Source organism: Corynebacterium tuscaniense DNF00037 (genome assembly GCF_000759055.1).
In the GTDB taxonomy this organism is placed as follows: Bacteria; Actinomycetota; Actinomycetes; order Mycobacteriales; family Mycobacteriaceae; genus Corynebacterium; species Corynebacterium tuscaniense.
In genome coordinates this window covers 1-113865 of record NZ_JRNG01000004.1, presented here as the reverse complement: position 1 = coordinate 113865, position 113865 = coordinate 1, and the positions used below count along the sequence as shown (strand labels likewise).

General features: G+C 60.8%; 110 protein-coding genes and 1 tRNA gene (1 of these 111 only partly in view). 42 read left to right on the top strand and 69 right to left on the bottom strand.

Features of this window, described 5'->3' with window-relative positions:
* Positions 1–332 carry the 3' portion of an FABP family protein gene (locus HMPREF2129_RS01865; RefSeq protein WP_034662284.1) on the top strand. 388 nt of this gene lie to the left of the window's left edge, so the window shows 332 of its 720 coding nt (coding positions 389–720); the start codon falls outside the window, past its left edge; it ends in the stop codon at positions 330–332.
* Positions 333–337: 5 nt separating this feature from the next.
* On the opposite strand, the gene HMPREF2129_RS01860 is transcribed toward HMPREF2129_RS01865, so the two are convergent.
* Complete coding sequence (locus HMPREF2129_RS01860; protein WP_034662282.1) at positions 338–1252, bottom strand: aminodeoxychorismate lyase; 915 nt, start codon at positions 1250–1252, stop codon at positions 338–340.
* A gap of 32 nt (positions 1253–1284) precedes the next feature.
* On the opposite strand from HMPREF2129_RS01860, the gene ygfZ reads away from it, so the two are divergent.
* Positions 1285–2514, top strand: a complete 1230-nt coding sequence (ygfZ, locus tag HMPREF2129_RS01855) for a CAF17-like 4Fe-4S cluster assembly/insertion protein YgfZ (protein WP_373277171.1) — start codon at positions 1285–1287, stop codon at positions 2512–2514.
* Here ygfZ and HMPREF2129_RS01850 read toward each other — a convergent pair.
* The 5 genes from HMPREF2129_RS01850 to HMPREF2129_RS01830 form a co-directional block, all read right to left on the bottom strand.
* Entirely contained in the window at positions 2507–3055 is a 549-nt protein-coding gene (locus tag HMPREF2129_RS01850; RefSeq protein ID WP_232218069.1) for a sugar O-acetyltransferase, read from the bottom strand. The two genes, ygfZ and HMPREF2129_RS01850, sit on opposite strands and share 8 nt — an antisense overlap.
* 44 nt (positions 3056–3099) lie before the next feature.
* Entirely contained in the window at positions 3100–3312 is a 213-nt protein-coding gene (locus tag HMPREF2129_RS01845) for a DUF3073 domain-containing protein (RefSeq protein WP_034662275.1), read from the bottom strand.
* Positions 3313–3468: 156 nt separating this feature from the next.
* Positions 3469–4542: a phosphoribosylformylglycinamidine cyclo-ligase gene (gene purM, locus HMPREF2129_RS01840; RefSeq protein ID WP_034662273.1), complete on the bottom strand. Its 1074-nt coding sequence runs from the start codon at positions 4540–4542 to the stop codon at positions 3469–3471.
* A 3-nt stretch (positions 4543–4545) separates the two neighbouring features.
* Positions 4546–6051 (bottom strand): amidophosphoribosyltransferase, encoded by a 1506-nt coding sequence (gene purF, locus HMPREF2129_RS01835; protein WP_084576425.1) that lies wholly within the window; start codon positions 6049–6051, stop codon positions 4546–4548.
* 27 nt (positions 6052–6078) lie between these two features.
* Entirely contained in the window at positions 6079–6471 is a 393-nt protein-coding gene (locus HMPREF2129_RS01830; protein WP_034662271.1) for a sterol carrier family protein, read from the bottom strand.
* Between the two features lie 45 nt (positions 6472–6516).
* On the opposite strand from HMPREF2129_RS01830, the gene HMPREF2129_RS01825 reads away from it, so the two are divergent.
* On the top strand, positions 6517–7542 hold the full coding sequence (locus tag HMPREF2129_RS01825; protein WP_034662268.1) for an acyl-CoA thioesterase: 1026 nt from the start codon (positions 6517–6519) through the stop codon (positions 7540–7542).
* A gap of 65 nt (positions 7543–7607) precedes the next feature.
* Here the strand turns inward: HMPREF2129_RS01825 and purL are convergent, their stop codons facing one another.
* From purL to purS, 3 genes are read right to left on the bottom strand one after another with little or no spacing between them, the layout of a single operon-like run.
* Positions 7608–9905 (bottom strand): phosphoribosylformylglycinamidine synthase subunit PurL, encoded by a 2298-nt coding sequence (gene purL / locus HMPREF2129_RS01820; RefSeq protein WP_034662401.1) that lies wholly within the window; start codon positions 9903–9905, stop codon positions 7608–7610.
* A gap of 5 nt (positions 9906–9910) precedes the next feature.
* Complete coding sequence (gene purQ, locus HMPREF2129_RS01815) at positions 9911–10591, bottom strand: phosphoribosylformylglycinamidine synthase subunit PurQ (RefSeq protein WP_034662266.1); 681 nt, start codon at positions 10589–10591, stop codon at positions 9911–9913.
* Positions 10588–10830: a phosphoribosylformylglycinamidine synthase subunit PurS gene (gene purS / locus HMPREF2129_RS01810; RefSeq protein ID WP_034662264.1), complete on the bottom strand. Its 243-nt coding sequence runs from the start codon at positions 10828–10830 to the stop codon at positions 10588–10590. Before purS ends, purQ begins: the two co-directional genes overlap by 4 nt.
* A gap of 122 nt (positions 10831–10952) precedes the next feature.
* Between purS and HMPREF2129_RS01805 the strand changes: the two genes are divergently transcribed.
* Genes HMPREF2129_RS01805 through HMPREF2129_RS01795 form a run of 3 tightly spaced genes read left to right on the top strand, consistent with a single transcriptional unit; the run spans position 10953 to position 13549 of the window.
* On the top strand, positions 10953–11993 hold the full coding sequence (locus tag HMPREF2129_RS01805; protein WP_052092533.1) for a metal ABC transporter solute-binding protein, Zn/Mn family: 1041 nt from the start codon (positions 10953–10955) through the stop codon (positions 11991–11993).
* Between the two features lie 9 nt (positions 11994–12002).
* Positions 12003–12698 carry a metal ABC transporter ATP-binding protein gene (locus tag HMPREF2129_RS01800; protein ID WP_034662262.1) on the top strand — a complete coding sequence of 232 codons (696 nt, stop codon included), beginning with the start codon at positions 12003–12005 and terminating at the stop codon, positions 12696–12698.
* Positions 12695–13549 (top strand): metal ABC transporter permease, encoded by an 855-nt coding sequence (locus tag HMPREF2129_RS01795; protein ID WP_034662259.1) that lies wholly within the window; start codon positions 12695–12697, stop codon positions 13547–13549. The genes HMPREF2129_RS01800 and HMPREF2129_RS01795 overlap by 4 nt, the downstream gene beginning before the upstream one ends.
* Here HMPREF2129_RS01795 and HMPREF2129_RS01790 read toward each other — a convergent pair.
* The 6 genes from HMPREF2129_RS01790 to purD form a co-directional block, all read right to left on the bottom strand.
* Positions 13534–14208, bottom strand: coding sequence for a DUF2334 domain-containing protein (locus tag HMPREF2129_RS01790; protein WP_034662257.1), 675 nt, complete (start codon positions 14206–14208; stop codon positions 13534–13536). The two genes, HMPREF2129_RS01795 and HMPREF2129_RS01790, sit on opposite strands and share 16 nt — an antisense overlap.
* Before the next feature lie 89 nt (positions 14209–14297).
* The gene (locus HMPREF2129_RS01785; RefSeq protein ID WP_034662254.1) at positions 14298–15725 is read right to left on the bottom strand and encodes a cation:dicarboxylate symporter family transporter; all 1428 of its coding nucleotides are present in this window, start codon (positions 15723–15725) and stop codon (positions 14298–14300) included.
* Positions 15726–15810: 85 nt separating this feature from the next.
* Entirely contained in the window at positions 15811–17928 is a 2118-nt protein-coding gene (locus HMPREF2129_RS01780) for a S9 family peptidase (RefSeq protein ID WP_034662252.1), read from the bottom strand.
* A 26-nt stretch (positions 17929–17954) separates the two neighbouring features.
* Positions 17955–18830, bottom strand: coding sequence for a phosphoribosylaminoimidazolesuccinocarboxamide synthase (locus HMPREF2129_RS01775; RefSeq protein WP_034662248.1), 876 nt, complete (start codon positions 18828–18830; stop codon positions 17955–17957).
* A gap of 22 nt (positions 18831–18852) precedes the next feature.
* Positions 18853–20295, bottom strand: a complete 1443-nt coding sequence (purB, locus tag HMPREF2129_RS01770; RefSeq protein ID WP_034662245.1) for an adenylosuccinate lyase — start codon at positions 20293–20295, stop codon at positions 18853–18855.
* A 13-nt stretch (positions 20296–20308) separates the two neighbouring features.
* Positions 20309–21580, bottom strand: a complete 1272-nt coding sequence (gene purD, locus HMPREF2129_RS01765; protein ID WP_034662244.1) for a phosphoribosylamine--glycine ligase — start codon at positions 21578–21580, stop codon at positions 20309–20311.
* A gap of 31 nt (positions 21581–21611) precedes the next feature.
* Between purD and HMPREF2129_RS01760 the strand changes: the two genes are divergently transcribed.
* Positions 21612–22034 carry an HIT family protein gene (locus HMPREF2129_RS01760; RefSeq protein ID WP_034662396.1) on the top strand — a complete coding sequence of 141 codons (423 nt, stop codon included), beginning with the start codon at positions 21612–21614 and terminating at the stop codon, positions 22032–22034.
* Positions 22035–22038: 4 nt separating this feature from the next.
* On the opposite strand, the gene HMPREF2129_RS01755 is transcribed toward HMPREF2129_RS01760, so the two are convergent.
* The 3 genes from HMPREF2129_RS01755 to HMPREF2129_RS01745 form a co-directional block, all read right to left on the bottom strand.
* Positions 22039–23457, bottom strand: coding sequence for a sensor histidine kinase (locus HMPREF2129_RS01755; RefSeq protein WP_084576423.1), 1419 nt, complete (start codon positions 23455–23457; stop codon positions 22039–22041).
* 19 nt (positions 23458–23476) lie between these two features.
* On the bottom strand, positions 23477–24190 hold the full coding sequence (locus HMPREF2129_RS01750) for a response regulator transcription factor (RefSeq protein ID WP_034662242.1): 714 nt from the start codon (positions 24188–24190) through the stop codon (positions 23477–23479).
* Positions 24191–24327: 137 nt separating this feature from the next.
* Positions 24328–24400, bottom strand: a tRNA-Thr gene (locus HMPREF2129_RS01745).
* A 125-nt stretch (positions 24401–24525) separates the two neighbouring features.
* Here HMPREF2129_RS01745 and thrE point away from each other — a divergent pair.
* The 5 genes from thrE to HMPREF2129_RS01720 all read left to right on the top strand — a co-directional run bounded on the left by thrE (position 24526) and on the right by HMPREF2129_RS01720 (position 29083).
* Complete coding sequence (gene thrE, locus HMPREF2129_RS01740) at positions 24526–26058, top strand: threonine/serine exporter ThrE (protein ID WP_034662391.1); 1533 nt, start codon at positions 24526–24528, stop codon at positions 26056–26058.
* 66 nt (positions 26059–26124) lie between these two features.
* Positions 26125–26520, top strand: a complete 396-nt coding sequence (locus HMPREF2129_RS01735) for a hypothetical protein (RefSeq protein ID WP_034662388.1) — start codon at positions 26125–26127, stop codon at positions 26518–26520.
* 18 nt (positions 26521–26538) lie between these two features.
* Positions 26539–27876, top strand: a complete 1338-nt coding sequence (locus tag HMPREF2129_RS01730; protein ID WP_034662239.1) for an alpha,alpha-trehalose-phosphate synthase (UDP-forming) — start codon at positions 26539–26541, stop codon at positions 27874–27876.
* Positions 27873–28316 (top strand): hypothetical protein, encoded by a 444-nt coding sequence (locus HMPREF2129_RS01725; protein ID WP_034662236.1) that lies wholly within the window; start codon positions 27873–27875, stop codon positions 28314–28316. Before HMPREF2129_RS01730 ends, HMPREF2129_RS01725 begins: the two co-directional genes overlap by 4 nt.
* Before the next feature lie 11 nt (positions 28317–28327).
* Positions 28328–29083 carry a trehalose-phosphatase gene (locus HMPREF2129_RS01720; protein WP_034662385.1) on the top strand — a complete coding sequence of 252 codons (756 nt, stop codon included), beginning with the start codon at positions 28328–28330 and terminating at the stop codon, positions 29081–29083.
* Here HMPREF2129_RS01720 and HMPREF2129_RS01715 read toward each other — a convergent pair.
* A complete protein-coding gene (locus tag HMPREF2129_RS01715; RefSeq protein WP_034662231.1) occupies positions 29046–30131 on the bottom strand; it encodes a LacI family DNA-binding transcriptional regulator in 1086 nt (361 codons plus the stop codon). The two genes, HMPREF2129_RS01720 and HMPREF2129_RS01715, sit on opposite strands and share 38 nt — an antisense overlap.
* Positions 30132–30160: 29 nt before the next feature.
* Between HMPREF2129_RS01715 and HMPREF2129_RS01710 the strand changes: the two genes are divergently transcribed.
* The gene (locus HMPREF2129_RS01710) at positions 30161–31021 is read left to right on the top strand and encodes an alpha/beta hydrolase family esterase (RefSeq protein WP_034662228.1); all 861 of its coding nucleotides are present in this window, start codon (positions 30161–30163) and stop codon (positions 31019–31021) included.
* A gap of 41 nt (positions 31022–31062) precedes the next feature.
* Here the strand turns inward: HMPREF2129_RS01710 and HMPREF2129_RS01705 are convergent, their stop codons facing one another.
* On the bottom strand, positions 31063–32085 hold the full coding sequence (locus HMPREF2129_RS01705) for an ABC transporter substrate-binding protein (RefSeq protein WP_232218066.1): 1023 nt from the start codon (positions 32083–32085) through the stop codon (positions 31063–31065).
* Between the two features lie 77 nt (positions 32086–32162).
* On the opposite strand from HMPREF2129_RS01705, the gene HMPREF2129_RS01700 reads away from it, so the two are divergent.
* The 4 genes from HMPREF2129_RS01700 to HMPREF2129_RS01685 are packed head-to-tail and all read left to right on the top strand — an operon-like array spanning position 32163 to position 35986.
* Positions 32163–33233, top strand: a complete 1071-nt coding sequence (locus tag HMPREF2129_RS01700) for a FecCD family ABC transporter permease (protein WP_052092532.1) — start codon at positions 32163–32165, stop codon at positions 33231–33233.
* 35 nt (positions 33234–33268) lie between these two features.
* Positions 33269–34294 (top strand): FecCD family ABC transporter permease, encoded by a 1026-nt coding sequence (locus tag HMPREF2129_RS01695; protein WP_084576421.1) that lies wholly within the window; start codon positions 33269–33271, stop codon positions 34292–34294.
* Positions 34294–35082 (top strand): ABC transporter ATP-binding protein, encoded by a 789-nt coding sequence (locus HMPREF2129_RS01690; protein ID WP_034662221.1) that lies wholly within the window; start codon positions 34294–34296, stop codon positions 35080–35082. The genes HMPREF2129_RS01695 and HMPREF2129_RS01690 overlap by 1 nt, the downstream gene beginning before the upstream one ends.
* Positions 35083–35086: 4 nt before the next feature.
* Complete coding sequence (locus HMPREF2129_RS01685) at positions 35087–35986, top strand: siderophore-interacting protein (protein WP_052092530.1); 900 nt, start codon at positions 35087–35089, stop codon at positions 35984–35986.
* Between the two features lie 56 nt (positions 35987–36042).
* Here HMPREF2129_RS01685 and rlmB read toward each other — a convergent pair whose 3' ends face one another.
* The 6 genes from rlmB to HMPREF2129_RS01655 form a co-directional block, all read right to left on the bottom strand.
* Positions 36043–36981, bottom strand: a complete 939-nt coding sequence (gene rlmB, locus HMPREF2129_RS01680) for a 23S rRNA (guanosine(2251)-2'-O)-methyltransferase RlmB (RefSeq protein ID WP_034662217.1) — start codon at positions 36979–36981, stop codon at positions 36043–36045.
* A 6-nt stretch (positions 36982–36987) separates the two neighbouring features.
* Positions 36988–38400, bottom strand: coding sequence for a cysteine--tRNA ligase (gene cysS / locus HMPREF2129_RS01675; RefSeq protein WP_034662215.1), 1413 nt, complete (start codon positions 38398–38400; stop codon positions 36988–36990).
* A 14-nt stretch (positions 38401–38414) separates the two neighbouring features.
* Positions 38415–38915: a 2-C-methyl-D-erythritol 2,4-cyclodiphosphate synthase gene (gene ispF / locus HMPREF2129_RS01670; protein WP_034662213.1), complete on the bottom strand. Its 501-nt coding sequence runs from the start codon at positions 38913–38915 to the stop codon at positions 38415–38417.
* Between the two features lie 21 nt (positions 38916–38936).
* A complete protein-coding gene (locus HMPREF2129_RS01665) occupies positions 38937–40043 on the bottom strand; it encodes an HNH endonuclease signature motif containing protein (RefSeq protein ID WP_084576417.1) in 1107 nt (368 codons plus the stop codon).
* A 116-nt stretch (positions 40044–40159) separates the two neighbouring features.
* On the bottom strand, positions 40160–40897 hold the full coding sequence (ispD, locus tag HMPREF2129_RS01660) for a 2-C-methyl-D-erythritol 4-phosphate cytidylyltransferase (RefSeq protein WP_034662210.1): 738 nt from the start codon (positions 40895–40897) through the stop codon (positions 40160–40162).
* 3 nt (positions 40898–40900) lie between these two features.
* A complete protein-coding gene (locus tag HMPREF2129_RS01655) occupies positions 40901–41485 on the bottom strand; it encodes a CarD family transcriptional regulator (protein WP_034662207.1) in 585 nt (194 codons plus the stop codon).
* Positions 41486–41691: 206 nt separating this feature from the next.
* On the opposite strand from HMPREF2129_RS01655, the gene HMPREF2129_RS01650 reads away from it, so the two are divergent.
* The 3 genes from HMPREF2129_RS01650 to disA are packed head-to-tail and all read left to right on the top strand — an operon-like array spanning position 41692 to position 44706.
* Entirely contained in the window at positions 41692–42243 is a 552-nt protein-coding gene (locus HMPREF2129_RS01650; protein WP_034662204.1) for a hypothetical protein, read from the top strand.
* 12 nt (positions 42244–42255) lie between these two features.
* Entirely contained in the window at positions 42256–43656 is a 1401-nt protein-coding gene (radA, locus tag HMPREF2129_RS01645; RefSeq protein WP_034662201.1) for a DNA repair protein RadA, read from the top strand.
* A gap of 12 nt (positions 43657–43668) precedes the next feature.
* The gene (disA, locus tag HMPREF2129_RS01640) at positions 43669–44706 is read left to right on the top strand and encodes a DNA integrity scanning diadenylate cyclase DisA (protein ID WP_034662198.1); all 1038 of its coding nucleotides are present in this window, start codon (positions 43669–43671) and stop codon (positions 44704–44706) included.
* 9 nt (positions 44707–44715) lie between these two features.
* Here the strand turns inward: disA and HMPREF2129_RS01635 are convergent, their stop codons facing one another.
* On the bottom strand, positions 44716–45498 hold the full coding sequence (locus HMPREF2129_RS01635; RefSeq protein ID WP_052092526.1) for a hypothetical protein: 783 nt from the start codon (positions 45496–45498) through the stop codon (positions 44716–44718).
* Between the two features lie 9 nt (positions 45499–45507).
* Complete coding sequence (locus HMPREF2129_RS01630; protein WP_034662195.1) at positions 45508–46122, bottom strand: carbonic anhydrase; 615 nt, start codon at positions 46120–46122, stop codon at positions 45508–45510.
* Positions 46123–46146: 24 nt separating this feature from the next.
* Between HMPREF2129_RS01630 and HMPREF2129_RS01625 the strand changes: the two genes are divergently transcribed.
* On the top strand, positions 46147–47004 hold the full coding sequence (locus HMPREF2129_RS01625) for an HhH-GPD family protein (RefSeq protein ID WP_408605813.1): 858 nt from the start codon (positions 46147–46149) through the stop codon (positions 47002–47004).
* Positions 47005–47006: 2 nt separating this feature from the next.
* Here the strand turns inward: HMPREF2129_RS01625 and HMPREF2129_RS10760 are convergent, their stop codons facing one another.
* A complete protein-coding gene (locus HMPREF2129_RS10760) occupies positions 47007–47177 on the bottom strand; it encodes a DUF4236 domain-containing protein (protein WP_084576415.1) in 171 nt (56 codons plus the stop codon).
* A gap of 87 nt (positions 47178–47264) precedes the next feature.
* Between HMPREF2129_RS10760 and HMPREF2129_RS01620 the strand changes: the two genes are divergently transcribed.
* Positions 47265–48614, top strand: a complete 1350-nt coding sequence (locus HMPREF2129_RS01620) for a lipase family protein (RefSeq protein ID WP_052092525.1) — start codon at positions 47265–47267, stop codon at positions 48612–48614.
* Positions 48615–48769: 155 nt separating this feature from the next.
* On the opposite strand, the gene HMPREF2129_RS01615 is transcribed toward HMPREF2129_RS01620, so the two are convergent.
* From HMPREF2129_RS01615 to HMPREF2129_RS01585, 7 genes are all read right to left on the bottom strand, one after another.
* Positions 48770–51598: an ATP-dependent Clp protease ATP-binding subunit gene (locus tag HMPREF2129_RS01615; RefSeq protein WP_034662192.1), complete on the bottom strand. Its 2829-nt coding sequence runs from the start codon at positions 51596–51598 to the stop codon at positions 48770–48772.
* A 148-nt stretch (positions 51599–51746) separates the two neighbouring features.
* Positions 51747–53435, bottom strand: a complete 1689-nt coding sequence (locus tag HMPREF2129_RS01610; RefSeq protein WP_034662190.1) for a phosphoenolpyruvate--protein phosphotransferase — start codon at positions 53433–53435, stop codon at positions 51747–51749.
* Positions 53436–53470: 35 nt separating this feature from the next.
* Entirely contained in the window at positions 53471–54076 is a 606-nt protein-coding gene (locus HMPREF2129_RS10530; protein WP_052092523.1) for a hypothetical protein, read from the bottom strand.
* Between the two features lie 4 nt (positions 54077–54080).
* Positions 54081–55631, bottom strand: a complete 1551-nt coding sequence (gene lysS, locus HMPREF2129_RS01600; RefSeq protein WP_034662187.1) for a lysine--tRNA ligase — start codon at positions 55629–55631, stop codon at positions 54081–54083.
* Between the two features lie 25 nt (positions 55632–55656).
* Complete coding sequence (locus HMPREF2129_RS01595) at positions 55657–56244, bottom strand: hypothetical protein (protein ID WP_034662184.1); 588 nt, start codon at positions 56242–56244, stop codon at positions 55657–55659.
* Positions 56237–57589 carry a hypothetical protein gene (locus HMPREF2129_RS01590; RefSeq protein WP_034662182.1) on the bottom strand — a complete coding sequence of 451 codons (1353 nt, stop codon included), beginning with the start codon at positions 57587–57589 and terminating at the stop codon, positions 56237–56239. The genes HMPREF2129_RS01595 and HMPREF2129_RS01590 overlap by 8 nt, the downstream gene beginning before the upstream one ends.
* 45 nt (positions 57590–57634) lie before the next feature.
* A complete protein-coding gene (locus HMPREF2129_RS01585; RefSeq protein ID WP_052092520.1) occupies positions 57635–58627 on the bottom strand; it encodes a hypothetical protein in 993 nt (330 codons plus the stop codon).
* Between the two features lie 219 nt (positions 58628–58846).
* On the opposite strand from HMPREF2129_RS01585, the gene HMPREF2129_RS11290 reads away from it, so the two are divergent.
* A complete protein-coding gene (locus HMPREF2129_RS11290) occupies positions 58847–58972 on the top strand; it encodes a hypothetical protein (protein WP_269544819.1) in 126 nt (41 codons plus the stop codon).
* 68 nt (positions 58973–59040) lie between these two features.
* On the opposite strand, the gene HMPREF2129_RS01580 is transcribed toward HMPREF2129_RS11290, so the two are convergent.
* The 11 genes from HMPREF2129_RS01580 to HMPREF2129_RS01525 form a co-directional block, all read right to left on the bottom strand.
* Positions 59041–59844: a pantoate--beta-alanine ligase gene (locus HMPREF2129_RS01580; protein WP_034662179.1), complete on the bottom strand. Its 804-nt coding sequence runs from the start codon at positions 59842–59844 to the stop codon at positions 59041–59043.
* Between the two features lie 18 nt (positions 59845–59862).
* Entirely contained in the window at positions 59863–60555 is a 693-nt protein-coding gene (locus HMPREF2129_RS01575; protein ID WP_052092518.1) for a 6PGD fold domain-containing protein, read from the bottom strand.
* 9 nt (positions 60556–60564) lie between these two features.
* A complete protein-coding gene (locus HMPREF2129_RS10525; protein ID WP_052092516.1) occupies positions 60565–61716 on the bottom strand; it encodes a DUF6779 domain-containing protein in 1152 nt (383 codons plus the stop codon).
* A 10-nt stretch (positions 61717–61726) separates the two neighbouring features.
* Positions 61727–62194 carry a DUF3180 domain-containing protein gene (locus HMPREF2129_RS01560; protein ID WP_034662176.1) on the bottom strand — a complete coding sequence of 156 codons (468 nt, stop codon included), beginning with the start codon at positions 62192–62194 and terminating at the stop codon, positions 61727–61729.
* Positions 62191–62673 (bottom strand): 2-amino-4-hydroxy-6-hydroxymethyldihydropteridine diphosphokinase, encoded by a 483-nt coding sequence (gene folK, locus HMPREF2129_RS01555; protein WP_034662174.1) that lies wholly within the window; start codon positions 62671–62673, stop codon positions 62191–62193. Before folK ends, HMPREF2129_RS01560 begins: the two co-directional genes overlap by 4 nt.
* 4 nt (positions 62674–62677) lie before the next feature.
* Entirely contained in the window at positions 62678–63070 is a 393-nt protein-coding gene (gene folB / locus HMPREF2129_RS01550) for a dihydroneopterin aldolase (RefSeq protein ID WP_034662172.1), read from the bottom strand.
* Positions 63063–63923: a dihydropteroate synthase gene (gene folP, locus HMPREF2129_RS01545; RefSeq protein ID WP_034662347.1), complete on the bottom strand. Its 861-nt coding sequence runs from the start codon at positions 63921–63923 to the stop codon at positions 63063–63065. The genes folB and folP overlap by 8 nt, the downstream gene beginning before the upstream one ends.
* Before the next feature lie 2 nt (positions 63924–63925).
* Positions 63926–64522, bottom strand: a complete 597-nt coding sequence (gene folE, locus HMPREF2129_RS01540; RefSeq protein WP_034662170.1) for a GTP cyclohydrolase I FolE — start codon at positions 64520–64522, stop codon at positions 63926–63928.
* Positions 64515–66929, bottom strand: coding sequence for an ATP-dependent zinc metalloprotease FtsH (ftsH, locus tag HMPREF2129_RS01535; protein WP_052092514.1), 2415 nt, complete (start codon positions 66927–66929; stop codon positions 64515–64517). The genes folE and ftsH overlap by 8 nt, the downstream gene beginning before the upstream one ends.
* A gap of 187 nt (positions 66930–67116) precedes the next feature.
* Complete coding sequence (gene hpt / locus HMPREF2129_RS01530; RefSeq protein WP_034662168.1) at positions 67117–67767, bottom strand: hypoxanthine phosphoribosyltransferase; 651 nt, start codon at positions 67765–67767, stop codon at positions 67117–67119.
* Positions 67768–68006: 239 nt separating this feature from the next.
* On the bottom strand, positions 68007–68204 hold the full coding sequence (locus HMPREF2129_RS01525) for a hypothetical protein (protein ID WP_034662165.1): 198 nt from the start codon (positions 68202–68204) through the stop codon (positions 68007–68009).
* Positions 68205–68233: 29 nt separating this feature from the next.
* On the opposite strand from HMPREF2129_RS01525, the gene HMPREF2129_RS01520 reads away from it, so the two are divergent.
* Positions 68234–69298 (top strand): hypothetical protein, encoded by a 1065-nt coding sequence (locus tag HMPREF2129_RS01520; RefSeq protein WP_034662162.1) that lies wholly within the window; start codon positions 68234–68236, stop codon positions 69296–69298.
* 193 nt (positions 69299–69491) lie between these two features.
* The gene (locus HMPREF2129_RS01515) at positions 69492–70562 is read left to right on the top strand and encodes a hypothetical protein (protein ID WP_034662160.1); all 1071 of its coding nucleotides are present in this window, start codon (positions 69492–69494) and stop codon (positions 70560–70562) included.
* Positions 70563–70570: 8 nt separating this feature from the next.
* Here HMPREF2129_RS01515 and HMPREF2129_RS01510 read toward each other — a convergent pair whose 3' ends face one another.
* The 7 genes from HMPREF2129_RS01510 to HMPREF2129_RS01480 form a co-directional block, all read right to left on the bottom strand.
* On the bottom strand, positions 70571–71062 hold the full coding sequence (locus tag HMPREF2129_RS01510; RefSeq protein WP_084576413.1) for a DoxX family protein: 492 nt from the start codon (positions 71060–71062) through the stop codon (positions 70571–70573).
* A gap of 52 nt (positions 71063–71114) precedes the next feature.
* Positions 71115–71990, bottom strand: a complete 876-nt coding sequence (tilS, locus tag HMPREF2129_RS01505; protein ID WP_232218065.1) for a tRNA lysidine(34) synthetase TilS — start codon at positions 71988–71990, stop codon at positions 71115–71117.
* Between the two features lie 62 nt (positions 71991–72052).
* Positions 72053–73312 carry a D-alanyl-D-alanine carboxypeptidase/D-alanyl-D-alanine endopeptidase gene (gene dacB, locus HMPREF2129_RS01500; RefSeq protein WP_052092539.1) on the bottom strand — a complete coding sequence of 420 codons (1260 nt, stop codon included), beginning with the start codon at positions 73310–73312 and terminating at the stop codon, positions 72053–72055.
* Between the two features lie 113 nt (positions 73313–73425).
* Positions 73426–76839: a VWA domain-containing protein gene (locus HMPREF2129_RS01495; RefSeq protein ID WP_034662154.1), complete on the bottom strand. Its 3414-nt coding sequence runs from the start codon at positions 76837–76839 to the stop codon at positions 73426–73428.
* On the bottom strand, positions 76839–77654 hold the full coding sequence (locus HMPREF2129_RS10520; RefSeq protein ID WP_156959213.1) for a pilin N-terminal domain-containing protein: 816 nt from the start codon (positions 77652–77654) through the stop codon (positions 76839–76841). Before HMPREF2129_RS10520 ends, HMPREF2129_RS01495 begins: the two co-directional genes overlap by 1 nt.
* The gene (locus HMPREF2129_RS01485) at positions 77644–78645 is read right to left on the bottom strand and encodes a class C sortase (protein WP_084576411.1); all 1002 of its coding nucleotides are present in this window, start codon (positions 78643–78645) and stop codon (positions 77644–77646) included. The genes HMPREF2129_RS10520 and HMPREF2129_RS01485 overlap by 11 nt, the downstream gene beginning before the upstream one ends.
* Before the next feature lie 203 nt (positions 78646–78848).
* Entirely contained in the window at positions 78849–80471 is a 1623-nt protein-coding gene (locus HMPREF2129_RS01480; protein WP_034662151.1) for a SpaH/EbpB family LPXTG-anchored major pilin, read from the bottom strand.
* Between the two features lie 595 nt (positions 80472–81066).
* On the opposite strand from HMPREF2129_RS01480, the gene HMPREF2129_RS01475 reads away from it, so the two are divergent.
* On the top strand, positions 81067–81543 hold the full coding sequence (locus HMPREF2129_RS01475) for an inorganic diphosphatase (RefSeq protein WP_034662149.1): 477 nt from the start codon (positions 81067–81069) through the stop codon (positions 81541–81543).
* Positions 81544–81647: 104 nt separating this feature from the next.
* Here HMPREF2129_RS01475 and HMPREF2129_RS01470 read toward each other — a convergent pair whose 3' ends face one another.
* Entirely contained in the window at positions 81648–82229 is a 582-nt protein-coding gene (locus HMPREF2129_RS01470; protein WP_146014938.1) for a hypothetical protein, read from the bottom strand.
* Positions 82230–82498: 269 nt separating this feature from the next.
* Here HMPREF2129_RS01470 and HMPREF2129_RS01465 point away from each other — a divergent pair, with 269 nt between their 5' ends.
* Both HMPREF2129_RS01465 and HMPREF2129_RS01460 read left to right on the top strand, forming a co-directional pair.
* Entirely contained in the window at positions 82499–82789 is a 291-nt protein-coding gene (locus HMPREF2129_RS01465; protein WP_034662146.1) for a rhodanese-like domain-containing protein, read from the top strand.
* Between the two features lie 68 nt (positions 82790–82857).
* On the top strand, positions 82858–83304 hold the full coding sequence (locus tag HMPREF2129_RS01460) for a MarR family winged helix-turn-helix transcriptional regulator (RefSeq protein ID WP_034662144.1): 447 nt from the start codon (positions 82858–82860) through the stop codon (positions 83302–83304).
* A 126-nt stretch (positions 83305–83430) separates the two neighbouring features.
* Here HMPREF2129_RS01460 and HMPREF2129_RS01455 read toward each other — a convergent pair whose 3' ends face one another.
* The 8 genes from HMPREF2129_RS01455 to HMPREF2129_RS01425 all read right to left on the bottom strand — a co-directional run bounded on the left by HMPREF2129_RS01455 (position 83431) and on the right by HMPREF2129_RS01425 (position 92790).
* Positions 83431–84036 (bottom strand): enoyl-CoA hydratase-related protein, encoded by a 606-nt coding sequence (locus tag HMPREF2129_RS01455; protein WP_034662330.1) that lies wholly within the window; start codon positions 84034–84036, stop codon positions 83431–83433.
* A 42-nt stretch (positions 84037–84078) separates the two neighbouring features.
* The gene (locus HMPREF2129_RS01450) at positions 84079–86046 is read right to left on the bottom strand and encodes an HtaA domain-containing protein (protein ID WP_156959212.1); all 1968 of its coding nucleotides are present in this window, start codon (positions 86044–86046) and stop codon (positions 84079–84081) included.
* Positions 86047–86241: 195 nt separating this feature from the next.
* Positions 86242–87135, bottom strand: coding sequence for a polyphosphate kinase 2 (gene ppk2, locus HMPREF2129_RS01445; protein ID WP_034662138.1), 894 nt, complete (start codon positions 87133–87135; stop codon positions 86242–86244).
* A gap of 177 nt (positions 87136–87312) precedes the next feature.
* Positions 87313–87456: a hypothetical protein gene (locus HMPREF2129_RS10955; protein ID WP_156959211.1), complete on the bottom strand. Its 144-nt coding sequence runs from the start codon at positions 87454–87456 to the stop codon at positions 87313–87315.
* A gap of 40 nt (positions 87457–87496) precedes the next feature.
* Positions 87497–87697, bottom strand: coding sequence for a hypothetical protein (locus HMPREF2129_RS01440; RefSeq protein WP_034662135.1), 201 nt, complete (start codon positions 87695–87697; stop codon positions 87497–87499).
* Positions 87698–88415: 718 nt separating this feature from the next.
* Positions 88416–90050 carry a chaperonin GroEL gene (gene groL, locus HMPREF2129_RS01435; RefSeq protein ID WP_034662132.1) on the bottom strand — a complete coding sequence of 545 codons (1635 nt, stop codon included), beginning with the start codon at positions 90048–90050 and terminating at the stop codon, positions 88416–88418.
* 206 nt (positions 90051–90256) lie between these two features.
* Positions 90257–92227 carry an OPT family oligopeptide transporter gene (locus HMPREF2129_RS01430; protein WP_034662130.1) on the bottom strand — a complete coding sequence of 657 codons (1971 nt, stop codon included), beginning with the start codon at positions 92225–92227 and terminating at the stop codon, positions 90257–90259.
* A gap of 74 nt (positions 92228–92301) precedes the next feature.
* A complete protein-coding gene (locus HMPREF2129_RS01425; RefSeq protein ID WP_034662128.1) occupies positions 92302–92790 on the bottom strand; it encodes a hypothetical protein in 489 nt (162 codons plus the stop codon).
* Positions 92791–92876: 86 nt separating this feature from the next.
* Here HMPREF2129_RS01425 and HMPREF2129_RS01420 point away from each other — a divergent pair, with 86 nt between their 5' ends.
* From HMPREF2129_RS01420 to HMPREF2129_RS01380, 9 genes are all read left to right on the top strand, one after another.
* Positions 92877–94271, top strand: coding sequence for a M20/M25/M40 family metallo-hydrolase (locus HMPREF2129_RS01420; RefSeq protein WP_034662125.1), 1395 nt, complete (start codon positions 92877–92879; stop codon positions 94269–94271).
* A gap of 570 nt (positions 94272–94841) precedes the next feature.
* Positions 94842–95468: an endonuclease domain-containing protein gene (locus HMPREF2129_RS01415; RefSeq protein WP_034662122.1), complete on the top strand. Its 627-nt coding sequence runs from the start codon at positions 94842–94844 to the stop codon at positions 95466–95468.
* Between the two features lie 492 nt (positions 95469–95960).
* Positions 95961–96551 carry an acetyl-CoA acetyltransferase gene (locus HMPREF2129_RS01410; protein WP_232218064.1) on the top strand — a complete coding sequence of 197 codons (591 nt, stop codon included), beginning with the start codon at positions 95961–95963 and terminating at the stop codon, positions 96549–96551.
* A gap of 192 nt (positions 96552–96743) precedes the next feature.
* Positions 96744–99731, top strand: coding sequence for a Na+/H+ antiporter subunit A (locus tag HMPREF2129_RS01405; protein WP_052092508.1), 2988 nt, complete (start codon positions 96744–96746; stop codon positions 99729–99731).
* The gene (locus HMPREF2129_RS01400; protein ID WP_034662119.1) at positions 99731–100219 is read left to right on the top strand and encodes a Na(+)/H(+) antiporter subunit C; all 489 of its coding nucleotides are present in this window, start codon (positions 99731–99733) and stop codon (positions 100217–100219) included. Before HMPREF2129_RS01405 ends, HMPREF2129_RS01400 begins: the two co-directional genes overlap by 1 nt.
* Positions 100212–102014, top strand: coding sequence for a Na+/H+ antiporter subunit D (locus tag HMPREF2129_RS01395; RefSeq protein ID WP_052092506.1), 1803 nt, complete (start codon positions 100212–100214; stop codon positions 102012–102014). The genes HMPREF2129_RS01400 and HMPREF2129_RS01395 overlap by 8 nt, the downstream gene beginning before the upstream one ends.
* Entirely contained in the window at positions 102011–102571 is a 561-nt protein-coding gene (locus HMPREF2129_RS01390; RefSeq protein ID WP_052092504.1) for a Na+/H+ antiporter subunit E, read from the top strand. Before HMPREF2129_RS01395 ends, HMPREF2129_RS01390 begins: the two co-directional genes overlap by 4 nt.
* Positions 102564–102842 (top strand): monovalent cation/H+ antiporter complex subunit F, encoded by a 279-nt coding sequence (locus tag HMPREF2129_RS01385; RefSeq protein WP_034662115.1) that lies wholly within the window; start codon positions 102564–102566, stop codon positions 102840–102842. Before HMPREF2129_RS01390 ends, HMPREF2129_RS01385 begins: the two co-directional genes overlap by 8 nt.
* A 5-nt stretch (positions 102843–102847) precedes the next feature.
* Positions 102848–103225 (top strand): monovalent cation/H(+) antiporter subunit G, encoded by a 378-nt coding sequence (locus HMPREF2129_RS01380; RefSeq protein ID WP_102723551.1) that lies wholly within the window; start codon positions 102848–102850, stop codon positions 103223–103225.
* A gap of 63 nt (positions 103226–103288) precedes the next feature.
* Here the strand turns inward: HMPREF2129_RS01380 and HMPREF2129_RS01375 are convergent, their stop codons facing one another.
* The 3 genes from HMPREF2129_RS01375 to HMPREF2129_RS01365 all read right to left on the bottom strand — a co-directional run bounded on the left by HMPREF2129_RS01375 (position 103289) and on the right by HMPREF2129_RS01365 (position 105981).
* Entirely contained in the window at positions 103289–104419 is a 1131-nt protein-coding gene (locus HMPREF2129_RS01375; protein WP_034662314.1) for a glutamate--cysteine ligase, read from the bottom strand.
* Between the two features lie 79 nt (positions 104420–104498).
* A complete protein-coding gene (locus tag HMPREF2129_RS01370; RefSeq protein ID WP_156959210.1) occupies positions 104499–105623 on the bottom strand; it encodes a LytR C-terminal domain-containing protein in 1125 nt (374 codons plus the stop codon).
* Positions 105624–105765: 142 nt separating this feature from the next.
* Positions 105766–105981, bottom strand: coding sequence for a DUF3263 domain-containing protein (locus HMPREF2129_RS01365; protein WP_034662110.1), 216 nt, complete (start codon positions 105979–105981; stop codon positions 105766–105768).
* Positions 105982–106003: 22 nt separating this feature from the next.
* Here HMPREF2129_RS01365 and HMPREF2129_RS01360 point away from each other — a divergent pair, with 22 nt between their 5' ends.
* Genes HMPREF2129_RS01360 through cls form a run of 4 tightly spaced genes read left to right on the top strand, consistent with a single transcriptional unit; the run spans position 106004 to position 109822 of the window.
* Entirely contained in the window at positions 106004–106567 is a 564-nt protein-coding gene (locus tag HMPREF2129_RS01360) for a peptide deformylase (protein WP_034662108.1), read from the top strand.
* A 5-nt stretch (positions 106568–106572) separates the two neighbouring features.
* Complete coding sequence (locus tag HMPREF2129_RS01355) at positions 106573–107547, top strand: N-acetylglutamate synthase, CG3035 family (RefSeq protein ID WP_034662311.1); 975 nt, start codon at positions 106573–106575, stop codon at positions 107545–107547.
* Between the two features lie 5 nt (positions 107548–107552).
* The gene (locus HMPREF2129_RS01350; protein ID WP_034662106.1) at positions 107553–108341 is read left to right on the top strand and encodes an exodeoxyribonuclease III; all 789 of its coding nucleotides are present in this window, start codon (positions 107553–107555) and stop codon (positions 108339–108341) included.
* Positions 108338–109822: a cardiolipin synthase gene (gene cls / locus HMPREF2129_RS01345; RefSeq protein WP_034662104.1), complete on the top strand. Its 1485-nt coding sequence runs from the start codon at positions 108338–108340 to the stop codon at positions 109820–109822. Before HMPREF2129_RS01350 ends, cls begins: the two co-directional genes overlap by 4 nt.
* 133 nt (positions 109823–109955) lie before the next feature.
* Here the strand turns inward: cls and HMPREF2129_RS01340 are convergent, their stop codons facing one another.
* From HMPREF2129_RS01340 to HMPREF2129_RS01330, 3 genes are read right to left on the bottom strand one after another with little or no spacing between them, the layout of a single operon-like run.
* Positions 109956–110711, bottom strand: a complete 756-nt coding sequence (locus HMPREF2129_RS01340; protein WP_034662102.1) for an ABC transporter permease — start codon at positions 110709–110711, stop codon at positions 109956–109958.
* Positions 110704–111726: an ABC transporter ATP-binding protein gene (locus HMPREF2129_RS01335; protein ID WP_034662100.1), complete on the bottom strand. Its 1023-nt coding sequence runs from the start codon at positions 111724–111726 to the stop codon at positions 110704–110706. The genes HMPREF2129_RS01340 and HMPREF2129_RS01335 overlap by 8 nt, the downstream gene beginning before the upstream one ends.
* Complete coding sequence (locus HMPREF2129_RS01330) at positions 111713–112183, bottom strand: NUDIX domain-containing protein (protein ID WP_034662098.1); 471 nt, start codon at positions 112181–112183, stop codon at positions 111713–111715. Before HMPREF2129_RS01330 ends, HMPREF2129_RS01335 begins: the two co-directional genes overlap by 14 nt.
* Before the next feature lie 66 nt (positions 112184–112249).
* On the opposite strand from HMPREF2129_RS01330, the gene HMPREF2129_RS01325 reads away from it, so the two are divergent.
* A complete protein-coding gene (locus HMPREF2129_RS01325; protein ID WP_034662096.1) occupies positions 112250–113755 on the top strand; it encodes a hypothetical protein in 1506 nt (501 codons plus the stop codon).
* Positions 113756–113865: the final 110 nt, after the last annotated feature.

Sequence of the window (113865 nt, the reverse complement as noted above, 5' to 3'; positions counted from 1 at the left end):
ATGGCAACTCCACCGGTGCCGACCAGCGCGAAATCGGCTTCTGGCGCATCTCCCTCAAAGACGAAATTGAGGTCACCCTGACTAACTCCCGTGGCCTCGTGGAGGTCCTCTACGGTGAACCTGTCAACGAGCGCGCATGGCAGCTGACCTCCGCATCCACCATCGCTACTGAAACCGGCCCGTCCACCCACGGCCCTGGCAAACGCATTTACGGCCTCATGCCCAACAACAACCTCGGCTGGGTGGATGAGCGCGTCGCCCCCGGTTCCACGAAAGACGACATCAGCTTCGTCCCGTACATGTCCGGGGAGCTGAAGAGGATTGCGGGCTAGGGGAATTAAACCGTTGTCCGCGCTTCCCTGATAAGCGAAGCAACAGTGGCCTCGTCCTTCTTGGACGGGGCCTTTGTGCCTGTGCCGTCGATCTCTGTGACGCGCACCCCGCCGCGCACGGAGCTCACCAGCCACACTTGATCCGCGCCAAGCATGTCGTCGACCGTGAGATCCTTCTCCTTGCAGCGCCAGCCGCGCTCTTCGGCGAGGCGGAAAATAGCGGCCTGCGTTGTTCCGGGCAGCACATCCCCACCGGTGACCGGTGTACGCAGTTTATCGCCTTTCACTGTGATCACCGTGGACGTCGCACCTTCGAGCACACGGCCGGTGGCGGGGTCAACGAAGATGACGTCGTCACAGCCTTGCTTCTTCGCCCAGCGCAACGCGGCCATCGCGGTGGCATAGTTAAGCGACTTCGCACCCACCGTCAACCACGGGGTGTCATCCGTGGTCGTGAGCGTGTAGCCACGCGAGGCAGTGAGCACCTTCACGCCCTTCTTACGTTGCTTGAGCTGCTCCTTCGGGATCGGCCGCACAGACACCCACGCGGTGGGTACGCCCGTGGTTTCACGGCCGCGGGTGTAGGTCCACTGGCACTTGGCTTCTACGTCCTGCGGGTCAAGGCCAGATTCGCGCACGAAGTCTCCCACGGCCTCAAGCGTGGCCGTACGCCACGTCTCCGCCACCGGCTCAGGCAAGTCAAGCAGCGCTGCAGACCGCGTGAAGCGTGCAATGTGCGCATCCAAGTTCACAGGTTCACCACCGTGCACGAGGATCGTTTCAAAACATCCATCGCCGCGAGTGACGGCCGCATCATCCCAAAACACGTGCGGCAGATTCACGTTTTGCCTGCGCATGGAGCCGCCGAACGGCTCCACGAGATAAATAACAGGGGCTTGAGCAGGTTGTACTGGAAGCATGCCCCCAATTATGCCCACGTATGATCAGGTGCGTGCATACGTACCGTTCTCCGCTACTTGCTTTCCGTGGCGCGACCGAACTTCCGGACGCCGCCACCTCACCTTTCGATGCCGCTGGTGTGCCCTGGCACTACGGCGACCCCCTGCGGGAACAACGCCTCATCTCCCGTGGCGGGGTTGTGGTGGACCGCAGCCACCGCGGTGTCCTGCGCGTCACCGGGCCTGATGCCGCCACGTTCTTGAACAACCTGCTGAGCCAGAAACTCGACGACGTGGAGCCAGGCTTTTCCGCCGCCGCGCTCGACTTGGACATGCAGGGCCGCATCCTGCACCACGCAGATGTGTCGCTTATCGACGCCGCGCCAACCTTCTACCTCGACCTCCCCTCATACTCCCTGGATTCCTTCCGGGACTTCCTGACCAAGATGGTCTTCTGGTCCGAGGTCACCGTGGAAGAGGCAGACCTGGGAATCCTCACGGTGCTGGGTGCGCCGTCGAGCTTCTCACCCGCTGAATTCCTGAGCGGTGCCGGCATCACCGCCGCCTTCGAGCGCACCGTCCCCTGGTCCGCCGCTCGGCGTATCGACGTCGCCGTTCCCCGCCCCGACCTCGCCGCCGCTTACAAGGCATTAACGTCTCCGGTGGAGGGACCCGCTGGAGACTCAGCCGGTAGCTCTGGCGCCGGTACCTCCGCAGGTTTGGATCGCGCAGGCCTCATGGCCTTCACCGCGGAGCGCATCAAGGCGCTTGAGCCGGAACTGCGCGTGGACTTGGACAATAAGTCAATTCCGCACGAAGCCCACACTCTCATCCGCCGCGGGGAGAACCTCGGCGCAGTGCACCTGGATAAGGGCTGCTACCGCGGACAAGAAACCGTCGCGCGTGTGGAAAACCTTGGCCGCTCACCGCGCCTGCTCGTGCTGCTGCATATCGACGGCTCCGCACCCCTGGACCCCAAACCGGGCGACCCGGTCACCTTCGGTGGGCGCACCGTCGGCCACGTTGGCTCGATCGTCCACGACTGCGACTACGGTCCGATCGCGCTTGCGCTGGTGAAGCGCTCCGCTCTCACTCAAGCCATCGACACGGGTGCGCAGCTCGACGTCATTGCCAGTGTCCGCGCTGAAAGCGCGGACGGCGACAACGAAGTCGTCCAAGAGATCAACGTCTCTGCCACCGTGGACCCGGATTCCATGCCGAAGGATGAGGGGGAACGGGCGGGGCGAGTAGCCGTCGATAAGCTGCGCGGGCGTACTAACTGATCTCGCGCTTCACGCGTGCAGGGACACCGGCAACGAGGGAACCTGCGGCAACGTCCTTGGTCACCACAGCGCCGGCGGCAATCACGCAATTATCGCCGATGGTGACGCCCGGCATGACCATCGCGCCGGCACCGAACCAACAATTGCGACCAATCGTGATCGGTTGGGCGCGCTCCCAGCCTTCCGCGCGCTTCGCAGCATCATCCACCGGGTGGCCCACCGTAATCAGCTGACACGCAGGCCCAAACATCGACCCGGCGCCAATGGTGATCTCCGCGATATCCAAGATCACGCAGTTGAAGTTGACAAAGCATCCTTCGCCGAAGGTGGTGTTCACCCCGAACTCCAGGTGCAGCGGACCCAAAACCTCCGGGACCGCTGACTGCGGTGAGAACATCGCCCCCAGCAACTCCTGCGCACGCACTGGGTCCGTGTTGCCCAACGCATTGAACTCACGGGTCCGCTCCCACGTAACGCGATGCTGCTCCTGTGCTTCCTCAGAGTCCGGTAGATACCACTGGCCGGAGCGCATGTCTGCCATGCTGCCTAGTTTGTTCATACCGCGGAGGATACACCTACGGGAGGTTAACGCTTGTCTTCCTCAACGTCTTCGTCGTCCCAGTCCGCATATTCCGCGTACTGGTCATCTACCTCATAGTCATCGTCCTCATCCCACCGGGAGTTGGAGTTCTGTCCAGCAAGTTCACGCTGGAGAGATTCCAGGTCCATCTCGGGCGTGTTGTACTTGAGCTGGCGTGCAACCTTGGTCTGCTTTGCTTTGGCGCGTCCGCGGCCCATGGCAGTGACCCCCTTGAGGTGTCTAAAGGGCGGCCGAAATAGTCGGCGGCCCCAAATAATATCCGTGAAATTTGTCCTGCAGCCACTATAGCGTGCGAGTCAAATTATGCGCGACATCGCCTGTGCCAGGAGGAATGCGCAGGCATGTAGCCGTGCTTAACCCGCGTGGGTTCCTACTAGCGTCGCACGCTGGCCTTCATCCGCTTCGGTTGCACCGCGGACAACACCGAGCTCCCAGCAGTCCACGTGACGTGCGGTGAGCATAGCCAATGCGCGGTCGCGGTCCTCCGGGGCGACGATGGCAACCATGCCTACGCCGGCGTTGAAGGTCTTCTCCATCTCCTCTACCGGCACGTTGCCCACCTCCGCAATGGTGTGGAAGATCGGGGCGGGAGACCAGGTGGCGCGGTGCATCTCTGCCACCTTGCCTTCGGGGATGATGCGCTCCATGTTGCCCGCCAGGCCGCCACCGGTGACGTGGCAGAAGGTGCGCACTTCACACTCATTGGCCAGAGCCAGGCAGTCAAGCGCATAGATGCGGGTCGGCTCTAGAAGCTCTTCGCCGAGGGTGCGGCCGAGCTCGTCCACATGGCCGTCGAGAGGCAGGCCTGTTTTCTCCAGCAGCACGTGGCGCGCTAGGGAGTAGCCGTTGGAGTGCAGGCCAGATGACGCCATGCCGATGATCACGTCGCCTTCACGCACGCGATCCGGGCCGAGTAGCTCATCAGCTTCGACGACACCAACGGCGGTGGCGGAAACGTCGTAGTCATTTTCACCCATGACACCGGGGTGCTCCGCTGTTTCCCCGCCGAGCAGGGCGCATCCAGCCTGGACGCACCCTTCAGCGATTCCTTCGACGATCTGCGCGACCTTTTCGGGCACAACCTTGCCGATGGCGATGTAGTCCTGCAGGAACAGGGGCTCCGCGCCACACACCACCAGGTCGTCGACGCACATGGCCACCAAGTCGATGCCGATGGTGTTGTGAATGCCCATAGCCTGCGCCACGACGAGCTTCGTGCCCACACCATCGGAGCCCGCAGCAAGCAGCGGCTTCTTGTACTTACCCAAGGCAAAAAGGCCAGCGAAACCACCAAGGCCACCGCGAACCTCCGGGCGAGAGGCGCGCTTGGCGTGGTCCTTGAACAGCTCGACGGCACGGTCACCAGCTTCAATGTCCACGCCAGCAGCGGCATAGGAAACGGGGTTGGTGTTTTCCGGGGTGGTCATGGCTTAAAACATCCCTTCCTGAATACGCCGGACGGCGTCAGCGTTGACGTTGTTTTCCGGCAGACCCAGCGGGTAGTGGCCGTCAAAGCAGGCGGCGCACAGGCTGTCGGCCGGGCGTTCGGTGGCAGCAATCATGTCATCAATAGACACAAACGCGAGTGTATCTGCGCCGATGACGCGGCAAATGTTCTCTGCCACAGCATCCTCATCCCCGCCCGCGTTGTTAGCGATGAGCTCGCCGGGGCTAGCAAAGTCAATGCCGTAGAAACACGGCCACTTCACCGGCGGAGAGGCAATACGCACATGTACTTCCCCTGCGCCCGCTTCGCGCAACATGCGGATAAGTTTGCGCTGGGTATTGCCGCGCACGATGGAATCGTCCACGACGACGAGGGACTTGCCCGCAATGATCTCGCGCACCGGGTTGAGCTTCAGACGCAAGCCCAGCTGCCGCAAGGTATCCGACGGCTGAATGAAGGTACGCCCCACATAAGCGTTCTTCATCAGGCCCTGCGCGAAAGGAATACCAGAGGCCTCCGCGTAGCCAATCGCCGCTGGGGTGCCGGATTCAGGCACTGGCATAACGACGTCCGCGTCCACTGGCGCCACCCGCGACAAACGGCGCCCGATCTCCAGACGAGCAGCGTTGACCGTCTTACCTTCCACCACAGAATCCGGGCGGGCAATGTAGACGTACTCAAACACGCAGGTCTTCGGCGCTGGCTTTGCGTAATTCTCAGTGTGAATACCGGAGGCGCTAATAGCAATAAGCTCACCCGGTGCGATGTCACGCACGAAAGAAGCACCGGTGATGTCCAACGCAGCGGTCTCACTAGCAATCACCCAGCCCTGCTCCAGGCGCCCTAGCGACAAAGGGCGCACGCCGTGCGGGTCGCGCGCGGCGTACAGGGTGTGTCCATCAGTAAAGACAAGGCAGAATGCGCCCTGCAGCTTCGGAAGAAGTTCGCGGGCAGAATCAAGGAGGGTACGGCCATCGCGCACTCCATCCGCAAGCAACGCCGACACCACCGCCGTGTCGGAGGAAGAACCGTGTCCCTCCACTCCCTCAGTTGGCACAAGGCGGCGTTCAATCGCTTCAGCCTGCAACGTGGCGTAGTTCGTCAGATTGCCGTTATGCCCCAAGGACACATCCGTACCGTCGGGTGAGGTGCGGAACATCGGCTGAACGTTTTCCCAGTTCTGAGACCCCGCCGTGGAATAACGGGTGTGACCGATGGCCACATCGCCTTGGAGTGCGTCCAAGATTGCCTCATCAAAAACCTGGGACACCAGACCGCTATCCTTAAACACCACGATCCGGCCCTTGTCTCCCACCGCAATGCCCGCGCCCTCCTGGCCGCGGTGCTGCAGGGCGAACAAGCCAAAATAGGTCAGCTTAGATACGTCTTCTCCCGGCGCCCAGACACCAAACACACCACATTCTTCGCGTGGCTCCTGCTCATCAGCATCCAGGGACACGGGCACACCAGTAGAAGCACCGTTGTTCACGCTTTGCACGGCCTCAACCCTAGTTGATTAGCTGGCCGGGAGGGCAATCACCGGAAGACCCGCCGCAACCTCACCCGCCCGGGACCCCGAAGCATAAATCCTCCCATCGGCCACAGCCTCATCAAAATCAATCAACCCAGTAGCCACCTGCAACCACACCTCAGGGGCCATCTCCACCACGTTCGGTGGGGTCCCACGGGTATGCCGCGGCCCCTCAACGCACTGCACCGCCACGAATGGGGGCACGCGCAACTCGACGGTATGACCAGGGAGTTCGGCAGCGAGGGCGCGGGCGGAACGTCGACAAGCATCTGCGAGCAACCCACGCGAAGGCTTCTCCACGCTCTCCGGATCCACAATCCACCCCGCAATCGCCGCAATCGCCTCCCGTGTCGCCAGCGGATCATTCTTCACAGCCATACGCCCATCCTAAAATGCCGCGGCTAAGCGAGTAGTGTTGTGCTAATGACGCCCAGCACTGGAACTGAAACACCTCGTGTGACCGTAGAAAAATCCCCCTCCATCACCCTCCGATTCATGGCCGCACCGACGGACGTGATCCTCGCCGGCGCCCAAGGCGTGTCTGGCGGACGCGTGCTGGAATGGATCGATAAAGCCGCCTACGCCTGCGCCGTGCAATGGTCCTCCACCTACTGCGTCACCGCCTACGTGGGGCACATCCACTTCACCCGCCCCATCCCATCCGGGCACATCGTGGAAGTACGCTCCCGCATCGCCATGACCGGACGCTCCTCCATGCACATCGTGAACGAGGTGCTATCCGCCGACCCGCGCGAAGGCGTATTCACCCGCGCCTGCGACTGCCTGGTTATCTTCGTGGCCAAGGACACTGAAACCGGCAAATCCATGGCAGTACCCACCTTCATACCCACCACCGACGAAGAACGCCGCGCCGAACACGCCGCGAAATCCCGCATCCAGCTGCGCTCCGACATCGAATCGGAAATGCTCAAGCACACCTACGACGGTGAATCGACTGCACCCCGCATCATCCACCGCTTCATGGCCAAACCAACGGACATCAACTGGGGCGGCAAAGTCCACGGCGGCACCGCCATGGAATGGATTGACAGCGCCGGCACCTCCATCACCATGGAATGGGCCGGCGAACGCACCGTCGCCGTCTACGCCGGTGGCATCCGCTTCTACAAACCCATCGCCATCGGCGACCTCATTGAAGTGGACTCACGCCTCACCCAAACCGGTAAACGCAGCATGGCTGTGACAACCCACGTCCGTGCCGGTAATCCGCGTGGCGGGCGGGAAAACCTAGAAACGGCAATTCACGCCACCTTCACATACGTGGGTATCGACATTGACGGCAATCCCCTTCCCGCGCGCCAATTCACCCCTGCCACCGCTGAAGACAAGGCACTGTGGGAGCACACCAGCACCCTGCGCCAACTGCGTGAGAAGTACCAGCCGATGCCACTCATTGAGCCGGTACCGGCAACCCAGACCATCGACTAAGTGCTGCACAGCGAAACGGCCCCCGCTTCATCGCGGGGGCCGCTGGTGTTGGTGCGCTAAACCGGCTACACCGCTGAGTTCGGCGCGTCTGCGTGGGCGAAGTAGCCCGGCATCGTCGCCGACCATGCCTCACACAGCTGCGCCACACTCACGGACTGACCAGCAGCCGGGGTGCCCTCGGCGAAGGTGATCTCGCCACTCATGTTGGTGGAACCAACGATGGCCACCGGGATGCCCAGCTCAGTGGCATCGGCGACAACGCGGTCAACGCGGTCCGGACTGCACGCCACCAGGACGCGAGACGCGGACTCGGAGAACAGGGCGGTGAATGCGTCGGCGTTAACTGCGGACAGGTCGAGTTCCGCGCCCTTTTCAGTGTCCTTAATCATCTCGAAAACAGCCTGGCCCAGGCCACCCTCAGACAGGTCGTGGGCGGCGGTAAGCCCCTCGGCCTTGTCACAGAAGAAATCAGCCAGACGCGCCTCATTAGCCAGGTCCACCTGCGGCGGCAGACCAGACAACCCTGCACCGGAGATCTCCTGCCAAACGGAGCCACCAAACTCATCCTTCGTCTCACCAAGCAGCACGAGGACATCCTTGTCCTCATTGTTCACCACGCGGTGGGTCACCGAATCCGCCACGTTCTCAATCACGCCGAGAACACCCACCACCGGGGTCGGCAAAATCGGTGTATCACCGGTCTGGTTGTAGAAGGACACATTGCCACCGGAGACCGGGATACCCAGCTCACGGGAGCCGTCCGCCAAACCATGCACAGCCTCACGGAATTGCCACATCACATCGGGGTTTTCCGGGGAACCGAAGTTCAAGCAGTTCGTCACCGCCACCGGGCGAGCACCCGTGACGGCCACGTTACGGTACGCCTCCGCCAGAGCCAGTCGCGCACCCATGTTCGGGTCCAGGAAGGTGTAGCGGCCAGATGCATCGGCGGAGATGGCTACGCCGCGGCCCGTGGATTCGTCGATACGCAGAACGCCCGAGTTCGCGTGCCGCGCTTGCACCGTGTTGCCGCGCACGTAGCGGTCATACTGCTCGGTGATCCAATCGCGCGAGCACAGCGCGGGGGATGCCACGAGTTTCAGCCAGGCCTCACGTAGCTGCTCAGGCTTATCGACGTCTCCCCCTCCCTGCACCTCATCCTGCCACTCCGGCCGCGCCCACGGACGCTCGTAGACCGGTGCTTCATCCGCAATGGTGGACGACGGTGCATCAAGCACGACCTCACCGTTGTGGGTAATGACAAGACGATCATCCTCGTCGGTGACCTCACCGATCTCAGCGCAGGTGACATCCCACTTGGCGCAGATCTCCTTGAAACGCTCCACGTTGTCCGGGGTCACAATGGCGCACATGCGCTCCTGGGACTCGGAGGCGAGGATCTCCGCGGCGGTCATGTTCTCCGCGCGCAGCGGAACAGCATCGAGGTTGATGCGCATACCACCGTCACCAGCAGCTGCCAGCTCGGAGGTCGCACAAGACAAGCCACCGCCACCAAGGTCCTGTATCCCCACGACAACGTCGGCGGCGTACAGCTCAAGACAGCACTCGATGAGAACCTTCTCGGCGAACGGGTCCCCCACTTGGACGGCCGGCAGCTTGCGCTCTTCGCCCTCTTCGAAGGAGGCAGAGCCCAGCACAGACACGCCACCGATGCCATCAAGGCCGGTGCGGGAACCAAAGAGCATCACCTTGTTGCCGGTGCCGGATGCGAACGCCAGGTGAAGGTCTTCCACCTTCAGCGAACCCACACACAATGCGTTGACCAGTGGGTTTCCGGCGTAAGCAGCGTCAAAGACGGTCTCCCCGCCAATGTTTGGCAGGCCCAGCGAGTTGCCGTAACCACCGATACCGGCGACAACGCCCGGCAGCACGCGCTTGGTGTCCTCCGCGTCGATGGCGCCGAAACGCAGCTGGTCCATCACGGCGATCGGCCGGGCGCCCATGGCCATGATGTCGCGCACAATGCCACCTACGCCAGTAGCGGCACCCTGATACGGCTCCACGAAGGAGGGGTGGTTGTGGCTTTCCACGCGGAACGTCACGGCGTCACCGCCACCGATATCCACCACACCAGCGTTTTCCCCAATACCGGCGAGGATCTTGGAGGCCATTTCCTCCGTCATCGTCTCGCCGAAGTAGCGCAGGTGCACCTTGGAAGACTTATACGAGCAGTGCTCTGACCACATCACCGAGTACACGGTGAGCTCCGCGTCCGTCGGACGGCGGCCCAAGATCTCACGGATACGGGCGTATTCATCGTCCTTCAAGCCCAGTGCCTCGTATGGCTGCTCCAGCTCCGGACTGCTCTTCGCGACCTCGACGGTGTCATTTTTAACCTGCACGTGGATCACGCTCCGATCTTTGAAATGTCGTTCAGCACCGAATGGATCAGACCCAGACCGTCCTCGGACGGGCCAGTCAACAGATCAATCGCATGCTCCGGGTGTGGCATAAGGCCAACAACACGACGGTTCTCACTCGTCACACCCGCAATGGAGTTCATGGAGCCATTGAAGTTATCCGTGTAGCGGAACACCACACGGCCCTCAGCCTCCAACGCATCGATGGTGGCCTGGTCCGCCTGGAAGCGGCCCTCCCCATGCTTCGCCGGCACAAGGATCTTCTGGCCGGACTCAAACTGGTTTGTCCACGCGGTCTCCGCATTAGCCACTTCCAAAAACGTGTCCGTGCAGTGGAAGTGCAGGCCCTTGTTACGAGTCAACGCGCCCGGCAGTAGACCAGCCTCCGTGAGAATCTGGAAACCATTGCAAATGCCCAGCACAGGCATGCCCTTACCGGCAGCCTCCACCACAGCCTTCATCATCGGGGCCATCGCAGCGATCGCACCAGAACGCAGGTAGTCACCGTAAGAGAAACCACCGGGAACAATGACGGCGTCAACGCCCGACAGATCCTCATCTGCGTGCCACAAACCTTTCGGGGTTGCCCCACCGAGACGGACCGCGCGCACCGCATCAACATCATCGAGAGTGCCAGGGAAGGTGATCACACCAATGGTCGCGCTCACTGGGCGTCCTCCCGCACGACAACAAAGTCCTCGATCACCGTGTTGGTCAGCAGCGTTTCCGCAAGATGTTGCAGTTGCTCATCAGTCACGGAGTCCTCAACCTCTAGCTCAAAACGCTTACCTTGGCGGACATCCGTCACCCCGTTCACACCAATGCGCCCCAGCGCTCGGTGCACAGCCTGTCCTTGCGGATCCAGAATTTCAGCCTTGGGCATGACATTAACAACGACTCGTGCCATGAGAATCCTTCACAGTTTTGGAGGTCTGAAGACGCGGTTCAGTATATCGGAAGCGCTGGACACCCCGCTTACACCCAACCAGAGAGTTGAAAACAGTTTTCATTATTGGTTAAATCGCACCTATGCGAAACACGAGAATTCACCGCGCCTCAGCCGCGCTCGCCACACTTGCTCTCGTGGGTGCAGGGCTGACCGCCTGCTCCTCCGAACCCGCCGACACAAAAGCTGTCGACGCCACCAAGGCCGCCGACCCCACCAACATCATCGCCACCACCAGCGTGTGGGCCGACGTCGCCTCCGCCGTCACCGGCAAAGAGGTGCCCGCCATCATTTCGGGCCAGTCGATTGACCCGCACACCTACGAGGCTTCCGCAGCCGACCTGGCCAAGATTCGTGAAGCCGGCACCGTCGTGGCCAACGGTGGACACTATGACGCCAACCTCTATCGCGTTGCCGAACAGGACCGCGTGATCCACGCCATCCCCCTTTCGAGCGACGAGCATGCACACGACGAGCATGCACACGGTGAGCACGGTGAGCATGGTGAGCATGACGAGCACGCGCACCACGACCACGATCACGGCCATGATCACGCCGGCCACGATCACAGCCACGACTTCACCGAGATTCCCACGGACATCAATGACCTCGAGCACATTTGGTTGGCGCCGGGGAAGGTGAAGGAGGTGGCGGATGCCGTCGCTAAGCGTGCTGGCGGTGATGCGAGCGAGGTTGACCGCCGCATGGACGCGATCACCGAGAAGCTCAACGCGATGCCACACGTGCACCTGGCGATGACGGAGCCCATCGCCGCGCCGATGATCTGGGGCACTCAGCTGCACGACCTGACCCCGGAGAAGTACCTGCTGACCACTCTCAATGAAAGCGAGCCATCCGCAGGAGAGGTCGCGGAGTTCCTCGAACTCATCAACAGTGGGATTCTAGATTTCCTCGTAGTCAACACTCAGTCCACGAACAACGCCACGCAGCGCCTAAAAGAGGCTGCGGAGAAGCAGAACCTACCCATCGTGGAGATCAACGAGACCCCGCCAGAGGGCATGGATTTCCTGGACTACTTCGAACAGATTGTGGACAACGTGCAGAAGATCGTCGACGAAGCGGAACCGCGCACTGATGCGCAATTGGGCAACTTTGCCGGTTAGACTTTCACCGTGATTCTGCAGTTCAACGACGCCGCTGTTCAGCCGCTCTGGTCGGGCCTCGACCTCGCGGTGGACGGCGGCGAAATCGTGTGCGTGCTCGGCCCCAACGGGGTGGGCAAGTCGACGCTGTTGCGCACGATTCTGGGCACCCAGCCCCTCTCGCAAGGCTCCGTCGCGGTGAATGGCCGCGTGGGCTACATCCCGCAGCAGTCCATGTTTCCGCAGGATTTGCCGGTACGATCGCGCGATTTGGTGTCACTGGCGATGGAGCACCGGATGTTGCGGCGGGGGCCGAAGAAAAAGGACGTGGACAAGGCCCTCGCTCGCGTAGGGGCGCTCACCTTCGCAGATCAGCGCGTGGGGCTGCTGTCGGGCGGGCAGCAACAGCTCGTGCGCCACGCCCAAGCCCTCGTCAACGATCCAGCCTTATTGCTTGCCGACGAACCTCTCCTCTCCCTCGACATCGCCCGCGAACGCAACACCGTCACCCGCTTCCGTGCACTCGCCGATAGTGGCGCGGCCGTGGTGTGCGTGACGCACTCCATCAACCCCTTCTTGGATGCTGTGGACCGCGTGCTCTACCTTGGCCCGAACGGCCATGTCACCGGCACGGTGCGCGAGGTCATGCGATCCGATGTACTCAGCGAGCTCTACGGCACCCACGTCGACGTCGTGGAGGCTAACGGACGGATGGTGGTCCTATGAGCGAGGCATTGGCGACCACGCAGTACCTACTAAGCCTCGACTTCGTGCAGACAACGCTCGTGGCCAGCGCGCTGCTGGGCATCCTGTCCGGCGTCATGGCGCCACTCATTGTGCTGCGACAGATGTCTTTCTCCGTCCACGCCACCTCGGAACTTGCGCTCATGGGTGCGTCCGCTGCGCTGCTCTTTGGGCTCAACGTGGGACTGGGCGCCGTTGCCGGCGCGATCGTCGCCGCCCTCACCCTCGCTGTCCTCGGCTTCCGGGGACAACAAGACTCTGCCGTTGGTGTGGTCATGAGCTTTGGCATGGGCTTATCCGTCCTGTTCATCCACCTCTACCCCGGTAATTCAAACCGCGCGTTGGCGTTGTTGACGGGGCAGATTGTGGGGGTGTCGAGCTCAAGCGTGTGGCTTCTAGCGGCGACAACCGTGGCTGTGGTGGTCACCGTCGTGGTGCTCTGGCGACCACTGATTTTTGCGTCAGCGGACCCGGTGATGTCGGCGGCTACCGGCGTAAACGTACGCGGCATGGCCATCGCGTTCGCCGTGCTCGTCGGCGTTGCGTCTGCTCAATCCGTGCAGATCGTCGGTGCACTGCTGGTCATGTCACTCATGATCACACCTGGTGCCGCGGCCGCGCAGATCACCGCGAACCCAGCGCGCGCAGTCATGTGGTCCGTGATCTTCGCCGAGATTTCCGCTATCGGCGGCATGATCATCTCACTCGCCCCCGGCATCCCGGTGAGCGTGTTCGTGGCTTTCATCTCTTTCGGCATCTACCTGCTGTGCCGCGTCATCGGGCGGGTGCAGCGCGCACGTAATTTCGGCGGCGCGCATCAAAGATCGCGGTAGTTGACCGGCTTCAAGCCCTCGTTAGCAGCGGTGACGGCGGCGGCGATGAAGTCCGTGCGCACCTTCTTCTTGGCCAAGTTGCGGCCGGAGACGGACAGGCGCACGGTGTTCCCACGTTCCGCGTTGCGCACCGCGGCGTCGATGACGTTGCGGCGCCACCACCCAGCAGCGCCGAAACCTTCACCGACGGAGAGGTTACGCGCTTGCTCAAACTCCCCCGTGCGCAGAAAATGAATCCCCTTTGTCGATGCGGCGAGCCGAAAATCAAAATCCTGCAGCGCCACCAGCGTGCCCTCCGACATCCGCCAGCGCGGCGGCGCGAAAGTATCAAGGTCAAAGCCCAGCTTCCGCATCTGCCGGGTCGCGCCCTTCAAGCGTAACGACGCCTCATGTGCCTCCAACGCCGCAAACTCCGCCCGCCGGCCCTGCACCGCCTGGTCAAAGCCGTTGAGGATGAGGCCACGGCCATCCTCCATCTGTTCTTTGAGCCAACCACGGGTCTTATCGTCTTTAGCCAAGTGCCACGTCTTATCGATGTGGGGTGCCACCAACATCGACACGGGAATCCTCTCCTGGTCCAAGGTGGACACAAGCTTTTCGACGTCCTTGCGGGTCTCATCGAAAATCGAAGAAACGGAAACGAGCAGGTGGCCGGGCATGACGCTCATTCTACTGCGACGACGAAGCCCCCGCTGGACAAGCGAGCGAGGGCTGGGAGCTAGTGCTACAGCGTTTATTGCATCGGTGTTTAGTGCGGCGGCTTCGGATACTGCGACAGATCCACCTGCGGTGTTGGCTGCAGGTGCGCCGTGGCGGGATTCTCCACCGTGGGGTTGCTCATGTCCACGTGACTATCATCATCACCGGCAACATACGGGTCATCGCCGGATAGCACACGCTTGACCTGCTCATGGTCCACGGTGTGTGTCCACGTGCCCACAACGAGGGTGGCAATGGAGTTGCCAGCAAAGTTTGTCAGGGCTCGTGCTTCGGACATAAAGCGGTCAATACCCACGATGATGCCCACGCCGGAGAGCAGGTCCGGACGGAAGGCTTGCAGGCCAGCCGCCAAAGTAGCTAGGCCTGCACCGGTAACGCCGGCAGCACCCTTGGAGGCAATGATCATGAAAACGAGGAGCGAAACCTGCTCCCCCATACTCATCGGCATGTTCATGGCGTCCGCAATGAAGATGGAAGCCATGGTCAGGTAGATAGCAGTGCCGTCTAGGTTGAAGGAGTAGCCCGTGGGCACAACGATGCCGACGGTGGACTTGTCCACACCCAGGTGCTCCATCTTGCGCATGAGGTTCGGCAGCGCAGACTCCGACGATGAGGTGGCCAGGATGAGCAGGAACTCGCGCCCCAAGTACTTGAACAGGGACCACGGCGAGACCTTCGCCACGATCCACAGCACAAGGCCGAGCACACCGAAGACGAAGAGGACGCAGGTGGTGTAGAAGGCCACCATGAGCACCAACATCTGCACCACGGCCTGGATGCCCGTCTTGCCTACCACGGCTGCCATAGCGCCGAATGCGCCGATGGGGGCGAGCCAGAGAATCCAGCTCAAGATCTTGAAGATCAGCTTTTGCAGGTGCGCCACAAACCCGAGGATCGGTTCGCCGTGCTTACCCATCGACTGCACAGCAAAGCCCACCAGCAACCCGACGAACAACACCTGCAGGATTGACCCAGAAATGAACGCGGAGAAGAACGTCTCCGGCACGATCCCCTGGACGAAGCCAACGAGGCCGCCCGATTCCGCCGCCTGCTCGGCGTACTTGGCGCCGGCGGCCGCATCGCCGTGGAGCCCCAAGCCTTCACCGGGTTTGATCAGGTTGCCCACTGCGAGGCCGATGGCAAGCGCAAACGTGGACATGACTGTGAAGTAGATGAGCGCCAAGCCACCGGTCTTACCTACGGTTGCCGCCGAACGCACCGAACCGATCCCCAGCACGATGGTGCAGAAGATCACCGGCCCCACAATCATCTTGATCAACGAGACGAACGTGTCACCCAGTGGCTTCAACTGCACCGCAACATCGGGCGCGACGAGGCCGAGGGTAATACCCGCGACCACGGCAATGATGACGCCGATGTAGAGCCAGTGTGTGTTGTCCTTACGCTTCTTCGGCTCCGCAATCTGCGGTCCAGTGGCCGGCGTGACAGTGGACATCGGGCCCTCCCTTAGAAATGAATCTCTAAGGTTATTAATACTCCTGGGCGCTTCCTGTCATCACATCGGGTGTGCCTTAGGTGACTCATTTCACCGCACCGGCAGTGTGCAGTGTCCACGCGTACTCGAACGCCGTCTGCTTCCACTTCGCGTACCGTCCGGACACACCACCGTGGCCGGCAGCCATCTCGGTTTTGAGCAGGAACTGGCCACCGGTCGCCGTGGCGCGCAGTTTTGCGATCCACTTCGCCGGCTCCACATACAGCACACGCGTATCGTTGATGCTGGTCACGGTCAGAATGTTCGGGTAGTTCTTCGCCTCCACGTTCTCGTACGGCGCATAGCCCGCCATGTAGTCGTAGACTTCGGGGTCGTGGTACGGGTCGCCCCATTCTTCCCACTCCCCGACGGTCAGTGGCAGTTCCGGCTTCAGAATCGACGTCAGCGGGTCCACGAACGGCACGATCGCCTGGATGCCGGCGAATTTCTCCGGCGCCAGGTTCGCCACTGCCCCCATGAGCAAGCCACCGGCGGAGCCACCTTCGGCGACGAGCATGGAGGGGGTGGTGAGGCCCTCGCGGATAAGCGAATCTGCGCAGGCCACGAAGTCTGTGAACGTGTTCTTCTTCGCCAGCATCTTGCCGTTGTCGTACCACAGGCGGCCCATCTCACCGCCACCGCGAACGTGCGCGCAGACCCACACCATGCCGCGATCAAGCAGGGACAACCGCGCGACGGAGAAGCCTGGATCCGTCGATGCTTCATAGGAACCGTAGCCGTACAGCAGCGTCGGGTTGGGCTGGGTCATGTCCAGGTCCGCGCGGCGCACCACCGACATGGGCACGCGCGTGCCGTCGGCCGCAGTCGCCCACATGCGGGTGGCCACATAGTCCCCCGGGTTGTAGCCGCCGCGCACTTCTTGCTCTTTGAGCAGCGTGAACTCACCGGTGTCCACGCGGTAATTCAGCACCTGCACGGGCTGCGTAAAGGACGTGTAGACCACGCACACAACAGGTGCGTCCCACTCGGGATTGCCGCCCAAAGAGGCGGTGTAGAGCTCCTCGTCGAAGTCCAGCTCGCGGAACTCACCGAAGCCGTGGCGCAGATCGGCGACGGCGAGGCGGCCGATACCGCCACGCCGATAAGCAACGAAGGCGAAATCACGGTAGGTGTCCACGCCCTCAATGCGCACCTCATCGCTGTGCGGGATGAGCTCGCGCAGCTCGCACAGCGACACAAGATTGCCTACGCGCGTCGTGCCCACCCCCGAGTTCACCCCACACGCATTGTGGGTGACAATCCAGTACTCCTCCCCGGCAACAGCGGCGTAGTCGACGTGGTACTCCACACCCGATTCGCGCGGCCAAAGAACCTCGAAGTCGCCTTCAGGGTCGCTCAGAGGCAAGACGCGGTACTCGGTGGTCAGCGAAGACGAAGACAGGATGAGCAGGTAGGACTCGGAGCGATCCGCAGCGATGCCGACGCCGAATTTCTCGTCTGCCTCCTCGTACACCAGCACATCCTCGCTGGCTGGGGTACCGACCTTATGGCGCCAGATCTGGTGCGGGCGCCACGCCTCGTCGACGCGGATGTAGAACAGATAGTTCTCCCCTGCCCACGTCGCGCCGTAGAAAATGCCGGGAATGGTGTCAGGCAGCAGCTCGCCGGTCTCCAGATCCTTGATCTTTAGGTCAAAGCGTTCGTCGCCGGCGGTGTCCGTCGAAAAGGCGAGGTAACGCCCGGATGTGCTCACGCTAGACGCGCCGACGGCGAAGAAGTCATGCCCCTCCGCCAGCTCATTGAGGTCCAAGAGGATCTGCTCCCCCGGCAGGCCCGAACCATCCTCAGGCAGGGTGGGCGGCATCCACGGATCCCCACCCTCAGCGACAGGAACGCGGCAGCTGATACCGTAGTTCTTCCCTTCCTCGGTGCGGCTGTAGTACCACCAATCGCCCTGGCGCACCGGGACAGACATGTCCGTCTCTTTTACGCGGGCCTTGATCTCGGTATAGATCTGTTCCGTCAGGCCATCGAGGTGCGCGGTGCACTGTTTTGTGTAGGCGTTCTCCGCCTCCAGGTAGGCGAGGGTTTCCGGCGATTCCTTGTCGCGCAGCCACTCATAATCATCCACGAAGTCACGACCATGGAAGGAGCGCGTGATCGGGTGTTTCGGTGCGGAAGGTGGGGTGGGCGTGTCAGTCATGCCCACCGAGTCTAGCCCCCGCTAGATCACACGAACTTGCGGCCCGACAGGCGCTCGTACGCCTCGATGTAGCGGTCGCGTGTGGCCTCCACCACTGAGCCCGGTAGCTCGGGCGGCGGCGTGCCCTCTGCGGGGTCCCAGCCGGACTTCGGGCCGGTCAACCAGTTGCGTACGTACTGCTTGTCAAAGCTGGGCTGAACCTGCCCCTCCTCATACGAATCGGCGGGCCAGTAGCGGGAGGAGTCGGGGGTCAAGACTTCGTCGGCAAGCACGAGCGTGCCGTCTGTGTCCAGGCCGAACTCGAATTTCGTGTCCGCAAGAATGATCCCGCGCGACTCGGTGTACTCCGCGGCGCGCGTGTAAATGTCCAGCGTGGCCTCGCGCAGTTTCTCTGCGAGCTCGCTGCCCACATGCTTCACGACGTACTCAAACCGCACATTCTCATCATGATCCCCCTGCTCCGCCTTGGTGGCTGGCGTGAAGATCGGCTCCGGCAGCTTCGAGGCCTCCTTGAGCCCCTCCGGTAGTGGGACGCCACAGACGGAACCGCTGGCATCATACTCCTTCTTGCCCGAACCTGTCAGGTAACCACGCGCGACGCACTCAAAGGGGATCATCTGCAGGCGCTTCACCACAAAGGCACGGCCGAGGACTTCCTCAGGGATCCTCTCGTCATCGAGGGGGCCTGCAAGATGATTGGGCACACCGCTGAGAAGCGAAAAGAAGAAATCGCTGGTGTAGGTGAGAATCTTGCCCTTGTCCGGAATCTCCGGCTCGAGCGCAAAATCGAACGCGGAAATCCGGTCAGTGGCCACCATCAAAAGGGTGTCATCGTCGATCTCATAGATCTCGCGGACCTTGCCCGCGGAAAGATGTTCATAGTCAGAAAGCTCTGGACGCATGCGTGCGATGTTACGCCTTTAGCTACAAGATCTCTCCAGGAGTGTAAGCAACCGCTTCCGGGTACTTATTCGCCCACTGCTGAATCCGCGCCAAGACATTATCTACCTGGGATTCTGCGGCACCAATGAAAGCGTGACGGTCCGCCAGTGCCTCCTCTAGCTGCTCTTGATTGAGCGGCAGGCGATCATCCGCGGCGAGGCGCTCCACTAGGTTCTGCTCCGCACCGTTTTCGCGCATGTCCAGTGCCATGGCTACCGCGTGCTCCTTGATCACCTCATGCGCGGTCTCACGGCCGACACCTGCGCGGACGCTGGCCATAAGGATGCGCGTGGTGGCCAGGAACGGCAGGTAGCGGTCCAGCTCACGCGTGATCATCGCGGGGAATGCACCGAACTCAGCCAGGACGGTGAGGAAAGTCTCCATCATGCCGTCGATAGCAAAGAACGCATCTGGCAACGCCACACGGCGCACGACAGAGCAGAACACGTCGCCTTCATTCCACTGCTGACCAGCAAGGTCGCCCACCATCGTGAGGTAGCCGCGCAGAATCACCTGGAAACCACTAACGCGCTCGCAGGAACGCGCATTCATCTTGTGCGGCATGGCACTGGAGCCGACCTGGCCTTCCTTGAAGCCTTCCGTCACGGTCTCGTTGCCCGCCATGAGACGGATCGTGGTGGCCAAGCTCGACGGACCGGCACCAAGCTGCACCAGGGCAGAAATTGCGTCAAAGTCGAGCGAACGCGGATAGATCTGGCCCACCGAATCGAAAATGCGCTCAAACCCGAGATGCTGCGCGATAGCTCGCTCCAGCTGGTTCAGCTTCGCCTCATCGGCATCGACGAGGTCCAGCATGTCCTGCGCAGTGCCCATCGGCCCCTTGATACCGCGCAGCGGGTAACGGCTCAACAGATCCTCCACGCGGTCGAGCGCCACCAGCATCTCATCAGCAGCGGACGCAAAGCGCTTCCCCAGCGTGGTGGCCTGCGCCGCCACGTTATGGGAACGGCCAGCCATGACCAACGAACGGTACTCCGCCGCACGGTTACCCACCGCGTTGAGCACCGCCACAGCGCGACCACGCACGAGCTCCAGCGAACGGTAGATCTGCAGCTGCTCCACATTCTCCGTCAAGTCGCGGCTGGTCATGCCCTTGTGGATGTGCTCGTGGCCTGCCAGCGCATTGAATTCCTCAATGCGCGCCTTCACGTCGTGGCGCGTCACACGCTCACGGTCAGCGATGGAGCCAAGATCCACCTGGTCCACCACAGCCTCATATGCCGCAATTGCTTCGTCGGGGATGTCCACGCCGAGGTCACGCTGCGCGCGCATCACGGCGATCCACAGTTGGCGCTCGAGCACGATCTTGTGCTCGGCGCTCCACAGCCGCGCCATCTCCGGCGAGGCGTAGCGGTTGGACAGGACGTTGGCATTATTGGGCTTCGCGTTACTCACGCGGCCCATTATCGCATGAGTCCTAGCGGGAGGGGCCTACCGTGATCTCCCCGTCAATCGCGGGGCGTGCGATGTCTTTGCGGTAGAAAGAGCCGTCGAGCTGGATCTTCTCAATCACGTCATACGCCACCTTCGTGGCCTCCTCCAAGGTTGCACCGGTGCCCACCACGTTGAGTACGCGCCCACCAGCAGCGACGTAGCCGCCGTTCTCGCCCTTAGCGGTGCCAGCATGAAGAACCATGCGCGAATCGTCCAACCCCTCACCCGTAATTTCTGCTCCCTTGCGCGGGTTGGCCGGATAGCCCTCTGCTGCCAGCACAACCGTGGCGGCATAGCCGTCCTTCCACTTCAGCGGCGGCAGGTCCGCCAAAGTACCTGTTGCAGTGGCATAAAGCGCATCTGCCAAAGAAGACTCCAGCAGTGCCAGCACCGCCTGCGTTTCCGGGTCGCCGAAACGGGCGTTGAACTCAATCACCGCCGGCCCTTCATCGCCCCACGCCAATCCGGCGTACAACAACCCGGAGTACGGGATGCCTCGGCGAACCATCTCGTGTGCTACCGGCACAACTACCTCATCGACGATGCGCTGCACACCATCTTCCGGCAGCCACGGCAGCGGAGTGTAGGCACCCATGCCACCGGTGTTGGGGCCTTCGTCGCCGTCGTAGGCACGCTTGTGGTCTTGGGCGGGAAGGAGGGGGACGACGGTTTCACCGTCGACAAGGCAAAACAGCGAGACCTCCGGGCCACCCAAAAAAGTCTCGAGCAGCGCCGGGTTGCCACCCTCAATGACAGCCTTCGCGTGCGCCACTGCCTCACGCACATCATCGGTGACCACGACACCCTTGCCACCGGCTAAGCCGTCATCTTTCACAATGAAGGTCGGCCCAAACTCGCGCAGCTCCACCTTCACCATGTCCGGTTCGGTCACCTGCTTCGCGCGCGCGGTACGCACACCGGCGGTGGCCATAACTTCCTTGGCAAACGTCTTGGAGCCCTCCAACTTCGCCGCCTCCTGCGACGGGCCGAAGACCGGGATCCCCGCCTCACGCAGCGCGTCAGCCACGCCAGACACCAGTGGTTGCTCCGGGCCGATGACCACCAGGTCCGCGGCAATCTCGCGGGCCAGGGCGGTCACGGCCGCCGGGTCATCGACAGCCACATCGTGCCGCGTGGCGCGCATACCTGCATTCCCAGGTGCGACATGAAGGTCATGCTCGCCAGAGGACGTACGGGACAGTGCAGTAAGCAGGGCGTGTTCGCGGCCGCCCGAACCGATGACAAGGATGCGCATGCTTGCGATTGTATCGCTACCCTGGGCAGGCATGAGCACAGTTTTTACAAAGATTCTGAACGGTGAGATCCCCGGTCGCTTCGTCTACCGCGATGAGACCGTCGCCGCTTTTTTAACCATTGAGCCCATCGCCTACGGCCACACCCTGGTCATTCCTGTTGCGGAAGTAGACAAGTGGACCGACCTTGACCCGCAGGTCTGGCTGCACGCCAACGAGGTCGCGCAGGAGATCGGCCGAGCTATCATCGACGCGTTTGGGTCCGAGCGCGCCGGCTACCTCATCGCCGGTTTTGAGGTGCCACACGCCCACATCCACGTCTTCCCCGCCGATGACATGTCGGGCTACAACCTGGCCAGCGTCATGCGCCCTGACGACACCGATCCCGCCGAGATGGACCTCGCCGCGGGAAAACTGAGGGAGAGGTTAGGAACCGGAGAAGACGGGCGCCGATAAGCAACTAGGCTTTGGGCAAGCTGACGGTGAATTTCGTGCCTTTACCAAGTTCGCTAGCCACGGTGATCGCGCCGTCATGCTGCTCGACGAGTGACTTTGTAATGGCCAAACCCAGCCCGGAACCGCCGCCTTTAGAGCGATTGCGGGAGGTGTCGGCGCGGTAAAAGCGCTCAAAGATGTGGGCGGCGTCCTCCGGCGACATGCCCACGCCGTTGTCTTCCACGTCGATGTAGACGCGGTCGAGATATTCGCGCACCGTGACGGTGACCTCCGCGTCGGGGCCGGCATGTTTGAAGCCGTTCGAAATCAGGTTGAGCAGCACCTGATGGAGGCGGTCGGGGTCGCCGGAAACCATGGGAATGTCGTCGGCAACGTTGTTGACGTGCAGCGAGCGATCCGGGAATGCCGCACGCGCGGAACTAGCGACGGAAAGCACGAGTTCCAGCATGTCCACGCTGCGCATGTTCAGGCGTGAGCCGTCCGCACGAGTGAGCGCCAACAGGTCCTCCACCAGCAGTTTCATGCGGCCGGATTCTTCGTCAATTTTGCTTAACACCATGTCCGCGTCTTCGGTCGCCCCGGCGCGGTACAGCTCCGTGTAGCCGCGGATGCTGGTCAGCGGAGTGCGCAGCTCGTGCGAGGCGTCGCCGACAAAGCGGCGCATTTGCTCCTCTTTCTCCTGTGACTTTTCGAGTGTTTCTTGCAGCTGCTCAATCATAGTGTTCATGGCGTAAGACAGCTGCCCCACCTCGGTGCTTCGTGGCCAGTTCGGTGCGCGGCAATCTGTCGCGCCGTCCGCAATTGCCATCGCGGTATTTTCCAGATCTTTGATAGGCAGCAGAGCGCGCCGCACGAAGAATGTGCCCGCCGCGCCCATCATCGCAAGCACAAGAATGCTTATCGACGCCAACACCACCCCCAGCCCATCCAACAGTCGCACCTCATCATCCAGCCTCTTAGCCACGATGGTGACCGTGCCATCCACAGCCTGCACTGCGATCACCCGGAACTGTTTCTCTTCCCCGGTGTCGCTCGAGGGAAGAGAGGCGACGGTGTGGGGCTGACGGTCATAGGTCAGCCCACTCAAATTAGGGATGTCCCCAGAGGCATTAATCGCCCGAAGCTCTCCCTCCACGAAGGAGATGAGCATGTACTCACTCGGTAAGGATGTGTTCATGGAGCGGGTATCAGGATTCAACGCCCACGAATCAAGACTGCGTTTGAGGTCTGCGTCCACGCGCTCATAAATCTGCTTATGCGTCAGCCCCCACACGGCCGTGGACATGCCAATGAGACCGAGGCCAGCCACCACCATCAAGATGACCAGCAAGCGCGTAGCCAGCCGAATTCGAGAAACCCAGCCGGTGGCAAGACGCAGAAAAGTAGCCGGCCGGCCTGTGAAGAGTTTCGTGGGGGACCCCATGAGAGATGGAGTCTAGCCCTTACTGGCGCGGAGTACGCAGAACATAGCCAACGCCGCGCACCGTCTGAATAAGGTTTGGCTCTTCCTGGTCCACCTTGCGGCGCAGGTAAGAAATATAAGACTCCACCACGTTTCCATCCCCACCGAAATCGTAGTGCCACACGTTGTCCAGGATCTTCGCCTTGGACAGCACCACCTCAGCATTGAGCATCAAGTAGCGCAGAAGGTTGAACTCAGTGGGCGACAGTTCAACGATCTGACCTGCCTTAGTCACCTCATGCGTCTCGTCGTTCAAGGTGAGGTCTGCGTAACGGATCGTGGCGTCCTTCGACTCCTCATCGGTGACATTGCCGCGGCGCAGAATCACGCGCAGACGAGTAATCACCTCTTCGAGGGAGAACGGCTTGGTCACATAATCATCCGCACCAATGGTCAGGCCATGGATACGATCCTCCACCGCATCCTTAGCAGTGAGGAAGAGGGCCGGGGCATCCAACCCCTCCGCGCGCAGCTTGGACAGCAACTCAAAGCCATCCATCCCCGGCATCATCACATCCAGGATGTACGCGTCCGGCTCGTGCTCATGAGCCAGCTTCAGCGCCTCCTGACCCGAATCAGCCGTGACAACGTCAAAGCCCTGAAACTTCAACGACACAGTCAACAGGTCAACGATATTCGGCTCATCATCAACAACAAGAACTTTCACATTCTGCGGGGTTGTGGTCTCAGCCATGATGTTTTCTGGGTTCGCTTTCTCTAGGTTTCATAAGAACGCATGTAGCTCGCATCAGTAAACAACCCCAGCCTGAACGTTTCCTGTATGTCGGCTGGGTGGGGGTAAGGGGTTTATCGTCGATAAGCGAAAAAATGAGCTGGAGACGAGACTTGAACTCGCAACCTACGGTTTACAAGACCGTTGCGCTACCGATTGCGCCACTCCAGCACCCGCGCCCGAAGGCACTGACCCGTCATCATACAAGCAGCCCACCCCAAGCCACAAAAGATATAGGGGGGAATGAGTATGCGCCGGTCACCCAACAAGATACTGTGTCCGATGTGGCAACGGTGATGAAGAATTTACGGGACGCACTGCGCTCGTCCGGCCCTGTAGCAACGATCGACCAGGCGCGCACGTCTCCGCCGCCGTCCGTCCTGGCACCGGTTGACCTGACAGACCCCGCGCAAGTTGCCGCGGTGATGACCATCGGGGCGCGAGTCGGAGAAATCCTCATCGCCAACGGCACCACCAGCTCTGATGCCAAAGCGCAAATACACGCCGTCACTTCTTCCTACGGCCTGCACTACTGCCACGTAGACATCACGCTGAACACCATCACCGTGAACTCCATCATCGGGACCACTCGCAAACAACCCGTCGGGGTGTTCCGCGTCGTCGCCGATATGACCGAGAACTACACCAAACTGCAGGAAGTCGACCGGCTCATCCGCTCCATCCGCGCCGGCGCAACCCCGCCGGAAATGGCCGAAAAAATCCTCGACGACATCTACAACGCCAAACCCCCCTACCCCTGGTGGGTCTCCATCGCCGGCTGGACCATGCTCGGTGCCGCCGTGGCCATCCTGCTCGGAGGGGACCTTTCCATGTCCGCCCTCGGCGCCATCACCGCAGCACTCATCACCTCCATCAACCTGTGGCTAGGCAAAAACGAACTACCGTACTTCTACCACTGCGTCGTCGGCGGCTTTCTCGCCACTGTGCCAGCAGCAATCTTCTACACATTGGCCGCCCGCGCAGGAACGACGATCGTGCCAAGCCAAGTCATCGCAACCGGCATCGTCGTGCTACTCGCCGGCCTAACACTCGTGCAATCACTCCAAGACGGGGTCACCGGCTCCCCCGTCACCGCCAGCGGTCGCTTCTTCCAAGCCATCCTGTTCACCGGCGCAATCGTCGCTGGTGTGGCAGGCGGCATCCAAGTCGCCGATCTCATGGGCGCAGGACTTCCGCCGATTGAGACACAACCACCCACACCGACCTACAGCTCCGCCGCCGTACGCATCATCGGTGGTGCGATCGCCGCCGCCGGTTTTGCGCTCGCCGCCTACGCGGAGATCCGTGCAATCATCGTGTCCGCCGTCACCGCGCTGGTGGGCGGTTTCACCTACTACGCCGTACTCATCCCCTTCGGTGCTGGGCGCCTCTTCGCCGTATCACTGTGCGCCATCATGGTCGGCCTCGCCGGTGGTTTGCTGGCCCGCCGCTTCCTCATCGCGCCACTCATCACCGCCGTCGCCGGCGTCACCCCGTTTCTCCCCGGCTCCGGCGTCTACCGCAGCATGTACGCCTTGCTCAACGAGCAAACCGTATTAGGCCTGAACAATCTTTTCCTTGCCATCGGTACCTGCATGGCCCTTGCCGGCGGGGTCGTCCTCGGCGAATGGATCACCCGCCGCATCCGTCGCCCCGAACTTTTCAACCCCTACAACGCTTTCCGCGCTGCAGGCCGCATCACGTTCCAGCAGATCAGACGCGCCGAGCAAGCCGCTTCTCGACGCCTCACAGGCCACCCCTCCAAAAAACACCAGCCCAAACCCCCCAAGCAGCCTAAGCGTCCAAACATCCCGCCGGCTGGGCAGTAGCGTAGAATGAATGGGCCGAGAAGGGCTCGTGGATAAGCAATCAACCCGACACCGATGGAGGTAACCGTGCCACCCAAGATCACTGACAGCCGCCCGAACCCGGACGCCGTCCATGCGGTCGAGGAACAAACCGCCGCGGGCGCACGCAGTGTGGTGGCCACCTACGCCGAGGACCTGACGGACGGGGTGACCTTGATGTGCATGCTTGGCGTCGAACCGGAAGGTTTGGTGTACAAGCAGTACGAAGAGGACCTAGCCGGCGCAGAGGCCGCAAGCGAGCCGGCAAAGAAGGCGACGAAGAAGGCTGCCAAGAAAACGGCCAAAAAGTCAGCCAAGAATACTGCGAAGAAGACAGCCAAGAAAACGGTGAAGAAGGCCGCAAAGAAAGCTGCCAAGAAGACGGCTAAGAAAACAGCCAAGAAATCCACCAAGAAAACCGCTAAGAAATCCACGAGCAGCTAGAAAGTTCGAGGACGAATCATGAGCGGGGACAACGCATTCGTTGTCATAGCTAACCGCCTGCCAGTTGACCGGGTTGACGGACAATGGGTGGCATCCCCCGGTGGGCTCGTGGGGGCGCTTGCCCCCGTGTTGAAGCGCAACAGTGGCTGCTGGGTCGGCTGGCCCGGCGAGCCCGATGCGACGTTCCCGCCTTTTACCCACGACGGCATCCGGCTCCAACCCGTCAAACTCGACGCGGATGACTTCGAGGACTTCTACGAGGGGTTTTCCAACTCCACGCTGTGGCCGCTGTACCACGACCTCATTGTCACGCCGCAGTACCACCGTCAGTGGTGGCAGCGTTACCGCGCGGTGAATGAGAAGTTTGCGCGCGCCGCCGCCGACGCCGCAGCGGAAGGTGCAACGGTGTGGGTGCAGGATTACCAACTGCAGCTGGTGCCCGGGATGTTGCGGGAGCTGCGCCCAGATGTGACCATCGGGTTTTTCCTGCATATTCCTTTCCCCCATCCGGATCTGTTCCGCCAGTTGCCGTGGCGCAAGCATGTGCTGCGCGGGCTAGAGGCAGCGGACCTGATCGGCTTCCAGCGGCGCCGAGATGAAACAAACTTCCTGGATCTTGCCGCCAGCGACCCGGATGTGACTACACCGCGGACGGGGACCTTTCCTATCTCGATTGACGCTGGCGAATTCAACAAAGCCGACGACGCCGCCATTGCGCAAGTCCGCGGATTGGTGTCTAACCCAGACACGCTCATGCTCGGGGTGGACCGTCTTGACTACACCAAGGGCATCCTGCAGCGCCTGACCGCGTTTGAGGAGCTCTTGAAGGAAGGCCGGCTGGAATCGGCGGCGCTGATTCAGGTGGCTACGCCGTCGCGGGAGCGCATCGATAGCTATAAGGCTACCCGTGCCGGCGTGGAGGAAGCGGTCGGTCGGATCAACGGCCGCTACGGCAAGCTGGGCCACCCGGTGGTGCACTACGAGCACCATGCGGTGTCAAAGTCCCAGCTCCGCAGTTACTATTCCGCCGCCGACATCATGCTGGTCACGCCATTTAAGGACGGCATGAACCTGGTGGCCAAGGAATACGTCGCGTGCCACCCGGATGGTTCCGGGGCGCTGGTCTTGTCGGAGTTCGCAGGCGCTGCGGTGGAGTTGGACCGGGCGCACCTGTGCAATCCGTTTGATGTGGAGTCGGTGAAGAACTCCATCGTCGCCGCCATCGAGGCGCAGGGCTCCCCCGCCGCGCGCGATGCGATGCTGCACATGAATGCGCGCGTGCGCGAGCATGATGTGTCGCGTTGGGCGGAAGCATTTTTGAGCGAGCTCACCTCTGTAAGGAGGGACCGTCGATGAAGCGCGTGTTGGCTTTGATCTCTTGCCTTCTGCTCGCTGCGTGCGCTCCGCAGCCGGGGGAACTGGAGGACACGACGTGGGAAGTCGTCGCTGTGTACGTAGACCCCGCAACCCCCAGTGGTGTGATGCCGGATGCAGCGGGGCGCGCGCTGCTCGCGTTCGGCCCGTCCTCGCTCGCCGTTCAGACAGGGTGCGCCCCACTGCAGGCGCGGGCTGAGGTCTCCAGTGATTTTGTCCGGTTGGTGGAAGTCAAGGAGGGCCCGCTTATCGACGTCTGCCAAGGCGGCACCCGCCTCCTCCACACCCACCTGACCTCCCTGTTGACCGAGGGCTCCGAGTTCGACATCCGCAGCTACGGCGAGGACTCACCCAAGGAGCTAGTGATGACCAAGCGGACGGATGCGGTGGATAAGCCCGCGTTAAGGCTCGTGGCACAGTGACAGGCGCTGTGATGAGCAAGCTACTTTCTTCGCTGGCGCAGGTAGAGAACCTCCTGGTCTGCGTTGATTTTGATGGCACAATCTGCGAGCTTGGGCCTGACGCATATGCGGTTCAGCCGCATCCTGGGGCGATCACTGCCCTGGAGGAACTTGCGGGACTTTCGGGAACCACTGTTGCCGTGTTATCCGGGCGCCACTTGGAGGGCTTGCGGCAGGTATGCCCGCTACGGGAGCCGGTGATCCTCGTGGGCTCCCATGGTGCGGAACCAACCCACGGCGGGCCGACCTTGAGCGCTGATGAGCAGGCTGAATTGGACCGCATTGGCGCCGAGCTGAAACGGATCGCGGTGGCGCCGTCCTTCGTGGAAGAAAAGCCCTACCAGCGCGTGCTGCACGTAGCCAAAGTGAAGGATGTCACGCTCAGGGCCGCAATGCTGCGTGACGCCCTCGCACTCACCTCACGCATTCCGCCGATGCCGGGTCACAACGTCGTGGAGTTTTCAGCCGTAACCACAACGAAGGGAACGTGGTTAGCCGCTGAGAAAACACGCTTCGATGCCACTTTGTTCGCGGGTGATGACGTCACCGATGAAACCGCTCTCGCTGTGCTCGACCCGGCGCGGGGCGATGTGGGAATCAAAGTCAGCGCAGCAACCGGCAGCACCGGCTCAGCCGAGACCTGCGCGCAGCATCGCCTCGGCTCCGTGGAAGAGATGGCGCAGTTTCTTCTCAATCTCGCGGTGGCCCGACGGTCTGCCCAGGACTGAAACGGGTGGGAAGGGTGAGGCGGGGAAGGTGGGGGGATTCGTCGATAAGCGAACTTTCAACGAGCTCCGAGAGCACCTTCCCCACTGTCGCACCCTTGTGCTTGTTGGGCTGAATCACCGTGCTCAGACCACGTGCGAGCGCCCACTCCACGCCGTCGAAGCCCGTGACGGAGATATCCCCCGGCACATCCAAGCCATGTTCGAGGCAGTATTCCAGCACACCGAGCGCCATCGAATCCGTCGTACACAGCACCCCGGTCAGGTCCGGGGCCTGCGCGAACAGCTCACGCGCGGCATCCATCGCGGACCCGTAATCATTGAAGTGACGCGTAACCACAGGCACATTGGTGATGCCGGCCTCCGTGAACACGTCGAGCGCACCCAGCACTCGGGCACGCTGCACGTGCATGTCTGCCGCTTCGACCTCTGCTTTAGGCACGGTGCCTTCGCGCGCCACGTCCTTGAACAAGCGCTTACCCACAATGCCGATCCGCCGGTGCCCCGCCTCCACGAGAGCTCGCGCAGCCGGCTTGATCGCCTCATGGTCATCAATGCCCACGAAAGCGACGTCACCTTCCGGGTACGGCTGATCGCACACCACCACGGGCAGCCCACGCGCATGTACCGCGTCAAGGTGCGGCTCACCGTGTGGCACGGAGTAGACCACAAACCCGTCCACAAGCGCGCCAGCAATAAGTGGGCTTATCTCCCCTGTATCGGCCGGCCCCAATGGGATGAGGGTCAGCGCGGTGTTGGCGCCAGCGGAGCTCTCCCCGAGCCCGGCCAGAAAATCTATCGATGCTTGATCCTCAAACGCATACGACACATGCTCCGTCAGAATCACCCCAATCGCCCCCACCCGGCGCGTGCGCAAACTGCGGGCCATCGGGTCCGGCCCTGTGTAGCCGCGTGCGCGGGCCACCGCGAAGATCTTCTCGCGCAGCTCCGGGGACAGCTGCTCTGGGCGGTTGTAGGCATTCGACACCGTCGTACGCGAAACACCCAGCTCAGCGGCGATGGAGGCGAGAGTGCCCTTCTTCTGACTCATGTGGCCACTGTAACGCTAGTGTGTAGGACGTGATTGTCCAGCGCCTCATATTGCCCCACGACGGCCGCGAACGCCGCGTCACATGTGTCCTGCCGGAGGAGGTGTCACCGAGTGCGGATCTGGTGTTGTTCCTCCACGGCTCATTGCAGTCCGGCTCCGTCGCACGACGCTTCACAGCCAACACATTCGACGCGTTGACCGCGCGGGGCTGCGTCGTCGTGTACCCGGACGGCGTGGACAGGCATTTCAACGACCATCGAGTCGGCTTCAACGAGGCAGCGCGCAAATCGCTTATCGACGATACCTCCTTCCTCACCTCCCTCCCCTCCCACCTCACCGCAGAGTTTGGCTCAGACATTGGCACAGGCTTTGGCCGGATCATCGGCTGTGGCTTCTCCAACGGTGGCCAGATGCTGCAACGACTGGGGTTGGAGGCGCCCGGTTTCCTGGATGGCATCGCATGTTTCGGATCGCCGTGGCCGGCGGCTGATAACGTGCTGCCGGAACTCGCCGCGCACTTCGAGGATTGGGCGCCCGTCCCCGTCCTCTCCGTTCAAGGGACAGCGGACCCTCTCGTGCCCTATGAAGGTGGCGTCTCCGGCATCGGCAACGCCAACCGTGGAGTGGCGCGCTCCGCACTAGACTCCGCTCGCTTCTTCGCGCAGCTCAACGGGCTCGATTCTGGCGATTACACCACCACAGAAGTGGTAGAGGGGGTGTGGGTGGATAGGTGGGGTGAACGTCGAGAAGCGAAAAATCCGGTCGAGCTGTGGACGATCGAGGGCATGGGTCACCTGGTGCCCAACCCGAAAGAGATGGACAAAAAGCTCGGCCCCGGCACGAACAAAGTCGTGGGGGCCGAGCTGGTGGCGGAGTTCTTCGGGCTCTAGATAAATAGCTCAAGTCGAGCCAGTGCGACTAGCGGCCGGGATTATTTGTTGGCGTTGGTGATGGCGGCGTCGATAAGCTCCTTGAATCGCGGCGCAGCCCACCGCACGGTTAGCGGGTTGATGATCGACGACGCGGTGACCAGCGACTGATCCGTCGCTGCGACCTCGGCACCTTTCTCGATGGCCTTGATGCGAGAGTAGACAGGGTCCTTGTGCATCTCATCACGGTTAGCTTCATCAGAGTAGAACGTGAATATGAGATCAGAGCTGTTTAGTGCGTCCGCGTTCTCTTTGGACAGTTCAGCGGAGTCGGTGCCGGGAACTTCCGGGAACTGCTTGTACACGTCGTCGACTTTAAGGCCCAGGTTGGACAAGAACGCGACGCGCTGCTCATTGGGAAGGAAAATACCCAAGTTCTGGGGGCCGTCGTTATAGATATAACTGAAGGTGTAGTTGCCGTAGTTTTCTTCGGACTGTTCCTCGAAGGCAGCTTTGACATCGTCTTTGACGGCTTGGGCCTTGTCAGGTTCACCAAGTGCCTTAGCAATCACGTCAACTTGCTCTTCCCAGGTGATCGTCCACGGCTCTTTCTCGTAGGCGATGGTTGGGGCAATTTCGGACAGCTGGTCGTACTGCTCCTGCGTGATGCCTGACCAAGGCGCGAGGATCACGTCGGGTTTGTATCCGAGGATTTCCTCTGCGCTAAGCGCGTCATCGCCTTCGAATTGTTTGGGCAGCTCATCGCCGCGTTCTTCGACGGCTTCTTTGATCCAGGGCAGGTAGCCGGACTCGTCGGACCCCCAGGCGTAGGACTGGATGGCAACGGGGGTGTGGCCCATCGCGATGGCGATTTCGGCGGAGCCTTGGCCGATGGTAACGATGCGTTCGGGCTTCTCCTTGATTTCTGCGGTGCCGAGCGCGTGTTTGATGGACACGGGCTGGAAGTCGCCTGCGGGCGCGCCGCTTGCGGAGCTGGCGTCGTTCGCGTCATTCGCGGTGCCAGAGCATGCGGTGAGTGCCACCGCAGTTGCACAGGCTAGGAAAAGGCTGGCGAGACGTTTCATGGTCAATCCTTTCATCCATAAATATTTCGATAGGCCAGGCTACCCTAACTGGTGCTAGGTAGTCTAGACTGCCTGTCATGAAAACTGCGACGCAGGCGGACCTGCCACCCCACACGGTGCGCGCCGGTTTCAGCCTGACGGGCAAAAGCAGTGCACTAGCAGTACTTTTCGCATTGCTCGCAGTAGGGTTCATGCTCAGTCTTGCGGTTGGCGCGCGCAGCATCGCGCTTGTCGACGTCTGGCACGCACTCACCCACATCCGTGACCTCCACCGCAACATGGACACGATTTCACAGGACGAACTCACTGTTGCGGCGCTGCGGTTCCCGCGCACGCTGTTGGCAATCCTCGTGGGAGCGGCCCTTGGGGTAGCGGGCGCGTTGATTCAGGGGCACACGCGCAACCCGTTGGCAGATCCGGGAATTTTGGGAGTGTCTGCGGGGGCGGCGCTGGCGGTGGTGTCATTCACGTTCCTCGGGGTAACAAGCGTGACCGGGTCAGCGGTCGTGGCGTTCATCGGGGCGGGGCTAGCCACGGTAGCGGTTTTCGCGCTCGCCGCTGCGGGAAACGGCCATGTCAACCCGTTGAATCTGGTACTTGGCGGGGCTGCGTTGTCGGCGGTGATGGGGGCAGCCACCTCCGCCTTTGTGCTTATCGACGCCAACTCCCTCGACCAAATGCGTTTCTGGAACGTAGGCTCCGTGGCAGGCCGCAGCCTCGACGTCTTCTGGGGTGTGCTGCCGTTCATCGGCTTCGGGGTGGTGGCGGCATTCGCTTCGGCCCCAGGGCTGAACCTGTTGACGCTGGGCGAAGACGTAGCCAGCTCACTAGGCGTAAATGTGCAACGACACCGGGTGGCCGGGATGGCGATCATCGCTCTACTAGCCGGCTCCGCAACAGCAGCGGCAGGCCCAATCGGCTTCCTCGCCCTGGTTGTTCCGCACATCAGCCGCACAATCTGCGGTCCGGACTACCGCTGGATCCTCCCCCTCTCCAGTGTCATTGGGGCGAACTTTTTGCTGTACGCCGATATCGCCGGACGCCTCATCGCCCGCCCAGCGGAAGTGCAAGTGGGCATCGTGCTGGCGTTTGTGGGCGCACCATTTTTCATATGGATGATGTACAGGAATAAGGTGATGGCGCTGTGAGGAGGGAAACTAGGGCGTCGATTAGCGTGGGACAGATGAGCGCGGCGTGGCGGCCGCGAGTTTTCCTAGCCACAGTGCTGCTGGCGCTGACTGTGCTTGTGCTCTTCGCCCTCAAGCTCGCTGTGGGCGATTACAACCTGCCACTTGGCGCCGTTTGGAACGTTCTGCTGGGCGGGGGTGAGACGACAGAGAAACTCGTGGTGCTCAAATGGCGTATGCCACGCGCTGCAACAGCCGTCGGCGTGGGCGCCACACTGGGGCTATCTGGTGCGCTGATGCAGTCTGTCACGCGGAACCCGCTGGCTAGTCCCGATATCCTCGGCATCACGATGGGCGCGTCCGCTGCAGCCGTCACTGTGATCGTGATTGGCACGGGAAGCGCGAGCGTGGTCACGTCATGGATCGGTGGGCTGGGCATCTCCACTGCGGCAGCAGTCGGCGCAATGGCGTCGGCGCTGGTGATCTGGCTGCTTGCGTTCCGGCGCAATGTCGATTCCTTCCGTCTGGTCCTCTTCGGCGTGATCATCAATGCGCTGCTCCAAGCGTACGTCAGCTACCTTCTCATCCGCGCCGATCTTCGCGACGCCCAAGCAGCCACTGTCTGGCTTACCGGCTCCCTCAACGCCGCCAACTGGCATACCGCCACCCCCGTCTTCGTCCTGCTGGGAGTATTTATCCCTGTCATAGCCTGGATCAGCTACCAGTTCAAAGCGATGGAGCTTGGCCCTGATTTCGCCACCGGATTGGGGCAGAACCCCCGCCGGAACCAATTAACGTTCATCGCCTGCTCGGCCGTTCTTGCAGCCGTGGCGGTGGCAGCGGCAGGACCAATCGGGTTCGTCGCATTCGTCGCGCCGCAGGTGGCGTTGCGTCTGTGCGCGGTTTCTTCACCGCCACTGACCGCTTCAGCGCTCACCGGCGCGCTGCTCGTCACAGCGTCCGACTTGGTCACCACCCACGCTCTGCCCGTCGCCCTTCCGGTGGGCCTGCTCACCGCAGTGCTTGGCGGAAGCTTCCTCATCTACGTGCTGATTCAAAACAACCGGAGGAATTCGATCTAATGGACGGCATCACCGTGCGCAACCTACGGGTCTCATACGGAACGAAGACAGTCATTGACGGACTCGACGTAAACATCCCTGCCGGCAAAGTGACCACGGTCATCGGGCCTAACGGGTGCGGGAAGTCGACAATGTTGAAGGCGGTGGGGCGACTAGTGGCGTCCTCAGGCGAAGTGCTTCTTGGTGGCCGCGACGTGCGCGCGATGCCCCGCAAACAGCTCGCCACGCTGTTGTCCATGCTGCCTCAAAGCCCCACAGCGCCCGAGGGACTACTGGTCAAAGACCTGGTGGGGCGGGGCAGACACCCGCATCAAACGTGGTTCAACCAATGGTCATCGACAGACCGCGAGGTCGTCGCAGACGCGCTCGCCCAAACCCAATCGACCGACCTGGCGGACCGTGACATCAACCAGCTCTCCGGCGGGCAGCGCCAACGCGTCTGGATCTCCATGGTCCTCGCTCAACAAACGCCCACCATGCTTCTCGACGAACCCACCACCTACCTCGACCTCTCCACCTCCATCGACGTACTCAACCTAGTGCGGCGGCTCAACACCCAACTCGACCGCACCGTGGTCATGGTGCTACACGACCTCAACCTCGCCGCCCGCTACTCCGACCACCTCCTTGTCATACGCGACGGCGCGCTGCACGCCGCCGGATCCCCCGCTGACGTGATCACACCTGATCTACTGCGCAGCGTCTTCGACCTTGAGGCGTTGGTCGAAGAAGATCCTGCCGTCGGCGGTCCGCTCATCATTCCCGCAGCACCGGTGGGAAAAAGGTGACACCGTGGCTATCTCACCATCGGCGGCGTTTACAGACCCCCACATCAACACCATCCCCACCCGCGACGGCGCGGAAGTATTCACAGCGGAAGTCGTGTCCAACAAACTAATCGCGCCACACGTTCGGGAGATCACTTTCTATGCCCCTGAGCTGGCCAGTTTCGGCATCACAGGACCCGACGAATTCTTCGGCCTGCTCATGCCACAGCACGGCCAGGACTATACGCCGATACCTCCGCAGGCAACGGCGAACATCCGCGGCCATGTCGCGTCGCTGCCCAGTGCCACCCGTCCCGATCTTCGCTGGTACACAATCCGCCACTTGAACTGGCGTGACAACACTCTATCCACACAGATCGTCACTCACGGAGTAGACAACGTCGCCGATGCGAAAGGCCCCGGCCTACGATGGGTACTCTCCGCCACTCCCGGCGACAAGGTGGGCATTGTGGCGGCAAACGGGCTGTGGCACCGGCCGTCGTACGCCCCGTTCAATCGTGCGGAGCCGCAGCTGCTCGTCGGTGACGCAACCTCCGCCCCGTCAATCCTGGGCATTCTCGAGTTCCTCGACGAATTCCACCCTGCCGAGCTGGCTCAAACACACGTTGTTCTCGTGTCCGAATCGTCCGCCGACCATTCGCCGGAGTTCCTCGATTGGCGGCCGCGCGTGGCCAGCATGGACATCGTGTATTCCGGCTACTCCGAGCACGTCGAAGCTCTACTGCAGTGCCTGACCTGCAAACTCCGTGTTGAACGCAAGTTTGACGGCATCCGTTACGTTTACGCCTGCTGCGAATCCGCGTTAGCGAAACAAGCGCGCCGGTTTGCCAAAGAAGAACTGGGACTTGCCCCGAAGAACATCTTCTGGAGTCCTTTTTGGATCCAGGGCCGCGCCCGTCCCTGACCGCACAGTCCCCCGGGCGCACGGCGGACGATACAGCCCGCCACCACGCGACAGCTCTAGCTCGTGCGGCGCTGGCGCGCGAACTCGCTGAGCACAACACCCGCGGCGACGGACGCGTTGAGAGACTCCACCCAATCCGCAGTGGGGATAGACATGATCACGTCGCAGTTCTCACGCACCAAGCGGGAAATGCCCTTGCCCTCGGAACCGACGACGATGACCACCGGGTCCGTCGCACCGTTGAACGTGTCCAGGGTGTGCTCCCCGCCCGCGTCAAGGCCCACGACCATGTAGCCGTTGTTTTTGAACTCCTTAATCGTGCGCGTGAGATTCGTCGCACGCGCAACCGGCAGACGGGCAGCCGTGCCGGCAGACGTCCGCCACGCAACACCCGTGACCTGTGCTGAACGACGCTCCGGGATGATTACGCCGTGGCCGCCGAACGCCGCTGTCGAACGGATCACCGCACCCAGATTGCGCGGGTCCGTGATGTTGTCCAGGACGACGAACATGCCGGTTTCGCCGCGATCATTCACGCCAGCGATGAGGTCGAAGACGTCGGCGTACTTGTACGGCTGAATCTTCAGGCCGATGCCCTGGTGGAGGGTGTTGCCCGTCATGTTGTCCAGGTCCCGGCGCGGCACCTCATGCACCGGGATCTGGCGGGTGTTGGCCATGAGGACGGCTTCACTCAAGCGGTCGTCGTGGCCGGTGCCGTGGGCGATGATGAGGGCCTCAGCCGGCACCTTCGCGTGCAAGCACTCGATGACAGGGTTGCGGCCCACCACGAGGTCCGCTTGCTCCCGTTCATGGCGGCCCTGATCACGGCGCTGGCGCTCCAACTTCCGCTTATGGGCGGAGTGGTACACGCGGTCCTCGGCCTTCGGTGTCGGCCCCTTGCCCGCCAGGCCACGTCGACGCTTGCCGCCGGAGCCTTTAGTGGCGCCTTTCTTGTTCTTCTTTTGCTTATCGGGGCGCTCGTACGGTTTAGCCATTCTTCTTTATCCCTTCAGCTCCCACGTGGCACCATCGGCGGTGTCGGTGACATCGATGCCAGCGGCGGCCAGACGGTCGCGGACTTCGTCGGCGGTGGCCCAGTCCTTGTCGGCGCGAGCCTGCGCGCGACGTTCCAGTTCAACCTGGACGAGGACATCCAGAGCCGCCTCCGCCGCGCCAGAAGCACTGGAAGCGTCGGCAGCACTCGCCCACTCGCCGGGGTCGATGCCCAGCACAGCAGTCATTGCGCGGACTGAACCGGCGAAATTGCGGGCTAACGTCGCGTCGCCGTCCGCGAGCGCCTTGTTGCCTGCACGGACGGTGTTGTGGATCTCCGCCAGCGCCTTAGGTACGCCGAAGTCCTCGTTCATGGCCTCCGCGAACGCAGGGGTCCACTCGCCGCGAGACACGGGCTCGCCGCCAGAAGCAGCAGCGGCGCGGGCGACAAAATCCTCAATACGCCGGTAGCCTGCCGCAGCTTCTTGCAGCGCCGCCGACGAATACTCCAGCACGCTGCGGTAATGCGCGGACCCCAGGTAGTAGCGCAGCTCCACCGGGCGCACGGCCTCGAGCATGTTGTCGATCGAGAGCACGTTGCCCAGCGACTTCGACATTTTCTCCCCCGCCATGGTCACCCAGTGGTTGTGCATCCAATACTGGGCAAAGCCGTCGCCGGCAGCGTGGGATTGTGCTTGCTCGTTCTCGTGGTGCGGGAACTGCAGGTCAAGCCCGCCACCATGAATGTCAAACTCAGCACCCAAGTACCACGTTGACATCGCGGAGCATTCCAAGTGCCAGCCGGGGCGGCCATCGCCCCAAGGGGTGGGCCAGCTCGGTTCGCCGGGTTTCGCAGCTTTCCACAGCGCGAAGTCATGGGCGCCGCGCTTGCTGGCCACGTCGGTTTCACCTTGTTCCATCTCCTCGACGCGGTTGCCGGACAAGGACCCATAGTCGGAGCCTTCCGCCGCTACCCAGGCAGCAACGTCGAAGTAGACGGAGCCGTCGGCGGCATACGCAAAGCCGGCGTCGATAAGCCTTTGCATGTAGTCGATCATCTGGGTGACAAACCCGGTTGCGCGTGGCTCGACGCTCGGTGGCAGAACGCCCAGCGTGCTGTAGGCGCGTGTAAATTCGCGCTCGTAGGTGGACACCCATTCCCACCAGGGGCGACCGTTTTCGGCGGCTTTTGTGAGGATTTTGTCGTCGATGTCGGTCACGTTGCGCACAAAAGCGACATCGTAACCGGTGGCGAGGAACCAGCGGCGCACGATGTCGAAGGCCACGCCGGAACGCAGATGCCCGATGTGCGGCGAGGACTGCGGCGTCGCACCGCACACATACATCGAGACGTGCCCCTCACGGAGAGGTTCAAATTCGCGGAGAGTGCGGGTCGCGGTGTCAAAAATGCGTTGAGTCACGCGCCCCAGTTTAACTATCGCTTATCGACGAGCGCCGTCGCCACCGCCGCTCTCCCCTCCCCCGATCCCGTGAAACCCATCCCGTCGGTCGTCGTGGCACTCACGGACACGGGTGCGCCGAGAGCTTCGGACAGGACGCGCTCGGCCTCTTCGCGCACCGGGCCCATTTTGGGGGTCTGGCCGATGAGTTGAGCTGAAGCGTTGAGCACGGTGTAGCCGTTGGCGGCGACGAGTTCACGCAACTCGGTAAGCAACTGCACCCCAGTGACCCCCTCGTACTCCGGGCGGTCAACACCGACGAAACTGCCCAGGTCCCCCAGCCCGGTTGCGGAGAGCACTGCGTCGACGATGGCGTGGCTGACAACGTCACCGTCTGAGTGTCCTTCGCATCCGTCGACGCCCTCGAAGATGAGGCCGGCGATCCAGCAGGGTTTGCCGGGCTCGATGCGGTGGGCGTCAAAAGCAGTGCCAACTCGCAGTGTGGAAATCGGATTCGGGGTTTTGGAGGATTCCATGATCCATCATCCTAGTGGGCACTATCTGGCGCGGACTGGCACCTTCGCCGGGTCGTGGTTGAACAGGGACCGCATCCCGCCGAACGGGTGCAGTGTGTTCGCGCGGGCGAACCCGCGTGGGGAGATCCACACTGGTGCACCACCACGCATCTCGACGTGGCCGCGGTGCGCCACATGTGCGTCATCGTCGTTGACGCGATTGTGGTAGCGGCACAGTGGTGCGAGGTTGTTCGCGTTGGTCTCACCGCCGTTCTTCCAGGCCTTGATGTGGTGGATTTCGCACTGGTCAGCCCCACGACGACAGTCCGGGCTGGTACAGATCGGCTGCGTAGCCCTCGCCATATCGCGCTGCTTCGCGTTGGCGAAACGCTCCAGCCGATACTGGTTCACCGCGCCCTCCGTAGGATGAAAGACCACTGCTTCCAGCTCGTTGTCCGGGTTGGCGGTGTGGGTGGTGAGGAAATCAGCGCCGGTGATAGTGGTGCCGTCCGTCAGCCCAAGCACAACGTCATCGCCCTCCCCGCGAATAATGCGCACCCACTCTGGCAACGGGATAAGCAACTGTGGCCTCGGGACGGCGCGCGGTACGCCACCGCCACTACGTATGAGCGCCAGGAAATGTTCCAGTAATTGTGGCGCAAGAGGCAAGTCCGGGTCCACCCCCTCAAGCAGCGCGTGTTCTAAATCGGCGACATCACGCTCGTCGGCCCAGAACATCACCCGGCGCCGGCCGTGACGCGACGGCGAAATGGTCAACTTCTTCTCCGGCGGCTTATCCGCGCCGGGCAGAAGCTTCCTAGTCAACGCAAGCAAGGCCTTATAATTACCGCGCACGGCGAGCATGGTCAGCCGAAGCTTGTTGCGTGTCCGGTTGTTGTTGATCCGCTTGAGCTTCTTCTCAATGTGCACGAGTTTGTCCAGGCTCACCCCCTCCACGCGTGCTTTCTCCCGCGCCTGCCGCTGCTTCGACGGCGACGTGGTTGGACCGTAATACGCGTCATGTACGAGCTTCCAGTTATTCGCTGTTGCTTGCGACATCCCGGCATCTAACGCGGCTTGGCGGTCAAACCCCTTCAACATATCTATTGCGCCGCCTGATAAGGCCGCGATCACAGTATTAAAGTTCATGCCCCAAAGGTATTGCTCAAAAGTACCGTTTAACAAGGGTTTTAGAGATTTCCCACAGTTTCACAATTTATGGAACCAAACAGGGGCCTAAGGCAGTCTAAGTAAGATGGGGTTTTTCAAACGCCAGGGTTGCCGGGCACGTCAAAAACGGTGGGTTCTGCCTCATCCGTGATGCGTTGTGCCAGCACAAGGTCGATGGGAGTGGTGATCTTAAAGGCCATCGGGTCGCCCTGCACCGTAGACACGGCGACACCGAACCATTCCATGAGGCTCGCGTCGTCGGTGGGGGTGAAGTCCATAGCGTCAGCAGCGAAGTAGGCCTCATTTGCCTCCCGCAACGTAGCTAGGTCGAAGCCCTGCGGTGTCTGCACGGCCCGCAGTTGGGAGCGGTCGGGGGTGGAGAGCACGTCCCCTGCAGCGTCGACAAGCTTGATGGTGTCTGCGACAGGCAACACCGGGACGACTGCCGGGGCGCCGGCGAGCACCCCCCGCGCAACGCGCGCGATCATCCCAGGCGGCGTCAGGGCGCGGGCGGCGTCGTGGACGAGGACCACAGCATCGTCGAAAGGCAGTGCTTGCAGGCCCGCCCACACGGAATCCACGCGTTCGCCGGCGCCGTGAATGAACTGGACATCGTGTCCACACAGCCGTTCGCGCGCGAGCGGCTCCATGTCCGGGCTGACCAGCACGCCAATATGGTCCACGACGGCGGACGTTTCCATCGCCGTCACAGAGCGTTCCAGCAGCGTACGGTCGCGCAGTGGCACGTAAGCCTTGGGGATCTCGGCGCCGAGCCGGGTCCCGCGCCCCGCCGCCGCAACAAGCGCGACGACGCGCCGTCCATTGTCGCTGATGGTCTAGTCCTCGTCGTCGAAGCTCAGGTCATCGAGGTCGACGTCATCTTCCGCGTCGAAAGCCCCCTCCGGCTTAGCCACGAGACCTTGCTCCACGTGGCGGGCGATGATGGCCTGGATTTCCTGTTCCATGTTTTGGGCCTTGGCTTCGTCGACAGGCTCGGCGAGCGCGAGCTCACCCACGAGGACCTGGCGGGCCTTGCCCAGCATGCGCTTCTCACCAGCGGAAAGGCCACGACCTTGATCACGGCGCCACAGGTCACGCACAACTTCCGCGACCTTGTTAATGTCGCCCGACGCGAGACGCTCCTGGTTAGCTTTGTAGCGGCGGGACCAGTTACCGGCCTCCTCCACATCCGTCTCGCGCAGCACGGAGAACACCTTGCGTAGCCCCTCCTCGCCGACAACATCGCGTACACCAACGAGCTCCGCATTTTTAATAGGCACGCGCACCGACAGGTCAGACTGAAGAATGTTGAGTACGAGGAAGTCCAGTGTCTCCCCACCCATCTCTCGCTGCTCAATGTCTGCGATCTGAGCCGCACCGTGGTGCGGGTAGACAACTACTTCTCCGACCTTAAAATCCATTCCGTCTCCTACTCGCATGCTTATCGACGACTACCGCCACACGAATAACGCCACGATCTTACCACCGGCCCCAAACCAACACCGGCCCCCATTATGGATACCCCCGGTTGCACCCACACACTGACCGGAAACTGTGAATAGTCGGAGAGAAAAGACTAGGCTTTCACGTTGATACGCCTAAAAATTCCAACCAGGAGGACATCGACGTGAACTCCCTGAAGCCGGTTATCCGCCGCGCAGGTGCCGTCTCCATCGCAGCTGCTTCTGCCGTGCTGCTCACCGCATGCTCTGCAGGCCAGATTACCCAGACCTCATCCCAGGTCGCTGCCGTGAACGGTGCGAGTGTTCAGACTGAGGATGGATCTGTCACCGTCCACGACATCACCCTTGTCTTGGAGGACAACGGTGACGCTGCGTTGAAGTTCACTGCTTCTAACCAGGATTATGACCGCCATGAGCACGCGTTAAAGTCCGCCACCGTTAACGGCAAGCCGGTCACAATGTCCACCCCGGAGCCGATGGCCTACAACTGCTCCATCGTGGGGGACTCCGCTGCTGGTCTGCAGAATATGCCGCAGGCTGAAAACGCGTGCATCGAATACGTGAAAACCTCGGTGGACAATGACAACTTCGCCTACGGCGGCAACGTTCCGGTGACCTTCACGTTTGATTCCGGCACGGTTGAGGCTATGGCTACCGTTGCCGCGCCGACCGCAAAATCCGGCGAGTCTGACCGCCAGCCGGAGCAGAAGCACTAGTTCACTAAAGCTGTGGTGAAGCAGCGCACCGTCCACACCTGCACGGAGTGTGGGTATTCGTCGCCGAAGTGGTTAGGGCGCTGCCCCGAATGTGGTGCGTGGGGCACATTCGAGGAATCAACAGCTACTCCGACGAGTGCTGCTGGGGGTGCGAAGGCACGCACCGGCATTAGCTCGGGTGCGCCAAAGGGGTTAGCGCCGGCGTCACCAGCGCAGCCCATCACGAAGGTCAACGCCAGTGCCGCTGGGCGTGTGACGTCGGGGATTTCAGAGCTTGACCGCGTCCTTGGTGGCGGTGTCGTGCCGGGTTCCGTGGTGCTACTGTCGGGCGAACCCGGTGTGGGTAAATCAACGCTGTTGTTGGAAGTGGCTACCCGCTGGGCGGCGACGGGGGATCGCACCGCCTTGTACGTGACGGCGGAAGAATCCGCAGCCCAAGTTCGTGGCCGTGCGGAACGCACTGGTGGCTTAGATAAGAACCTGTATTTGGCATCTGAGTCCAACCTGGATGTTGTGTTCGGCCACGTAGACCAGGTCAAGCCCAGTCTTCTCATCGTGGACTCAGTGCAGACCATGCAGGCCGCCGGCGTCGAAGGCGTAGCTGGCGGTGTTGCGCAATCGCGGGCGGTCACCGCGGCTCTGACCACCCTGGCAAAGACAACTAATTTGCCTATTTTGCTCGTCGGGCACGTGACCAAGGACGGCAATGTTGCTGGCCCCCGCGTGCTAGAGCACCTGGTAGACGTCGTCCTCGCTTTTGAAGGCGACCGGCAGACGAGCCTGCGCATGCTGCGCGGAATGAAAAACCGCTTCGGTGCCACAGATGAAGTCGGCTGCTTTGAACAAACCGCAGACGGTATTCGGGAGGTGCCGGACCCGTCGGGGTTATTCCTCTCCCATCGGGGGCAGACACCGGACGGATCAGCGGTGACTGTAGCTATGGACGGTGTGCGCCCCATCCTCGCCGAAGTCCAGTCTTTGACTGTTGACCCGGTGAACAAGTCACCACGCCGCGTGGTTACGGGCCTGGATTACAACCGCGTCCCCATGGTGCTTGCCGTTCTCCAAGCGCGGTGTGGGCAGCGCACTAATGACCAGGATGCGTACGTGGCTACTGTCGGCGGAGTGCGTATCACGGAGACAGGAACGGACCTCGCCGTGGCACTGGCAACATGGTCGAGCCTACACACCACTCCCCTGCCACCAAAGACGGTGGTCATCGGGGAAGTGGGACTCGCCGGCGAAGTGCGTCGCGTGCCCAACCTTGAGCGTCGTCTCACCGAAGCCGCTCGCCTAGGCTATGAAAATGCGATCGTGCCCACAGGCCTGGCAAAAGAAATCCCCGGGATGCGGGTCGTGCAGGTGGGGACGGTGAGGGAGGCGATTAGTGTCGTCGACAAGCAAAATGCGTAGACTTTAGCCATTATGGCTATGCGCGATGTTTTGCTGCGGCTCGCCCCTGGAACGGAACTGCGCGACGGGCTCGAACGCATCAAGCGTGGGCACACCGGCGCGCTGATTGTGCTGGGAGACGGGCCAGAGGTGTCCGCCGTGTGCGACGGCGGCATTGAATTCGATGTCCCTTTCTCTGCGACGTTGTTGCGTGAGCTTTCCAAGATGGACGGCGCCGTCGTGCTGTCAGAGGATTTGACGCGGATCACGCGCGCGAATGTGCAGTTGGTGCCTTCTCCGACGTTCCACACATCAGAGACCGGCACGCGGCACCGCTCCGCTGAACGCACTGCGCTGCACACGGGCGTACCGGTGGTCTCTGTGTCTGGGTCGATGAACATTGTGACGGTGTACGCTTCCGGGAAACGTCACGTCCTTGAGGAGCCCGCCGTGTTGCTCACCCGTGCCCATCAAGCGATTGCCACCGTGGAGCAGTACCGCAGCCGCGTAGACAAGGCGAACCAACGCCTGTTCGTTGCGGAGATGAACCGGTACGCCGCGGTGGAGGATGTGCTGCACCTGCTGCAACGTCAGCTTCTGCTGCAGCGCGCCGCACGCGATGTGGATGATCAGATCGTGGAGCTCGGCACCGACGCGCGCCAGCTGCGCCTCCAACTCACGGAGCTGCGCGGCACGATCTACCACGACATTGCCATGCTCGTGTGCGACTACCTCGTCGCGGAGGTTGCGCCGAGCAATGAGCTTATCGACGCCGCGATTGACTCCCTCGACCACCTCCCCGACCCCGAACTGCTCAACACCGCCACCCTCGCACAGGTGTTGGGCCTGCCAGCGACGGAGGAAAACCTCATGGAATCGGTGACGCCGCGTGGCTACCGGGCTCTGTCGCGTATTCCGCGGGTGCAGAAATCCCTCATCGACTACATCGTTGCCGAATTCGGGGACCTCGACGCCATCCGCGCTGCCGACGCAGAACAGCTGGCAGAGGCGAAGAACGTGTCGCTCTTGTGGGCGCGCCACATCGTAGAGGGGCTGCGGCGCAACGCCTAGCGCTGCGGCTTAGCGGATGTTGAAGGTGACACCCTCCGCGTGGTTGTTGCCCAATGTCGCGGTGACCACATAGGCACCTTCTGGCACGGCCTGACGGTTCGAGCACTGCCCCGGCGCGGAAGCCAGGCGTGACCAGGTGGCGCGGAAGTTACGGGATTCACCTGCAGCGAAGGTCTGCTTGCCGTTAATCACGGGGTCGTAGCAGTCCGTGTCGCCCCAGACCGGGTGGAAGCCATCGCGGGCGATGGAGTAGACCTCGAAGCGCAGTTTTTCATCGTTGGCGTCAATGACGCAGTCAGCGCCCGTCGGGTTCCTCACCTGTACGTTCAGCTCTGGCTGGTCCTGTGGGTCGTTGATGTCAAAGCTAGTTTTGTTGGCCTGGATGGTCAGCTGGAGGTCGCTGAGTTCACAGGTGTTCTTCGCAGCGAGTTCTGCGTCGTCGGGGCGTTCTTGGGTGGCGGTGGGATCGAAGTTTTCGTCCTTCGGCTTCGTTTCGGTGACCGTTGCCTCGGTGGTGTCCTCGGCGGCGCCGGGGTCTGGTTCGGTCGGGGTGGTCACCAGGGTTGTGGGCAACGCGGTGGTACTCGGCTCATTCTCACTCGAGCCAGAGCGTGCGAATGATGTGAGCGCCCACACCAGCAAGGCCACTACTGCCAGGACGATTACCAGCGCGGCAACGCGTCGGCGAATGTAGATTTCCTCGGGCAGGCGGGCCGAGCGTTCCGCCCCGCGCTCCTCATATGCGTCGCGCGGGGGGCGTGGTGTTCGTGGGGTTCGCGGCTGGTAGGTCACACCGCGATCCTAACCCGCGAAATGCTCCTCGACGACCGTGACGCGGCCATCTTCAAGCCTGTATCTTGCGGCAACAATGCCCAGCGACCCGTCGGCGATTTTTGCCTGCACCGGTGGAATGCGGTGAATCAAGTGTTCAGCGGTCTCCGCTGCGTGGATTTCTTCGACGACGCAACGCTCGTCGTGCCCGTCATTCTTTGCACGAATCACACTGGGGGCGATCTTTTCCACGAAAACACGGGTCAGATCTGATGGCAGGTCCCCCTCCTCAAAGGAGGAGATAGCCGCACCAATCGCGCCACACTCTTCGTGGCTGAGCACCACGATGAGTGATACCCCCAAGGTGGTGACTGCGAACTCCAGTGATCCGGTCACTGCGGCGTCGACGCAGCCCCCGGCGGTGCGGACGACAAAGAGGTCGCCCAATCCGACGTCGAAAAGCATCTCGACGGGCACACGTGAATCTGAGCAGGCCAGCACAGCAGCAAACGGCTCCTGCCCAGAACGTAGCTCTTCCCGGCGCACAGAACCGGTACGTGGGTGAACAGATGCATCAGCGGCGAAACGCTCATTGCCCTCAAGTAGGTGGGCCCAGGCGTCCTTTGGAATAACTCTAAACGGCATGTCACTATTCTTACACATATCGTGATTGATCCCCCCGTTGTCTCCGCCTGGTTTACCGCCCACGCCCGCGATTTGCCGTGGCGTGCGCCGGGAACCAGCCCATGGGGTGTGCTGGTCAGCGAAGTGATGAGCCAGCAAACCCCTGTTTCTCGTGTCGCCCCGCAGTGGGAGAAATGGATGAGGCGGTGGCCAACCCCGGCGGACTTAGCGGCGGCACCCACAGCTGAGGTACTGCGGGCGTGGGGGAGCCTGGGGTATCCGCGGAGGGCGTTGAGGTTGAAGGAGTGTGCGGGGGAGATCGTCGATAAGCATGGTGGCGTTGTGCCGCGTGAGGTGAGTGAGCTTTTGGCGCTGCCGGGTATTGGGGATTACACAGCGCGCGCTGTGGCGGCCTTCGCATTTGCGCAGGCAGTGCCCGTGGTGGATACAAATGTGCGGCGCGTCTATGCGCGGGCTGTGCTGGGGCGACCGCTGGCGAAACCGCAGAAAGCGGAGCTGGAGTGGATCGCCGCCCTGCTACCGGAGGAGGATGCCCACATCTTCTCAGCGGGGCTCATGGAACTCGGCGCGGTCGTGTGCACGGCCACGGCACCGGCGTGCGGGGAGTGCCCCATCGCGGATTCCTGCGCGTGGCTCGCCGCCGGTTCCCCACCACCTACCGCGGAAGAGCTGGCGGGGAAGAAGGTGCAGAAATTCGCGGGCACCGACCGGCAAGTGCGTGGCAAAATCATGAAAGTGCTGCGTGAGGCACCCGCACCCGTACCCCAATCCGCTATCGACGTAGTGTGGCCCGACGCCCCACAACGCACGCGGGCGCTGTACTCACTGCTCGAAGACGGCCTCGCTGTGCAGAATGAAGACGGGCGCTTCCACCTGCCGTAGCGCTACTTCCAGCGCCCACGGTACGTCATCCCACCAGGCAAGTTCACCCACACTCCCCCGCGGGAGTTAAAAGTCACCGGCCCCACCTTCGTGGACACGGACGCCCCGGAACCGGAAATGTTGATCCACGAGTTCTTGCCCAGTTTCTTCTTTTGGCGGTACATCAAACCCATAACTTCAGAATCTTAGAGCACCCGCCGAGGAAAAGAAGCCTGCGTCAAACGCCCACGAAAAACGGGGGCCTACTTTAGGATTCACTCATGCGTAACCCTGTGTCTCGTTTCTCCTGTTGGTTCACGGTCGTGGCAACCGCCGTGGTCATGACAGCCAGTGCGCAGCCTGCTGGTGCACAGTCAAGCGTCGATCAGCTGCAGGGTGGCCTTGCTCACGCCACAAGCACGCCTGACAAAGCGCTGCTCAAGCAGTATGACCCGTTTTATGACGATCCGGTCCCCGCGGAGCAGCTCGATCGACCCGGAAAACTCTTGCGCGCCCAGCCGGCGCCACACCTGCTGAACCTTCTGGGCCCATCTTTCCCCGGTTACGCGCAACGGATTTTGTACACGTCTACCACGGTGGATGGGCGCATTGTGCCGGTGTCCGGTTACATGATTGAGCCGGCGAATCCGTGGCAGGGCGCCGGCCCGACCCCGACGGTGGTGTTCGGCCCCGGTACGCGTGGCGCGGGTGATGGGTGCGCTCCTTCGCGTGGCCCGTGGATGATGGGGCAGATCGACCCGGCACAACCCACCGTGGGCACCAACTACGAAAACCTGCACCACCAGGCCGCTGCGCTGATGGGTATGCGGGTTGTGGTGTCTGACCTCATCGGTTTGGGCACACCTGGCGCGCACACGTACGTGCTGCACACCGAGGAGGGCCACGCGCTTATCGACGCTGCCCGGGCCACCACCCAACCCCACCACCCCGTCGGTTTCTGGGGCTACTCGCAAGGCGGTGGCGCATCGGCTGCCGCAGCGGAACTCGCCCCAAACTATGCGCCGGACCTCAATGTCAAGGGCGCTTTCGCGGGCGCTCCACCCGCTGATCTGGTGGAGACGATGCGTGGCGTAGACAATTCCTCCATCCTCGCCGTTGTTGGCTTCGCCCTCAATGGTTGGACGGAGCGCTACCCGGAGTTCAAGCCGGCTTTGGATGCAAATTTGAACGCTCGCGGCCGCGAGTTCCTCGAGTCCACGCGTAACGCGTGCATGGCTGATAGTGCGGTCCGGTGGGGTTTCCAGGATTCGCGGACCTTCACCGTGTCGGGTGAGCCGATGGTGGATGTGCTCACCCGCTATCCGGAGATCCGCCGCAAACTCGATGAACAAAAGCTCGGCCAGCGCGCCCCTCAGTCCCCGGTGATGGTATCCACGCTCGGCGGTGACATGCTCGTGCCCACGCCGCAAGTCATTCAGCTCGCACGCGACTACTGCGCCGCGGGGGCCAACGTCACCTTGCTTAACGACGCCGTCCCAGCCCTCACCCCTCCCCTCAAAATCGGCATCAACCACGCCGCCGGTGTCTTCGCTCACACCGTTCCTTCCTTGATGTGGCTGGCAGACCGCTTCAACGGCGTACCCAACGCGTCTAACTGTGGAGCCTTCTAGGCAAAGGGAACCTGAGACGTCTCAGCAAGCTGGTCGCACCCGGTACGCGAAGCATCGATGACAGCATGTCCGCGTTGGGACTTCTTGGGCAGAGATAAACCCCGCCGGCCCCCCCTTCATAGGTCGTTGGGGGAAGTGGCGGGGTTCAGCGGACTTTAAGGCTTCTCCGGGTCCGAGGTGACGGAGTCCTCGGCGGACTCCGTCGGTTCCGGGCGGTCCAGCACGGCGGTGCCCGGTGCGCCATCAGTCTCCGGAGAGGTGATGTCCGGCGTCGGTTCCGGGCCAGAGTCCGGACCTGAGCCTGGGCCACCATCAGTCGGCGGGGTGGTGTCGCGGACGGACACCGGCTCATCGTCGGAGGTGTCCTTTGGGGCGATGTCGCGGACCTCCTCCTCGTCCAGGTCACCGAAGGTGTCCGCCGGGAGCGGCTTCGGCTTCGGGGTGAAGGTGAACTCGGCATTCTCGTAGTCGCGAGGGTTGTCGGTCTTGCCATCCCAGTTCTTCACACCGACCTCGATGATCTCGCCGGCACCGATCTCGCCGAAGAGGATCTTCTCCGACAGTACGTCTTCGATCTCGCGCTGGATGGTACGGCGCAGCGGGCGGGCACCAAGGACGGGATCGAAGCCGCGGGTGGCAAGCAGGTTCTTGGCGTCGCTAGAAAGCTCAATACCCATGTCCTGTGCAGCGAGGTTCTTCTCCAGGCGCTCCACAAGAAGCTCAACCATCTGAACGATCTGCTCTTGGGTGAGCTGGTGGAAGACCACAATCTCGTCAATACGGTTGAGGAACTCGGGACGGAAGTGCTTCTTCAGCTCGTCGTGCACCTTCTGCTTCATGCGCTCGTACTGCGCATCGGAATCGGTGGCGTTGGAGCCGGTGAAGCCCAGGCCGACAGCCTTAGAGATGTCTGACGTACCCAGGTTCGAGGTGAAGATGAGCACCGTGTTCTTGAAGTCCACCATGCGGCCTTGGCCGTCGGTGACGTGGCCTTCTTCCAGCACCTGGAGGAGGGTGTTGTAGATCTCCTTGTGGGCTTTCTCGATTTCGTCGAAAAGCACGACGGAGAATGGCTTGCGGCGAACCTTCTCGGTGAGCTGGCCGCCCTCCTCGTATCCGACGTATCCCGGAGGGGCACCGAAGAGACGCGACGCAGTGAAGCGGTCGTGGAACTCGCCCATGTCCACCTGGATGAGGGAGTCCTCGTCGCCGAAGAGGAACTCGGCGAGCGCCTTGGACAGCTCCGTCTTACCCACACCGGACGGACCTGCGAAGATGAAGGAACCGGACGGGCGCTTCGGGTCCTTCAGCCCCGCGCGGGTACGACGGATGGCGCGGGAGACGGCGCGGACTGCTTCGTCCTGACCGATGATGCGCTTGTGCAGCTCGTCCTCCATGTGTAGGAGACGCGAAGACTCGGATTCGGTGAGCTTGAACACCGGGATGCCGGTCCAGTTGGCCAGCACGTCGGCGATCTGCTCCTCGCCTACCTCAGCGATATCCTCGAGCTCGCCGGTGCGCCACTTCTTTTCCTTCTCCGCGCGCTCTTCGCCGAGCTTGCGCTCAGTGTCGCGCAGACCAGCCGCCTTCTCGAAGTCCTGGGCGTCGATCGCGGCTTCTTTTTCGCGACGCACCTCTTGGATGCGGTCATCGACTTCGCGCAGGCCCTCCGGCTGAGTCATGCGCTTGATACGCATGCGGGCACCAGCTTCGTCGAGAAGATCGACGGCCTTGTCCGGCAGGAAGCGGTCATTGATGTAGCGGTCCGACAGGTTCGCGGCAGCTGCGAGTGCGTCGTCGGTGTAGGAGACGCGGTGGTGTGCCTCGTAGCGGTCGCGCAGGCCCTTGAGGATCTGGATGGTGTCTTCCACACTCGGCTCATCCACCTGCACCGGCTGGAAGCGGCGCTCCAGGGCGGCATCCTTCTCAATGTGCTTGCGGTACTCATCGAGCGTGGTGGCACCGATGGTTTGCAGCTCACCGCGGGCAAGCTTGGGCTTGAGCAAGGAGGCCGCGTCAATTGCGCCTTCGGCTGCGCCGGCGCCGACGAGCGTGTGGATCTCATCGATGAACAAGATGATGTCGCCGCGCTGGTTGATCTCCTTGAGCACCTTCTTCAGGCGCTCCTCGAAGTCACCGCGGTAACGCGAACCCGCGACGAGGGAGCCGAGGTCCAGCGAGTAAACCTGCTTGTCCTTGAGGGTCTCCGGCACGTTGCCGTTAGCGATGTCCAACGCCAGACCTTCGACCACCGCGGTCTTACCCACACCGGGTTCACCGATGAGCACCGGGTTGTTCTTGGTGCGGCGGGAGAGCACCTGCATGATGCGCTCAATTTCCTTGTCGCGGCCCACCACCGGGTCGAGCTTGCCTTCCTTGGCGGCAGCGGTGAGGTTGCGGCCAAACTGGTCGAGCACGAGCGAGTTGGAGCGCTCGCCGCCACCGCGCGGGCCGCCCATGCCACCGATGCTCGGGCTGGCACCAGCGCCGGTCATGCCAGAAGCCTGCGGACCTTCGGGGCTTTCCGGGTTCTGGCCCTCTCCACCCTCGTAACCAGACAGCAGCTGGATGACCTGCTGGCGCACGCGCGGGAGGTCAGCGCCCAGCTTGGTCAGTACCTGCGCTGCCACGCCTTCGCCTTCGCGGATGAGACCGAGCAGCAGGAACTCAGTACCAATGTACTTGTGGCCCATTTGCAGGCCCTCACGCAGGGAAAGTTCCAGAACCTTCTTCGCGCGCGGGGTAAACGGCACGTGACCGGTGTGCGGCTGGGTGCCGCGGCCGATGATTTCTTCGACTTCCCGGCGCACGTCGTCGAGGTTAATCCCCATGGATTCGAGGGCCTTGGCGGCAACGCCTTCCCCCTCCTGGATCAGCCCGAGCAGGATGTGCTCAGTGCCGATGTAATTGTGGTTCAGGTCGCGCGCTTCTTGCTGGGCCAGCACGATGACGCGCCGTGCACGGTCAGTAAACCGCTCGAACATGTGGCTACCCCTTTATTGGCTAAATGAAATCGTTCCACCCACCATAACGCGGGGTGGCCGGAACGCTTCCCACACTTCCGCACGAAAAAGTGATAACCCCATTTCAAGGGCATGTTCGCCAGTAGCGAACAGCCATTTTCGTGCGGTTTTAGAGCAGGCCGCGCAGCCCCGGATCAGCTAGCGCGAGCGCCGCGGCACGTGCTTCGTCAGCAGTCCGCGCTGCAAGGGCGCTCTCGGCCATCCGCCGGCAGGTGTCCAGGTCGTGCATAAGCAGCGCCGCGCGCACTGCAGGAGTATTCGCCGGCACCATGGACAAGGACGTCACACCCAGCCCAACTAGAACGAGCGCGAAGAGTGGGTCGCCGCCGGCTGCGCCACACACGCCGACAGGAGTTCCGTTTGCGCCACGACATGTTGCGCGCATGAGCGCCAGCACCGCCGGCTGCCACGGGGACAGCAACGACGGCCCAACTAGACGGTCCGCCGCCATGGTGAATTGCGCCAGATCGTTCGTGCCTATGGACGCAAACTCTGCCACCCCCAACAGTTCCTCGGCACAGATCGCCGCCGCAGGAGTTTCCACCATAATTCCGGCCTGCGGGAGCCCAGCCTTTTTCGCCTTATCGACGAACCACTCAACCTCCCCCACCTCCGCCACCATTGGCGCCATCACCCACAGGTCTGCTTCCGGCACCGCGGCGTGCGCGGCAGCGAGTGCCGCGAGTTGGTCGTCCATGAGGTCTTCCCGCGCGCGGGTCAAGCGGATACCGCGGTGACCAAGCGCTGGGTTTTCCTCCGTACCGTGATCGGCAAAGGCCAGGGGTTTGTCCGCACCCGCGTCAAGGGTGCGCACGACCACCCGGCGGGAACCAAAAGCGCGCAGCACAGCGGTGTAGGTCTCCGTTTGTTCGGCAACGCTGGGGGCATCCACACGGTTGAGGAAGAGAAACTCGGTGCGGAACAGACCCACGCCTTCAACATCCGTCTCAGCCACCGCTTCCACATCGGCTGCGGTGCCAATATTGGCCATCAGTTTCACCGGGTGCCCATCTTTCGTCGCACCCGGGCCGGTAGCCTCCGCCAATGCAGCGACGCGACACGCCGCCCGGTCCTGTAACTCAGCGACGTCAGCAGGGGTCGGCGCGAGGATGACGGTGCCGGTGGTGGGGTCGAGGGTGATGAGCGTGGCGTCGATAAGCAGGCTGGTGATTCCGGCGACCTTGACAATCATCGGAATACCCAGTTGCGCTGCAAGAATCACCGTGTGCGATGTGGGGCCGCCACCTTCGGTGATGATGCCCAGGACCATCGTCGGGTCGAGCGTGGCGATGTCAGCGGGTGCGAGGTCGCGTGCAACGAGGATGGATGGGCGACCTAACGGCGGAATTCCCGGCTCCGGCAGATCACGCAAGCGGGCGATAGTGCGGTCGCGAATGTCGTAGAGGTCTGTGACGCGCTCAGCCATGCGTCCCCCAAGGGGGCGAAGTTTCTGCGCATAGATCTCCACCGCGGCGTGCACAGCAGCAGTGATGCCGGCACCGGCGGCGAGCTCCTCCTCAACCCCTTTGATCAACGCGCGATCCTGCGCCAAAGCAGCGGTGGCTTCGAGGATCGGCTGGGCTTTCTCGGGGGCACTCTCCGCACGCGCGAGCACCCCAGCAGCAACGGCGTCGAGGGCCGCCCGAACCCGCCAGATGTCGGCATCCGGGTCGGTGCAGGCCGGTTCATCCGGGTCAACACCCGCTGCAGGGGCGACGAGCACAGCCGGGCCAGTCGCAGAGGCAACCGCAAAAGCACCAGCGACGCCCACACCGTGAAGCACATGCCTGTCGGCCATGCGTGTTCCTTTCCCTGGCTGCCCCAGCAGGTGGTTTAGCAGGGGTCGTGGAAATCGCCGGAGTTGTTCAGAGTTCGGCCGTTGCCACCATAGCGTGCTTTCGCCGCGCACATCCCCGCTTCATCGGAACCAAAGTCGAGGTAAACGGGGTAGATCACGTTCCCGTTGACGGTTTTGCGCAGGGAGGCACACTTCCCCGGCACCGTGAATTTTTTATCGGCGGGGCCACCAGTGAGTACCGCTTGGGCGAGTTCGTTGTAGGTCGCTTCAGCACCATGTTCATCGATGACAGACATGAGAATCAGGATGTTGCGCCCGTCGCACGCCGGAAATGATGCCTCCTTCTCTAGTCCGCCCTGCGAGACATGCACAAAATACCCGTCGCGCTTGCTTATCGACGCCACATCTTCCCCCACAACGTCCTTCTTCGGCGAAGTGGTTTCTGCAGTCGTTTCTGCAGTCATTTCGGAGGTGGTTTGAGTTGTGGTTTCAGACGCCGAAGTCTCCGCAGGCGTGGACGACACGATGGTCATCTGCACCTCGTCCAGATCATCACTGGAGCAACCAACAAGCCCAGCCGTGATGGCGAGCGCAGCTAAGCCACCGCCTATCTTTCGGCCAATGCGACGCTGAGAACGCATGGGTTTAGGCCTCGGGGCGTACCAGCGGGAAGAGGACAGTCTCGCGGATCCCCAGTCCGGTCAGGGCCATGAGCAGGCGATCCACGCCCATGCCACAGCCAGCGGTCGGCGGCATGCCCTGTTCCATGGCGGCGAGGAAGTCCTCATCAAGCACCATGGCTTCGTCATCGCCGTGGGCGGCGAGGCGGGCCTGGTCTTCGAAGCGTTCACGTTGGATCACGGGATCAACAAGCTCGGAGTAGCCGGTGGCCAGCTCGAAGCCGCGGACGTAGAGGTCGAACTTCTCAGTCACACCGCGCTGTTCGCGGTGGTCGCGGGTCAAGGGCGAGGTCTCGACCGGGAAGTTGATCACAAAAGTCGGCTCGTAGAGCTGGTCGGAGCAAAGGTGCTCCCAGATCTCCTCGACGAGTTTGCCGTGGAGCCAGCCCTCGTCCTTGGGCACCTTCAGGCCAATGACGTCAGCAATGCCCTTCAGTTCCTCCACGGAGGAGTCGACGGTGACCTCGGGCTGGCCTGGGAACTTACGCTGCAGAGCCTCGTTAAGGGAGGGGTACATTTCCATGACTTTCCATTCGCCGCCGAGGTCGTACTCAGTGCCGTCGGCAAGCGTGACGGTGGTGGAGCCGAAGACTTCCTGCGCGCAGAACTGCACGAGGTCTTTCATGGTCTGTGCGCCATCCTTGTACGTACCCCATGCCTGGTAGGTCTCCAGCATGGTGAACTCCGGCGAGTGGGAGGAGTCAATGCCCTCATTGCGGAAGTTGCGGTTGAGCTCGAAGACACGCTCAATGCCACCGACGATGCAGCGCTTGAGATACAACTCCGGCGCAATACGCAGGTAGAGGTCCATATCTAGCGCGTTGGAGCGAGTGATAAACGGGCGGGCCGCGGCACCACCGTGCAAGGTCTGCAGCATCGGGGTTTCCACCTCGACGAAGTCACGACCCGTGAGGAATTTACGCACAGCGGCGATGGCTTTGATACGGGTCATCGCGTTCTTGCGGGCATCGGCGCGCATGATCAGGTCGGTGTAGCGGTAGCGCACCCGCTGCTCTTCATTCATGTCAGCGAACGCAACCGGCAGCGGGCGCAGCGCCTTCGACGTCATACGCCAGGACTGCGCCAGGACGGAAAGCTCACCGCGTTTCGACGCAATCACACGCCCCCGCACCGACACAATGTCACCCAGATCCGTGTCAGACTTCCACGCCGCCAGCGCTTCCTCACCGACCTCAGCCAGGGACAACATGACCTGAAGCTGCGTGCCATCCCCCTCCTGGAGGGTGGCAAAGCACAGCTTGCCGGTGTTGCGCTGGAACATGATGCGTCCGGCAACAGCCACCTCGTCGGAGGTTTCTTCGCCGGGCTGGAGGGCCACCGCGCCGTCGATAAGCTCGGGGGCATCTTCCGTAACAACGTGGTACTTGTTGCGCAGATCCTTCAGCGACGTGGTGCGGTCCACGACGACGGGGTACGGCTCATGCCCTTCGCTAAGAAGCTTCTCACGCTTCGCGCGGCGGATCTGTTGCTGCTCTGAAAGGTCCTGGGTAGTCACGGCTATCTACCGTAGTCGGTTGAGCTCACCAATACTCGGGCAGGGTCCACACTGGCGGGTCATCCAGCTGGCCACTCGGGTGGATGGCGCCCTCCGAGTCTGTGATGGTGTAGCTCAACGCGTCACCGGACGTGCAGCGCAGCGTCGCATCATCCGGGTAGTGGCAAAAATTCTCATTCACACGAATGGACTGGCCAGGCAGCAACTCGCCCTGTGCCGGCCCAACACCCTCAAACACGGTGTAGTGCATGCCGTCTTCCCCTGCGTAAATCGAGTCAGCTTTGCGGGGTGGCAGTGGCACAGCGGTCACCATCGGCGCGTCCTTTGGGGTTTGGCCTTGACAGGTCACGCCGTGCGGGCTGATCGCACACACTCCAGAGTGTTCCCCAATGCGGTAGCTGAACACACTCATGCCGGCGCGTTCAAAATCTTTCGGGTCTACCGGGCGGTCAGCGGCGCGCGTGGTGGTCGCCGTCGTTTCGCTTTTCGACGCCAACGTTTCCAACACCGGCCCCTCCACCTCCTCCAGGTTCCCAGAGCACCCAGAAAGCGCCCCCGCCATCACTACTGCAGTGATGGCGACATAGTTAGCGCGACGTTGAAGATTAACCACGCGACTTTTCACACAAGTTGAGGTACATGCGCTTACTTTCGGCTTCAGCACCGTTGACCACGAGCAGGTACTGTGCGTCCTCCCCTTCCGGAGCAATGCGGTAAGCCGGCGGGGTCACGTCTTCCATCTTGTAGGAGCGTGCAGAGCACTTCTCATTACCAATGACCTCAGTGTCGCCCTCCGGCAGCAGGCCGTCGCGCGTCTGCTCATCACCATAATCAATGATGCTCACGCCAAGGTCCTTGTCCGAACAGCGGATGCGGGCCTTCTGCCCATCCTCCGGTGTCTGGGACTCACACTTCATGTTCAACCAGCCGCGTTGACCAGATTTCTCCGAAATGATCCGCGGGAACGTGTCCGCCATCTCCTGCTCTTGGGCATTCCAACCCTCACCCTGGTTATCCCAGAGCCACCAGCCACCAGCGCCGATACCGCCGAGCAGCAACAAGATCATGAACACGAGCAGCCAGGTCAGGGCCTTAGATTTCTTTTGCGGCTGTGGCTCGAAAAACTCCGGCTGGGCGTAGCCCGGGTACTCGTAGGGCTGCTGGTAGTGCGGCTCCACGGGTGGGAAACCCGGGCTGGTATCCGGGAAGTGCTGCTTCGGGCGCTCCCGCTGCTCCTCCACCGGCTGGGCGGGCAGGCTCCACTGCACTGTCGCGTCGTCGGCCTCTGCTTCGGGCTGAGCCTTGTGGGGGAAGGCCAGTTTCTCCAAGTAGGCGCTGGCAGACTCCGTGGATTCCAACAGCTCCTCATCCACCGGTTTGGTGGTCAGCTGGGAGACAATCTCGGCGAAAGCACGGCGGTTTTTAGCCGGGGTACTCGTGGCATCTGGTGTAGGGCCGACCAATGCCAGCATCACCGGTGCCGACGGATTGTGATGCTGCACCAGCAGATGATCCACATCAATTGACCGTGCCAAAAGCTCAGCGTGGTCAGCATTGTTGTAGTGATCAATCGCTCTAGCCACCGGTGCGAGCAGACTATGCGCCTCAGAATCGGAGAACGGGGTGCCCCACTTCACGCGCCCCTCAATGATGGAGCGCAGCGTGTTGCCTTTTGCTTCATCACGGACCACGTAGAGTGTGCCGTCCTCGGTGACACCGCAATCACGCAGAGACACCACTGTCGGCTCATCCAACCAGCGCAAGCCGGAAGCGAGCTGGGTGATGGCGGTAGCCTGGTCGCCCTCGATGACTTCGTTGAACAGCTCCACCTCAGCGGTGCTGTTACCCCACGTGTTCGTAGCAAAGTAGACGGTGGAATCCGCTGTCGCCGCTTTTTCTTTCAAGTCCGTCAGCGCATATTTTTCGTGCAGGAACTGAGCAAGCTGTGAATCAACCATGGTGAAGCTTTCGATGAGGGCCGATGAGAACTGGGACGTGTATTGCTAGTTGTAGTCGGAGAAGATATCGCTAACGTCATCATCCGAGTATTCAAAACCTAGAAGGCGGGCCTTACCATCCTGAATCACCACGTAAGTGGCACCGCCGGTGGAAGAACCGTTCTTGTTACGAACCTCCACAAAGTAGAATGCATCGGCTCCCAGCACATCCTTCAGCTGTCGCTCATAAGACTCATCATCCGTCTTGGCGAAGAAGCGAGAGAAATCCTTGACATCCATAACCTCGCCAGCCTGCGGGTCAGATGCCTTGAAGTAGTTGTCCACGCCAGAGTAGCCGTCATTGACCTTAAGCCCATCAAGAATGGCACTGCGCAAATCGCTCAAGGCGTTGTCAATGAGCCAACGTTCAGTCTCATCATTTGTGCGTAGCTCAAGGAACTCATTCGTCAACTTCTGTGCCTTCGAGGCGTTACGGTCTCCACCACCGATACCGGCAACCAGACCCCAGATGAGCAGCATGACCAACGCAGTAGCCACTGCGGTCCCAAGGATGACGCCCTTGGAGGAACGGGCAATCTCCGACTTAGTCTTCTCCATCGCCGGGTTCAGACGATCCTGCGCCATCTTGGAGTACTCAGTGAAGGTCTCGCGGCCCTTGTCAAAGGCACTCGGCCCATGCTCGCCCTGCGGCTGACTCGGCTGACCTTGCTGACCTAGCAGCCCCTGCGCGCCAGCAGCACTAGCAGCAGCACCAGCACTGGCAGCAGCACCAGCCGGGGCTCCCCCAAAGTTGGCCTGAGCGAGGTCGCGGAGGGCGGCGATGTTGATTTCTGGTGCGTTGACGTCGTTAAGCTTCTGATCATAGAGGCTGCGACGCTGCGGATCACCGAGAATGTCGCGGGCGATACGCAGCTCCTCAATGCCGCCCGGGTTGGTGGCAATGCCGGAGTTGATGCGATTATCCAGCTCCTGGGCCAAGGTGGCGGGGTCTGCCGAACGGTCGAGCCCGAGCGAGTTGTAGAGGTCGTAGTGTGCCATCTCTTTTAACTATGTCCTTTCTCACATCCCGGCGCGGCCCGTCGGGACTCCGCAGTCTAGAGCGAATGATAGCGAAGTGCTTTCAGTCTTAACACATGAATCCTGCAAGAACTACTACGAGAACTATTGCAAAACCGCCATTATTGAGCGGATTTAGGAGCACACTATGACGCAGCAGAACCTAAGTTCCTACGACTGGGGGAGCCACAATCCCTGGTGATGCCGGCGTACAAGCAGGCGAAGGATGAGTCTCAGGAACTCGGTGACACGTTGGAGATCGACGACCTGGATTATGAAGGCACGACGTCCACCGTCACCGGCGGCAACTTCAGCCGGAGGGTGTGACCAAGGGTGACCTGCGACGAGTTCGTTTTGTTCGCAGGTGATTCTTCCGGCGGCGAAAACGAGACGACTTAAGCGCCGGGCTCCTCACCCATATTCTTGAAGCCGATGCCGACGGGCACGCCCACGCTGTCAATGAGCCGCACAGGGCCGAAAGTCGCGGCGGCGAGCAGGCGCGCGTCACCTGTCTCCGGTGCCGGTCCGAAGCCCAGGTTACGTACCTCTACGTAATCGGGGGTGACGCCGCCAGCTTCGAGGACGCCGCGTACGGTCTCCAGAATCTTATCGACGCCACGCTCCGCCACGTGTGCGCCAGCGGTCAGTGCTGCCGACAGCGCCAAGGCTGCATCCTGCATGTCGTCCGGGACGCGGTCATTGCGAAGGGACATGGCAACGCCGCCGGTTGCGCGGATCGTCGGCAAGCTATGCAGCTGCACTTCCATGTTGAGCGCGCTGACTGCCTGCTGCAGCGCGACGAGCTCCTCAAAATCCTTCTCCCCCACCACAACATCACTGGCGTGTGCGGCATTGATCGCGGCAATTGTGCGCGTGATACTCGCACTGATCACCTCCGGATCCTCCAGGTGATCCATCTGTGGGCGGATGCGCACCGGCGGGTTGAAGACGCCGTGGAAGACCACGTCCACACCCTCACGCGCGAAGTCCTCCGGGACCTCCTCGCCGGAAAACGTGACCATGACAATGCTGCCCAGTAGCGACTTCGCCGCGCGAATCAACGCGATATGACCAGCATGAATGCCGGTGCCGAGCGGCACCAACACAACCCTCTTGCCGGTCTTGCGGAACGCCCGGCCGTACGTAGCAAACTGCGCGATGTCAGTCACGACCACCGCATTCCCCGGAGTAAACGTCATACCCGCAAGGGTACGGCCCTACAACGCGTTCTTCCCCATCGCCCACAACTCCACGGCCGCCGCCCCGGTGCGCGATGCTTGTCTGCGCACCAGCTCCACAAACAATCTTCCAATACTCGGGTCCTCGATGGTGTGGTACATCTGTTCAAGATGTGGCACATCCACCTGCAGGTTTTGCCCTTCCCCAGGCAGTGACCAGCACTCGTCGAGCCCCAACTCAATCGCAGGAACTGCCTGGGTAAGGAGTGTGAAAGCGTCTTGGCGGGCGACGTCGACAAGCTTGAGCATCCTTTTACCCGCCATGATGGCTGGGCGCTGCGAATCCTCAATCATGGTGAGGTTGCCGCCCATCTCCGGGATGAGCAAACTGAGCACTGACTCCCCAACCTCATCGGCAGCGGAGGCGACCCAAAAGTCCTTCCACACCCGGTGCGCCGCCATCACAATCGCGCCTTGCACTTCCAGCGGGTCCAGCACCTGCACGCCATACTCCAACGACGTGTGCATGACCAGCTGCCCACGACGGACCTGCCCCAGCCACTGGTCCACCATCACATCAAGCGGAACCCCCGGCGCATCCAGGACAATCATGTCCACGTCCAAGTGATCCCCGTCGCCGTTGATCTGACGCGCGGTGTGACCAGCACGTTCAAATAGCTCAACAGTTTCACGGTCCCCGAGCACCCCGACAGTCAAGCGCGGCTGCGTCATCGTGCTCCCCTAATTCTTCTGGCCACGCGCGAGGATCTCCGCCACCGTCAGTGCGCCCTCACGGTGAGCATCTGCACGACGACGCCCATGGTGCGCCTCCTCCGCCGCCGCTTGCTCGGCTGGCTCAGCCTGGACTGCCTGCGCGGGCTGCTCGCGTTCTGCGCGCTCGCGGGCTTCGCGTTCTGCGCGTTCCCGGGCTTCACGTTCTGCGCGCTCACGGGCTTCGCGTTCTGCGCGCTCACGGGCTTCACGTTCTGCGCGTTCCCGCGCCTCCTGCTGGGCACGTTCACGAGCTTCACGGGCTGCACGTTCCCGCGCTGCGCGTTCTGCGCGTTCCCGAGCTGCGCGTTGGCGGGCCTCGCGTTCCTCACGTTCCCGAGCTTCCTGCTCTTCGCGTTCGCGCTCTGCTTGACGCTCGCGGATCAAGTCCGTCAACGGGTTGCGGACCTCCGGCCCCTGGTGGGACCCGACACGCCCTACGACAGCATCAAACGACGGTGCGCCACTGATGTGCGAGGTTGCCTGCTGCGCTGGGTGGGAAAGCGCATTGATCGCCTCATTTTCATCTTGGTCACGGACCGGGGCAATGGGGGCGGTGTCCTCGGCGGATTCGGACTTCTGTGGTGCGGGCTCAGCAGACTGCGCGGGCTCAGCAGGTTGCGTGGGCTCAGCAGGTTGCGCGGGCTCAGCAACAGGTGTTGGCTCGGACTGTTGTGCACGTGCCTCAATCTCACGAATGCGACGGGCTTCGGCCTGGAGGGCGGCGGGCTCATAACCAAATTCGCGGCCGGAAAGTTCCTCAAGTTGGGCGCGGAGGGCGGCGAGTTCCTCGCGGATTTCGCGTAGTACCTCTGCTTCAGCGGTCGGCGCTAAACCATCGGCAGCGCGGTCGGCTTCATTGCGGGCGCGGAGAGCTTCCAGCTCGGCATCGTGTTCACGTTCGCGGACGGCGAGGACTGCTTCGGCCTGGTCACGGTCTTTGCGCGCACGGGTTACGAGCAAGAATCCGATGATCGTGGCCCACAAGGAGGCGAGGAGAGCGATCTGCAACCATGCGGATGAGTCGCTGAAAAGCATGATCACAGTCGCAACAAGTGCGAGGGCGGTCAGCACAACCATCCAGAAATTACCGCCGTCGCGGGATCGGTCCTCACCAGTCATGGTGCCTACCTTATCCTGCGAGATCACCCTCAGTTGGTGGCGACACTTCACATGACCGCTCAAGAATTAGCCCGGCTACGGCAAGTGCCACTCCGCCGAGTGTGCCCGCCAATACACCAGGCAGATCCGCCTCAGCAGCCGCCAACATGTGCACGCGAGGCACGACCCACACCGCTAAGCCGAGGAACCAACCACCAGCAACAGCGCCAGCCCACGCGCCAGACTTACCCACGACCATGAAGTTAGCCACCATCATCGGATTCATCTGCGAGCGATCCAAACCCACGCGCCCTTCCTCACGCCGGCGGCGCACCATGACAGTGAGGAAAACGCACAGCACGGCGATACCCCACAGCGGCAGTGACCATAGCGGGGAAATGGTTTGCCACGCACCGTAGAACCGGCGCACGAGAATGAGCGCCGCCGCGGCGAAGAAGCCAGCAACAGCAACAAGTTCGGCCGTGTTGGTGCGGGTCATGCGGGATTCACTTGGTTGTCGGGGGTGTCGGGGAGAGCGCGCAGAAGCAACTCCACACGCTGACCACCCATGGTGGCGTCCTCGTCAAGCTCCAACCAGGGCACCAGGACGAAGGCGCGCTGATGCGCCCGCGGGTGTGGGACGGTGAGGTCGGTGGTGGATATGAGAATTTCGTGCCCCGCGTCGTCGAAAAGCGCAATGATGTCCACATCCAGCGTGCGCGGACCCCACCGCACATCACGCACGCGATGCGCCGCATTCTCGACGGCCTGGCAGCGCGCCAGCAGCTCATGCGGTGTGCAGTCAACGTCCACGATGAGCGTCTGATTCAAGAAATCATCCTGTTCCACCCCGCCCCACGGCGCAGTGCGGTATACCTGCGAGGCAGCAACAAGTTCAGCAGCGAAGGAGCGCGCCACGCTAGCCAGGTGCGCGCGGGAATCTTCCATGTTGGAACCGGTGGACAGCACAGCACGCATGGGTTTAATCCTCCCGGCCGTGCAGGGTTCGGGTTTTGCGGGAGCGGCGGGCGGTGACAGCAACGTCGCTAATAAGCAGGCCGACCGGTGCGTGCGGCTTGTGCACGGTGACCTCGATGGCGTGGAGCTGCTCATAGCGCGCGAGCGCATCGTCGGCGATCTCCGTGGCCACCGTCTCGATGAGTTCGCGGCGCGTGCCCTCCGCGATCCGGACCGCGCTGGCGGCGAGCTCAGCGTAGTTGATGGTTTTGGTCAGGTCATCCGTGCGCGCCGCGTCGGCGAAGTCGAGCCAGCACGTGATGTCCAGTAGGAATGGCTGCCCAAATTCCGCCTCGTGTGGCAGCACACCGTGTCGGCCGTGGACTTTGATGCCGGTGAGTTGGATGCGGTCAGCCACGGGCACCTCCTTGCCATGCAGCGGCAACATCGACCGCGTCGCGCGAAACGTCGACCTCGTGCACGCGCACACCCCACGCGCCGAGGTGCGCACTGATCGCGGTGACTGCGGCCGTCGCGGGATCAGCCAGCGAAGGATTCGCCTCCAGCCCACGGTTCGCGCGGATCTCCGTAAGGAAGCGCTTGCGCGACGCCCCTACGAGAACCGGCAGGTCACCGGCAATGAACTCCGGCAGCGCGTGCAGCAGCGCCCAGTTATCCGCCGCCGTTTTGGCAAAGCCCAAGCCCGGGTCGAGCACGATCTGGGAGTGCTCCACCCCAGCGGCGAGGGCGTTGTCGGTGAGGCGCTTCAGAGTCTCGTGCACATCAGCCACCACATTCCCACCGTGGTCGGCACTGCCCGACGCGTTGACAAAGTCCGCATTATTCACCGTGCGCCAGTGCATGAGGCACACCGGCAGAGCGGTCTCCGCCATGACGCGGTACATGTCCGGATCGGCCAGGCCACCGGAAACGTCGTTGATCATGTCGACCCCGGACTCCGCCGCCGCAAGCGCCGTCGACGCGCGCATCGTGTCCACGGATGTGCGGATTCCCTCCTCATTTAGCGCTGCAATCACCGGCCGGATGCGCTCGGCTTCCACATCTGCAGGCACGCGAGTCGCCCCCGGTCGGGTGGATTCTGCACCGACATCAATCATGTCCGCGCCCTGGGCCACCAGCTCCTTCGCGTGTGCAATCGCACGGTCACGGTCGAGCCACTTCCCGCCGTCGGAAAAGCTATCCTCCGTGACGTTGACAATGCCCATGACCATCGTGCGGCCCGGCGTGGTCAAATCTGCAACACTAACCATCATTACCCTCTGATCAGGCTCAACACTTCAGCACGCGACGCCGCATTGCGTTTGAAACCACCGCGCACCGCCGACGTCGTGGTCGTGGCGCCTGGCTTCCGAATGCCACGCATGGCCATGCACAGGTGTTCACATTCGATCACCACGATCACCGATTGCGCATTCAGCTTATCGACGAGCGCATCCGCAATCTGACTAGTCAACCTCTCCTGCACCTGCGGCCGCTTGGCATACATATCCGCCAGGCGCGCCAGCTTGGACAAGCCCGTCACATGCCCGTCCTCACCCGGGATGTAGCCGATGTGCGCAACCCCATAAAACGGCACCAGGTGGTGTTCACACGTGGAGTAGATCGGCACATCCCGCACCAACACCAGTTCCTCGTGGTTTTCCGCGAAGGTCTTTTCCAGCACCGTCGTCGGATCCGTATGCAAGCCCGCAAAGACTTCCTCATACGCCCGCGCCACCCGCGCCGGTGTTTCCAACAGCCCCTCACGGTCCGGGTTTTCCCCCACCGCGAGCAGCAGTTCACGCACCGCAGCCTCGGCCCGCGCCCGGTCGAACACAGGGTTCTGCTCAGCGTTCAAGGGATCAGTCATGGTTCTTATCCTCTGGCTTATGGTAGCGAGGAGCAGCGTCACTGTCGGTGTTCTCAGTGCTTTTAGTTTCCTTCTGGTCCTTGTCGTCCCAGATGTGGTCTGGCTGCTCATTCTCCGGCAGGCGGAAGCCAATCACCTCGGTATCCGCATCGTCAGCTGGGCCTTGTGGTCCTGTTGGGCGTGTTGGTCCTGTTGGTCCTGTTGGTCCTGTTGGGCCGTTAGGCCCAACAGGGTAAGCGTTAGGCCCAACAGGGTAAGACTGAGTGCCCGAGTACGGCTGCTGCGGGCGTTTGTCTCCGGGGAAAGACCAGTCGGCGGGGGGCTGGGGGCCGCCATAACGCGGCTGCGGGCCACGGGGACCTGGATTATTGGGGCCAGCATACGGCCCAGCCTGCGCTTCACGTTCAGCTTGACGGCGGGCCCTCGCCTTCTGCGATGCCTCCAGCAGGGAGAACTTCTTCGGCGGTTCCTCGCCTCGTTCCTCGGCGAGTTCAACCGGGGTCTTCACCGGCTCGCGGCCAACCTGACGGCCAAAGCGCGAATCCACCAACGGGAGACCAGAGCCCAGTGGCTCAATGCCGTCAAAGATGGCTTCCAGATCACCACGGCGCAACGTCTCTTTCTCCAGCAGTTTAGAAGCAAGAGTATCTAGGTAGTCGCGGTGTTCTTCGAGGATGGAGTAAGCGCGGGTGTGTGCGACGTCGATAAGCTCATGCACCTCACGGTCAATGACCTCGGCGATCGCGGGCGAATACTCCAGCACACCGCCACCCATCGCGCGGGCGAACGGGTCGCCGGCCTCATCGCCGTACTTGACGGTGCCGAGCGTGGACGACATGCCGTACTCCATCACCATCGCGCGGGCGATCTTCGTGGCCTGCTCAATATCCGCGGATGCGCCGGTGGTGGGCTCGCCGAACACGAGCTCCTCCGCTGCGCGACCACCCATGGCGAAGACAAGGCGGGCGAAAAGCTCATCGCGGTTGTACATGCCCTTGTCATCCTCGGGGGCCGTCATCGCGTGGCCGCCGGTACGACCGCGGGCGAGGATGGTGACCTTATATACGCGCTCAATATCCTTCAGCGCCCACGCAGCGAGTGTGTGCCCACCCTCGTGGTAGGCCGTGACTTTCTTCTCCTTCTCGGAGATCACCTTCGACGAACGGCGTGGGCCACCAATCACACGGTCCGTCGCCTCCTCCAGCGCATCCGCCGTGATCACATTGCCACCGATGCGGGCGGTGAGCAGCGCGGCCTCGTTGAGAACATTGGCCAGATCCGCACCCGACATGCCGGCGGTACGCTTGGCCAGGGACTTCAGGTCCGCATCCGGGCCCAGCGGCTTGTTTTTCGCATGAACAGCCAGGATCTTCTCGCGGCCAGCCAGGTCCGGGTTGGTCACCGGGATCTGACGGTCAAAGCGGCCCGGTCGCAGCAACGCCGGATCAAGAATGTCCGGGCGGTTCGTCGCCGCGATGAGGATCACGCCTTCGCGGTCACCGAAACCATCCATCTCCACGAGCAACTGGTTAAGAGTCTGCTCACGCTCATCATGGCCGCCGCCGGTGCCGGAGCCACGCTGGCGGCCCACCGCATCAATCTCATCGACGAAAATGATGCACGGACTGTTCTCGCGCGCCTGTTTGAACAGATCACGGACGCGGGAGGCGCCGACGCCGACGAACATTTCCACGAAGTCCGAACCCGAGATGGAATAGAACGGCACACCTGCCTCGCCCGCAACGGCGCGGGCCAGCAGCGTCTTACCTGTTCCGGGTGGGCCGTATAGCAGCACACCGCGCGGGATCTTCGCACCCAACTTCTCGTAGATCTCCGGGTCCTGCAAGAAATCCTTAATCTCCTGCAGTTCATCCACTGCCTCATCGGCGCCGGCAACATCCGCGAACGTATTCGTCGGCATATCCTTGGTCAGCTGCTTCGCCCGCGACCCACCAATGCCGAACATGCCGCCACCGGCCTGCATCCGGTACATGAAGAAGAAGATGAGGCCAAAGACCAGCAGCATCGGCAACATAAAGCCGAGCATGGACATCAGGAAAGACTCCTGCGTCACATTCGTGGTGTACTTATCAGTCTCCGCACCCTTCACCGCATTGAAAATGTCCGGTGTCGTGCGGGCCGGGTACTGAGCCTGAATCTCCTCAATTCCCTCACGCTCCTCCACCGTGATCGGTTCGCGCAGGGTCAAGCGGACGCGCTGCTCCCGGTCATCAATCTGAGCTTCCTTCACGTTCTTCGTGTTCAGCTGCTCAATCGCGACCGAAGTTTCCACCTCTGTGTAATTGCGCGACGGATCCCCGATCAGCGTGGTCAAATACAGCAGGATGAGGACAACGGCAGCGAAAATGCCGTAGCGCACAACGTTTTTGTTGGTCTTGTTTTTCATCTAGCCTTCGTGCGTTCTTAAGCGTAGGGATTAATTAGGGGTCAATAACGCTTACAGCCTACCCATCGCCCGAAGCATTCCCACTTTTGGAGACTGGGGGCTGGCCGGCTTGTGCGGGGCATGGCGCCAGCCTTCGGTTAGGGCCTTCGGAGAAAACCCTCGATTTCCCACGAAAAAGGCGCGAGGCCTAGATCTCCACGGCCTCCGGCCCTTCCTCGCGTGACGGCACCGGCTCTTCATCGGAGTAAACGCGCGGATGAAGGGTGCCAATGTAGGGCAAGTCGCGGTAACGCTCGGCGTAGTCCAAGCCGTATCCGATGACAAATTCGTTGGGGATGTCAAAGCCGACGTCGAAAAGATCGATCTGTGCGCTTTGGACTTCTGGTTTGCGCAGGAGAGTGATCACGTTGAGGCTTTTGGGTTGGCGGCCTTTGAGGTTTTTCAGCAGCCAGGAGAGGGTGAGGCCGGAGTCAATGATGTCTTCGACGACGAGCACGTCGCGGCCGGAGATTTCCTTGTCCAGGTCCTTCATGATGCGGACGACACCGGAGCTAGTAGTCGAGTTGCCGTAGGAGGACACTGCCATGAATTCCACTTGGGAAGGGATAGACAGTGCGCGTGCGAAGTCGGTGAGGAAGTACACCGCGCCTTTGAGGACGCAGACCAAAATGAGGTCTTCTGCAGCATCTTTATACTGTTCGGAGACTTTGTCCGCCATTTCGCGGATTCGCTCTTGCAGTTCATTTTCCGGGATCAGTATCGCTTCGACGTCGTTGCCGTAGCGGTGTGCTGGGACCTGGAAGTCTTTGTGATCGCGCAGCTTCGTTCCTTCAGCCATACGGCTATTTTGCCAGAAGATTGCTTATCGACGATCCCCCCACTCCTTCCTCCCACAAGCGGGGGGACCTTGACCCCATATTGATCAACCATTTTCCACGTTGATGACACAAACAGCGACCATAGTTTCCCATAATTAAGGCGTTCACCTGCGTAAACTCCCCTGCGAATACACCTCAAGAAGGTTGTTCCCAGGTTGATAATCTTTCCCCTCTGGCCCTCGAACACGTTTCCTGATAATTATTTAGGTTCGCCGAGATAATCGTGGTCACACTGCGCGGCCGCCTGATTGCTGAACCGAAGGAACAGGGCATATGAGCATCCCAAACCCTTACGCTCCACACCCCAATGGGCACTGGCAACCGCATCCACAGCAGCAGCCATACCAGCCGTATCCACAGCAGCATCCACAGCAGCTGTACCAGACATATCAGCCACATCCGCAGCAGTACTTCCAACCGCCCCACATGCACTCGAACAAATCCCAGAATGGGCTCATTATCGGGATTGTTCTTGCAATCACGGTGATCATCGCGTTGTTTGGAGTTTTGTTCGTCTCCCTCACCGGGAGCAGCAATACAACGGTGGCCAACCCGAAGAAAGTTGAAGCAGCCTTCGCCGGTGGCACATTAAGAAGCTGTGATCTTGGACTTAGTTTCTTCACTGACGCAGGCTGGAAGGATGTTACAAATGCGGGGGATGAGGGGTGCTTCGGTTACTACGACATCGAGGAAGGAGAAATCAAGCAGTCTATTTTGATCGTAAATCAAGACCAGAACATCATCATGATGGAACCCGCGCCCGAGGGCATTACGGGGTGGAAGCAGTCCATCGACTACACGCCTGAGGATGCTAGATGCGTGATGGAAAGCGATACCCCGGAGCTCTCCGATGTTCATCTCATAGTGAAGGCAACCTGTGAAACGCTGTATCCGATGGCTGTTCAGTTGAATAACCTCGTGGCGCAGTATCGCAATGGCAAGGGCGATCTGACCTACATGGACCCTGCCCCGAAGAAGCAACCCATCGCGGGTGGTGCCTATGCACAGATGATTGGGGATGCAGCGCCGGTGGGGACCAAGCAAGAGATTGATCCTTTTGGGACCGAAGGGGCTACGCTGACCATCGATGATGTGCGAATGACTCGTGGCCAGAAGCTCTTGACCGCACTCTGCGTGGATGCCACTTTCAATCCCGGAAAGTTTACCGACAGTTCAAACTCGTTCGAACTCCCTAACCTATTCATCATCAAGCCATCGGGGGAGAGCCAGTTCATCCCCCACACGAGGCAATACAAGCAGTTCAGGGAATACGAGGATATCCACCTCAGCCAGTGCATAGACTTCCCGAACATGTACCGCTACGCGGACATGCTCATTGGAGCAACGACAAGCAAGAACGAAAAAGGGACCTTTAGTAAGGCTTGGGCCTTCCGTGTTGAGGGAGCGGACGGCGACAGAGTTGCGCTCCAGTCTCCGCCTAATCCCCGGCGCGAAGCCGGGTGTCCCTCTAGGCTATGCGAACATAGCTAGTCCACTCGCTCCTCCTACCGCTTCCGGGAGCGTTCAGCCGTGGGTTAAACTCGGTCACCGGCATCACTTTTTGGTGTGGCGAGTTTGTTGGGGGTTAACTCTTCAAACGGTGCCGGAAACTTTTATATCCTGCACAGATGACTGCGAGCACACCACGCAGATCCCTTAGTGCAGAATCGAAGGAGCATGGCACATGAATAACTCGAACCCCTACGCCTCACAGCCAGGAGGGCAGTGGCAGCCGCAACAACAGCAGCCTCCACATCAGCCTTACCAGCAGCCGAAGAAATCTTCTCGTGGTCTCATCATCGGGCTTGTGGTTGCTGTTCTGGCGATCATCGCTGTGGCCGCGGCATTGTTTGTATTCCTCTCCGGTGGCAGCCAGAAGGTCGCCGACCCTGAGAAAGTGAAGGCAGCCTTCGTCGACGACCAGTTGACCAGTTGCGATCTTGGAGATGAGTTCTTCACCGCAGCGGGATGGAAGGATCTGCTTAATGGTGGAAGAGGAGGCTGCATCGGCTTCTATGAAACCGAGGAAGGCGATGTGTCACAGGGGCTGCTCATTGGCCGCTCCTCTCTGGAAACCAACACGGAAGCAGCGCCCGAGGGCCTCACCGGGTGGCTCCAGTCCGCCGAGTACAACCCGGAAGAAGCCAAATGCGTGATGGAAAGCGAAACACCTGAGCTTGCCGAGATTCAGCTAAGCGGGAACGCCCCGTGTGAAACCCTGTACCCGATGGCGGTTCAATTGAATAACCTCGTGGCGCAGTATCGGAATGGCAAGGGCGATTTGTCGTACACGGACCCTGCTCCGAAGACGGAATCCGTTGCAGGTGGGGCTTATGTTGATCTGATTGGGGATGCGGCACCGTTAGGCACGAAGCAAGAGATTGATTCTCATGGGCTCATCGGGGCCACGCTGACTATTAATGAAGTCAACGTTACCCCCGACGGGAAGACCACGTACTCGGTCTGCGTGGATGGAACGTACAACACCGGTGAATTCACCGAAGATACTCTTCGGTTCGATTTCCCTGGTCTCGCCCTCATCATGCCAACGGGCGCCGTTGTCCCGATCAACTTTGACGTGGAGAAGAAGGAATTCAACGAGCACGAAGACATCCCGATTAATCACTGCATTAAGACCCCGGCCCAGTTCAACAATGCGAACCTCCTCATCGGCGCGGCCACCCGCTACAACGAGGAGGGGTCCTTTAGCAAGGCTTGGTCCTTCCGCCTGGAATCTGAGCTTGAGGCGGAATAGGCAAAGGCCTAAACCGAAGCAGCGGTTGCGTCCTTTCGCCCATTTCGGGCATTGGTGATCACGCGGTCGAGACTCAGTACACCAGCACCAGCTGCAGCGAGGAAGAGTCCGGCGGCAGCGATGACAGCTTCAAGTTCCCAGCCACCGTTGCTAACAAACACGCCGGTCGGGCCAGCAAAGTACACGGCGCCAGCCATGATGAGAGCGATCAGCGGACCGACGAAGCGGACGAACAGACCAAGGATGATCAGCACGCCGCCGCCAAGTTCAGCCCACGTGGCAATCTGGGCGGACACTGCTGGCAGGGGGACACCCATGCTTTCGAATGCCGCGGCGGTTCCGCTCGGGCCCCATTCGGTGAGCTTTTGCCAGCCGTGCGCCACGAGGACGACACCGAACAGAAGGCGTCCGATGAGCGCAGCAATGCTGCCGAACCAGTCGGGAGTGTTCGTGCGGGAAGATGTATTAGCAGGGTTGACAGTTTCAGATGTTAGAGACATGTCAACAACTTTAAAAGTTTTCGCCTCCGCGTGCCACTGATTCTCAAAAATCTCACGCTCGCTTTTCGACGATCAATTCCCCACTCCTCCGAACCACCTGCAGCCCACCACCGATAGCCACAGGCCCTTGACCACACCAGTTGACACACAGCTGGTCTATCGCGGCGAGTGGCGCACCGCCGACGTTTACCCCAGCGTCCCGCAGCCAGGCCATGATTCGACGCTGGCGGATTGGCGTGGGATCGGCGGCCAAAGTGGCGCAATTGTTCGTGGGACTGAGGTTAACCAAGGAAGCGAGCAATTCCTGATCAGCCGCGATGCGATCAGCAGTTCGGGCAAGAGCTGGGACGGCGTCACCACCAATAAGGTCTGCGAGAGTTGGGATGATGGACTGGCGGACAGCGACCCGTCGATAAGCAAGATCCTCATTCATGGGGTCGTGCCAGGGGTCGAGCTCAAGCTCCTCGCACGCGCCAACGGTATCAGCGCGACGGATGGTGAGGAATGGGCGGGCCAGGCGCCGGCCATTTTCGAGAAACGAGACAGAAGACATGCCCACGGGGTTCCCACGCAGCGCCCCAAGCAGCAATGTTTCGGCTTGGTCCTCACGAGTGTGAGCGACCCAGATATCCCGGCCATCGCGGCGGGCGGCAGCAGACAAAGCCGCGTAACGAGCCTCCCTCGCCACCGCCTCTACACTCTCCCCCGGCGTGGGAGCCACCCCCACGCTAACCACCTCAGCGTGCACTCCCAGCCGCTGCGCCACCGCAGCGGCACGCTGTGCGACCGCCACGGAACCTTCCTGCAAGCCATGATCAACGACAACAGCCCGCGCATCCTTGCCCTCTGCAACAGCCGCAGCCACCAACGCCAACGAATCGGGGCCGCCGGACAAACCGATCAACGCCGGCGCATCAAAGGCCCGCACCGCCCGGCGACATTCAACAAAATGTGGCGAGACCCGCGGCCAAAAAGGTTCCGCCGCCACGGCTAAAACTCCCGGAGAGTAGACGCGAACTGATCCAGTCGTTTCCGTGCCTTCAGAATGTCACTGTCGTTACTGATCATGGCGAAGGTGTACACATTGCCAACTTTAGATGTCACCGTCCCCACCAGTGCGGATGTCCCTGTCAGTGTCCCTGTTTTCGCACGGACCCAGCCCTTGCCGGGCAGGTCCACATACCGGTCGTAGAGCGTACCGTCACCGCCTGCGACGGCGAGCGTTGGCAGCAAATCACGCAACTCATCAGTAGTAGTTGCGCGCAACATAATGTCATCCAGCAGCCGCGGCGGAATGAGATCAAAGCGCGACAACCCCGAAGAATCCTCAAGCGTGACACCTGTGACATCAAAGCCATGTTCCCTCAAAATACCGAGGGTCGCGCTTGGAGCCGACCCCCCGCGACCCCTGGCCACCTCACGCCCAATCGCTTCCGCCATCACGTTATCGGATTCCTTCATCATCTCCCGCAGACGCTCAGATAGTGGTGGGGATTCCACGCTGGCAACCACATCCCCTTCGGCCGGCGCCGGACCAATACCAACAGTCTGCGCCCCCACTTTATTGGCCAGTGCCCGCGCCACATCCAACGCCGGAGTATGCGTCCGCGGCACATCTCCTGTCGTCTCACCGATACGCCCACCATGAATCATCACCGGTTCCATAGGGGCAATGAAGCCGGCATCAACATCCTCCGCATCCCACCCCGGCAAGAAGGAATCTTCTGGCCACACCGACGTATCCACAAAGACAGCGTCGGCGCTTCCTATCTGTTCAGCCAGCGCGTCAATGCTTTTTGGCGACAGCCACACATCCCCTGCCGCCTTAATGGTCACCGCGTCACCCTGCCGCACAACTCGCGTGGTGATTGTCGCATCCTGCTCAAGCGTGTACAGCGCCGCCGCCGCGGTGAGCATCTTCGTAGCACTCGCCGGCCGCAGCGGATCTTCCGCATTCTGCTCAAAGATCGTCGCCCCAGTCGTACCGTTGCTCACGCGCACGTGCAACGTGCCCAGCTCCGGATTCGCCGCCTGCGCGGCCAAAGTCGACTTCAGGCGTTCTTGATCAATCGGTGCCGCCGACGCGGGTTCCACCGGCAAACGCCCCGGCGAAACCATGCTATATCCCGGGCCATGCGTGAGCTCCCCTATCTCGTGCTGCGCCCACACACCCGTACCAGCAACACCAGCCACGGCGACCAACGCCACCGCACCCACGGCCCACGGCCAACGCTTCTTTTTCTCACTCATCGGCTCCAACACTAGCCCCCTCAACGAGTCCCACCGTGATAGGACAAACAAAAACTCCCCATCAGGTGGACCGATCTCTCGATCCCCCGAAGAGGAGTTTCCGTCATCCAGGCCTATGCCATTATGCGACGCCGCGCGGTAAACGCACCCGCCAGCAACAACAGCACACCAAGCAGGATTTGGATGAACACACCATTCCCGCCGGTCTTTGGCAACTCACCAGTCTTCGTGTTAGCGAGCTTCATGGTGATCTGAACCGAACCATCTTTTTCCGTCTGCCTAAATTCGACAATTGGGAATCCAACGATCTGATCAGCATTATCGGGAGTGACTTCCGTACCCTTCTGGTCGTTTTCATCGGCCAAGATGTACAGCTTGGTGACACGCTTCACCTTGTCCCCGTCAGGTTCCGTCACAGATGCGACCCTGAAGTAGACCGGGTTGACCAACAAGTATCCACCATCTGCAGCCTTCGTTTCTGTCAGCTTGTAGCGGCCAGGCTTCAACTTATCCCAGTTGAACTCGCCCTTGCCAGCGCCATCAACAGAGACGGGGTCCTTCGGATCCGTGTTGCCTTTATCCAAGCCCTCGAGCTTGAACTGAGCACCGTCAAGAGCCACGTTATTGTCATGGGCATCAACCTTGTTCAACTTGAACTTGAACGTGGTCGGCGCCGTCATGTAGTAGACAATGTAGTGACAACCGCCTTCAAGCGGAATGTTGCTGGCCCTGAAGTCATCCGTTGCCGGCTTTGGATTAGCCGCGGACGGCAGATCCGTGATGTTGGCACGTTGATCAATCGCAGTTTCCTTGCCTGATGGATCATTCGGTCCAACACACTGGCCCTCAGCATTCAGCTTCGTGGCGGCCTTAACCGCAATCCATCCCTCAGGTACACCGTTCACTTCCGTCGGCGGATCGAGAGTCAGCGGAGCGAAGTCCACTTTCCGCCTTCCAGCACCTTCACCGACGTAGAACGTACCGTTGGCCTCGAGCTTTCGGGAGCCGTCCGGGTTTCTGGTGATCCTACGGCCTTCAACACTCAGAGGTGCCTTAGTCTTTTGCTCCCTCACGTCTACCTGGTAACCATGAGTGCCGTTGAGAACATATTCGGCGTAGTAGTTGGAACGGTCTGCACCTGGGTAGCCAGGGTTGTTCTCAACACGGGGCAGAACCATACGATCAACTGCATCAGGGCTTCCTCCACCTTGTGGCGTACCGCGGAAGAACATAGGCCAGTTAGCAGCTTCTGCTTCGGTCAATGCGCGCGAGTTGTCAGTCACCGGCGGATTAGCAACAGGGTCCGAGCCCTCATAGAGCCGTCGCTCAACAGTGATCGAGCATTTACCAATCGACTCAAGGATGCCCTTGATCACCGGACCTGGGTCTGGGTTCAGGACGAAATCAGCATCTTTCATGCTGTTCACTCCATTCACACCAAACTGCTTAGGACCGGAAAGCGCGGCAAGGTTGCTTGCAGACAGCTCAAGCTCTTGTTGAGCAGAAGCATCGACTCGTGTTTCCCCAAACCTCGTTTGGGAACGCAGAATCCACCAGATTGGACCGAGGAATACGGCCATCGTCACATCAACAGACGCGGGGTAGTAGGTCCACTTGGAAGGAACACCGATTGGGACGACGCGCGTACCTTGCGCCTTCAGCGCATTTGCAACGCCAACTGCGGCTTCAACAGTATTTGCGTATGTGTGTACACCGTCACCGTCCGGCCAATTCCAGTGCCAGGTAGGGAATCTCGTTTCGGTCCTCGTAGGGTTACCGTCGGTAATCATGTACACGACGTCGTAGCCCTCGTTGTAGAACTGCCTCAGCCCTTCTTCCCAGTCGGTATCGCCTCTCGGGTCCAAAAGCCTTTCGACCTGAGTGATTCGGTTGATGTAGTTATTCAACTCCTGGGGAACCCTATCGCCATTCATCGGTACGGGCCTGAGGATGTTGCGCGGATTGTCCGCGCCAGGGGAATCCGTAGCAAACGTCGCCATACCAACTTGGGCACCAGAACCTGTCAAGCCTGCAACGGTTGCTCGGAGGAAGTTCTTGGTACTTTCAATACCTTGTTGGCCCATACTGCCGGAGGTATCGACGAGGAAGCCAACCTTTGTTCCACAGCGCTTCTTCAGTTCAGGGTTGTCCCTAACCTGGAAGATGGATCCCGTGGAGTTACGGTGCCGCGTGATCTTGCCCTCACGAGAGTTCGTACCAGGGGTAGTCATGAACACGTTAGCGTCGTAATTACCCCTACTGGGAGATTTGTACCAGTTGCCGGAAAAGTACCGCTCGCCCTGTTTGAGCTGCGGGGTAGCGAAAACGTAGGCGATTTCGATGCCTTTTTCGTTAATAGCGCCTGAACCACCAGTACGGACACGATCAATAACCGAGTAGCCGTCAGAAGCCTTCTCCATACCAACCCAGTAGTAGCCGTTCCCATCAGCCGGGACATCAAAAACACAGCTGCCAGAGGCATCAGCCGTACACACAGCCCATGGCTCATTGATAGGAGTCAGCTCACGCTTGTGGGAATAACGCGTATTCGTTGCGTTCTCGTCCAGCTTGCCGGAAGGCGCATAAAGCCTCAGGACTGCTCCCTCGCCAGCGGAGTACTTGAACAGAGTGTCCTGACGACAATTCTTTGGCTTACCAAGCCAGGTCCTCGTACAGCTGGTCGACTCCGGTGCATTGTTCTTGCCATTGGGACCGAGCCAATCGCCGGCTACCTGTACAACAAGGCGCGCCTTCGTTGGATCAAGCGGGCCATATGGATCATTAGCCAGCAGTGCGGCCCCCTCAGCCACCTCCGGCACGGCGCCGCGGTAGAGCTTCCACTCCACGTCGCTAGGGGCTTTTTCAGTGGTGTACACCGTAGTGGTGACATCCGTTTCAGCGCTCAAGACGGTGGACGTCGTGTCAACCGTGATCACGTCGCCGGTCATCTCATCCGGAATGAGATTCTTCTCTTCCTCGGTGGGGTTCTCGGGGTAGTTGACAACATCCACGGAATCTTCGTCAACCTTGGTGCCGTCAACCTTCGTGTCCTCAACGGACTCGATGTTGAGAGGCCCTTTGGTGCTTACGAAGGAAATGTCGTCAAGCGGAAGAGCCTGATCGCTTCCGTCGAGAGCAGGAAGGTTCAGTTTCGCCTCAAGCCTGTATTCTTCAGCGCCGTCAGGCAAGGAGCGCACGTGCTTGAAGGTGACATCTTCAGCCAGTTCTGGGGAAGACACCACTTTATTCTCTTTGGTGTTCTTCTGGGTCAACGTCGGTGGAGCCGGAGGGTCGACAGGGACATCCTTGTCTTCGTCTTCGGCGGGGAAGTCCGGAATTTCAGCAGACGGGATCGCCGGCTCAACTTCAGTAGTCCTACCGGATTCGTCCTTAACCGTCCATGTTGGGTCGGCCGCGTTGTTAGCAGGTGTGGGCTGAGCAGCTGCCGGAACGCCGCCAATCAACACCGCCGTAGCGGTGAGCGCCGCAGCGACCCGCTTCTTCAGGAAGTTCTTGTGAGCACGCATTAGTTCGCGTTCCTCCTAGAGATAAAGGCACCAAGCCCGATGAGCATCAAACCTGCAAAAACAATCCCCAATACGCTTGCACCCGTTTCCGGTAGCCATCCTGGCTTTCCAGGCGTCCCCGGCGGGGTACCGGGTGGCGTTGCCGGGGGCGTACCCGGTGGCGGAGTGACCGTGGTTGTCGTCGCCGGTGGGGTACCCGGAGTGGTTGGTGGCGGCGTTCCTGGGGGCCTCGTCGGCGGGGTCGTCGTCGCCGGCGGAGTGGTCGTCACCGTGGGGGAAGGCTTCATCACCATCACGTTGTCGTAGATGAAGCGGCTCCCCTGAGCGTCGGCAAGCGGGAGCACCACCCATTGCGGTGCGGAAACGTGATAATTGTGCGCGGTATCCGGTGCGACCTCTTCAAGTAGGTACAGCGCAGGCCTGAGGTTGGTAAACGTGACCTCACCCTTAGCGTCAGTAACCTGCGTTGCTACGAGCTCGCGTTTAATAGCATCCCATTCTTCCTGGGTGCGCGCGCGTGTTGCTTTCTTACGGTCCGCATCATTGGCGATCAGGAAGTCTGGAGCGATATAAAGCTTGAACTTCACACCCGCGAGACGCCCCTCCGGCAGCTGACCTTCACGGTGATCGTTGTAGGGGTTACCCTTCGCCTTAGTCACCTTGAGGGACAAACCACGACTCGTATCCAGAGTCTCCATCGAGACGTCGCGGTCATTTCCATTGACCGGACGTGTTTGCGCATCTGCGATTCCGCTCGGCACAGCGCACAACATGACCGTTATGGCTGCGCTTGCCGCAAACATTCTAATTTTCATTTTCGTCTTCACCTTCAGCATCGATTGGTGCCGTAACTTCATCCACCTGCTCCTCAGCAGAGCCATCAGCCGCTGCTAAGGACTCGCCCCTTGCGGACCGACGCTGCTTACGCAGCCACCAGATGATGCCAATAATTGCCGCTACAGCGATAGCGAGGACCAGCCACATCCACCACTGCATCAGCTTGTTTGTTTCTTCAAATACGTCTGCTTCCGATGGATCCATCGGCACACGGTGCGCGTGCACAAGCAGACGGTGCGTGTTAATGCCATACGGTGTGCACGTGATCAGTGTGAGCAGATCCTCGTCGGCTTGGGCCTTGAGGGAATCTGTCTCTCCCGGCAACACAACCTCAATGTTGTGCACCTCGTACTTCATTTTGTGCCCGTATGTATTTAGATAGACCGCGTCGCCCTCTTTGACATCAATGAGGTTGTCCCACAGCGTCGCATTGGTCAGGCCTGTGTGGCCCGTCAACACCGTATGGTTGCCCTCCCCACCGGTCGGCAGCGCCGATCCGAAGAGATGCCCAATACCCTTTTGTAGAACTTCCTCATCCGTGCCGTGATAGACGGGCATGTTGGACTTAATGGACGGGATGGCTACCTGCGACATCGCCGGGTAATCGCTAAGTTCCTTCAGGTAGTCCTGGTACTCAGCGTTGTCCTGAGATATACGCGCCAGCCATGGGTCCAGAACCGGCCCGTCAGTGTGTTCTTCGTTGTACAGGCGAGCAGATTCCAGTGCGCGTTCCATCGCCTCTGGGTCGGTTTGCTCGCTATAGAGAAGCTCACTGTTGTATTCATTAACGGATCGCTGTTGCAACCAGTTGTTCCACTGTGTTGAAACGACTGGATAAAGCAGCACTGCAAGCCCGAGCAGCATGACCAGCAACGGCATGAGCACGCGGCGGGTTCCGTCTGGCTTGGCTGCGTTCTTCACAGCACCGCCTTCGGTTTGGTCTGTATCGACCGGCACCAGCGATGACATTGGGTCTCCTCATTAAAAAACGGGCGGGGATACTTTCTTTTTGCTTATCGGCGCCTCCCCGCACGGGTACGCCAGCCCCTTACCGGGGCGCAGCAAGCCGTTATTCGGATCTTGCTGCAGCTGGCCTAGAGTGCACCGCCCGATCTACTCGGACGGTGCTCACTAGAACCACCAGTGTTCCCACTGGCTAGATCCGCCTAGGTTTAGGCGTTCTTGCGACGTGCTGCGAAAGCACCGCCACCCAGAAGCGCCAGACCAGCCAGGATCAGGGCTGCAACACCCATACCACCGGTCTGCGGCAGCTCGAACTTCGGACGCTTCTTGTTCTCAACCTTGGCGGTGGAGCTGAAGGTCAGCTTGTTCTCGGTCTTCGGGTTCTGAGCATCTGCCTTGTGGACGGTCAGTTCATGCGGGGTGGTGTCCAGGGAGTAACCGGACGGAGCAGCGGTCTCCACGATGCAGAACTTGTTGGTTTCAACACCCGGGGTCACAGCCTTGCCATCGACGAAGTCGGTGACGTGCAGGCCGTTGATGACAGCCTCGCCACCGGTGACCTGGAAGCCCTTCTTAATCATGGTGCGGTTTTTGGTGTCGGTGCACGCAGCGGCAGCAGGCACGGAGTAAACGTCGAAGACAGCGCCGTCGAGCTTCTTCTCCTTGCCTTCTTCGTCCTTCTCGAACTTGATCACGCGAACAGCTGCGAAGTAGGACTCAACGCGGGTCTTCGGGGTCTCGAACGGCTCTTCCGGCTTGTCCTGGGAGCCTGGCTGGCCGGTGACCTTGGTCTTACCGGTGGTACGAGCGAAGTTGGTCACCTCGCCGTCCTCGATGCCCTCGCCTGCATTGTTCTGCTGGATCTTGCGGACCTCACCCTTGAGGGTGACAACGAGCTTGTCGCCACCCTTAAGGGAGTCAATGATGGCCTTATCGTTCACGGTCACGGTGCGGGTGGTGTCAGCAACGACCTTGCCGTTCTCAACGACCTCTTCAGTGCCGTTGGCGACGGTGTACTGGTTAGCGTTCAGAGCCTGACGGGTGCCGTCAGCGCGAACGATCTCAACCTTGTCGATGTTCAGGCCGTTAACAAAGTCGCCGGCCTTGTAGATATCCACAGCACTGAGCTCGGTGAGCTTGCGGTTCGGCGGCAGGTACGGAACCGGGGAGGTAACGGAGTACTCAAGAACGTTGTTCTTCTCGGTGCCCTCGGTGCCATCCTGGATCGGGTTCTTGCCCTTGTCCTTGACTTCCTTGACAGCCTTCAGCTCAGTGTTCTTTGGGTAGACGTGGACAACGCGGTTCCACTTGTTGTCCGTCGTAGCCATCGGTGCGAAGACGATGAACGGAGCGGACGGGATGTAGGTTGCCCCGTTGGCGTCTGCCGGCGGCTCCTCAGTGACCAGGTAGGCACCTGCCGGGATGTTGTCGAACGCTGCAAGACCGCTAGCATCAGTGGTTTTGGTGCCGATGATCTCGCCCAAACGGTTTTCCGGGATGTCTGCGAGACCAGACTCGGTCTTCTGCAACTTAGCTGCTTCAGCGAAGTCAGCTTCCTTGCTCAGGTCGTAGTTCAGCTTGCGCAGGGTGAACTTTGCGCCCGCCAGCGGCTGACCATCAACGTTCTCCACTGCGGAGCCATCCGGGTTCGGGTTACCGTGAGTCTTTGCGCCGACCTTCTTGTGGATCTTGATGCAGACGTTTGCCTTGTTGATGTCTGCGAGGCTCTGTGCGCTTGCCACCGGAGCGAATACGGCGCCAGCGGAGCCGGAGAATGCGAGACCTGCTGCCAGGGCAATAGCAGCAGTCTTCTTAGTGAAGTTGGTTGCCATGTGTGTCTGCCTTTCAGAGACTGTTCTTTTAGACCGCCAAGCTGTCCAGCCGACGGCAGAGTGTTTCATGGAATCTCCCCGAGTCGGGAGCGTTTTCCTTGCAACACCCCAACCTGGATAGGTTCCCGCACCCGTCAGGGTGCGTTTCTCGCGAGACCATGGCGGACTGCACAACTGTCAGGTTCCTCCATGAATTCTCGGAGCAACTTAAGAGTTTAGAACCTAATACACAGTTTGACTAAGGGTACACCAAGAAAGGGGGTAGTGATTTCTTGGGGAAGCACCATATTTCCATCCACCTACAGCGACATATAGTCTCACCCTAACAATTAGAAATGATTATTTTTCAGCACTTAAGCGCCCTCCGATTAGGGCTTTCCGTTGGTTTCCGAGTAAATAAAACGGCCTGGTAGGGTGCCGATCCGGAGCAAACCTGTACTTTTTCTTAGCTCGGATTCATGTCACAAACGGGGGTAGTTTTACGCCTCCGCCAAGTTTTTCCGTCAACCATCATCTGCCCCGTATCTCCCCCTTTCCTCGCAATAGTTACGATAGATCCAACACGAAAGCCACCTCAGAAATTAAGGAGCACGGTATGGCAATTGAAGTCACTATTGAGATCCCCAAGGGTTCCCGCAACAAGTACGAGCTCGACCACGAAACCGGCAAGGTTTACCTCGACCGCTACCTGTTCACTCCAATGGCGTACCCGCTGGACTATGGCTTTATTGACGAAACTCTTGCCGATGACGGTGACCCGTTGGACGCCCTCGTGATCACCCCTGAACCGGTCCTCCCCGGCGTCATCGTCAAGGCTCGTCCGCTGGGCGTATTCAAGATGACGGATGAGGCTGGCGGCGATGACAAGTTGCTCTGCGTGCTTGACGACGTCCGCTTTGATCACTACCAAGACATCTCCGACGTCTCCGACTTCCTCAAGGACGAAATCGAGCACTTCTTCGTCCACTACAAGGACCTCGAGCCAAACAAGGAAGTTACCGGCTCCGGCTGGGGCGATAAGGCTGAAGCTGAGAAGATCCTGGACGATTCCATCAAGAACTTTAAGAGTTAACTCAACGCACTCCCAGGTCATCCCCACAGGGCGTACTCGCCCGTCGCGCACAAGTCACCACCGACTTGTGCGCTTTGCTTTACCCACCCCCTTAAATGCCAGCTCTATTCCCCGACCGACTCGGCGGACACAACTCCGGTGAACTGCCATCCAACAATGGCGTTGTGCACCTGCTCCGAACCCGAAGGCGCATCAACATCAGCATCCTCCCCTTCCGGACGGATAGCACTGATAGTCAATAGTCGCCCCGGCATGGGCCCGGTACCCCAGACGTCTGCGGAATGGGAGAGGCCTTCCTCCCCTGCCGAATGGAAGTCAGTGGCATGGTATTTCAGCCACTTATCCCCTGAAGCGTCGGTACGGAGGTACAGGGCATCATTTGGGATAAGCCCCGATTCCCCGGAAGGTTCAGACCACAGCTTGGAGAACACCGCCAGCCCGTCTCCTCCTGCCTGCCCAGCAATGACCACAATGTCTTCCGCCTCAGATCCTGGCAGTTGGTAAGGCTTGTTTTCCGCAGTGAAGATGCACGCCTCGGTGGCGGACTCTGGGTCCAGGACCCCATCGTGGAAGTGGCACACCCCGCCCGAGAAGTTCGCCCGAACGCCGATCGCCGGGATGATGATTTCTGCGGGCCGGGATTTCTCCACAAACTCGCCCACGTCCACACTCTCGGTGGGTGCCATGGATTCGAACAATTGCTGCCGCGCTTCCATCTCCCGGTCATGCTCACTCGGCACACAGCATCGGATAAACAAGACAACCAACAGGAGCATGAGGTAAAACGCGCCCCATCGGCGCCGTTTGTACACGTACGCGGGTTGTGGTTTGAATCGCCGTTCGGCGGGTGGGAGCGCTACGTTCGCGCGGGGTCTCCGGCCTGGGCTGCCCCACCGCCCATTGCGCACCCCCGACTGTCCAGACATACCGCAAACTTTACATCTAGACTGTCGCCATGCGTTCAGTACAGGTCACAGAAGTTCCACAGGATGCTCAGCTTATCGACGTCCGCGAGCCCGACGAGTTCTCCCACCTCCACGCCATCGGCGCCATCAATCTCCCGTTGTCCAACCTTGCGGCTTTGACGGACAAGATTGATTTCTCCCAGCCTGTGTACGTGATTTGTCAGGCCGGTGGTCGTTCCGCCGAAGCCACACAGTATCTTTCAACGCTTAGTGAAAACCCCGTCATCAACGTCGAGGGTGGCACACAAGCTTGGACCGAGGCGGGTCTCCCTTCCGAGTAATTTCATCCTTCCCCGAAGGTCAAGAGATACCAACCATAGGACTTCCCCACTACTGATAGATTGGGGCCATGGCTGAATCTCTCCACCTCCCCGCCGGGCTCATCCAGTCCCCCTCTTTCCAGATCGAGCGGGTCCGTCGTGCTACGAAGGATGAGGTAGAGGAAGCACTCGCCAAACACGGCACAACTATGCGTGAGTTCTGGGTGCTCACCTGCACTCTCGAGCATGCGGCAAGCCAAAATCAGCTTTCAGAGCTCCTGAGCGTCGATGCCTCTGACATGGTCCGCCTCATCGACTCCCTGGAACGCCAAGGGTGGGTGGAACGCAAGCGCGACCCGAAGGATCGCCGCCGCCAACTAGTTACGCCCACTAAGAAGGGCCACAAGATTCACTCGGAGTTAGCCAAGCTCGTGGAAGCCGCCGAAGAACGCGCACTTGATGACGCTACGACGAAGCAACTCAAGCACCTCCGCAAACTTTCCCGCGCCATCATGCACTCCTCCGACCACTCCTAACCCCCCTTAACTCCTTTAACCCCCAGCCCCCAGACAGTCCCACAAACTGAAACTGCTGCCTAAGTTCTATGTTGCAAACGAGCTATATGTGGCAAATCAGCATGCGGACCTGCCACGCTTGCAGGGCTAGGCGAAAGCTTCCTTAATCGAAGCAATCGTCTGCGGGTCACCGGATGCACAGACTCGCGCCACGTCCACGGCGGCCTCAATATCACCCTCTGCAGCCGCAAAGCCACCGGAAACAGCCTCGGCAGCAGACAGACGCGCCCCGGTCATGAGCAGCATACGAGCGCGGGAACCACCAAGAAGATCTGTCATGGATTCTGCCAACTGGCGGTCTACTTTCACACCCATGCGTGCAACCGGGATGGCAAAGAAAGAAGTTGAATTGACCACGCGAATATCGCAAGCCGCAGCGAGCATCGCACCCGCCCCAATCGCAGGCCCATTCACGTAGGCAATCGTGGCGACGGGGATGGCACGAATCAGATCAATCAGCTTGACCAGTGCGGGATAAATATCCTCGGGGTTGCCTTCTGCGAGGTCAGCTCCAGCACTGAAACACGATCCGGCGCCGGTGAGCACGATGGCGCAGGGGTGGGAAGTGAGGGCCTGCCGGAAAGCGTCGATAAGCAAGTCCAACAATGAACTGCTCAGAGCATTACGTTTCTCATCGCGCTCGATCGTGAGCTGTGCAATACCCTCTGCGGGCCACGTGATCTCCACGGTCATTCCTTGATCCTAAACGCCCACCTGCGCCGTCGCTACTGTTTTTTAGAGCAAACCGAGCCGTTTCAGCAGCGGACCACCAAAGAAATGGAACAGCGCACCTAGCACGGCCAGCCCACCAACAAGCCCGCCGATGATGGCACCGATGGTCTTCCCCGGAAGGGTCGAGCCCTCAGGTTTCTTGGGGCCTTCAGGCTGCTCAGTCTCCCCTGGCTTCGGCGGGCGCGGACGCGACGGAGTAGATGGTGTGTAGTCGCCCTTGTGCAGCATGCGGAGACTGTAGTGCTCGATGTAGTCGCCGCGGGATTCGTCCACGGTCGGGGTGTAGTAGAGCCCATTCGCACGGATGATGAGATCACCGTGGCTCAAGTTGGACACCTCACGGCCATTCGGCACTGCGGCTTCACGCTTGACCGTAAAGGTCTCCGGATCAAACCAGACAAGTTTGCCAGTCTGGCCATTGATCACCACAGGAGTGCCATCAGCCTCGAAACCACCGAGACCCCACCCCTTGTAGCCCTCCATAAAGCTGACCGGGGTCTGCTCCTTGATGTCGCGCTCAGCGTAAACCAGCGACTGGATGTCGCCGAAAGTGTTGGCTCGAATGATGCGTGAACCGTTAGTGGTCACTGCGTCGAGCTGCTTATTCGTCAGCGTGTACGAGCCCGGCATGGCCTTGGCCACCTCAGCGCCTTCGGCCGCTGGATCGATGGAGATCAGCATGTTTTTGTAGCTCGATCCCCCGTCCGCGAAGGTGATCTCAGCGCGGGATGCGTAGACGAAGGTCCCGTCATCCATCGGCATGAGTTCGCGGATGTTGTTGGGATCAAAGGAGGAGCGGTACGCGCTTTCGGAGTAGGCGTGCAGACCCTGTTCAACCGCGGTGAGTTGCTTCGATACCGGCTTGTACAGCCTTTCGGATGTCGGCAGTTCTTGCCCCTGGGCTTGCCCGCCACTCACCGTGATCAACTGCGCCAACGGCTCCGCCTGACCGCCAACCTTGGCGTCCTGTGCGATGGCCACGACCTTACCGGTCTTGGGATGTGCGCCGACCGCCAGGATCTCTCCGTTCGCCTCGTATACGATCCTGGCCTCACCGAAATCATCATCGGTGACCGGAAGCGCCTTGAGCTCCTTGGAGCCTTCTTCGGCGTAATAGAAGGTGGACGTCTTAGCGTCGTAGGCACCGGTGCCACGCTTGGACGCGTTGGTTTCAAAGGCGGCGAGCTGCCTCAGGTCCTCACTGAGCAGGTAGATGCCCCTTCCGCCGGCGGAGGCAAGAACGTTCTTACCCAGGTCGAAGATGCGAGTGACGGCGCTGTCATACGGCACCGGGGAGTCCCAGGACATGGGATAGGCACGAAGGGCGTTCGGGTCGGTGATGTCCGCACCATCACCCTGATAGCTAAAGTCCACGGGGTCCATACCTTCGCCCACATCATAGAACTCAGACATCATCATGTTGCCCTGCTCCGTCAACGTTGCAGGGATTTCAGACCAGTTGATGGTGCCGTCAACGTTGCGGAAAGTGCCGGACTGCGGGTACAGGTTGACCACACGAACTGGCTGACCATCGCCGTCGTAGTAAGTGCCGGACAGGTACTGGCGGGAGTTAACGGTGGCTTCGATGTAGGAATCTTTATCGTCATCAAGCACGACCTTCGGATTGCTGAACGTGAGATCCAAGTCGCACCGCGCATTGAGCTTGTCCTCGTTCCCGTCGCAGTACTGCTTGTACTTCACGGTGCCTTTAAACTGCGCTTCGAGGCGCACCTCATCGCGATCGTACTTCACATTTTCAATTGGGAAGGAGAAGCGCTGTGCCCCCGTAGATTTATCCTCAGTAGCCCCATCCCCCACGAGTACCGGTCCACCAACGTAGTTGTTGAATGAGGCCCTGATACCCCACAACAGTGCACCGTTTTCTGCTGCCAGCGCCACCGGCATTCCCGGCACAACCATCACGCTTGCAGCGACTGCCGCTGCGATGACCGCGCCACGAACTTTCTTCACATCAACCTCCAAGAAGCTAGCGATACCTTATTTTCGGTGATGAAATTAGCCCGTCCTTAGCGCTACCATCAAGACTATCTAGACCTTTTGATTGATACGTACCCCCCGGATCACCCCGCGAAAGCAAAAAGCTGGGCTGCACACTGCAACCCAGCTCCCTCAAACTCCGAAATTAGCCCTAGAGCATCCTAGAAACTAGTCCCCAATCTGGTCGCGGCCACGCTTCACAATCAACGGATCAGGCTCACCAACCACACTGTGGTCCTTGTTGGTGTATTCGAACTTAGACAGGATGTAGCGCATCGCGTTCAAACGGGCACGCTTCTTGTCATTGGACTTGATGGTGATCCACGGCGACTCATCCGTGTCCGTGTAACGGAACTGCTCCTCCTTGGCGCGGGTATAGTCGTCCCACTTGTCCAAGGACGCAAGGTCCATCGGCGACAGTTTCCACTGACGCACCGGGTCCACCTGGCGGATAGCAAAACGGGTCCGCTGTTCTTTCTTGGTCACAGAGAACCAGAACTTGGTCAGCGAGATACCAGAACCAAGGATCATGTTCTCCAGCATGGGCACCTCACGCAGGAACTCGGCGTGCTGCGATTCGGTACAGAACCCCATGACGCGCTCCACGCCGGAACGGTTGTACCAGGAACGGTCGAAGAATACGATCTCGCCGCCGGCCGGGAAGTGCTCAATGTAGCGCTGGAAGTACCAGGAGGTCGACTCCCGTGGCGAAGGCTTCTCCAAAGCCACCGTGCGTGCACCACGCGGGTTGAGGTGCTCGTTGAAACGCTTAATAGTGCCACCCTTGCCAGCGGCATCGCGGCCTTCAAAGATGATGATGTGACGCTGGCCTGTATCCTTAGTCCAGTTCTGCCACTTCAGCAGCTCAATTTGCAGCGCGCGCTTCGTCTTTTCGTATTCATCGCGCGTCATGCGCTCGTCATACGGGTAATTTTCGCGCCAGGTTTCAATCGGGGTGCCGTCCGCCTGCAGCAGCACCGGGTCATCTTCATCGGAGTCGTCGACGTAGTAGCCCTCGGTCTGGGTGAGGTCGATCATCGGCATATCGTCATCGTTGGCCATACCTACCAGTGTAGTCACCCATCACTTCCCACGCCCCACTGCGGGAACAAGGTCGCAGTTTTGCTTGTCCATGCTGCCCCCTTACCCCGCACAAGCACACAAACAAAGCGAAAAGTCCCGCCGCAAAAGCGACGGGACTGATGTGCTTGCTAGTGATCTAGCAAAGCGTAGCTCCTATTACGGGAGGAGCTTCAGCAGCTTGACGAGGCCCTCAGCGGAGCGAACCAGCGGGAGGATGAAGTCGAAAGTCGTCTTGCTGATCTGGCCAAGGCCGTCAGAGAACTTGGAAGAACCGTCAATGAACTTGGTGAAGTTATCCATTTTTAACTCCTTGTGGATGGATTCGTGAAAGGTGAATTACTTACTTGGAAGAGAGCAGGTTCTTCAGGGTGCCAGCACCGGCAGCGAAGCCACCTTCACCCTGACCCGGCTTCTCCTGAACCCACTTCAGGTAGTCATCCCACTGACCGAAGAAGCCGAAGAGGCCACCCAGGAAGTCGTTCCAACCCCTGTTGGTGTTGATGAAGTTCTCGAGGTGCCAGATGATGTCCTTGACATCCATGTTGTATCTCCTTATGAAAGTCACCGGCTTCTCTCACCGATGAGGGTTTCTGAGTGTCAGACACCACGATCGGGCGTCACAGGAAGTAATCCTGCCACAAAACACAGGACCCGCAAACAGAACTTTCAGTTGGCGTGGCGGAGTGTTTCAAAACTAGAAGCCGGCAACAAGTTGAACATTAAATTAACTAGCCCCAGTTAATGTGTCTGACCTGCTCTTTTTGTGGCCAAATATGAACGGCGGAAAAAGTATGTAACGGACGTGTAACGCTCGGAACGACGAGATCGATGTTGCAAATCTGATCAGAAAATTAATTCCACAAACTGCCCCAATTACCCTATTATAGGGGGACTTTAGGCTACGGCTGACCTATCTCCGGTGCAGTATCAGAATCAGACCCTTGAAACCCTAACCGCCTAAAATTAAACCAGTCCAACTTTCGGGGGCTAATTCAATCCGACCTCGAGTAAACTCAGCATCCCCAAGGGATTTGGGCTAGTTACCCACCACCCCGAAGGTCGGCTGTGATTAACTTCGCAGTACCGGAACGCGCAAAGTGTTGACGCCTGCATACGTGAGTGGTCCTCCGTCCCCCTACACGGGATGGGGGACCACTCTTTTACTAGTCGCCCCACTCGCCCCCCAGAAACGCCGAAACCGGCCGCCACGCGGGGATAAATCAGTGCGCGGGACCGGTTCGTCGATAAGCGATACGTGCTTACATCATGCCGCCCATGGCCTCCGGGTCCATGGCCGGGGCTGCGGGCTCCGGCTTCTGGGCCACGACTGCCTCGGTGGTGAGGAAGAGCGCGGCGATGGAGGCGGCGTTCTGGAGGGCAGAACGGGTGACCTTGGCCGGGTCGTTGATGCCGGCGGCCATCATGTCCACGTACTCGCCGGTAGCGGCGTTGAGGCCCTGGCCGGTGGGCAGGTTAGCCACCTTGTCGGCGACGACGCCCGGCTCCAGGCCGGCGTTGAGGGCGATCTGCTTGAGTGGGGCGGTGATGGCTTCGCGGACGATCTTCACACCGGTAGCCTCATCCCCCTCGAGTCCGAGGTTATCCTCGAGGGACTTGGCGGCCTGCAGGAGGGCCACGCCACCGCCAGCGACGATGCCTTCCTCAACAGCTGCCTTAGCGTTGCGGACAGCGTCCTCGATGCGCAGCTTTCGCTCCTTGAGCTCAACCTCGGTGGCAGCGCCGACCTTGATCACAGCGACACCGCCGGCGAGCTTGGCCAGGCGCTCCTGGAGCTTCTCGCGGTCGTAGTCGGAATCGGAATTCTCGATCTCAGCGCGGATCTGCTTGACGCGGCCCTCGATCTGAGCCTGGTCTCCAGCGCCCTGGACGATGGTGGTGTCTTCCTTAGTAATGACAACCTTGCGTGCCTGACCCAGCAGGGACAGGTCAGCGGTGTCCAGGCTCAGGCCGACCTCTTCAGAGATGACCTGGCCACCAGTGAGGATCGCGATGTCCTGCAGCATTGCTTTACGGCGGTCACCGAAGCCCGGCGCCTTCACCGCCACAGACTTGAATGTGCCACGGATCTTGTTCACCACGAGGGTGGACAGAGCCTCACCCTCAACGTCCTCGGCGATGATGAGCAGTGGCTTACCGGACTGCATGACCTGCTCCAGAACCTGGAGAAGATCCTTGACGTTGGAGATCTTGCCGGAGACCAGCAGGATGTACGGGTCCTCCAGCACAGCCTCACCACGCTCCATGTCGGTGGCGAAGTAAGCGGAGATGTAGCCCTTGTCAAAGCGCATGCCCTCGGTGACCTCAAGGTCAACGCCGAAGGTGTTGGACTCCTCAACGGTAATGACGGACTCCTTGTTCACGGAGCCGTTGCCCACGGCGTACATTGCCTCGGCGATCTTCTTACCGATGTCCGGGTCAGACGCAGAAATACCAGCGGTGGAGGCGATCTCTTCCTCGGTTTCTACTTCCTTCGCGGTCTCCAGAAGAATCTGAGTCACCTTGTCCGTTGCGGCCTGAATGCCACGCTTAATGCCCATCGGGTTCGAGCCAGCAGCCACGTTGCGCAGGCCCTCACGCACAAGAGCCTGAGCCAAAACGGTAGCGGTGGTGGTGCCGTCACCGGCAACGTCATCAGTCTTCTTAGCTACCTCTTTAACAAGCTCCGCACCGATCTTCTCGTACGGATCTTCCAGCTCAATATCCTTAGCGATGGTCACGCCATCGTTCGTGATCGCCGGTGCACCCCAGGACTTTTCCAGGACAACATTGCGTCCCTTTGGTCCCAAGGTCACCTTCACAGCGTTTGCCAGGGTGTTTAGGCCCTGCTCAAGGCTGCGGCGTGCTTCCTCATCGAATGCGATCATCTTTGCCATGTGAGTTTGTTGCTCCTCTTTATATGGGAAAGGCGACGCCACTCTCACGTCTACAAGGTCCAAGCGGGCGCCCGCGACGGCACGGCTGGTGAGTGCTAACAGCCTCACCCACTCGAAATTGACTTTTTAGCACTCACTTGGCTGGAGTGCTAATGCCTTTTTTAGCAGTCAACGGTTCCGAGTGCAAGGTAGAGCGCGAAGTGCTGCTACTTCTCCGCAGGCACGGCGACGGGCAAATCCTTCGCCGACTGCGCAGTGCGCCTGTAGATGAAAGCAATCGCGCCGATGAAGAGGACAACGCCGAGGGCGGTGGACCAGGTGGCGCCACTGAAAATCTCAAGCGGGCTCTCACCCTGCGAGGCGGCGATGATGCCAGCGTTGACCACGCCAAAGAGGGACTCACCCACGATGAGGCCAGTAGCACCGAGCGTGCCCTTGCGGATCGCGGACTGCGGATTGCGTTGGCCGGATGCCCACCGGTTGTACAGGTAGCCCAGCAGCGCGCCCACCGGAACCATCACGGTCACCGCGACCGGCAGATACATGCCCATGCCCACGGCAAGAGGTGGCAGCGCATACTTCTTCTTCGTGGTCACACCCAGGATCTCATCAATGATGATTACGGCCACACCGATAGCCACGCCGAGGAAGATGAGGTTCCAATCCAGGGAGTCATCAAAAATGCCCGTTGCTACGGACGACATGAGGACAGCCTGCGGCGCAGCAAGAGCATCCGCGCCGGCACCCTCCATACCCTGGAATCCGAAAGCAGTAAGCATAAGCTGCAGCACCGGCGGGATAACCAAGGACCCGAAGATCACACCGATGACCAGCGCCACCTGCTGCTTCCACGGGGTCGCGCCCACGAGTTGACCGGTTTTGAGGTCCTGCAGGTTGTCATTGGAAATCGTGGCAATGCCAAACACAATCGCCGCGGTGAACAACGTGTAGGCCACCAACGAGGACGCACTCGCATCCGTCCCCGCCATAAAGGCAGCGATAAGCAGTGCAGATGCAATCACCGCGATGATGCCCACCGAGGAGATCGGGGAGTTCGAAGCACCAATGAGACCAGCCATGTAACCGCATACCGACGCGATGACCAAACCCGCGATGAGAATAAACAGAACCGAAATGATAGTCAGGCTCACCGCGTGCTCATGGATGTCCGTGCCCTGCTGGAAATCCCACAGCAAGAAACCGATCGGCAGCATGGACACCAAGATCGTGCCCAGGACTATCGGGAACGGAATATCCTGCTCCGTCACATCCACCTCATTACCAGCAGCGCGCTTGCGGGAGCTAGCCAAAGAGGCGCTGACACCCTTGACCACCGGGCCAGTGATCTTGATCAGGGTCCACAGTGCGGCTACCGCCATGGTGCCCACGCCGATGAAGCGAATCTCGGAGGAGAAGGTGGTGGTAACGATGTCGGTGAGGTCGGCCGCGGAGCCGGCGATAAACGAAGATGTGCGCCATGGAAGCAGAACGAAGAAGGAAATGACAACACCCACGAGCATGGCAATGCCCACGGTCATACCCACAAGATGGCCCACGCCAATGAGTGCGAGGGAGAGCGAGCCGCCGAGCATCGTCGCACCCGGACCGAATTTGAACACGCCCGCGACCTCACTCGCGGCGGCCTTCATCGCGGCGAGCAGGCCGTACGCTGCAGAGACAAGGCCACCCACGACGATCGTGCGCAGGCCCTTCACATTCTCCTCATTGTGCGGATCCCCATCGCCGACGCGCAGCACCTCCGCCGCGGCGACACCCTCCGGGTACGGCAGATCCGAACCCGTGACCAGCGCGCGGCGCAGCGGGACCGAGAACATCACACCCAAGATGCCGCCGAGTGCACACACGAGCGTTGTAGTCCAGAACGGGAAGCCCTGCCAATAACCAATCATGACCAGGCCCGGCAGCACGAAAATGATCGCGGACAACGTGCCTGCTGCAGACGCAATCGTTTGCACAATGTTGTTCTCCTTCACATTGTGCCCAGCGAACTTACGCAGCACCGCCATCGAAATAACCGCCGCCGGAATCGACGTAGCAAACGTCAAACCCACCTTCAGGCCCAGGTACACATTGGCTGCCGTGAACACGAGCGTGATCAGGCCACCAATGATGATGCCGCGCAGGGTCAGCTCGCGCAGTTGCGTCCGGTTGTCCATGTTGAGCCTTTCTGGGAGGTTGGGAGTCTGGTGGAATTTTACTCCGGCCCAACGAAAGGTGGAAACCAGAAAACCTAGAACTCTAGGTCAAACCTCCCGCTTTTCCTGCGTCGCACCACCACGGATGTTGGCTGCGGGAGCTGGTAGCGGAAGAAACTGTCCTTCATCTGTTTGATGGCCTCCTCTTGCACATCCGGGGCAGCATTGATCTTCGGCGCCTGAAAGTTGGTCCAGGTCCCCTGAAAAACCTGTTGCCTAATCCCGTTTTTAAGATGCAACATTGAGTCATTCCATCGGGTGAGCAGCTCCTCCCCCGAAGGCATGCGCACGAGCATCCGCGTCTTCATGGGCTTCCAGTTCTTATTGGCCAGTGGGCGCCTGCTCACCGAAATGTCCACCGCCACCACATGCCCGTACTCGCGCTTCACTACCTTGTCGAAGATCTTGCGCACCACCGACCACACAATCGACAGCGCGAAAAACCCGAACAACACGAGCGCGAACTTGTTCTCGAACAGGTCTGTGAACAGCTCCGAGAACAGTTCCGTGAAATCCTGCAACATCGCGGCACCCCTCTAGGTCGGCGTCGTTTGAGTAGGGCCGATCCTAGCCACAACCAGCAGCGTGCCGCGCTGGTAGGTTCAAAAACATGAGCACTTTTACACCGAACCGCGAACGAATCTTCAACGATCTTTCCGCACTCGTGTCCTTTAACTCCCCGCACTCGGTCCCTGAATTGGCTGATCAGCACGCAGCTGCCGCTGATTGGGTGGCCGCGGCGCTGGCGGAGAGAGGGTTGGAGGTGGAGAGGCACGCGACCGCGGATAAGGCTGACGCGATCATTGGCCGCCGCCACGTGAGCGACGACGCCCCCACCGTCCTCCTCTACTCCCACTACGACGTCGTGCCCGCCGGCGAACCCGCCGCGTGGACCGCCGACCCCTTCACCCTCACCGAGCGCGACGGCCGCTGGTACGGGCGCGGTGCCGCCGATTGCAAAGGCAACGTGGCCATGCACCTCGAAGCCTTAAGGCTTATCGACGATGCCGGCGGCCCCCAAGCCAACCTCATCGTCCTCGTCGAAGGCTCCGAAGAACTCGGCGGCGGCGGGCTGGAGAAGCTCATCCAGGAGCAGCCTGGACTGTTCGAAGCCGACGTCATCCTCATCGCCGACTCCGGCAACGTCGCCGTGGGCACCCCCACCCTCACCACCGCCCTGCGTGGTGGCGCCCAACTCAAAGTCACCGTAGAAACGCTGCGCGGCGCCATCCACTCCGGCACCTTCGGTGGCCCCGCCCCCGACCCGGTCGCCGCACTCATCCGCACCCTCGATTCGCTTCGCGACGCCTCCGGACACACCACCATTGACGGCCTCGGCGACGCCCTGACCGCCACCTGGACCGGCCAGCCATACGACGCTGCTGCCTTCCGCGCCGACGCCGGCGTCCTCGATGGGGTGTCCCTTCTGGGCGGTGTGGAGTCTGGCACTGCTGGTTCTCCTGGTGTTGCCGACATGGTCTGGGCCCGCCCCGCCGTAACCATCATTGGCTTCACTTCTACCCCGGTCAGTGAGGCCGTCAACGCCATCGTTCCCCGCGCCGAAGCCCAACTCAACCTGCGCGTTCCCGCCGACATGGACCCCGCCGCTGCCGCCGAAGCTTTGAAGCAGCACCTCATCTCCCACACCCCGTGGGGTGCCAAGGTGTCCGTAGAGATCTTCGACATCAACCACGGCTTTGCCACCGACCCCTCCCGCCCCGCCATCGCTCTCCTCGGCGAATGCCTACAGGAGTCCTACGAGGAAGGCGCCGGTTCTGACCCCACCGTGACCACACCAACCGACCTGGTCACCGTCGGTTCAGGCGGCTCCATCCCACTGACCGCCACCCTGCAGGAGCACTTCCCCGACGCCACCATTGCCATGTACGGCGTTGAGGATAACCTCGCCGGCATCCACTCGGTTGACGAGTCCGTCCACCCCTACGAAATCGAACGCGTCGCCGTCGCGGAAGCAAAGTTCCTGCAGCGAGTGGCTTCGTTGTAGAACCGGGCGGGGCCAAGGCAGGCCTGGGCGCGCCTCCCTTCCCCACGCTCTCCAATCCCCGCGCTCTCCAATCCCCACAGAACCCGCTATCTACACCCAGCTTTTCGCCGGTTTCAGCCCGAATAGCTGGAGCCAGAAAGCGGGTTTTAGGTTTTTAGTGGTGGATGGTGCAAAGCGTCAGCCGAGGACTAGCGCGGCAAAGCTTTGCTAACGTCTCCACCAAGAGCGCTCGGGGGAGCGCGCCTATTAGGGGGACCCATGGACTTCGTCAAACTACGTAACCTACTTTTGTCACGCGGACAAGCGCACCAGAGCGACTGCGTAAAACTCTCTGCCACCAAGTACATACGCGCCAGCGACTGGGAACAGCTAAAACGCTACGAGCAGGACTACCTCAAGTGCTACGCATCTGGGACAGCAGCACATACAGGCTTACTTGTTGGACGATCCGCCGGGCAATTTTGGGGACTATGGGTACTACCTCTAAAGAAAGAGTTCGTGGAGCTTGCGCACACATCCGGCAAACCGCCCTCTACTACCCAGTGGCCCCCAGGGGTTATATATCGTCATATGCCTATCGCCAGCGTGGACTACCAGGAGTTCGAGGCCGTTGATGGAACCGGCTCTAGCATCTTGCGTGTAACGACGTTGGAAAGGACGATCGTCGATATCGCTCGGCTGCATGGTCTGCGCCACGGCGTTGCTGCGCTGGACTGGTGGTTGAAGGGAGATACACCGATCAATGTGCAGGTCAAACAAAAACAGATCACGACGACCATCGCGCCGTTGACAGGCAAGAAAGGCATCGCGGTGGCGCGTGAGGCGCTCGTGATGAGTGTCTCGCTGTCGGAGTCGCCGTATGAATCGCTGTTCCGCATCATCCTCTTCGAGAACGGCATTACTGCGCAGCCACAGATGTGGATCGGTCGTCGTGTGCGGGTTGACCTGCTGGTAGACCAACTTGTTATTGAGATCGACGGAGCAATGAAGTACGAAGACCTCACCCACCAGACAGTCCTCAAACAACTCAAACGCGAGAATTGGTTGCGTGAGCAGGGTTACGAGGTTTTGCGTCTCTTCCCCTCGGAGATTCTCCACGATGAGCAGGCATGTGTTCAGCGCGTGATCGACGCTTATCAGCGTTCCCAATCCCGTGGCCCCGCCCTCACCTCCGCTCAGCCAAGCCGGCCCTTCTAAATGGAACCTGCACTACTGCGACAAAACCAGCTATCAAGATCCAGCTTTTCGATGGTTTTAGGCCGAATAGCTGGACCCTAAAAGCTGGTTCTACGCCTTGGGGTGGGCGGTGAGGATCCGGGCATCGCGAACGAGACAGCGTGACAACACATCCGCCGCAGAATGTTCCACATAGTGGGATCGAGGGTAGACTTTTTGGGACGGCTTTTGTAGCCTTGACCTGCGCGTACAACAAAACGACATAAGAGCAGCCGAAAAAATTTCTCCCAATGTGTTGCGCATCACCTGGCTAGTGGGCTACTGTCACAGACATGCAAAAGCAGATTCTTCTACGAGCGCTAGCGCCTCTAGCGCTAGCGGTGGTACTCAAGGCCACCGACCCCAACGCGGAGTAGCCGACTCCCTGCGGTGTGGGGTAGTGGTCCTTAGCCACCCAGTACTAGCGAGTCGGTACACCCCCAACACAAACCGCAAACGTAGAAGGACATACTCGTGTCTTACACCGAGACTCAGACAACTCAGACTCAGCAGACCAACCAGACTCGCTTCGATGGCTTGACCCCGGCGCCAGAACAAACCGGCCAGCAGACCACGCAGCAGTCAACCCAACCGAATGAGACGCTGGACCCGTTCCAGCTCCGCTACGATACACCACGTCGTTTGCCACGTGAGCTGCGCGAAGAGGCCATGGGCATGACCTGGTCCCTGTTCACCGCCACCTACGCACCGACGCCGACGGTTAAATTCTCCGACATCACCGCTACCCGCGAGAACTGGTGCTACACCACCTACGCTGCGGATGTCACCCGCACCTCGAAGACGTTTCCGCCTCAGACAGAGCACCGCGAGGTCACGGCTTCGGGCCCGGCGCACGCGTTTTCGGCGATGTTGGCGGAGGAGGGTCGTTATGTTGAGATCCTCGAGTTCCACCAGTTTGAGCTTTTCGAGGCAAAGTTCACCGCCATCAAGGTTGCTCATCAGATCGACGAGCGCAACACCGCGTGGGCCGTTGGTTTTGGCACGACCAGCGAAATCTCCATTGCTTCCGCAATGGCCTCTGGTGCGCAGCGCATCTACGGCTAAGTCAAAAGCTAAGCCAACCCTTAGTTGCCATGACACCATCGGGTAAAAAGCTGTAGACTGTCTGGAGTTGGCCACGCCTTCATGACGCGCCTTTTGATTTGGTTTCACGTGTTTCCCAAGTTGGCAGGGTGTGTTTGATAGCTGCTGCATCCTTAACCTAATGACAGAACTTCTCGGGAGGGCCGTGACACCGTGATCACCCTGCTCATAGCGCTTATTGCTGCAACGGCGGCGGCGCCATTCCTAGTTCGTACCCTAGGAAGGCCCGCGTTTGGTTTGTTGGCTCTGGTGCCCGCGGCAGGGTTTTTCTGGTTGGTGTATCACTTCACGGCGGGGACCTTCCGCAACGGGGGTGAGATCCTGGCCACGTACCCGTGGATGCCGGGGATACACCTGAATATTGAGTTCCGCTTGGACGCGTTCGCCGGCCTGTTTGGCCTGATCATCCTGGGTGTTGGCGCTTTGGTGCTGCTGTATTGCTGGGGCTATTTTGATTCGAATCCGCGGCGGTTGAGTATCTTCGCGGCAGAGCTCACCATGTTTGCCGCGGTGATGTACGGGCTGGTGATCTCGGACAACATCTTGATGATGTACATCTTCTGGGAGATTACATCGGTGCTCTCCTTCCTGCTGGTGTCGTACTACGGGGAGAGGGCGTCTTCACGACGAGCGGCGACGCAGGCTCTGCTGGTCACTACCTTTGGCGGGTTAGCCATGCTGGTGGGCATCATCCTGTTTGGCACCCAGACGAATGTGTGGAAGTTCTCGGAAATCCCGGGTCTGACCAACTTAGAAAACATCCCGGGGATCACCGCGGCTGTCATGCTTATCCTGCTCGGCGCGCTGACCAAGTCGGCGCAGGCACCGTTCCACTTCTGGTTGCCCGGCGCAATGGCGGCACCGACCCCGGTGTCCGCATATCTGCACTCCGCGGCCATGGTGAAGGCGGGGGTGTATGTGGTGGGAAGGTTGGCGCCGGATTTTTCGTCGATAAGCGTGTGGCACGTTGTTGTGCTTCCGGCGGGCGTGTTCACGATGCTGCTGGGTGGCTGGATGGCGCTGAAGCAGCGTGATCTGAAGCTGATTCTGGCGTATGGCACGGTGTCACAGCTTGGGTTTATGACTGCGGTGGTGGGCATTGGTTCGCGCGAGGCGATGCTCGCGGGCCTGGCGCTCGTGTTCGCGCATTCGCTGTTCAAGGCGGCGCTGTTCATGATTGTCGGCGCGATCGACCACACCTCCGGCACGCGCGACATCCGCGAACTGTCGGGGCTGGGGCGCAAGGAACCGCTGGTTGCGGTGCTGGCTACGCTCGCGGCGGCATCGATGGCGGGCATTCCACCGCTGTGGGGCTTTGTGGCAAAGGAAGCAGTGCTCGAAACCACCTTGCATGAGGAGCTGCTGGTGGGCATGCCGCGCGATGTACTGCTTGTTGGTTTCGTTGCGGGCTCGATCCTGACCATGAGCTATTCCCTGTACTTCCTGTGGGGTGCTTTTGCACGCAAACAACCGCAGGACCTCAGCATTGAGCTTATCGACGGCACGTCCCCCGCCGTCGCCTCCATGAAACCCATCGGCTTCCTGCAATGGGCGCCTCCGGCACTGCTGGTACTGTTGACCATCGTTTTCGGCCTGGTACCGAAGCCACTGTCGGCGATTTTCAACCAGTACTTGCACGTGCGTTTCCCGGAGGGTGAACACCAGGACTTGGCACTGTGGCACGGCATCACTGTTCCGCTGGCGCTGAGCGCGGTGATCATAGCCACCGGTGCTGTGATCTTCTGGCAGCGCGAACTACTGAAAAAGACGCAGTTTGAGCGTCCGGCATTGGGGGACGCGGATGATCTTTGGGACAATATGTTGAGGGTGCTGCGGCAGGCGAGTCTACGCTTGACCGCTTCGACGCAGCGCGGTTCCTTGACCATCAACCTAGCCGTCATTTTCGGTGTGCTGCTGGTGGTGCCACTGGCGGCGCTTGTGCTTGGGCGGACCACTGATACGCACATGAAGCTGTGGGATAACCCCTGGCAAGGTATGACGGTGCTGGTGATGGTTAGTTGTGCTGTTGCCGCGACGATCATCCGGAATCGTTTGTCCATGGTCATCCTGGTGGGTCTGACCGGCTACGGCTCCGCCGTCATCTTCGCCTTCCATGGCGCGCCGGATCTGGCACTTACGCAGGTGCTGGTGGAAACACTTGTGATGGTGGTGTTCATGCTGGTACTGCGCAAGCTGCCCACCGAGGTGGATGTCCGTGATGCCGACAACCGCCTGCGCGCGTGGCTGGCCGTGGGCACTGGTTTCTCCGTTGTGGTGGTGGCTATCGCGGCGATGTCCGCGCGCATTGCCGAGCCGATCTCCCGGTTCATGCCGGATCTAGCCTATGACATCGGTCACGGCCGGAACACTGTGAATGTGCTGCTGGTGGACTTGCGTGCCGCGGATACTCTCGGCGAAATCTCCGTCCTGGTGATCGCGGCGACTGGAGTGGCCAGCCTGATTTACCGTACCGAATCCTTCACGCGTGACTCGCGCCGCCCGACCCTGTCCACGCACCGCCCGCGCTGGCTTGCCGCAGGCGTGGAGGGCGAGAAGGCGCAGAACCGCTCCATCATGGTGGATGTGGTCACCCGCCTGCTCTTCCCGGCGATGGTGCTGCTGTCCGCTTACTTCTTCTTCTCGGGCCACAACGCCCCCGGCGGTGGTTTCGCTGGCGGCTTGGTCATGGGCCTTGCGCTGACCCTCCGCTACATCGCGGGTGGCCGTGAGGAACTGGAGGAGGCGCTGCCGGTGGATCCGTCGAAACTGCTCGGCGCGGGTCTGCTGCTCTCCGGTTTGGCGGCGGTGATCCCCATGTTCTTCGGCTACCCTCCGCTGACCAGTGGGTACATCGAGCCGGTGCTTCCACTTATCGGCACGGTCACGATTCCTTCGGCCCTGCTTTTTGATGCCGGCGTGTACACCATCGTCGTCGGCACCACCATGCACACCTTGACCTCCCTTGGCGCCCAGATCGACCGAGAGGAAGATGAACGCAAGGAGCGTGCACGCGACCGTGCTCGCGCGCTGCAGCAGAAGAACGAAGATCGCCGGCGAGCACGTGAGGCGTCCAAGGCCGCAAAGGCCGCTACAGCCACTAAGACCCCTGTGCCCGCAACCAATGCTGAGGAGGCGAAGTAATGGAAGCGAATTTGTTCCTCCTCATCGCATCCGGTGTTCTGATCGCCGCCGGTGTGTACTTGATGTTGGACCGGGCGATGACGCGCATGCTGTTGGGCGTCATGCTCATTGGTAACGGTGCGAATCTCCTGCTGCTGCAGGCAGGCGGGGAGGCCGGTGCACCGCCGATTGTGGATCGTGATTCGGCTGCGGCAGAGCAATCCGCAGACGCACTGGCCCAGGGCATGATCCTCACCGCGATTGTTATTTCCATGGCGCTGGTGTCTTTCATCTTGGCGCTGATGTACAGGCAGTACCGCTACCGCACGGATGACGTGATTGAGCACGATGCTGAAGACCAGGCAATTGCAGCCCGCCCCGCCACTCCGGCGGCGGCTCCGGACGCGGATGCGTCGGATGACCCGGAGACCGGCCGTATGAGTAGTAGTGGCGATGCCTTTGGCCCCCGGTCCTTTGAAAGCCCGGTGAAGGAGGTCGACGATGAATAGCGCGGTCAATAGCCTCGTGAGCAGCCCTAACCTTTTTGAGCAGTACGTTGACTTCCTGCTGCCCTACATGCCCTACCTGATCCCCCTACCGGTGCTCATTCCGGCGCTGGCGGCCGGACTGATCTTGTTGGCTGGTGGCCGCCGTGGGCTGCAGCGCAATATCGCGTTTGTTACTTTCTTGGTGCTGGCGGGCGTTGCGGCATCCATGATTTTGGTGGCGGACATGTCCGGCATTCAGACCTTGCAGATGGGTGGCTGGGACGCCCCCATTGGCATCACGTTTGTGGCGGACCGGTTGTCCGGAATCATGCTGTTTGTGTCCGCCATCGTGCTGTTTTGCGTGATGTGGTTTGCCATCAGTCAGGGTATCCGGGACGGCAATGAGAATGACCCGGTTGAGGTGTTCCTGCCGGTGTACATGCTGCTGTCTATGGGTGTGAACTTGTCTTTCCTGGCGGGTGACTTGTTCAACTTGTATGTCGGGTTTGAGATCTTCTTGGTTGCCTCCTACATTTTGCTCACCATGGGTGCCTCACCCCAGCGTGTGCGCGCGGGCATCAGCTACGTGATGGTGTCCATGGCGTCGTCTATGGTCTTCCTGTTTGCCCTCGGTTTGGTGTATGCCTCCGTGGGAACGGTGAACATGGCGCAGGCGGGTATCCGCTTTGAGGACATCCCGGGCGGTACCCGCACCGCGATCTTTGCCACCTTGCTCGTGGCCTTTGGCATCAAGGCAGCAGTGTTCCCGCTGGATGCGTGGCTGCCTGACTCGTACCCCACGGCAGCGTCCCTGGTCACCGCCGTGTTCGCGGGGCTGTTGACCAAGGTGGGCGTGTACTCCATCATCCGCGTCAAAATGACAATGTTCCCGGATGGCTCCTTAAGTACCCTGCTCATGTGGGTGGCGCTGGCCACGATGGTGATTGGTGTGATGGGCGCACTCGCCCAAAACGACATCAAACGTTTGCTCTCCTTCACCCTGGTCAGCCACATCGGTTACATGATCTTCGGTGTCGCACTGGGCACTCCCCACGGTTTAAGCGGTGCGATCTTCTATGCGGTCCACCACATTCTGGTGCAAACCTCCCTGTTTTTGGTGGTCAGCCTCATCGAACGGCAGATGGGTTCCTCCCAGCTGCGCCGCCTCGGCTCGCTGCTGTATACCGCCCCCGTGATCGCGCTGCTGTACATGATCCCGGCGCTGAATCTGGGTGGAATTCCGCCGTTTTCCGGGTTCATCGGCAAGGTGCTGCTCATCCAGGCCGGTGCCGAAGAAGGTTCGTGGCTGTCCTGGGTGCTCATCATCGGCGCTGTGGTCACATCACTACTCACGCTGTACGCGATGATGATCGTGTGGTCCAAAGCCTTCGTTCGCGACCGCAAGGACGCCCCCGAAGGCAATGTCGTCTCCGTCCGCGTCAGCCCACTCGGGGACATCTCGGACACAGTCTCGCTGGAGGATAGCCAGGACGCCGGTCGCGTGCCCGCCGGCATGCTCGCCTCCACTGCTACGCTCGTCGCGGCATCCGTGGCCATCACATTCCTCGCGGGCCCCATCGCTGCGATCACGGGCCGCGCCGCGGACTCCTCCTTCGACACCAACCTCTACCGCACCGCGGTCCTGGGCACGGACTGGTCGAACCCCTCCCGGACGCTCGATCAAGGATCGCTTAACGACGACTCCGATGCCCTCCCCAACCGCCGCCACTCCATCCAGGAACCGAGCCCCGGCGTGACAACCGTTCCGGTACCGACGCCGGCCGAGAAGACGACCGGTGAGGAGGCCACCCGATGAGCCCCACTCGATTCACTCCCAAACGCCGCTTCGGCCGTAACCCCGCTGACCGCTTCCGCCCGTGGTTCATCGTCTGGCTCACAGCCATGTGGATCCTGCTCATGGGCGAGCTCACCTGGGCTAATGCCGTGGCGGGTCTGCTGCTGGGCACCGCCATCACGATGCTGCTGCCCCTGCCCAAGCTACCTATCAGCGGGATCCGGGTGGATCTACCCAAACTGTTTGTTTTTGTTATCCGCTGGGTCGGGCAGCTCGTCGTCGCTGCCATCAATGTCTCTTGGCTGGCCATTCGCCCTGCGGATCCACCGCGCAGCGCCATCTTCAAGGTTCCCATGCGCCTAGATTCAGAGCTGGCACTGTACTTTGCCACTTGCGCGTATAACCTTCAGCCCGGTGGGTGTGTGACGGATATTGATCTGGCTAATCGCACGTGGACCATTCACGTGTTGTCGGCGGGGACGCAAAAGGACGTCGAAAAGGCATTGGCTGATGTAAAGAAACTGGAACGCTCCATGATCGAGATTTTTGAGAAGAGAAAGGGCCCCAAACATGGATGACGCGATATATAACACCGTGCTCGCCTTCGCGGCGATCCTGCTCGTGGCCGGGTTCTTTGTCACAACCTGGCGTTTGATCATCGGGCCGAATTCGCTGGACCGCGTGATTGCCATGGATGGCATTGTCGCTTCGATCCAATGTGCTCTGGCTACCTACATCTGCTGGACGCTGGACACCACTGTGGTCAGCGCCATGTTCGTGGTGGCCATGCTGGGCTTCATCGGCTCGCTGTCTGTCGCCCGCTTCCGCAAGAGGGACGGTGCGCTGTAACCATGCTGAATCTCGACTTCATCACCGACGTTGTATCCCTCATCTTCATCGTCGCTGGCGCCCTCCAAGTGTTTTTTGCCTCGGTGGGCATGAACCGCTTCCGTACCACGCTCGCCCGCATTCACGCAGTGACCAAACCGCAGACCGTGGGCCTGATCATGGTCATCTTAGGGGTTATTTTCCGGCTCGTCGGCTCTGAACATTTCGATGTCGGCCAGCGTGGCGACGTTGGCATGCTCTTCCTGCTTGTCCTCTTCGCACTTATGACCAACCCGGTCACGGCGCAACGTCTCGGCCGTGTCTCTCGCCGCGAAGGGCTCTACGGGGATGAGGATGACATTGCCATCAACGAGCACCCGGGCGACCTCCACAAGTCCTTGTAGGCCGAGCTCGCTCGGCCTACAAGCTCGGTCTACAAGCTCGGCCTACAAGCTCGGCCTCCACGCCTACGGATGGCCTGAACGAAGCTCCTCCACCGCCTGGTCCACGGCACCACGCCAATCCCCCGTGGACTCAAATACGGCGCGTTGGCGCTGGTAGGCGGCACCGCCCTCGATGATCTCGTTGACGATATTTAGCTCATCCACACATCCCAACCGCTCCGCGATGGGTTGCAGCTGATCCACCAGATCGTGCAGATCGTCCGTAACCAGGCGCTCATCGGTGGCGCGGCTGGTGATGATCTCAGCCTCCAAGCCATAGCGGGCACCCCGCCACTTATTCTCCGCCACATGCCACGGCTGGAGGGTGGGGAGGGGCTGGTTGTGGTCCAACATGTCGTCGAAAAGCACGACGAGGCAATGCGTCAGCGCCACAACTCCGGCGAGCTCGCGCAGGTTCGTGGCGGCATCCGAGATGCGCACCTCGATCGTGCCCCATTTGGCGGCGGGGCGGACATCGAAGTGCATGGAACCCGTGTGGGACGTAACACCGGAGATGGTTTGGTCGCGCATGAATTCAACCCACTCGTCCCAGGCGCCGAACTGGTAGGGCATGCCCGCGGTGGGAAGCTGCTGGTAGAGCATCGTGCGGTTGGACGCGTAGCCGGTGTCCAGGCCCTCCCATGCGGGGCTGGATGCGCTGATGGCCAGCAGGTGCGGGTACTTTGTCATAATCGCGTTGATGATCGGCCACACCCGATCCTTATGTCGGATACCCACGTGCACGTGCGTCCCCCACAGCAGCATCTGCTGCCCCCAGTACTGCGTGCGGTTAATGATCTCTTTGTACGTCGGCTTATCCCCCACCGGCTGCGTACGAAAATCCGCGAACGGGTGGCCACCGCCCGCCCACAACTGCAGGCCCATATCATCTGTGACCTGTTGGATCTTGTCCTTCGTTTCCGCCAGGTACGCCATCGCTTCGCCCGTGTTCTGGCACACTGGTGTGACCAGTTCGATGGTGTTTTTCAGAAACTCCTTCTCCAGGTGCGTGCCGGGCCACCGCTTCTCCACTTGGTCGATCACGTCCGCTGCAAATGGCACCAAGTCCCTACTCAGCGGATCAACAAGGGCGATCTCCCACTCCACACCCAGTGTTGGGCCAGCCGACCGGTTGAAGTCACGGAACGGGTCCATGTTGGGGTTAGAAGCGGCCTGGTTCACAGTCATTCCTCCTGAATACGGCACGCGGGGGCGTGCGCACAAATCCAGGCTCTTAAAAAGACACCGGACCTGTGAGCACCAGCGTCAAAGAGCCCGGGTTCGCCGCATTCTCCGGCACCGTCCCATCATTTGGCTTAGCGACGCCCCCGACACGCTCCGCCAACGCCTTGGCACGCTCCTCTGCCCCCGGTGTTGCCGGGTCGAAGAACACCGTGTTCTCCGTCAGAACCGCCTGCGCCTCGGTGATATTTCCCACCTCACCGATCCGCGCACCCTGCCCTTCCAGCGCGCCGGAGACATCCGCCGCAAGATTCGGGACTGTGGAATTGTTGAAGACGTTCACCGTCTCATTCTCCGCCGTCATCCGCTCCTTGTTGGCGGCGTTATTATCCGCGGCCTCCTTCTTGTCCGCGCCGTCTTGGTTGGCGCCTTCAGTTGGGTTTGCCGGGTTTGTTGGGCTGCCGGTATTCGGATAGCGGCTCTTATCACCCGGGCTACGTCCACCCTGGTCCTGCTGCTGGTTCTGTTGTTCCTGTACAGCCGTATCCCCGTCGTCCTTGCCGGACTGCGTCATCGCGTACACGCCCCACAGGCCGAGAAGAATGGCAACGGCGATGAGGATCATGGCTAACCCGCGCTTCGGCACACTACTGACGGCAGTTGCCCCGCCTGCAAGCGCCGCGCCACTGCCCGTCGCCGCACTGCTGGACACTGTGCCCGCACCTGCGCGGGCTGCCCCATCATCAGCCACGCTCGCCCCTATCGCCCCCGCGGCGAGGACGCCTCCCCGGTCATCTTCTAGTTCAGATGCGTAAGCGGAGGGTTCGTCGGCGTAGCCGTCTTGGTCGTAATCGTCGTAGTCCTCGTACCCCTCGGTGTCTTCGAAGTCGACGTCATCCGTCTGACTGTGGCGCCCAAACCTGGCTGCGCCAGCTGCTCTGGTCACGGGTTCGTCGTGAACGTCCTCGAAAGGCTCGCCGAAGGAACCGCCCATCGGCTTCCTTCGGCGAGCCTTCTGGCTTTTCACGGCCTTTTCTACTGACGGATAAGTTTCCGTCCCGATAATGACGTTCTCCTCATACAGATCGCGGGCTCGACCAGAGCCCTTGCCCCGGCCACTATTGCGGTCGTTGCCGGAGTTACCTCGGTTGCCCCTACCAGGATTCGTATAAGTCACAGACGAAACTCTAATGTGGCTCGGTCTACACGCACCGAGCGACGCGCGGTTCGGCCAATTTTCCCGCTGATCAGGTCGAGGACCTGTCAAGACATCTCACCCCCGGATCGAACGCGCCCTAGTGAAATATCGCGCCACACACCTACCCCAGGGCCCGCTGGTCGCGGATGCGCTGGAGGCGGCGGACGAGTTGGGGGCGGGCGGCGAGGGCTAAGGGGTCGTCGATAAGCGAATTGAGCTTTTGGTAGTACCGGAAGGGCGACATGCCGAGCTCAACGCGGATAGCTTCCTCGCGGGCGCCGAGGCTGCGGGGGGCGCGGGCGGCAAAGTCGAGGATGGTCAGGTCGGATGGCTCCACGCTCCCACCTTATACTGGCCCCATGATCCGACCCATTGTGATTTACGGCGACCCGGTTTTGCACACCCCCACAGAGCCGGTAACGGAACCGATTGAGCAGCTCAAGCAGCTCATTGAGGATATGCACGAGACGATGGACGCCGCACACGGAGTGGGTCTGGCGGCTAATCAGATCGGAGTGAACAAGCGCCTGTTTGTGTATCACTGCCCGGATGGGGACACGATGCGTCGGGGCACGGTGATTAATCCGGTTCTGGAAACCAGTGAGATCCCGAAGACGATGCCCAGCGACGACGATGAGGAGGGCTGCCTGTCCGTTCCTGGCGAGTCCTTCCCCACGGCCCGCGCGGAGTGGGCGAAGGTCACGGGCCTGGACGAGAACGGCAACGAAGTCTCGGTAGAGGGCACGGGCTTTTTCGCGCGCTGCCTGCAGCATGAGGTCGGCCACCTGGACGGGTTTGTGTACCTTGACGTGCTCACTGGCCGGTACAAGCGCGAGGCGAAGCGCGCGGTGAAGCGCAATGGCTGGGACCACGCGGGCAACACGTGGCTTCCCGGCACGGACCCCGACCCGTTCGGGCATTAGCGGTGGTGTTTCGTCAGGGCCCGGCACGCCCGGGTGATCGGGTGGTGGTGCGGCGCCGCGCAGGTTCGCATTTGACGGATGTGATCGGGCACGTAATCTCGCTAGACCCACTTGTAGTGCGACCACAGAAGGTGGGCGGGTTGCCGTCCGAGGCCGAGGCAATCCGCATCGACGATCCGTTGATCGTGCGCCGGATGAGCCCGCGCCGCATCCGCAATTCAGATATTCGCGCAGTTGAGACCGCCTATGCCCGCGCGTTTCCAGGCCAATCGCGCATGCTTTTCGACGACTGGCTTACCCGCGCCGGCTCCGACATCGCCGAGCGCTCCAACTCCGCAACCCCACTTGGCCATTCGGGCGGTTTCCGGCAGGTGCCACTGGAACAGATTATTTCGTTCTATCGGGAGCAAGGCCTCCCCGCGCAGCTGCTCATCCCAGAGCGGATTGGCGCGCCGGCGCTGCGGGCGATTGAGGGCAGGCCGGAATGGACCCTCGGCCCGGAGATCCTCGTGATGACGCGCTCGCTGTTGGATCCGGCTCCAGTGCTGGAGCCAACAGACTTTGCGTTTCGTATCGATCCACGCCCGGACGCAGACTGGCTGGCCATGTACCACTTCCGCGGGCAGCCACTGCCACCGGAAGCGCTGGCGGAACTCGCCGATGAGATTGAGGGCGAGCTCGGTTTCGGCCGCCTCACCCACCAAGGCGAGACCGTGGCCGTCACCCGCGGCACCATTACCTCGTCTGACGACGGCCGGGTGTGGCTCGGCTACTCCGCCGTCGAGGTGGCACCGGCGTTCAGGCGCCGCGGACTGGGCACCCAACTCGGGGCGGAGATGCTCGCTTGGGGCAAGCGCCAAGGAGCCACCGATGCGTACCTCCAGGTGCTGGCCAGCAACGATGCCGGCATCGGCCTGTACACCAAACTGGGATTCAACGAGCACCACCGGCACCGATACGCGCGCTGTGATCTAGGCTAGTGCCCATGCGAATTGCCACGTGGAACATCAACTCGGTGCGCACGCGCGTCGACCGCGCTGTCGCATTCCTGGAGCGCAACGACATTGACGTGCTTGCCATGCAGGAAACGAAGTGCTCGGACGACAAGTTCCCCTACTCGGCATTTGAGGCCGTCGGCTACGAGGTGGCACACGTGGGCTACCACCAGTGGAATGGCGTGGCGCTTATCTCCCGCGTCGGCCTGGAAGATGTGAAGCACCACTTCCCCAACCAACCCGGCTTTGACAAGGACCCGGCCAAACCCCAAAACCGGGAAGCCCGCGCGGTAGGTGCCACGTGCAACGGGGTGGAGGTGTGGAGCCTCTACGTCCCTAACGGCCGGGAGATCGCGGACCGCCACTACGACTACAAGTTGGAGTTTTTGTGGAGGTTGGGGGAGGTCGCGGATAAGCAAAAAGCGCAGGTGCTGTGCGGAGATTTCAACATCGCCCCCACAGACAAAGACGTGTGGGAGCGCGCATTCTTTGAAGGCAAAACCCACGTGACCGAACCCGAGCGCGCGGCCTTCCAGCGTGTCGTAGAGTTCGGGTTGACACAGGTAAAACACGAAGAACCGTACTCCTACTTCGATTACAAAGGCATGCGGTTCCAACGTGGCGAGGGCATGCTCATCGACTTCCAGCTCGCCTCGCCACAGCTCCCCGCGCGCGCATGGGTTGACCTTGAAGAGCGCGCCGGTGAGAAGGCCTCCGACCACGCGCCAGTCATCGCTGACTATGACTTGAGCGCCCTGCTTATTGACGAAGTCCGATGAGCCTCTCCACCCTCCAACTCGTCCTGATGGTGATTGACTACACCATCAAATTCGCCGTGATCGGCGTGATCCCGGAGAACCGGAAACCCTCATCCGCGAACGCGTGGCTGCTGGTCATTCTGCTCATCCCGTTTTTGGGTTTGCCGCTGTACTTCTTTCTCGGCTCAACGTTTCTATCCCGGCGACGCCACCGTATCCAGCGCCAAGCTAACGCGATCCTCAACGACGTCCACGAGGACTTCCCCGACTACCCCGCCGGCGCGTCCGTAACAGATGAGGTGGCATCCATGGCGCACCTCAACCGCACACTCACCGGCTTCCCGGCACTGGATGGCCACGTCAAAGCGGTGTGGACCGACTACCAAGCCACCATGCGGCGCTTAGCCGAAGCCATCGATACCGCCGAAAGCCACGTCCATGTAGAGATTTATGCCATGGCCTGGGACTCCACCACCGCACCCGTGTGGGAAGCCATGGAACGCGCTGTGGACCGTGGGGTGCCCGTGCGTGTGCTGCTCGACCACATCGGCTCCCAGAAATACCCCGGCTTCCGCGCCTTCAAAAAACGCATGACCGCCGCCGGCATTGACTGGCACCTCATGCTGCCTCTCCAGCCCCTCCGAGGCACCTTCCGGCGCCCGGACCTGCGCAACCACCGCAAGCTGCTCATCATTGACGACAGTGTGGCCTTCATGGGCTCCTTCAACCTCATCGACCGCTCCTACCTCATGCCCAGTCACGTGCGGAAAGCCCGCCAATGGGTGGACACCTTCATCGAACTCACCGGACCTGTCGTCGCCTCCCTGGAAACCATGTTCGCCGTGGACTGGTACACAGAGGCCGATGAAATCCTGTCCATCCGCGCCCCGTTTGATGATGACACTGCCGACCACGACCAAAACATCCTCCAACTCATCCCGTCTGGCCCCGGCTACAACACCGAACCAAACCTGAGGATGTTCAACACCCTCATCCACCACGCCCGCCAACGCTTGGTGCTCTGCTCCCCCTACTTCGTTCCCGATGATTCCATGTTGGAAGCCATCACTACCGCCTGCTACCGGGGCGTTCGCGTTGATCTGCTGGTCGGCGAAAGGGCCGACCAATTCATGGTCCACCATGCTCAATCCGCCTACTACCAGCAGCTTCTCGAGGCCGGCGTGCACATCTGGCAATTCCCTGCCCCGTACGTCCTACACACCAAGTTCGCCATCGCGGACCCTGCCATCTGGACCCATCCCGGCGATCACCGCAACGAAATCGCCATCGTCGGCTCCTCCAACATGGACATGCGTTCTTTCTCCCTCAACTACGAGAACAGTCTGTTTGTCCTCGAGGGCCCCCTGATCACCCAGCTTTGTGATCTCGCTGCCTCATACCTCTCCGTCTCCCACCAACTCACGCTCGAGGAATGGAAGAAGCGCCCGTGGACCCGCCGCTACATCGATAATGTGATGAAGTTGACGTCGGCGGTGCAGTAGAGGCTCGCAATGATGAGTGAAGGATTTGACACCATTCAGACCAATGGTTGGTAAAACACAACTATTGACCTGGTCTTTTAGTGCGAGCAGGCGTGGGCACCTTCAAAGTCCTTCACGCTTACCATAACCAAGGCTAGACGTCGCGCTTCTCCAGCAACAGCAAACCGATGCCGTATAGCACCACAGCCCACACGCCGAAAAGAAGCAGGGACTGCCAAAGTTCAATGGGGGCATCCACTCCCGGCTGCGGGCCGGGGTTAGGAATGTTAGTAGTGAAGTGCTGCAGGTTCTTAAACGGTGCGTAGGCCTGAATTTCCTGGCCCACCTTGGGTAGGAACGCAATGAGCGGCTCGACAGCGAACTGCCAGCCCAGGTACACCACCAAAGCGCCGGCGGTCTGGCGCACAATCCAACCAATTCCCTGCACAAGCAGCGCTGATACGAAGGTGGCTAGTGGGACAGCCCAGAGGGAACGGCGGGTGAATTCGTTGGAGGCCCAACCGATGGGGTTGGTGGCAATCAGGTCACCGATGACGAAGCTGACTGCGAGGATCAGGAAGGACAGTACTGTCGCGTACCCGCCGTATACAACGAGTTTGGCCAATGCGACCTTCCAGCGTTGAGGCGTCAGCGTCATGTTGGTGGCGCTGACCTTGTACCGATATTCGGTAGTCACCACCATGACTGCCTGGATCATGAGCGTGAGCAGGCCGAAGCTGACAAAGCCAGCGACGACCAAGGCACCGCCATAAGAAGGCGTATCAGGAGAGTCAAGGGATGCCATCAGGATGGTCCACCCGATGCTCAGGGCAATAGCGATGCTGGACGTCCACCAGAAAGAGGCGGTTGTGCGGAGTTTGGTCCATTCCGAAATGATGGTGTTAAGCACGGTGCGCGCCTCCTTGAAGATCTTGAGCAGTTGGAGCGGGCCGGGCCGCCGGGGCCGGAGCAGTTGGGGCTGAAGGGGCCGGTGCCCGCCCGCCCGCGAGTTCTGCTGCGGCGTACTGCACGGCACCCTCGGTGCGCCGGATGTAGGCGTCTTCGAGGGAGGCGCGGCGCTCGGTAAGTTCGCTGAGCATGACGCCGGTGGAGAAAGCCAGGGCGCCGATGTGTTCGGAGGAGCTTCCCGCCACTTCGATAGTTGGGCGACCCTCTGGGTCCACGCCTTGGGTGAAAGAGATGCCTTCGGATTCCAACGCGGCACTAAATTCGGCCAGGTGCGGGGTCCGCACAACGGTGGTGAGGACGGAGTTTTCCTTGATGAAGTCGTGGACGGAGCCGGCGGCGACGAGGCGGCCCTTGCCAATCACGATGAGGTGGTCAGCGGTTTGTGCCATCTCAGCGAGCAGGTGGGAGGACACGAGGACCGTGCGCCCCTCGGCGGCGAAGCGCCGGAGGAGTTCGCGGACCCAGCGGATGCCTTCGGGGTCGAGGCCGTTAACAGGCTCGTCAAGGATGAGGTATTCGGGGTCGCCGAGCATGGCGGCGGCGATGCCGAGGCGTTGCCCCATGCCAAGTGAGAACCCGCCGACTTTCTTGTTTGCCACGGATGTCAGGCCAACAAGGTCCAGTACCGCATCAACGCGGGAGGTGTCAATGCCGGAGGCTTGCGCCTCCCACAGCAAGGCGTTGCGGGCGCTGCGGTTCGGGTGGATAGCTTTCGCATCCAGCAGCGCTCCCACCTTGTTGAGGGGGTTGGAGAGGGAGCGGTAGGGGGTGCCGTCGATAAGCGCGGTGCCTGTGGTGGGTGTGTCGAGGCCGAGGATCATGCGCATCGTGGTTGATTTACCTGCGCCGTTCGGTCCGAGAAATCCAGTGACTACGCCCGGCTCGACGGTGAACGTCAGGTCGTCGACAGCGCGGACCTTGCCGTACTCCTTCGTCAGGCTGTTAACTTCGATCATGGTTTTCAGCGTGCCACAGAAGTTTGCTTAACGACGATTCAAACCCCGCATGCAACTCAAACTTCCTAATCTCCTCCAGCGGAACCCAACGCAGTTCCATAGACTCAGCGTTTGGTTCAAGTGGGATGGGCTCGCCGGTGGTGGTGCGAGCGAGGACAGTGGTGTAGGTCCAGCCGGGGGGTGTGCCGGCGGTGACCACGGCGGCGTCAATAAGCACGAGAGCTGGGTCGATTCCACATTCCTCGACTGTTTCGCGCAGGGCTGCTTCCTCGACCGTTTCGTGGGAGTCACGGGCCCCGCCGGGCAAAGCCCACGTGCCTCCGTCCGCAACCCAATGCGCGCGGTGCTGTAGAAGGACCGTGTTCCCGGCGCGGAGAAAGAGTCCGGCTGCACCGTGCTTGCCCCATACCTGTTTGCCGTGTGGGCCTTCGACCCAACCGTTTCCGTCACCTTCCATACGCGCTACCCTACCTGCGAGTGTTGTTGTGCCCCACCTGTCACATAAGCATTGTATTCTGGGGCAATGGCGCGCACGGAGGCGGCCGGTCAGGCCAGGGACAATGCGGGAGGTGGCTCCCGCGTGCGGTTACCGCGGTTTAGCCCCCGGAAGTCCCGGCCCCAGGCGGACCTCCAAGAACATGAGGATGCGTGGTTAGATTCCCTCGAAGATGCACCGTCACGGACGGGCCTGCAGGGTCTGCGGGACAAGTTCTACGAATCCTTGGGGGGCACCGGCCGGTGGCTGGAGGACGCGTGGAACTTCCTCAGCACTAGTCTGGGCCGGCTTCTGGCCCTCATGATAGTGCTGAGCGTGATGCTCTTGGCCAGTGGTTATGCAATGAGCCAATCGGGACAATCGCGAGAAAACGCTCTAGAGACTCTACTGAATGCCACCGAGCCCACCAGTAATTCGGCTCACACCCTGTACACCAGTTTGAGCCAGGCAGATACATTGGCCACCACGTCTTTTGTGCAGCCGGGTCTGCAGACCGCGGAATCACACCGGCGGTATGTGGCCACGATTGATGAAGCCGTTATCGCCGCGGATGAGGTCGTGCGCGGTAGTGCGTTAGCCGGCGATCACTCGGAGCATGCCGCAGAAGTGCAGGAGCTGACCCGTGATATTCAGCGGATGTTGCCGCAGTACACCGGGCTGATGGAGCGTGCACAGGCGAATCAGCGCGTGGGTAACCCGCTGGGCGTGGCGTACATGACGCAGGCGTCCACCCTGATGCGTGAGACGATGTTGACTAAAGCAGAGCGCCTGCTGAATATCACGCGCGACCAGGTGGATGAGGAGATGCGGCGGCTGACCCTGCCGCAGCTGTTCCCACTGTCCGGCTTGCTCGCTGGAATTGCTGCACTGGTGTTTACGCAGTGGGTGCTGTGGCGAATGTTCCGGCGTCGCTTGAACCGTGGGTTCCTGATGTCCACCGCGTTGATGCTTGCGGCGGCAGTGTGGGTGATCAGCGCGAACTCAGCATCCTGGCTGGCGGGTACACGCGGATTTGAGGCTGCGAGCGACCAGTTCGAGCAGCTGACCAGCGCGCGCATTACTGCGCAGGAAACACGCACGACCGAGACGTTGACTCTGCTCACGCGCCGGACAGGTGGGCGTTCTGGTCCGGAGATGGGCGACACGGCGAACGAGGTGACCGGGGCGTTGGATGCAGTTGCGCCCACTGCGGACCCGGAGCGCGTGGCCACCACTCGTCGTGCTTTGACGGATTGGCGCGTCTCCCACTCACGCATGATGGCTGCGCTGCAGCAAGGCGATTACGCGCGGGCCGTGGATATCGCAGCATCGCAAGAGCTTGTGGACGCCTCCCCGTCCACCGCCTCCTCCTTCCAAACCTTGGATAAGGGTCTGGCGGAGCTGATCTCCCAGTCGCGAACGGATCTGCGCACGCACATCACCAACAGTTTGAAAGCCTCAGACAGCGTCGCACCAGGCGTGATGGTGTTGACGGTTTTGGCTTTCCTCATGGCGTGGTTGGGTGTTCGGCCGAGAATTCAGGAGTACCTGTAATGAGAGTTACTTTTGCAAAGGGCGCGACGGTGCTGGCAATCGTGGCAGGGACACTGGCTGCCTGCTCTGTCACCCCAGTGCAACCCGTACAGCCGGGGATTGGGGACGAG

Bases quoted from the DNA above. Each gene is read 5' to 3' on its own strand.
- HMPREF2129_RS01850 (WP_232218069.1), bottom strand. From the start codon at position 3,055: ATGGCAGACATGCGCTCCGGCCAGTGGTATCTACCGGACTCTGAGGAA.
- hpt (WP_034662168.1), bottom strand. From the start codon at position 67,767: ATGGCTGAAGGAACGAAGCTGCGCGATCACAAAGACTTCCAGGTCCCA.
- HMPREF2129_RS01575 (WP_052092518.1), bottom strand. From the start codon at position 60,555: ATGACGCAGCCGCGCTTGACTGTCGGGGTGCTCGGGGACCGTGAAACT.
- HMPREF2129_RS01470 (WP_146014938.1), bottom strand. From the start codon at position 82,229: ATGGCACCCACCGAGAGTGTGGACGTGGGCGAGTTTGTGGAGAAATCC.
- HMPREF2129_RS01390 (WP_052092504.1), top strand. From the start codon at position 102,011: ATGAGCCCCACTCGATTCACTCCCAAACGCCGCTTCGGCCGTAACCCC.
- HMPREF2129_RS01415 (WP_034662122.1), top strand. From the start codon at position 94,842: ATGCCTATCGCCAGCGTGGACTACCAGGAGTTCGAGGCCGTTGATGGA.
- folP (WP_034662347.1), bottom strand. From the start codon at position 63,923: ATGGTTAGTGTTGCAGATTTGACCACGCCGGGCCGCACGATGGTCATG.
- purM (WP_034662273.1), bottom strand. From the start codon at position 4,542: ATGACCACCCCGGAAAACACCAACCCCGTTTCCTATGCCGCTGCTGGC.
- HMPREF2129_RS01785 (WP_034662254.1), bottom strand. From the start codon at position 15,725: ATGTCCACTGTCACGCCGGCCACTGGACCGCAGATTGCGGAGCCGAAG.
- HMPREF2129_RS01760 (WP_034662396.1), top strand. From the start codon at position 21,612: ATGAGCACAGTTTTTACAAAGATTCTGAACGGTGAGATCCCCGGTCGC.
- HMPREF2129_RS01690 (WP_034662221.1), top strand. From the start codon at position 34,294: ATGGACGGCATCACCGTGCGCAACCTACGGGTCTCATACGGAACGAAG.
- HMPREF2129_RS01515 (WP_034662160.1), top strand. From the start codon at position 69,492: ATGAATAACTCGAACCCCTACGCCTCACAGCCAGGAGGGCAGTGGCAG.
- HMPREF2129_RS01580 (WP_034662179.1), bottom strand. From the start codon at position 59,844: ATGACGTTTACTCCGGGGAATGCGGTGGTCGTGACTGACATCGCGCAG.
- HMPREF2129_RS01510 (WP_084576413.1), bottom strand. From the start codon at position 71,062: ATGTCTCTAACATCTGAAACTGTCAACCCTGCTAATACATCTTCCCGC.
- HMPREF2129_RS01845 (WP_034662275.1), bottom strand. From the start codon at position 3,312: ATGGGCCGCGGACGCGCCAAAGCAAAGCAGACCAAGGTTGCACGCCAG.
- HMPREF2129_RS01610 (WP_034662190.1), bottom strand. From the start codon at position 53,435: ATGGCCGACAGGCATGTGCTTCACGGTGTGGGCGTCGCTGGTGCTTTT.
- HMPREF2129_RS01715 (WP_034662231.1), bottom strand. From the start codon at position 30,131: ATGAGTCAGAAGAAGGGCACTCTCGCCTCCATCGCCGCTGAGCTGGGT.
- HMPREF2129_RS01780 (WP_034662252.1), bottom strand. From the start codon at position 17,928: ATGACTGACACGCCCACCCCACCTTCCGCACCGAAACACCCGATCACG.
- HMPREF2129_RS01695 (WP_084576421.1), top strand. From the start codon at position 33,269: ATGAGCGCGGCGTGGCGGCCGCGAGTTTTCCTAGCCACAGTGCTGCTG.
- HMPREF2129_RS01330 (WP_034662098.1), bottom strand. From the start codon at position 112,183: ATGGAAGGTGACGGAAACGGTTGGGTCGAAGGCCCACACGGCAAACAG.
- HMPREF2129_RS01725 (WP_034662236.1), top strand. From the start codon at position 27,873: ATGAAGCGCGTGTTGGCTTTGATCTCTTGCCTTCTGCTCGCTGCGTGC.
- HMPREF2129_RS01775 (WP_034662248.1), bottom strand. From the start codon at position 18,830: ATGCGTCCAGAGCTTTCTGACTATGAACATCTTTCCGCGGGCAAGGTC.
- HMPREF2129_RS01350 (WP_034662106.1), top strand. From the start codon at position 107,553: ATGCGAATTGCCACGTGGAACATCAACTCGGTGCGCACGCGCGTCGAC.
- HMPREF2129_RS01665 (WP_084576417.1), bottom strand. From the start codon at position 40,043: ATGAACTTTAATACTGTGATCGCGGCCTTATCAGGCGGCGCAATAGAT.
- HMPREF2129_RS01730 (WP_034662239.1), top strand. From the start codon at position 26,539: ATGAGCGGGGACAACGCATTCGTTGTCATAGCTAACCGCCTGCCAGTT.
- HMPREF2129_RS01495 (WP_034662154.1), bottom strand. From the start codon at position 76,839: ATGCGTGCTCACAAGAACTTCCTGAAGAAGCGGGTCGCTGCGGCGCTC.
- rlmB (WP_034662217.1), bottom strand. From the start codon at position 36,981: ATGGCTAAACCGTACGAGCGCCCCGATAAGCAAAAGAAGAACAAGAAA.
- HMPREF2129_RS10760 (WP_084576415.1), bottom strand. From the start codon at position 47,177: ATGGGTTTGATGTACCGCCAAAAGAAGAAACTGGGCAAGAACTCGTGG.
- HMPREF2129_RS10520 (WP_156959213.1), bottom strand. From the start codon at position 77,654: ATGAAAATTAGAATGTTTGCGGCAAGCGCAGCCATAACGGTCATGTTG.
- folE (WP_034662170.1), bottom strand. From the start codon at position 64,522: ATGACTGATCCCTTGAACGCTGAGCAGAACCCTGTGTTCGACCGGGCG.
- HMPREF2129_RS01455 (WP_034662330.1), bottom strand. From the start codon at position 84,036: ATGACCGTGGAGATCACGTGGCCCGCAGAGGGTATTGCACAGCTCACG.
- HMPREF2129_RS01825 (WP_034662268.1), top strand. From the start codon at position 6,517: ATGACGCCCAGCACTGGAACTGAAACACCTCGTGTGACCGTAGAAAAA.
- HMPREF2129_RS10955 (WP_156959211.1), bottom strand. From the start codon at position 87,456: ATGGATAACTTCACCAAGTTCATTGACGGTTCTTCCAAGTTCTCTGAC.
- HMPREF2129_RS01830 (WP_034662271.1), bottom strand. From the start codon at position 6,471: ATGGCTGTGAAGAATGATCCGCTGGCGACACGGGAGGCGATTGCGGCG.
- HMPREF2129_RS01750 (WP_034662242.1), bottom strand. From the start codon at position 24,190: ATGGCTGAGACCACAACCCCGCAGAATGTGAAAGTTCTTGTTGTTGAT.
- HMPREF2129_RS01705 (WP_232218066.1), bottom strand. From the start codon at position 32,085: ATGAAACGTCTCGCCAGCCTTTTCCTAGCCTGTGCAACTGCGGTGGCA.
- ftsH (WP_052092514.1), bottom strand. From the start codon at position 66,929: ATGAAAAACAAGACCAACAAAAACGTTGTGCGCTACGGCATTTTCGCT.
- HMPREF2129_RS10525 (WP_052092516.1), bottom strand. From the start codon at position 61,716: ATGACTGGTGAGGACCGATCCCGCGACGGCGGTAATTTCTGGATGGTT.
- HMPREF2129_RS01755 (WP_084576423.1), bottom strand. From the start codon at position 23,457: ATGGGGTCCCCCACGAAACTCTTCACAGGCCGGCCGGCTACTTTTCTG.
- dacB (WP_052092539.1), bottom strand. From the start codon at position 73,312: ATGAGTGAGAAAAAGAAGCGTTGGCCGTGGGCCGTGGGTGCGGTGGCG.
- HMPREF2129_RS01720 (WP_034662385.1), top strand. From the start codon at position 28,328: ATGAGCAAGCTACTTTCTTCGCTGGCGCAGGTAGAGAACCTCCTGGTC.
- HMPREF2129_RS01465 (WP_034662146.1), top strand. From the start codon at position 82,499: ATGCGTTCAGTACAGGTCACAGAAGTTCCACAGGATGCTCAGCTTATC.
- HMPREF2129_RS01485 (WP_084576411.1), bottom strand. From the start codon at position 78,645: ATGTCATCGCTGGTGCCGGTCGATACAGACCAAACCGAAGGCGGTGCT.
- cls (WP_034662104.1), top strand. From the start codon at position 108,338: ATGAGCCTCTCCACCCTCCAACTCGTCCTGATGGTGATTGACTACACC.
- purD (WP_034662244.1), bottom strand. From the start codon at position 21,580: ATGCGCATCCTTGTCATCGGTTCGGGCGGCCGCGAACACGCCCTGCTT.
- HMPREF2129_RS01460 (WP_034662144.1), top strand. From the start codon at position 82,858: ATGGCTGAATCTCTCCACCTCCCCGCCGGGCTCATCCAGTCCCCCTCT.
- HMPREF2129_RS01440 (WP_034662135.1), bottom strand. From the start codon at position 87,697: ATGGATGTCAAGGACATCATCTGGCACCTCGAGAACTTCATCAACACC.
- HMPREF2129_RS01480 (WP_034662151.1), bottom strand. From the start codon at position 80,471: ATGGCAACCAACTTCACTAAGAAGACTGCTGCTATTGCCCTGGCAGCA.
- HMPREF2129_RS01590 (WP_034662182.1), bottom strand. From the start codon at position 57,589: ATGGTTGATTCACAGCTTGCTCAGTTCCTGCACGAAAAATATGCGCTG.
- ispF (WP_034662213.1), bottom strand. From the start codon at position 38,915: ATGGAATCCTCCAAAACCCCGAATCCGATTTCCACACTGCGAGTTGGC.
- HMPREF2129_RS01700 (WP_052092532.1), top strand. From the start codon at position 32,163: ATGAAAACTGCGACGCAGGCGGACCTGCCACCCCACACGGTGCGCGCC.
- HMPREF2129_RS01560 (WP_034662176.1), bottom strand. From the start codon at position 62,194: ATGACCCGCACCAACACGGCCGAACTTGTTGCTGTTGCTGGCTTCTTC.
- purB (WP_034662245.1), bottom strand. From the start codon at position 20,295: ATGGGCCGCGTGAGTAACGCGAAGCCCAATAATGCCAACGTCCTGTCC.
- purS (WP_034662264.1), bottom strand. From the start codon at position 10,830: ATGGCACGAGTCGTTGTTAATGTCATGCCCAAGGCTGAAATTCTGGAT.
- thrE (WP_034662391.1), top strand. From the start codon at position 24,526: ATGAAGAATTTACGGGACGCACTGCGCTCGTCCGGCCCTGTAGCAACG.
- HMPREF2129_RS01620 (WP_052092525.1), top strand. From the start codon at position 47,265: ATGCGTAACCCTGTGTCTCGTTTCTCCTGTTGGTTCACGGTCGTGGCA.
- HMPREF2129_RS01655 (WP_034662207.1), bottom strand. From the start codon at position 41,485: ATGGATTTTAAGGTCGGAGAAGTAGTTGTCTACCCGCACCACGGTGCG.
- groL (WP_034662132.1), bottom strand. From the start codon at position 90,050: ATGGCAAAGATGATCGCATTCGATGAGGAAGCACGCCGCAGCCTTGAG.
- HMPREF2129_RS01475 (WP_034662149.1), top strand. From the start codon at position 81,067: ATGGCAATTGAAGTCACTATTGAGATCCCCAAGGGTTCCCGCAACAAG.
- HMPREF2129_RS01615 (WP_034662192.1), bottom strand. From the start codon at position 51,598: ATGTTCGAGCGGTTTACTGACCGTGCACGGCGCGTCATCGTGCTGGCC.
- HMPREF2129_RS01395 (WP_052092506.1), top strand. From the start codon at position 100,212: ATGAATAGCGCGGTCAATAGCCTCGTGAGCAGCCCTAACCTTTTTGAG.
- HMPREF2129_RS01520 (WP_034662162.1), top strand. From the start codon at position 68,234: ATGCACTCGAACAAATCCCAGAATGGGCTCATTATCGGGATTGTTCTT.
- HMPREF2129_RS01400 (WP_034662119.1), top strand. From the start codon at position 99,731: ATGGAAGCGAATTTGTTCCTCCTCATCGCATCCGGTGTTCTGATCGCC.
- HMPREF2129_RS01630 (WP_034662195.1), bottom strand. From the start codon at position 46,122: ATGCCGTTTAGAGTTATTCCAAAGGACGCCTGGGCCCACCTACTTGAG.
- HMPREF2129_RS01375 (WP_034662314.1), bottom strand. From the start codon at position 104,419: ATGGACCCGTTCCGTGACTTCAACCGGTCGGCTGGCCCAACACTGGGT.
- disA (WP_034662198.1), top strand. From the start codon at position 43,669: ATGGCTATGCGCGATGTTTTGCTGCGGCTCGCCCCTGGAACGGAACTG.
- HMPREF2129_RS01325 (WP_034662096.1), top strand. From the start codon at position 112,250: ATGGCGCGCACGGAGGCGGCCGGTCAGGCCAGGGACAATGCGGGAGGT.
- HMPREF2129_RS01585 (WP_052092520.1), bottom strand. From the start codon at position 58,627: ATGGCACACTACGACCTCTACAACTCGCTCGGGCTCGACCGTTCGGCA.
- ppk2 (WP_034662138.1), bottom strand. From the start codon at position 87,135: ATGGCCAACGATGACGATATGCCGATGATCGACCTCACCCAGACCGAG.
- HMPREF2129_RS11290 (WP_269544819.1), top strand. From the start codon at position 58,847: ATGCCGGCGTACAAGCAGGCGAAGGATGAGTCTCAGGAACTCGGTGAC.
- HMPREF2129_RS01420 (WP_034662125.1), top strand. From the start codon at position 92,877: ATGAGCACTTTTACACCGAACCGCGAACGAATCTTCAACGATCTTTCC.
- HMPREF2129_RS01430 (WP_034662130.1), bottom strand. From the start codon at position 92,227: ATGGACAACCGGACGCAACTGCGCGAGCTGACCCTGCGCGGCATCATC.
- folK (WP_034662174.1), bottom strand. From the start codon at position 62,673: ATGCGTGCTGTGCTGTCCACCGGTTCCAACATGGAAGATTCCCGCGCG.
- HMPREF2129_RS01795 (WP_034662259.1), top strand. From the start codon at position 12,695: ATGAGCGAGGCATTGGCGACCACGCAGTACCTACTAAGCCTCGACTTC.
- HMPREF2129_RS01360 (WP_034662108.1), top strand. From the start codon at position 106,004: ATGATCCGACCCATTGTGATTTACGGCGACCCGGTTTTGCACACCCCC.
- HMPREF2129_RS01790 (WP_034662257.1), bottom strand. From the start codon at position 14,208: ATGCCCGGCCACCTGCTCGTTTCCGTTTCTTCGATTTTCGATGAGACC.
- HMPREF2129_RS01335 (WP_034662100.1), bottom strand. From the start codon at position 111,726: ATGATCGAAGTTAACAGCCTGACGAAGGAGTACGGCAAGGTCCGCGCT.
- HMPREF2129_RS10530 (WP_052092523.1), bottom strand. From the start codon at position 54,076: ATGCGTTCTCAGCGTCGCATTGGCCGAAAGATAGGCGGTGGCTTAGCT.
- HMPREF2129_RS01385 (WP_034662115.1), top strand. From the start codon at position 102,564: ATGGATGACGCGATATATAACACCGTGCTCGCCTTCGCGGCGATCCTG.
- HMPREF2129_RS01805 (WP_052092533.1), top strand. From the start codon at position 10,953: ATGCGAAACACGAGAATTCACCGCGCCTCAGCCGCGCTCGCCACACTT.
- HMPREF2129_RS01860 (WP_034662282.1), bottom strand. From the start codon at position 1,252: ATGCTTCCAGTACAACCTGCTCAAGCCCCTGTTATTTATCTCGTGGAG.
- HMPREF2129_RS01425 (WP_034662128.1), bottom strand. From the start codon at position 92,790: ATGTTGCAGGATTTCACGGAACTGTTCTCGGAGCTGTTCACAGACCTG.